The sequence below is a fragment of the Sphingobacterium sp. BIGb0165 genome (assembly GCF_024810095.1).
GTDB classification, from domain to species: domain Bacteria; phylum Bacteroidota; class Bacteroidia; order Sphingobacteriales; family Sphingobacteriaceae; genus Sphingobacterium; species Sphingobacterium detergens.
This window is the reverse complement of record NZ_JANUEB010000002.1, coordinates 461,372-576,714: the sequence shown is the minus strand read 5'-3', so window position 1 is coordinate 576,714 and position 115,343 is coordinate 461,372. Positions and strand designations below refer to the sequence as shown.

The 115,343-nt window shown below is 40.3% G+C and carries 84 protein-coding genes and 4 tRNA genes (1 of these 88 cut by a window edge); 36 read left to right on the top strand and 52 right to left on the bottom strand.

What is annotated here, in order from left to right; all coding sequences use genetic code 11:
• Positions 1-9 precede the first annotated feature (9 nt).
• Positions 10-168, bottom strand: a complete 159-nt coding sequence (locus M2408_RS06070) for a hypothetical protein (RefSeq protein ID WP_167457296.1) — start codon at positions 166-168, stop codon at positions 10-12.
• Positions 169-487: 319 nt separating this feature from the next.
• On the opposite strand from M2408_RS06070, the gene M2408_RS06065 reads away from it, so the two are divergent.
• Positions 488-1,558: a branched-chain amino acid aminotransferase gene (locus M2408_RS06065; RefSeq protein WP_259180218.1), complete on the top strand. Its 1,071-nt coding sequence runs from the start codon at positions 488-490 to the stop codon at positions 1,556-1,558.
• 145 nt (positions 1,559-1,703) lie between these two features.
• Here the strand turns inward: M2408_RS06065 and miaA are convergent, their stop codons facing one another.
• From miaA to pdxA, 4 genes are all read right to left on the bottom strand, one after another.
• The gene (miaA, locus tag M2408_RS06060; RefSeq protein ID WP_259180217.1) at positions 1,704-2,630 is read right to left on the bottom strand and encodes a tRNA (adenosine(37)-N6)-dimethylallyltransferase MiaA; all 927 of its coding nucleotides are present in this window, start codon (positions 2,628-2,630) and stop codon (positions 1,704-1,706) included.
• A gap of 45 nt (positions 2,631-2,675) precedes the next feature.
• Positions 2,676-3,269 carry a plasmid pRiA4b ORF-3 family protein gene (locus M2408_RS06055; RefSeq protein WP_259180215.1) on the bottom strand — a complete coding sequence of 198 codons (594 nt, stop codon included), beginning with the start codon at positions 3,267-3,269 and terminating at the stop codon, positions 2,676-2,678.
• Between the two features lie 46 nt (positions 3,270-3,315).
• Positions 3,316-4,749 (bottom strand): CCA tRNA nucleotidyltransferase, encoded by a 1,434-nt coding sequence (locus M2408_RS06050; RefSeq protein ID WP_259180213.1) that lies wholly within the window; start codon positions 4,747-4,749, stop codon positions 3,316-3,318.
• Positions 4,750-4,987: 238 nt separating this feature from the next.
• Positions 4,988-6,043, bottom strand: a complete 1,056-nt coding sequence (pdxA, locus tag M2408_RS06045) for a 4-hydroxythreonine-4-phosphate dehydrogenase PdxA (protein ID WP_259180211.1) — start codon at positions 6,041-6,043, stop codon at positions 4,988-4,990.
• Between the two features lie 167 nt (positions 6,044-6,210).
• On the opposite strand from pdxA, the gene rsmA reads away from it, so the two are divergent.
• Genes rsmA through M2408_RS06030 form a run of 3 tightly spaced genes read left to right on the top strand, consistent with a single transcriptional unit; the run spans position 6,211 to position 9,104 of the window.
• Positions 6,211-6,990, top strand: a complete 780-nt coding sequence (rsmA, locus tag M2408_RS06040) for a 16S rRNA (adenine(1518)-N(6)/adenine(1519)-N(6))-dimethyltransferase RsmA (protein WP_259180208.1) — start codon at positions 6,211-6,213, stop codon at positions 6,988-6,990.
• A 1-nt stretch (position 6,991) separates the two neighbouring features.
• Positions 6,992-8,170: an FAD-dependent monooxygenase gene (locus M2408_RS06035; protein WP_259180206.1), complete on the top strand. Its 1,179-nt coding sequence runs from the start codon at positions 6,992-6,994 to the stop codon at positions 8,168-8,170.
• Positions 8,160-9,104 carry an NAD(P)-dependent oxidoreductase gene (locus tag M2408_RS06030; protein WP_259180203.1) on the top strand — a complete coding sequence of 315 codons (945 nt, stop codon included), beginning with the start codon at positions 8,160-8,162 and terminating at the stop codon, positions 9,102-9,104. The genes M2408_RS06035 and M2408_RS06030 overlap by 11 nt, the downstream gene beginning before the upstream one ends.
• On the opposite strand, the gene M2408_RS06025 is transcribed toward M2408_RS06030, so the two are convergent.
• Positions 9,101-9,964 (bottom strand): hypothetical protein, encoded by an 864-nt coding sequence (locus M2408_RS06025; protein WP_259180201.1) that lies wholly within the window; start codon positions 9,962-9,964, stop codon positions 9,101-9,103. The two genes, M2408_RS06030 and M2408_RS06025, sit on opposite strands and share 4 nt — an antisense overlap.
• A gap of 185 nt (positions 9,965-10,149) precedes the next feature.
• Between M2408_RS06025 and acs the strand changes: the two genes are divergently transcribed.
• The gene (acs, locus tag M2408_RS06020) at positions 10,150-12,066 is read left to right on the top strand and encodes an acetate--CoA ligase (protein WP_223581973.1); all 1,917 of its coding nucleotides are present in this window, start codon (positions 10,150-10,152) and stop codon (positions 12,064-12,066) included.
• A 65-nt stretch (positions 12,067-12,131) separates the two neighbouring features.
• Here acs and M2408_RS06015 read toward each other — a convergent pair whose 3' ends face one another.
• The 15 genes from M2408_RS06015 to M2408_RS05945 form a co-directional block, all read right to left on the bottom strand.
• A complete protein-coding gene (locus M2408_RS06015) occupies positions 12,132-13,124 on the bottom strand; it encodes an energy transducer TonB (protein WP_259180195.1) in 993 nt (330 codons plus the stop codon).
• 311 nt (positions 13,125-13,435) lie between these two features.
• Positions 13,436-13,867 carry a nuclear transport factor 2 family protein gene (locus M2408_RS06010; protein ID WP_259180194.1) on the bottom strand — a complete coding sequence of 144 codons (432 nt, stop codon included), beginning with the start codon at positions 13,865-13,867 and terminating at the stop codon, positions 13,436-13,438.
• A 423-nt stretch (positions 13,868-14,290) separates the two neighbouring features.
• Entirely contained in the window at positions 14,291-15,256 is a 966-nt protein-coding gene (locus tag M2408_RS06005) for a hypothetical protein (RefSeq protein ID WP_259180191.1), read from the bottom strand.
• Between the two features lie 235 nt (positions 15,257-15,491).
• Positions 15,492-16,823 carry a DUF4302 domain-containing protein gene (locus tag M2408_RS06000; RefSeq protein WP_259180189.1) on the bottom strand — a complete coding sequence of 444 codons (1,332 nt, stop codon included), beginning with the start codon at positions 16,821-16,823 and terminating at the stop codon, positions 15,492-15,494.
• Positions 16,824-16,833: 10 nt separating this feature from the next.
• Complete coding sequence (locus M2408_RS05995) at positions 16,834-18,231, bottom strand: substrate import-associated zinc metallohydrolase lipoprotein (protein WP_259180188.1); 1,398 nt, start codon at positions 18,229-18,231, stop codon at positions 16,834-16,836.
• Positions 18,232-18,237: 6 nt separating this feature from the next.
• Positions 18,238-19,725: a RagB/SusD family nutrient uptake outer membrane protein gene (locus M2408_RS05990; RefSeq protein WP_259180186.1), complete on the bottom strand. Its 1,488-nt coding sequence runs from the start codon at positions 19,723-19,725 to the stop codon at positions 18,238-18,240.
• Positions 19,726-19,736: 11 nt separating this feature from the next.
• The gene (locus tag M2408_RS05985) at positions 19,737-23,363 is read right to left on the bottom strand and encodes a SusC/RagA family TonB-linked outer membrane protein (RefSeq protein ID WP_259180184.1); all 3,627 of its coding nucleotides are present in this window, start codon (positions 23,361-23,363) and stop codon (positions 19,737-19,739) included.
• Positions 23,364-23,614: 251 nt separating this feature from the next.
• The gene (locus tag M2408_RS05980) at positions 23,615-24,772 is read right to left on the bottom strand and encodes a FecR family protein (RefSeq protein WP_259180181.1); all 1,158 of its coding nucleotides are present in this window, start codon (positions 24,770-24,772) and stop codon (positions 23,615-23,617) included.
• 46 nt (positions 24,773-24,818) lie between these two features.
• Positions 24,819-25,346, bottom strand: a complete 528-nt coding sequence (locus M2408_RS05975) for an RNA polymerase sigma factor (RefSeq protein WP_259180179.1) — start codon at positions 25,344-25,346, stop codon at positions 24,819-24,821.
• A gap of 390 nt (positions 25,347-25,736) precedes the next feature.
• On the bottom strand, positions 25,737-27,026 hold the full coding sequence (locus M2408_RS05970; protein ID WP_259180177.1) for a DUF4302 domain-containing protein: 1,290 nt from the start codon (positions 27,024-27,026) through the stop codon (positions 25,737-25,739).
• 6 nt (positions 27,027-27,032) lie between these two features.
• Positions 27,033-27,923 carry a putative zinc-binding metallopeptidase gene (locus tag M2408_RS05965; protein WP_259180175.1) on the bottom strand — a complete coding sequence of 297 codons (891 nt, stop codon included), beginning with the start codon at positions 27,921-27,923 and terminating at the stop codon, positions 27,033-27,035.
• Between the two features lie 2 nt (positions 27,924-27,925).
• On the bottom strand, positions 27,926-29,521 hold the full coding sequence (locus M2408_RS05960; RefSeq protein WP_259180173.1) for a RagB/SusD family nutrient uptake outer membrane protein: 1,596 nt from the start codon (positions 29,519-29,521) through the stop codon (positions 27,926-27,928).
• A gap of 23 nt (positions 29,522-29,544) precedes the next feature.
• Positions 29,545-33,150, bottom strand: coding sequence for a SusC/RagA family TonB-linked outer membrane protein (locus M2408_RS05955; protein WP_259180170.1), 3,606 nt, complete (start codon positions 33,148-33,150; stop codon positions 29,545-29,547).
• Between the two features lie 233 nt (positions 33,151-33,383).
• Complete coding sequence (locus M2408_RS05950; RefSeq protein WP_259180168.1) at positions 33,384-34,535, bottom strand: FecR family protein; 1,152 nt, start codon at positions 34,533-34,535, stop codon at positions 33,384-33,386.
• A gap of 52 nt (positions 34,536-34,587) precedes the next feature.
• The gene (locus M2408_RS05945) at positions 34,588-35,109 is read right to left on the bottom strand and encodes an RNA polymerase sigma-70 factor (RefSeq protein ID WP_259180166.1); all 522 of its coding nucleotides are present in this window, start codon (positions 35,107-35,109) and stop codon (positions 34,588-34,590) included.
• 350 nt (positions 35,110-35,459) lie between these two features.
• Here M2408_RS05945 and M2408_RS05940 point away from each other — a divergent pair, with 350 nt between their 5' ends.
• The 7 genes from M2408_RS05940 to mnhG all read left to right on the top strand — a co-directional run bounded on the left by M2408_RS05940 (position 35,460) and on the right by mnhG (position 41,263).
• Positions 35,460-37,769 (top strand): putative monovalent cation/H+ antiporter subunit A, encoded by a 2,310-nt coding sequence (locus M2408_RS05940; protein ID WP_259180164.1) that lies wholly within the window; start codon positions 35,460-35,462, stop codon positions 37,767-37,769.
• A gap of 120 nt (positions 37,770-37,889) precedes the next feature.
• On the top strand, positions 37,890-38,309 hold the full coding sequence (locus M2408_RS05935) for a Na+/H+ antiporter subunit B (RefSeq protein ID WP_259180163.1): 420 nt from the start codon (positions 37,890-37,892) through the stop codon (positions 38,307-38,309).
• On the top strand, positions 38,309-38,665 hold the full coding sequence (locus tag M2408_RS05930) for a Na+/H+ antiporter subunit C (RefSeq protein WP_077438800.1): 357 nt from the start codon (positions 38,309-38,311) through the stop codon (positions 38,663-38,665). Before M2408_RS05935 ends, M2408_RS05930 begins: the two co-directional genes overlap by 1 nt.
• Entirely contained in the window at positions 38,662-40,170 is a 1,509-nt protein-coding gene (locus M2408_RS05925; RefSeq protein ID WP_259180158.1) for a proton-conducting transporter membrane subunit, read from the top strand. The genes M2408_RS05930 and M2408_RS05925 overlap by 4 nt, the downstream gene beginning before the upstream one ends.
• Before the next feature lie 19 nt (positions 40,171-40,189).
• On the top strand, positions 40,190-40,648 hold the full coding sequence (locus tag M2408_RS05920; protein ID WP_223581930.1) for a Na+/H+ antiporter subunit E: 459 nt from the start codon (positions 40,190-40,192) through the stop codon (positions 40,646-40,648).
• Positions 40,645-40,920: a monovalent cation/H+ antiporter complex subunit F gene (locus tag M2408_RS05915; RefSeq protein WP_259180157.1), complete on the top strand. Its 276-nt coding sequence runs from the start codon at positions 40,645-40,647 to the stop codon at positions 40,918-40,920. The genes M2408_RS05920 and M2408_RS05915 overlap by 4 nt, the downstream gene beginning before the upstream one ends.
• Positions 40,910-41,263, top strand: a complete 354-nt coding sequence (mnhG, locus tag M2408_RS05910; protein WP_259180156.1) for a monovalent cation/H(+) antiporter subunit G — start codon at positions 40,910-40,912, stop codon at positions 41,261-41,263. The genes M2408_RS05915 and mnhG overlap by 11 nt, the downstream gene beginning before the upstream one ends.
• 141 nt (positions 41,264-41,404) lie before the next feature.
• Here mnhG and M2408_RS05905 read toward each other — a convergent pair whose 3' ends face one another.
• Positions 41,405-42,496 (bottom strand): lactonase family protein, encoded by a 1,092-nt coding sequence (locus M2408_RS05905; protein ID WP_259180155.1) that lies wholly within the window; start codon positions 42,494-42,496, stop codon positions 41,405-41,407.
• A 484-nt stretch (positions 42,497-42,980) separates the two neighbouring features.
• On the opposite strand from M2408_RS05905, the gene M2408_RS05900 reads away from it, so the two are divergent.
• Entirely contained in the window at positions 42,981-44,330 is a 1,350-nt protein-coding gene (locus M2408_RS05900) for a peptidylprolyl isomerase (RefSeq protein WP_259180154.1), read from the top strand.
• Positions 44,331-44,412: 82 nt separating this feature from the next.
• Here the strand turns inward: M2408_RS05900 and M2408_RS05895 are convergent, their stop codons facing one another.
• The 5 genes from M2408_RS05895 to M2408_RS05875 all read right to left on the bottom strand — a co-directional run bounded on the left by M2408_RS05895 (position 44,413) and on the right by M2408_RS05875 (position 53,050).
• On the bottom strand, positions 44,413-45,297 hold the full coding sequence (locus tag M2408_RS05895) for a DUF4440 domain-containing protein (RefSeq protein WP_120260166.1): 885 nt from the start codon (positions 45,295-45,297) through the stop codon (positions 44,413-44,415).
• Between the two features lie 171 nt (positions 45,298-45,468).
• Positions 45,469-46,935 (bottom strand): cysteine--tRNA ligase, encoded by a 1,467-nt coding sequence (cysS, locus tag M2408_RS05890; protein ID WP_259180153.1) that lies wholly within the window; start codon positions 46,933-46,935, stop codon positions 45,469-45,471.
• 21 nt (positions 46,936-46,956) lie between these two features.
• Positions 46,957-48,258 carry a ribosome biogenesis GTPase Der gene (der, locus tag M2408_RS05885; RefSeq protein ID WP_120260532.1) on the bottom strand — a complete coding sequence of 434 codons (1,302 nt, stop codon included), beginning with the start codon at positions 48,256-48,258 and terminating at the stop codon, positions 46,957-46,959.
• 162 nt (positions 48,259-48,420) lie between these two features.
• Positions 48,421-50,055 carry a RagB/SusD family nutrient uptake outer membrane protein gene (locus tag M2408_RS05880; protein WP_259180150.1) on the bottom strand — a complete coding sequence of 545 codons (1,635 nt, stop codon included), beginning with the start codon at positions 50,053-50,055 and terminating at the stop codon, positions 48,421-48,423.
• Positions 50,056-50,065: 10 nt separating this feature from the next.
• Positions 50,066-53,050, bottom strand: coding sequence for a SusC/RagA family TonB-linked outer membrane protein (locus M2408_RS05875; RefSeq protein ID WP_259180148.1), 2,985 nt, complete (start codon positions 53,048-53,050; stop codon positions 50,066-50,068).
• Positions 53,051-53,517: 467 nt separating this feature from the next.
• Here M2408_RS05875 and M2408_RS05870 point away from each other — a divergent pair, with 467 nt between their 5' ends.
• Complete coding sequence (locus M2408_RS05870) at positions 53,518-54,114, top strand: Ran-binding zinc finger domain-containing protein (protein ID WP_259180147.1); 597 nt, start codon at positions 53,518-53,520, stop codon at positions 54,112-54,114.
• Between the two features lie 63 nt (positions 54,115-54,177).
• Here M2408_RS05870 and M2408_RS05865 read toward each other — a convergent pair.
• From M2408_RS05865 to M2408_RS05850, 4 genes are all read right to left on the bottom strand, one after another.
• Positions 54,178-54,250 (bottom strand) — tRNA-Met (locus tag M2408_RS05865).
• A 57-nt stretch (positions 54,251-54,307) separates the two neighbouring features.
• Positions 54,308-54,380, bottom strand: a tRNA-Met gene (locus M2408_RS05860).
• Between the two features lie 58 nt (positions 54,381-54,438).
• Positions 54,439-54,511: transfer RNA gene (locus M2408_RS05855), tRNA-Met, on the bottom strand.
• 58 nt (positions 54,512-54,569) lie between these two features.
• A tRNA-Met gene (locus M2408_RS05850) sits at positions 54,570-54,642 on the bottom strand.
• A 115-nt stretch (positions 54,643-54,757) separates the two neighbouring features.
• Here M2408_RS05850 and era point away from each other — a divergent pair.
• Entirely contained in the window at positions 54,758-55,636 is an 879-nt protein-coding gene (gene era / locus M2408_RS05845) for a GTPase Era (RefSeq protein ID WP_120260533.1), read from the top strand.
• Between the two features lie 157 nt (positions 55,637-55,793).
• On the opposite strand, the gene uvrC is transcribed toward era, so the two are convergent.
• The 4 genes from uvrC to M2408_RS05825 all read right to left on the bottom strand — a co-directional run bounded on the left by uvrC (position 55,794) and on the right by M2408_RS05825 (position 62,137).
• Complete coding sequence (uvrC, locus tag M2408_RS05840; RefSeq protein WP_259180145.1) at positions 55,794-57,605, bottom strand: excinuclease ABC subunit UvrC; 1,812 nt, start codon at positions 57,603-57,605, stop codon at positions 55,794-55,796.
• Positions 57,606-57,818: 213 nt separating this feature from the next.
• The gene (locus tag M2408_RS05835; protein ID WP_259180144.1) at positions 57,819-60,089 is read right to left on the bottom strand and encodes a transglycosylase domain-containing protein; all 2,271 of its coding nucleotides are present in this window, start codon (positions 60,087-60,089) and stop codon (positions 57,819-57,821) included.
• A 286-nt stretch (positions 60,090-60,375) separates the two neighbouring features.
• The gene (gene ispF, locus M2408_RS05830; protein ID WP_259180142.1) at positions 60,376-60,855 is read right to left on the bottom strand and encodes a 2-C-methyl-D-erythritol 2,4-cyclodiphosphate synthase; all 480 of its coding nucleotides are present in this window, start codon (positions 60,853-60,855) and stop codon (positions 60,376-60,378) included.
• Positions 60,856-61,318: 463 nt separating this feature from the next.
• Positions 61,319-62,137: a glycogen/starch synthase gene (locus M2408_RS05825; protein WP_120260175.1), complete on the bottom strand. Its 819-nt coding sequence runs from the start codon at positions 62,135-62,137 to the stop codon at positions 61,319-61,321.
• 148 nt (positions 62,138-62,285) lie between these two features.
• On the opposite strand from M2408_RS05825, the gene panC reads away from it, so the two are divergent.
• The 7 genes from panC to M2408_RS05790 all read left to right on the top strand — a co-directional run bounded on the left by panC (position 62,286) and on the right by M2408_RS05790 (position 68,841).
• Positions 62,286-63,134: a pantoate--beta-alanine ligase gene (gene panC, locus M2408_RS05820; protein ID WP_259180141.1), complete on the top strand. Its 849-nt coding sequence runs from the start codon at positions 62,286-62,288 to the stop codon at positions 63,132-63,134.
• A gap of 24 nt (positions 63,135-63,158) precedes the next feature.
• A complete protein-coding gene (gene panD / locus M2408_RS05815) occupies positions 63,159-63,509 on the top strand; it encodes an aspartate 1-decarboxylase (RefSeq protein ID WP_259180140.1) in 351 nt (116 codons plus the stop codon).
• A 109-nt stretch (positions 63,510-63,618) separates the two neighbouring features.
• The gene (locus M2408_RS05810; protein ID WP_259180138.1) at positions 63,619-63,981 is read left to right on the top strand and encodes a hypothetical protein; all 363 of its coding nucleotides are present in this window, start codon (positions 63,619-63,621) and stop codon (positions 63,979-63,981) included.
• A 362-nt stretch (positions 63,982-64,343) separates the two neighbouring features.
• On the top strand, positions 64,344-66,680 hold the full coding sequence (locus tag M2408_RS05805) for a TonB-dependent receptor (RefSeq protein ID WP_259180136.1): 2,337 nt from the start codon (positions 64,344-64,346) through the stop codon (positions 66,678-66,680).
• 44 nt (positions 66,681-66,724) lie between these two features.
• On the top strand, positions 66,725-67,192 hold the full coding sequence (locus M2408_RS05800; RefSeq protein WP_259180135.1) for a thioredoxin family protein: 468 nt from the start codon (positions 66,725-66,727) through the stop codon (positions 67,190-67,192).
• Positions 67,193-67,267: 75 nt separating this feature from the next.
• Positions 67,268-67,957 carry an FKBP-type peptidyl-prolyl cis-trans isomerase gene (locus M2408_RS05795; protein ID WP_259180133.1) on the top strand — a complete coding sequence of 230 codons (690 nt, stop codon included), beginning with the start codon at positions 67,268-67,270 and terminating at the stop codon, positions 67,955-67,957.
• A 284-nt stretch (positions 67,958-68,241) separates the two neighbouring features.
• A complete protein-coding gene (locus tag M2408_RS05790) occupies positions 68,242-68,841 on the top strand; it encodes an FKBP-type peptidyl-prolyl cis-trans isomerase (RefSeq protein WP_259180130.1) in 600 nt (199 codons plus the stop codon).
• Between the two features lie 99 nt (positions 68,842-68,940).
• Here the strand turns inward: M2408_RS05790 and M2408_RS05785 are convergent, their stop codons facing one another.
• The gene (locus M2408_RS05785) at positions 68,941-69,699 is read right to left on the bottom strand and encodes a hypothetical protein (RefSeq protein ID WP_259180128.1); all 759 of its coding nucleotides are present in this window, start codon (positions 69,697-69,699) and stop codon (positions 68,941-68,943) included.
• A gap of 830 nt (positions 69,700-70,529) precedes the next feature.
• Here M2408_RS05785 and M2408_RS05780 point away from each other — a divergent pair.
• Positions 70,530-72,173 (top strand): NAD+ synthase, encoded by a 1,644-nt coding sequence (locus tag M2408_RS05780; RefSeq protein ID WP_259180127.1) that lies wholly within the window; start codon positions 70,530-70,532, stop codon positions 72,171-72,173.
• 263 nt (positions 72,174-72,436) lie between these two features.
• Positions 72,437-73,009 (top strand): DUF4136 domain-containing protein, encoded by a 573-nt coding sequence (locus tag M2408_RS05775; RefSeq protein ID WP_120260184.1) that lies wholly within the window; start codon positions 72,437-72,439, stop codon positions 73,007-73,009.
• 117 nt (positions 73,010-73,126) lie between these two features.
• Here M2408_RS05775 and M2408_RS05770 read toward each other — a convergent pair whose 3' ends face one another.
• A complete protein-coding gene (locus tag M2408_RS05770) occupies positions 73,127-74,170 on the bottom strand; it encodes a GntR family transcriptional regulator (protein WP_310446392.1) in 1,044 nt (347 codons plus the stop codon).
• Between the two features lie 271 nt (positions 74,171-74,441).
• Between M2408_RS05770 and rbsK the strand changes: the two genes are divergently transcribed.
• Genes rbsK through M2408_RS05750 form a run of 4 tightly spaced genes read left to right on the top strand, consistent with a single transcriptional unit; the run spans position 74,442 to position 79,617 of the window.
• Positions 74,442-75,359 carry a ribokinase gene (rbsK, locus tag M2408_RS05765; protein ID WP_259180124.1) on the top strand — a complete coding sequence of 306 codons (918 nt, stop codon included), beginning with the start codon at positions 74,442-74,444 and terminating at the stop codon, positions 75,357-75,359.
• A 39-nt stretch (positions 75,360-75,398) separates the two neighbouring features.
• Positions 75,399-77,255 (top strand): glycoside hydrolase family 127 protein, encoded by a 1,857-nt coding sequence (locus M2408_RS05760; RefSeq protein ID WP_259180122.1) that lies wholly within the window; start codon positions 75,399-75,401, stop codon positions 77,253-77,255.
• A gap of 41 nt (positions 77,256-77,296) precedes the next feature.
• Positions 77,297-78,298, top strand: a complete 1,002-nt coding sequence (locus M2408_RS05755; protein WP_259180121.1) for a GRP family sugar transporter — start codon at positions 77,297-77,299, stop codon at positions 78,296-78,298.
• Between the two features lie 20 nt (positions 78,299-78,318).
• Positions 78,319-79,617 carry an acetylxylan esterase gene (locus M2408_RS05750; RefSeq protein ID WP_259180117.1) on the top strand — a complete coding sequence of 433 codons (1,299 nt, stop codon included), beginning with the start codon at positions 78,319-78,321 and terminating at the stop codon, positions 79,615-79,617.
• Positions 79,618-79,750: 133 nt separating this feature from the next.
• Here M2408_RS05750 and M2408_RS05745 read toward each other — a convergent pair whose 3' ends face one another.
• From M2408_RS05745 to rhaT, 15 genes are all read right to left on the bottom strand, one after another.
• Positions 79,751-81,868: a right-handed parallel beta-helix repeat-containing protein gene (locus tag M2408_RS05745; RefSeq protein WP_259180115.1), complete on the bottom strand. Its 2,118-nt coding sequence runs from the start codon at positions 81,866-81,868 to the stop codon at positions 79,751-79,753.
• A 51-nt stretch (positions 81,869-81,919) separates the two neighbouring features.
• Positions 81,920-83,194, bottom strand: a complete 1,275-nt coding sequence (locus M2408_RS05740; protein WP_259180113.1) for a M28 family metallopeptidase — start codon at positions 83,192-83,194, stop codon at positions 81,920-81,922.
• Positions 83,184-85,040 carry a CocE/NonD family hydrolase gene (locus tag M2408_RS05735; protein ID WP_259180111.1) on the bottom strand — a complete coding sequence of 619 codons (1,857 nt, stop codon included), beginning with the start codon at positions 85,038-85,040 and terminating at the stop codon, positions 83,184-83,186. Before M2408_RS05735 ends, M2408_RS05740 begins: the two co-directional genes overlap by 11 nt.
• A 29-nt stretch (positions 85,041-85,069) precedes the next feature.
• A complete protein-coding gene (locus tag M2408_RS05730; protein ID WP_259180109.1) occupies positions 85,070-86,539 on the bottom strand; it encodes a glycoside hydrolase family 28 protein in 1,470 nt (489 codons plus the stop codon).
• A gap of 12 nt (positions 86,540-86,551) precedes the next feature.
• Positions 86,552-87,277 carry a glycosyl hydrolase family 28 protein gene (locus M2408_RS05725; protein ID WP_259180107.1) on the bottom strand — a complete coding sequence of 242 codons (726 nt, stop codon included), beginning with the start codon at positions 87,275-87,277 and terminating at the stop codon, positions 86,552-86,554.
• 10 nt (positions 87,278-87,287) lie between these two features.
• Complete coding sequence (locus M2408_RS05720) at positions 87,288-88,772, bottom strand: glycoside hydrolase family 28 protein (RefSeq protein WP_259180103.1); 1,485 nt, start codon at positions 88,770-88,772, stop codon at positions 87,288-87,290.
• A 3-nt stretch (positions 88,773-88,775) separates the two neighbouring features.
• Positions 88,776-91,640, bottom strand: coding sequence for a glycosyl hydrolase (locus M2408_RS05715; RefSeq protein WP_259180101.1), 2,865 nt, complete (start codon positions 91,638-91,640; stop codon positions 88,776-88,778).
• 10 nt (positions 91,641-91,650) lie between these two features.
• Positions 91,651-92,481, bottom strand: coding sequence for a sugar phosphate isomerase/epimerase (locus M2408_RS05710; protein WP_259180099.1), 831 nt, complete (start codon positions 92,479-92,481; stop codon positions 91,651-91,653).
• Positions 92,475-93,296: a phytanoyl-CoA dioxygenase family protein gene (locus M2408_RS05705; RefSeq protein ID WP_259180097.1), complete on the bottom strand. Its 822-nt coding sequence runs from the start codon at positions 93,294-93,296 to the stop codon at positions 92,475-92,477. The genes M2408_RS05710 and M2408_RS05705 overlap by 7 nt, the downstream gene beginning before the upstream one ends.
• Before the next feature lie 173 nt (positions 93,297-93,469).
• Positions 93,470-95,056: a RagB/SusD family nutrient uptake outer membrane protein gene (locus M2408_RS05700; protein ID WP_259180095.1), complete on the bottom strand. Its 1,587-nt coding sequence runs from the start codon at positions 95,054-95,056 to the stop codon at positions 93,470-93,472.
• Between the two features lie 236 nt (positions 95,057-95,292).
• On the bottom strand, positions 95,293-98,769 hold the full coding sequence (locus tag M2408_RS05695; protein ID WP_259180091.1) for a SusC/RagA family TonB-linked outer membrane protein: 3,477 nt from the start codon (positions 98,767-98,769) through the stop codon (positions 95,293-95,295).
• Positions 98,770-98,877: 108 nt separating this feature from the next.
• The gene (locus M2408_RS05690; RefSeq protein ID WP_259180089.1) at positions 98,878-100,242 is read right to left on the bottom strand and encodes an FGGY-family carbohydrate kinase; all 1,365 of its coding nucleotides are present in this window, start codon (positions 100,240-100,242) and stop codon (positions 98,878-98,880) included.
• Between the two features lie 12 nt (positions 100,243-100,254).
• Complete coding sequence (locus M2408_RS05685; protein WP_259180087.1) at positions 100,255-101,529, bottom strand: TIM barrel protein; 1,275 nt, start codon at positions 101,527-101,529, stop codon at positions 100,255-100,257.
• An 80-nt stretch (positions 101,530-101,609) separates the two neighbouring features.
• Positions 101,610-103,727: a bifunctional aldolase/short-chain dehydrogenase gene (locus M2408_RS05680; RefSeq protein WP_259180084.1), complete on the bottom strand. Its 2,118-nt coding sequence runs from the start codon at positions 103,725-103,727 to the stop codon at positions 101,610-101,612.
• Positions 103,728-103,742: 15 nt separating this feature from the next.
• Entirely contained in the window at positions 103,743-104,819 is a 1,077-nt protein-coding gene (gene rhaT, locus M2408_RS05675) for an L-rhamnose/proton symporter RhaT (RefSeq protein ID WP_259180082.1), read from the bottom strand.
• Between the two features lie 151 nt (positions 104,820-104,970).
• Between rhaT and M2408_RS05670 the strand changes: the two genes are divergently transcribed.
• The 8 genes from M2408_RS05670 to ilvB all read left to right on the top strand — a co-directional run.
• Positions 104,971-105,594 carry a 3'-5' exonuclease gene (locus M2408_RS05670; protein WP_259180080.1) on the top strand — a complete coding sequence of 208 codons (624 nt, stop codon included), beginning with the start codon at positions 104,971-104,973 and terminating at the stop codon, positions 105,592-105,594.
• Positions 105,591-107,516: a DUF294 nucleotidyltransferase-like domain-containing protein gene (locus M2408_RS05665; RefSeq protein ID WP_259180078.1), complete on the top strand. Its 1,926-nt coding sequence runs from the start codon at positions 105,591-105,593 to the stop codon at positions 107,514-107,516. The genes M2408_RS05670 and M2408_RS05665 overlap by 4 nt, the downstream gene beginning before the upstream one ends.
• A gap of 189 nt (positions 107,517-107,705) precedes the next feature.
• Positions 107,706-108,356, top strand: a complete 651-nt coding sequence (locus M2408_RS05660) for a hypothetical protein (RefSeq protein WP_259180076.1) — start codon at positions 107,706-107,708, stop codon at positions 108,354-108,356.
• A 344-nt stretch (positions 108,357-108,700) separates the two neighbouring features.
• Positions 108,701-110,203: a F0F1 ATP synthase subunit beta gene (atpD, locus tag M2408_RS05655; protein WP_259180074.1), complete on the top strand. Its 1,503-nt coding sequence runs from the start codon at positions 108,701-108,703 to the stop codon at positions 110,201-110,203.
• 109 nt (positions 110,204-110,312) lie between these two features.
• Positions 110,313-110,561 (top strand): ATP synthase F1 subunit epsilon, encoded by a 249-nt coding sequence (atpC, locus tag M2408_RS05650; RefSeq protein WP_028071934.1) that lies wholly within the window; start codon positions 110,313-110,315, stop codon positions 110,559-110,561.
• Between the two features lie 395 nt (positions 110,562-110,956).
• Positions 110,957-111,847 carry a branched-chain amino acid transaminase gene (locus M2408_RS05645; RefSeq protein WP_259180068.1) on the top strand — a complete coding sequence of 297 codons (891 nt, stop codon included), beginning with the start codon at positions 110,957-110,959 and terminating at the stop codon, positions 111,845-111,847.
• Entirely contained in the window at positions 111,831-113,531 is a 1,701-nt protein-coding gene (gene ilvD / locus M2408_RS05640; protein WP_259180065.1) for a dihydroxy-acid dehydratase, read from the top strand. Before M2408_RS05645 ends, ilvD begins: the two co-directional genes overlap by 17 nt.
• 101 nt (positions 113,532-113,632) lie before the next feature.
• Positions 113,633-115,343: the 5' portion of a biosynthetic-type acetolactate synthase large subunit gene (gene ilvB / locus M2408_RS05635; protein ID WP_259180063.1), read on the top strand. 32 nt of this gene lie beyond the right edge of the window; 1,711 of the gene's 1,743 nt are visible here — the first part of the coding sequence; it begins with the start codon at positions 113,633-113,635; its stop codon lies beyond the right edge, outside the window.

The following is a 115,343-nucleotide window of genomic DNA, read 5'->3' as shown; positions in this document are numbered from 1 at the left end:
TCCTGTTTTTTAAGGTTTAATTGCAGTTTTATACAAAAACACAAAAAAACCAAGGATAAAATTCACAGAAATACCTTTCTTTTGAATTTCAACATCACGCTGTAACAATTCGCGAGTTTCACCCGATGTTACTTCATTGCTTTTGTTAAGACGGTGAGTCAATTCCATACTAAGTTTATTTTATGATAAGTGATTTTATAGCGTAAAGCGACCCAATGCCCATCTATGGTCGCAGTCTTTATTGCCAAACTTTATGCCATAAATACAGGAACTGTATTAATTAACACAAAATTAATACAATTAATTAAAAACAGGTTACTCCTATAAATTTTATCTGTTTATTTTTCATTTTCATAGGGAAAGTGTAGTAAATCGAAGAATGACTGTCCGAAATAAAAGGCATTTTTCTAAACGGGAAATTATCGTAGCAAAGTGCGAATTATATTTCAATTTTTCCTAACTTAGCCTAAGTAATATAAAAAATAAGATGAACGCGACAGAGAACTATTCAATTCGCGTAGAGCCAACTCAAAATTCAAGACTCTCGCAAGTAGATTTCGACAATCTAAAATTCGGAAAGATATTATCCGACCACATGCTGGTCGCAGACTATGATGATGGTGAATGGAAAGATGTCAGCATCGTCCCTTACGGAGATATCAGTTTCAGTCCTTCCATGTCAGCTTTACATTATGGTCAAGCAATCTTTGAAGGTATTAAAGCCTATAAATTCGCAGATGGTACAGTGAGTATCTTTCGTCCAGACAGAAACTGGGAAAGATTCAACAAATCTGCAGCACGCCTTCAGATGCCTGAGGTTCCTGAGGAAATTTTTATGGATGGTCTGAACAAACTATTGGATATTGACCGCAATTGGGTTCCTGCTAAAGAAGGTTCTTCTTTGTATATACGTCCATTTATGTTCGCTACTGAAGCTGCGTTGGGCGTACATCCATCGAAATCATACAAGTTTATCATTATCACTGGCCCAGTTGGTGCTTACTATAGTAAACCGATTAGCTTAAAAGTTGAAACGTACTATACACGTGCAGCTGAAGGTGGTGTTGGATTCTCGAAAAATGCAGGTAATTATGCGCTGTCGCTTTATCCGACCCAATTGGCTAACGATGAAGGCTACGATCAAATTATGTGGACTGATGCTTCAGAACACAAATATATCGAAGAAGCGGGTACCGCAAACCTAATTTTCCGTATTGGTGATACCATTATCACACCGCATGGAGATACGATCTTACATGGTGTAACCCGTCGTACAATTATGGAATTGGCAGAGAAATGGGGGTATAAAACTGAGCAGCGGAAAGTATCCGTACAGGAGCTTATCGATGGCATTAAAGCGGGTACAGTCACCGAGGCCTTTGCTGCGGGAACAGCTGCGACGATTACCGACATTAGCCGGATCGGCTTTGAAGGACAAGACTACAATTTACCTCCAGTTGAGGGCCGTGAGTTCTCTAATAAAGTTTTACATTATCTGAATGAATTGCGCTATGGTAAAGTAGCAGATCCATTTGGATGGAATTACCTAGTAAAGTAAATTGATCAAAGTTCATAAAAAAGGCTGTTGATAATTATCAACAGCCTTTTTTATTTGCACTGGACAGAAAGAACCTTCCGTTAATTTTTATAGCTTTTGATCCTCCTGGGAGCATGAAAGTTTTATTGCAACGAGGAGATGCTGATTAACTTATTGTGTCTCCTTTAATTAGCTTAGTGTTTATAAAATCAATAACCACCCCTGTTTCATCAGGTTGAAACCACGAGGTATTGCCATATTTTTTAAACCAGGTAATCTGCCGCTTTGCGTAGCGTCTTGAATTTTTCTTGATCCTCTCCACAGCTTCTTCCAAGGAAATATTTCCGTCGAGATAATCAAACAATTCCGCATAGCCTACCGTCAATAAGGCTGGTTTGCTCCTAAAGGGGAGCAACGACTTCACTTCTTCCAACAATCCCATTTCCATCATCCGTTCCACCCGAATATTGATCCGTTCGTACAACTGGGAACGTTCCATATTCAATCCGATGGTCAAGATATCAAATGGTCTTTTATTTAGGTCTTTTTTGTGATAAAAGGACATGGGTTTGCCTGTTGCCTCAAATACTTCCAAGGCGCGAACGACACGCTGTGGATTATCGATATCTGCGATCTGATAATAGGCTGGATCAATTGTTTTTAACCGCTCCTTCATCTGTTCAAGCCCCAGTTGTGCCATTTCATTGTTGAGTCTTTCACGCACCTCATCTTCCGCTTTAGGGAGATCATCCAAGCCCTCACAGAGCGCACGTACAAACAGGCCAGACCCTCCGACCATAATAACCACATCATGTTTCTTGAAGAGTTTATCCAACTTGTCTAAGGCTTCCCGTTCAAAATCTCCTGCAGAATAATCTTGGCTAATGGAATGTGAATTTATAAAATGGTGTGGGGCACTAGCCAGTTCTTCTAGATCCGGCTTTGCTGTACCAATGGTCATCTCACGATAGAACTGCCGGGAATCGGCAGAAATAATTTCAGTCTTAAAATATTTAGCTAATGAAATAGCCATTGCAGTTTTTCCAACAGCAGTCGGACCTACAATGGCTATCAGTGTTTTCTTTTTTGCCATAATATTTGCTTCAAATGCTCAAATATGCATTGAAAGCATGTTCAATTAATATTCGTCTTCGTAGCCGTTAGATGATCCCTCGCGCTCTTCCTCGCCTTCACCCTCTTCGTCTTCATCTTCGCTGTCAAAGCCATCTAATTCGTCCTCGTCATCCACACCATATTGTGTATCATCTTCCTCAACAAATTCATCTTCCTCAACAGCATCGGATACTGGGAAGTTAGCGGCAGTCATTGTTTTAGGCACTTGGCCAACAGACTTGAATAATGCCGGATATTCTTTACCCGCTTCCTCCTTCAAAATCTTGATCAGCTCCACTTGAAAATCATAAGGGCGGTCAAAATTATAGACATAATAAAACTTTTGGTGAGGATCATCAATAAACTTGCTCAGACGAATATTCTCCATTAACAAAACTTCAGCCTCTTTTTTTCGCTGGGTCGGTTTAAAAGCAATTTCCGTCCCTTTTTTCCATTGATCATTGCTCACGTAAAAAGAGGAAGAAGTATCCGTCGCATAACCTGTCGTTTTATGGATTTCCTCATGCATGTCTAAAAATGTACTTTTCGAAGGCATATCAATTTCACGATATACATCTTCATAATCTTCAAAAGTAACTCTAAATCTATAAATTGCCATCTTCTATGTATTCTTCTTTTTAGCAGTTTAAAATTAATACTATATTTTAAGAATTGGAAATTTCCAACTGGATTTCTTGTTTGACCTCCAAGCCCATGCTTTCGGCCTTTTTTACTAAATATTGATAGGCTTCAATCCGGGAATTTGGAATCTCGCCCTCCAAAATAGCCTCGCGGATCAAATTTTTTAACTGTCCAACAGCACGACCGGGTGTTAATCCAAAAAGTATCATTATATCTTCTCCACTGATCGGCGGTTGCCAATTCCGGATCTTATCACGTTCCTCTACATCCTTTAGTTTCTGCTTGACAAGTTCAAAATTTTGGCGATACTTTTTCTTTTTAAACTCATTCTTCGTTGTCACATCGGCGTGGCACAGCATCATTAGTGCATCAATGTCATCACCTGCTTCAAATAATAAACGTCTGACAGCTGAATCTGTCACAATATCCTGAGCAAGGACAATCGGACGAAGATGCAATTGTACAAGTTTCTGTACGAATTTCATTTTTTCATGTAGCGGCAATTTTAGTTCAGCAAAAAGCTTAGGCACCATACGTGCGCCACGGTCTTCATGCCCATGAAATGTCCAGCCCAATTTTTTATCAAAACGTTTTGTCGCAGGTTTGGCGATATCGTGCATAATAGCAGCCCAGCGCAACCAGAGATCCTCTGATAGTTCACACACATTATCCAATACTTCCAATGTGTGGTAGAAATTATCCTTATGCCCTTTTCCATCAATAATATCAACTCCATGCAGGTTGTACATGGCTGGAAAGATCAATTCTAATAGGCCAGTATCAAAAAGGTATTTAAAACCTACTGAGGGTTTAGGTGAAAGAATGATCTTATTGATCTCATCGATAATCCGTTCCTTCGAAATAATCTTAATACGTTCTTTTGTATCAGAAATTGCTGTAATGGCCTCAATGTCAATCTTGAAATTTAGCTGGGTTGCAAAACGGATCGCACGCATCATACGTAATGGATCGTCCGAAAAAGTTTCAATTGGATTAAGAGGTGTCCGGATAATACGGTGCTCGAGATCCTTTACCCCATCGAAGGGGTCTACCAAAGTACCGTAATCGGCTTTATTCAACGAAAAGGCCATGGCGTTGATGGTAAAATCACGACGGTTTTGATCATCGGACAATGTGCCATCCTCTACAATTGGTTTCCTGGAGTTCGCTCGATAAGATTCCCTCCGCGCACCCACAAACTCTACATTCAAACCCTCAAAAACGAGCATTGCAGTTCCAAAATTCTTATAGACCGCCACTTTAGCATGAAGCCTTTCACCTAATAAAGTTGCAAATTCAATACCACTTCCCACCACAACAATATCCACATCATTCTTAAATGGACGCTTCATAATGTAGTCGCGCACATACCCCCCAATGACATAACACTCCGTATTTGTCTGCTCGGCGAGCTCTTTGATGATAGAAAATATTGGATGTTGTAAATTATCGCACATAGTTAGAACAGCAGGTAAAAAACCAAACAGTTTGCAAAAGTAATACTTTTTTTTAGTATTAAGTATGGAGATATAAGAATTGAGATTTTGATTATACAAGCTGTAAGCTGATACGATTTCTGTTTTATCTTATCACTGGAGAATCATTATGATCCTTAATGAAGGATAGGATTCTCGTCATCTGCTTAACTTGATTTATATAACTTTATAGATCAAAAAATCATCAACTATTACAACCCTAATCCCGATCTTTGGACAATTTGCGGAATGCCAATGGATTTTTCAGCAATTCAGCCTGTTCCCTTCGGCGTTTTACAATATGGACTGCAGTGAAAATTGCTTCCACAAATGAGCTTGGTGAAGCCAGGTTTTTTCCAGCGATATCGTAGCCGGTACCATGATCTGGCGAAGTACGTACAATAGGTAATCCTGCTGTATAATTTACACCAGCACCTTTCGCGATATGCTTAAATGGAATTAACCCTTGATCGTGGTACATGGCCAATACGGCATCAAACTTTTCATACGCTCCTTTTGCAAAGAAACCATCTGCGGGATAAGGACCAAAACAAAAAATCCCTTGTTCATTTGCTTTTTCTACGGTTGGTCGAATAATCTGGTCATCCTCCGTACCGATAATCCCGTGATCTCCAGCATGTGGGTTAAGTCCTAAAACCGCTATTTTGGGTTTTTCTACCCAGAAATCCTTTTTTAAAGACTCATTCATAAGGATCAGCTTTTTCAGTATTGCCTCTTCGGTGATATTCGCAGCCACATCATGTAGCGGAATATGTCCTGTCACCACACCAATGCGCAGTTCATCACAGACCATAAACATCAACACATCATCAGCTTCGACTTTGGCCTGCAAATATTCGGTATGACCAGGAAATTGGAATCCCTCCTGTTGAATATTATGCTTATTGATTGGAGCAGTCACTAAAGCATCTATTTTACCGGCTTTCAAATCCTCAATCGCTCTTTCCAAAGACAAAAAAGCATATTTTCCACCAATTTCGTTCTCTTCTCCCAAAGAGATCTTGACATCTTCCTGCCAGCAATTGATCATATTCGCCCTTTTAGGATGGGCTTGCTCAGCATCATTGATTACATTAAAACTAAAATCGTTTATTCCTACCGCTTTTCGATGAAAAGAGGCAACTTTTGTATTTCCATAAACAATTGGTGTAAAAAAATCGCACATACGTTGATCTACCAGTGACTTGATAATTACTTCAAGTCCAATACCATTAATATCCCCTACGGTAATTCCGATTTTTAGTTTATCACTCATCCTTTTTAAATGCTTTGAATCAAAAATAGGGATTTTTTTTTTAGTATTGAGTAGTTAGATATGAGTATTGAAATTTTGATCAGAGAAGCCAATGGCTTACAAACTGTCCCCACTTTTTAATTTTGACTTTTTACTTTATAAAGCTTTTTAATTTCTAATTTTGCATCATGAGTACAGTTAGAGCAAAAAAACATCTAGGACAGCATTTCTTAAACGATAAGAATGCCGCACAACGTATTGTAGAGGCATTGGATCCTAAACTAGGTTTCAGCCAAGTACTCGAAGTTGGTCCGGGAATGGGTGTCCTCTCTGACTTTCTATTACAGAAAGAAGAATATGAGACCTATCTGATCGATGTTGATGATGAATCGATTGCCTATCTGGATGACAAATACCCACAATTGGGGAAAAGATTAATCCATGGCGATTTTCTAAATCTTGACTTTTCACAATATTTTGGCGAAAAGATGGCTGTCATCGGCAACTTTCCTTATAATATTTCCTCTCAGATCCTTTTCAAAATTTTGGACGAACGTCAACGTGTTGTTCAGATGACAGGTATGTTTCAAAAAGAGGTCGCTGAGCGCTGTACAGCGAAAGCAGGCAGTAAAGAGTATGGAATTCTGAGTGTGTTTTTACAAGCTTACTATAAAGTAGAATACCTCTTTACCGTAAAGGCTGGCGCTTTTAATCCGCCGCCTAAGGTACTGTCGGGTGTCATCCGTATGACCCGCAATGACCGCGAGCAACTAGCCTGTGATGAGAAATTATTTTGGCGTGTCGTCAAAGCAGGGTTCAATCAACGTCGCAAAACTTTACGCAATTCCCTTTCGGGGGTTGTCCCGAAAGATAAGATGTCAGACAATCCGCTTTATGAACTACGAGCCGAACGCTTAACTGTAGACGATTTTGTCAGCTTAACTAACGAGATCGGGAATTGCCTTTAATATGAATTTTGCAGATAACACTTTTATTATTGTCGGCGGTGGGATCGCTGGATTATGTGCCGCGATAGGCCTTCAAAAATTGGGTCTTAAGGCCCATGTCTATGAAAGTGTAGCTGAACTTAAAGGTATAGGTGCAGGTTTTGGACTCGCTGCCAATGCTATGCAGGCCCTAGATCACTTGGGATTAAAAGATGAAATCAGTCAAATTGGACATTATCTGGGTTCCTATAATGTTTTGGATCAAAAAGGAAATATTCTGGTCGAACCGAATACCAAATCCATCAGCAAAAAATACAATCAGGACAATTTTGCCATACACCGAGCGGACCTACACCAATTTCTTTTATCAAAAATTCCCGATAACCAAGTCCATCTTGGTAAACGTGCGACTTCCTTTGAACGGGTAGGGGAACAGGTCTGTATTCATTTTACCGACGGAAGCCAAGCTGTAGGAGCGGCATTACTTATTGCCGATGGCGTGCATTCACTATTACGTCAACAACTGATACCGACCTCAAGCCCCCGTTATTCAGGTTATACCTGCTGGCGGGCAACAATAGATAACAGCAGTATCCAACTCAAAAAAAGCACTGAAACCTGGGGCGCAAAGGGTAGATTTGGAATGACTCCCCTTGTTGGCAATCGTGTATATTGGTATGCCTGCATCAACAGCATACAGCAAAATCCGACGCTAAAAAACTGGACCACAGCAGAATTATTGAACAACTTCAAGGAATACCACGACCCTATTCCAACGATTCTGTCCGAGACCAAGGATACCGAACTGATCTGGAACGACATTATAGATATTGCGCCATTACAACAGCTTGCCTTCGACAATATCCTTTTGCTCGGAGATGCTGGTCACGCCACTACCCCCAATTTAGGACAGGGCGCCTGTCAAGCAATAGAAGATGTTGCTGTGCTGCTGGATGAACTGAGAACAGCCTCATCCATTCAACAAGCCTTCTCGCGATTTGAAACGCGTCGAGTGGATCGCGTCAACTATATCAGTAACACTTCCTGGCAGATTGGCAAAATCGCCCAATGGGAAAACCCACTTTTGATCGGCATGCGCAATTTTTTCATGAAAATAATGCCCAATAGACTCAAACAGCAACAATTAAACAAACTATTGTCAGTAGATTTTATGCAAATTAACCGTAATCATGAAAGCTAATATTTTGATTGTCGATGACATCCACGAAATTATGTTGGAGAAATTTGCGCTGGCAGGTATCGCTTATGATTACCGCCCCGATATCGACCGTGCAGAAACCGAAAAGATCATTGCGAACTACTCCGGAATGGTCATTCGTTCGAAATTTCAGGTAGATAAGCCGTTCTTTGACTTTGCATCCAACCTCCGTTTTATCGCACGTGCTGGAGCAGGAATGGACAATATCGACGATGAAATTGCCATTCAAAAACAGGTTACCTTGATTCCCGCCAATGAAGGAAACCGAGATGCTGTGGGCGAACATATGATCGGAATGTTATTGAGTCTGATGAACAATCTCAACCGCAGTGATCAACAAGTGAGAGCTGGTCAATGGTTGCGTGAAGCCAACCGTGGCTATGAGCTTAAAGGCCGTACTGTTGGTTTGATCGGTTATGGCCACAATGGTATGGCGATGGCCCAAAAGCTTTCTGGTTTTGACGTGAAGGTACTGGCTTACGACAAATACCGGACGAATTATACCGACCAATATGCTGTGGAGGCCAGTATGGAAAATATTTACGAACAAGCCGATATTATTAGTTTCCATATCCCATTGACCGCCGAAACAAAGGGAATGATTGATGATGCCTATTTATCGAAGTTCAACAAACCTATCTTTTTTCTGTTGGGTGCCAGAGGCGGTATTGTACAAGTTCCGGCCGTACTAAATGCTCTTGATAAGGGCGGTATCCTCGGAGCTGCCTTTGATGTGCTGCCTGTCGAAAAATTCCCCAAACTTGCGGAACAGACCTGGTATCCCGACCTTATCAGTAGGGACAATGTCATTCTATCTCCCCATGTAGCTGGCTGGACTTTTGAAAGCTATTACAAATTATCAGAAGTTGCCGCAGATAAGATTATCGCGTTTTTAGGACAACAGGATGGGAATTAAAGACTAAACAACACGACGATCAAAAATTGGAGCACCAGACTGCCATCTAGTAAGTAAGCATAATGATAATGCTCCTTGGTCTTGAAGACTGCTAATTTCAAAAGAGCAAATATCACAAGATTGGTCAGGATCAACCCAATCTTGATTTCCATCAGATAAGGAGCGATAAGGATTAAGAGACTGTGTAATACCAATAAGGTATAAGTAAGTCTCTTCGCTTTCTGCTCTCCCAGCATGTTCGGCAATGTACGCAGATGATAGTAGGAATCCTGTTGAATATCGCGTATATCAAATGGTAGCGTGCAAATAATCAAAAATATAAACTTCAGCACACAAAGCGCAACAAGTACCCAACGGTCTATTGTGTCACCGATATTGAGCAATTCGACATAAGGAAGCACGACACTACTGCATACCCAAACCAAGGCGATATGGAAGATTTTCGCCCCAGGAACTTGCCGAAGCCCAACTTTGCGATCGTGAAAAGTAAACAGCGGCATCCCATACAACAAGCTCAGGATTCCTATAAAACCTAAAAATAAGAACGAATAAATATGGATGTGCAGCAAACAGTAACCAAGAATAATTAATGCGGTGACATTATTTAACCACATCACCCATTCGTGATTAAATATCCAGCGCGTGCGGGCAAATTTTGATTCTTTTGGGTTTTGGGGTTTTGACCACCATAAGCTAAAATTGTAGAGCAATAATGTTGCTGTCCCCTCAACCAAGACAATAGACCAATTGATCGACCGTTCAAATATGATATAGGTCAGTGCACATTGAGCCATAGCGGCCAATGCAATCAAAATATTCGTATAAATGCTGATATAGAATATCTTTCTTAGAAACAACATCTGTGTTTAATCTTGCTGCAATATAACAATCTTGATAGATAAAAGTAGTTTAACATTATATTAAACATCAAATTGTTGATAAAATGGGCAAAAACCGCTAAATTGTACACCGAAATTGAGCTATTAAAAACAATTTCGCAACGATAACTTTATAAATTAAAATAATTCATAATAATCCTATAACAATGAGCCTACAAATAAAATCATTTGAAGAATATCAAAGTGAATATAAGCGAAGTGTAGAACAACCTGAGGAGTTTTGGGCGAGTATAGCGGATCATTTTTTCTGGAAGAGAAAATGGAACAAAGTGCTAAACTGGAACTTTGAGGAGCCTAATATCAAATGGTTTGATGGTGCAAAATTAAATATTACCGAAAACTGCCTGGACCGTCATATTTATGCGAATGGCGATAAACCAGCGATTATCTGGGAGCCAAATGACCCAAATGAAGCACATCGTATCCTTTCCTATAAACAATTGTTGCAGAAGGTTGAACAATTTGCTAATGTATTAAAGAATAACAATATCAAAAAGGGTGACCGTGTCTGTATTTATTTACCGATGGTTCCTGAATTGGTGATTGCGGTATTGGCCTGTGCACGTATAGGCGCTATCCACTCGGTTGTCTTTGGTGGATTCTCGGCACGTTCAATCGCCGATCGTATCGTGGATGCGGAATGCAAATTGATCGTTACTTCCGATGGCAGCTACCGTGGTAATAAAACCATTGGACTTAAAAATATAGTAGATGACGCATTGATGCAATGTGATACTGTAGAGAAAGTCATTGTATTAACACGTACACGCACCCCAGTATCCATGATCAAAGGGCGTGATGTATGGTGGGAAGATGAGATCAAGAAAGTGGAAACACAAGGCAATCCAGCCTGCCCAGCGGAAGAAATGGATGCCGAGGATACCCTGTTTATCCTTTACACTTCTGGATCTACAGGTAAACCAAAAGGAGTTGTACATACCTGTGGCGGATATATGGTCTATACGGGATATACCTTTATGAATACCTTCCAGTATCAACCAAATGATGTATTTTTCTGTACAGCTGACATTGGTTGGATTACTGGTCATAGCTATATTGTTTACGGACCATTATCCCAAGGTGCGACGTCATTGATGTTTGAAGGTATCCCAACATTCCCAGATGCTAGCCGTTATTGGGATATCGTTGATAAATTTAAAGTCAATATCATTTATACCTCACCTACTGCACTACGTTCATTAATGGCTTTCGGCGATCAGTTTGTTGATAAAAACGACCTTTCGTCACTGCGTGTGCTGGGTTCAGTCGGCGAACCTATCAACGAAGAAGCCTGGAACTGGTTTAATGAAAAGGTCGGTAAAAAGAACTGTCCTGTCGTTGATACTTATTGGCAAACGGAGAATGGTGGTCACCTGATCACCTCTTTAGCTGGAGTTACACCAGAAAAAGCAAGTTATGCGATGTTCCCTATGCCTGGTGTACAACCAGCATTGATGGACGAAAATGGAAAAGAAATCGAGGGCAATGATGTCACCGGAAATCTATGTATCAAATTCCCTTGGCCGGGTATGCTACGGACGACCTGGGGAGACCATGACCGTTGTAGACAAACCTACTTCTCAACCTATAAGGATATGTACTTTACGGGTGATGGCTGTTACCGTAGTCCAGAAGGATATTACAAAATCACAGGCCGCGTGGATGATGTATTGAATGTATCCGGTCACCGCATCGGTACTGCGGAGGTAGAGAATGCTATCAATATGCATGCTGACGTTGTGGAATCCGCTATCGTCGGTTATCCACATCCAGTAAAAGGCCAGGGTATCTATGCCTACGTTATCGCTAATCACCACACGGATGCAGAAGCAACCAAGAAAGATATCATGGAGACTGTTTCGCGCATTATTGGTCCTATTGCCAAACCAGATATTATCCAGTTTGTCAATGACCTTCCAAAGACGCGTTCCGGAAAGATCATGCGCCGTATTCTACGCAAAATTGCTGAGGGAGATATCAGTAATTTAGGTGACACATCTACTTTGCAGGACCCTACGGTGGTTGAAGGTATCATACAAGGTGCTGAAGGCCTGAAAAAATAGTTCTGCAAGAACCTTTAACAAAGAAAGCCTCCCGATGGGAGGCTTTTCTTATTATTTGGATTTCGTTATCTCGATGAGTTAAGTCGAATAGGAATTGAATACCTCACATTCAACCGTTCTCCGCGCTGTATTCCCGGTTTCCATTTTCCAGCTCTTTTTATAACACGGATTCCTTCCTCTCCCGTCCCAAAGCCTAAATCCTTTTTTACAACCGGGTCCTTAATATTACCATCTTTGTCTACGATAAATTCAATCATTACAATACCTGATACATTATTGCTTATTGCCTCACGTGAGTAGGTATAGTTGCTTCCGATAAAACCCATCAGTCTCGAGATTCCACCAGGATAATCCGGGGGACTCATAAAGTTGGTGGCATCATAACTAAAAACCTCACCGTTTTCCTTTGTTTTAATCCCTGACACTAATTCATCATGATTGTAAGTTTCGACGAAACTGTCCTTTCCCATCTTCCCTTTCCACTGCCCCTCTCGTAGGTTGTTTTTCATCTCCCCCTCCTCATAGCTCCAGCCATAAACTAACCGAATAAAACCAGTCCCATTTTCCAACTTTTTGTTATTTAAAGAGTCATAGTACACGACATACCTGGGGTTTTCTATTTTCAATTTTCCTTTTTTATCGGGGCGACTTGGGTAGAACACAATTTTTTCTAGTTTATTATTGGGATATAGATAAAATGCCGAATCTATAAGCTCGCTTTCATCGCTAAAGTTTTCTAGACTTTTTAAAGTTCCATGTTCATAAAATTCATACTTTCGGCCCTGGAATTTAAACGGATAAAGAGGATTCTTACTAATACCACTAAGTTTAATGGAGTCATTCCGCAGGTAAAATTCTTCGATACGATAAACTTTATCCTTACCTTCAGCATCCACATGGATTGTTCTCAAAAAATAGGCGGAATCACGTTGTTTTGTTTCAGCGCCATTTCTCTTATGATAACTCGTAAAAGCGACTTGGGCATAAAGATTCGATATACATAAAGTGAATAGAAAAAAACAAATAAGTTTGACTGACAAATGCAGATAATATTTCATAATAGTTTCTAATATCCGCGCAATTTAATAAATCTCTTAAGTAAATTAGAAATTGACAGGTTAAATAATCATTACCTATGTTCAACATAACTACAATTAAAGAAGCTATGTTTTCCACACAATGTTAATAACTATGTTAACAACTCAACTAAGCGAAACATGCTTCCCCTTCGACATCCAGGTATTTCTTTCGGGAAATAACAAGATTTTAGATCTCCATTCAAAATAAAGCGAAAGTGATTATTACAGCAAAAAAGCCACATCATCACGACGTGGCTTAAAATAAACATATGAATTTAATTAAACAGTTGCTATTTGTATGAGTTTACTGAGCTCGCGACCTTCCATGTTCCGGCTTCATTTACCAGCGTAACCAGATCGGTTTTTGTAAATGTTTCAAATTTCATTGTAATGCGTGCCACCATATAATTATCGGATTCCTCAAGGATTTGTATATTTGTACTACAGTTCAGTTTTTCACCTTTTTGTTTTTTCAAAAAAGAAATTACCTCTGAACGTGTATTGGTACGTCCTGTTTCGCCTTGAATCTTTTGACTGAAATCGGAAGCGAATAGTTGCTCAACACCACCTGATATACCTTCTGTCATCACCGATACATAGCTATCAATAGCTAAGTCTGCTGTGGATAGATTCAATGTTTTACCAGGGTTACCTGCAGCCATTGTAAATGTTGATACTGCGATCAAAGCTGCTGCTGCAAATGTCTTTACTAAAGTTTTCATAATCGTTTCTACTTTATATTGTTAGTTTTTTATTGTCTCTTTCCTAGTAGTCGCAGGGATGTTGATTTTGTTGCAACATTTCCTTCAACTTTCTGATTCAAAATTAAGACAACGCAGCCTACGATTTTATTACATTTAGACTAACATTCAGAAAAAGTCGGTGAATGAGGGGGATGGAGCGGTAAAAGGACTTATCCTTTTACCATCGCGAGATTTATGATATAGATCTGTTGGCTAACTTGATTAGGCTTCTTAAAACTCTGCCCGCGCTTCGTACTATGATTGCTTAAAACAAGATTTTTGAAAGCCTAAGAAAGAATAACAAAAAGTATAAAATATTTATCAAGAATAGTTAATAGTCACTTTATTAATCTAAAGAGCTTCTATGAAAATCCGTTCTCTATAGAAGCTCTTGACTCCTTATTAATCTGGCTCGCTGCCGTTAAGCCCACAACCAATAAATGGATCACTTTGAGTAGACAGAGACGTTGGGTATGGACAATCTTTACAGTCCATTATTAATGTATTTAAGACTTGACCATACTCAATTAAATATACCGTTAAACGATCATTAGTATAGTAACCATTTGGCAGGATACACGTAAAATTAGCATCTGCATAATAAAGATTATCTTTCAAAAATATCTTGGTGGGATAAGTTGGTTGTTTACCGTAAATATGTGCTTTCATTCGGTCTATGCTTTCGGCATAATTAAAAAGCTTTGTCCCCGTCCCTGGCAATGCATTTTGTGGCGGAGTATATCCGCTATTATTTCCAGGGATGTCTATCTCCGACTCAGGAATTATTTCAAATGGTACAACAGGGCGAGATTTATTAATGCAATTTTTTTCAATACAGTCGGCTGCAGCAACAGCGTAACATTGATAGAATCCAAATGCACAGACTATTTTAGATACTGTTCCCATAGCATATATTGATTTATTGGCACATTGCCTTATTCCTTCATAGGAGCATTCACCATCTCTGCCTCCCTGGGCAGTGGGAGAACCAATAAGAATAGTTTCAACTCCATTCTTCACAACAGATTTATAAAATATCTCTCCATTGACTTTAAAAACTATTTCTCCGTTGACACTTGAAATGTTTTGGTTTATATAGGTTACTAATTGTTCTTCACTCGTATTGCTAGGTACCGAAATATTCAAACTTACTTGTGATTGAATTCGAGCTTCTTCTTGAGAGGAGGGTTCTTCATTATTATCGCCGTTGTCGCCCGCATTGCTGTTGGCTTTGACTTTTAAAACAGTTTCCTTCGAATATTTATTTAACGTGTCCGTAATTTTTAAAGAGTCATCTCGACGACAGGAGTAAAAAAAAGTTGTGATTAAAAAGAACACAATAGTTAATAACTTACATTTTCTCATCATTTGGATTTATTTTTATGATCTTATTTTTTTATATAGACAATCGAACAAAGTAAACGGGCTGCCACCACCATTCCAAACGCCGTTTTTCCCAGAGTAATGGTCATCGGAACTACACCCCCCAAATAGATGGCGACAGGTATCATGGACCTTTATGTTCCGGTATTTTTGATCTTTTTGTAGGTTGGTGTATATTGATGTCGAATCATTTTATGATCCGACATCAATATACACCAATTTACTGCTTCCTTAATGCTCCATAGAACACATTATTTGGCGTATTTAGCGGTTGTAATCCCCCTAAATTAGATACACTCGGATCACTACTTGTAACATAAGTTAGTTTAAAGGGTCCAGATAGAAAATAATCTCTAATAGGGCCAAGTTGTGTTATACGAGCCGTCCAATTTCCATCGTATATTGGATTAGACAATGTGATTACACCTTTCTCATCAAGCTTATAATCGTAAGTTGCGATTCCTGCGGCATAAGTTGTACCATTTGGAGTAACTTGACTCTGAACTGCTACTTCTGCTTTTGTTGAACTACTCAATCTAAAGTAAAATTGTAGGATATGACGTCCCGGGTTTAATGCAGCATAGGCATTTTTTACTATCGTATATATGCTATTAAAATCACTGGTGACACCATTCGGCTGACTCAATCCGATATGCAATGTATTATACGTCTTATTATAAGCAAAGAGTGTCTCTATCGGTAAAATGGGTACGCTATTTTGATTTAATTTAAACCTTGTATTTTTATCATTGATCAAATAGAATTCTCCGTCAACAAGTTCACCTCGGGCAAATATCTCCTGACCAACATTTATTGGCTCATTAAAATTAATTCCATTGAGCTCATAATTAAATTTTCCGCTTACGCTTTGGACATCCCCTTCGTTTGAAACATATTGGAACACGCAGCCTTTTGTATTTGTGAGAACAAATTCGACTTTATTGTTAGTACCTCCAATTTCTATATAATTATTTGAATGTGATGCAAAATAAGCTCTTACATTGTTAATACTTGTTTTATATTCACCGTCTAAATAACTTTTTTGTTCGTTCTCCTTCAATTTCACCAGTGTTAACATCTGTGCATATCGTTTTCCTTTAAGTTTAAGTGTATCTACTGATGCACTTAAGAATTCAAATTCAATATCACTTTGCAATCCATTTCCAGCCGTACCACCGTTTACAGATGGTGTGGGGTCTTGCAAAAGTGTCAGATAATTATAAGTATCAAACATTAAGACAGCATCCATTGTCCATGTAACCCGATATGTGGATTCCTTCAGTGTATTTGAAGATGTTGAGGAAAAATCCGACAACATTTTTAATGTCTGATCTTTTTTAAAATCTATATAAAAACCGTATCCGCCTTCCACTTTGGTATTTAGTGCCGCCTTCCATCCGTAAGGTGACGACAATAGACTATTCTGTAACAGATCAAGCTTTTCTTTGACCCTAGCCTCTGGCTGTTTGTCAAAAATAAATTCTACATTATCTTTTTTACAACTACTAAAAATCAATATAATAGTTATAAAGACTAATAATATTTTTTTCATTTTTCGTAAATTAATTTAAAACAATAGGTCCATAAAAATAACTCTCGGCATTTCCTTGAACATAAAAACCAGCATATTTTCTGAAATTTGCTAAACCCGCTGTTTTCGGCAACCATTCTGGTATGAAAGTATTATTCGTTAAATAATCGATCAGCGGTTGCCAACCGGCTAAAGTTACTCTTCCATTATTGTACTCCGAGCTGGAAGAACTGTTTGGAACATAAATAAACTTTACACTACCGTCCGCCAAATAAGTAATATTAAAATCGAAGAATGCTTTTATAATCGTTGTTGAGGTAGAAGAGCTACTATAAGAAGCCTGAACCTGCAAGGTTGTACCATTAAATACACAAGAAAAGCTCTTGGCAGTTCTACCTGTTGTACCATTGATATCGAGTGCAAGCTTTTTTTCGATGTCATTCCAAATACTTTTGAATACAGCTGATTGACCAAAGGAAGCATAATGTGCTCCTTGAGCTAAATCAACGTCAATTTGTTTGAGGTAAGCCTGCTTCATCTGATAGACAAGTGTTTCGGTCGGATCTTTATATAAGCTAGCGAGTGTACTAGACATTTCATATTGTAACTGTCTAAAATCAATATCGTAATATTGCTTAAAATAGTCTACGACTATGGCCTCCTTTTGCTTTAGTTTTGCTTTACCATCTGCTCCCGCAGCATTAGCATAGCGATCGTAATATAACTGTCCTTCGACCAATAAATGCGCTACCGTTTCTGCAAAATCCTCGGTATATTGATCTCTTGCATATCTTGAGATAAACCCTAGCTTTTGCGCTAGCTCCTCAGTATTTGCTGAATTCGTCCAATCAGAGGTATAATCAGAGGGTGTAATTTTTTCAAAAGTTGGCGGAATCTCCACGGTCTGATTTAAAATATGTGTAAATTCGTGATGAATTGTTCTCAATCTCCTTTTCACATTGTTATAATCATTTTCATCAAGCGTATTCAAATTATAAAGAATTACTCTTCTTCCCCCATCAGCGGTACCCAATGTCTCGGATCCGTTTGAATTATATACTGTAGATCCAAAAAAGACAAATTGCTTTGGCGTACGTGTCTTGATAAAGGTAGCTCCTGCAACTTTCTCATACACTTTGATAAAGCCATTTAAGACCATTTCGGCCGTCGGTTTAACACGATCTATATTGGGTGGCGAAATATTCTTTGCGATATCCCCCATGGAGCGATCAAAACGATACACGACTTCTATATTATAAGGATTTGTCAAACTAGATTCCAACCAATTATCCAGCTCTCCATAAACGTATTTATCCGAATTATAGTCATTCAGATCCACATCTAAATTGCTATCGCTCTTTCTACAGGAATATTGTAAGATAACGAGCAGCGAAAACGCAATGAGTGTTAATATATTATTTCTTTTCATAAACTATTATCTTGGATTTTTTCCTACTCCAGCAATAGATGCCTCGTCAGGTATTTGAAACATTCTTCTATTATCTTCTGTGGACAAAGTCTCAAAGGTCTCTGTGCCATCTTTATCAAGAAAATTGTGCACTACTGGAATACGATGTCTCAAGATATCTAGCCAACGTATACCCTCAGTAAGAAATGCTAATTGTTTATACTGTAAAATAGTTTCTATCAGCGCATCTTGGTCTGTCCCGGCGGTTGTAAAATACTGCCTCGCTTTTGACAACGTTACATTGTGATTTGATGGATTAAAACCTACAATCCTTGTACTTGCAAAATAATTGATATCATTCAAGCCATTGACAAAATCGCTTTTCATTACATATGCCTCTGCCCTGTTAATTAGCGCTTCATCTGCAGTAATAAGGGGAACCATAGTATAGGGTTGACCCGTGCCTGCAGATACATTTGTATAAAAGAAATATTCGTTGTATTTCCGAGGCCAATAATGTGTACTACTGGCATAGGAAGAGCCATTCCATTGAAATGTTGCTCCAGCCACAGTCACTTTGCCAAAAGTTGCAAGGTATTTATCTCGTCCATAGCCAAATCGACTATAGTAGCCGGTGCTCTGTCTTTGGTAAATTGAATATGTATCGGCAAGAAGTAAATTATAATTTTTATCTGCCTTGGTGTATTCAATTTGTCGCTCAGCACTCGTCAAATCTCTAATTTTTGTCGCCTCCGGCCTTGTATTGTTGGTATAATCACCATTTTGAAATACGGCATTCGCATGTGAGATTACCTTATCCCAATCACCTTTAAATAAATAAAACCGAGTTGCAAATGCATTCGCTGCAGAATAGGTAAAATGATATTTAGGAACTTGCCATTTACCGCCTTTTAATAAAGGGATACCTTCTTCTAAATCTTTTTGGATCTGTTGATAAACGGACTCCACTGTACCTCTTTCATATTGCTGCAAAGCAATTTTTTCTGGTTGTGTAACATAAGGAATACCTGGAGAGGTATTGTCTTGACCGATCTGATAGGCTTTTGCAAAATACGTAACAAGCATAAAATGTGCATAAGCCCGAGCAACTAAAGCTTCACCTTTATATGGTAATACGGATTTATCCAACTTAAACTCTTCAATCGAAGCCAATGCTTGATTTGCACTAGCAATTGCTGCATAACAACCATTCCAATATTGCGTTGGCGTGTTATTTCCAGAACCGGCGATATCGTTCCAGCGATATAAGTCTACATAAGGATCCAATAGTGGTGCCCCACTGTTAGGCCCCTTGTCACTCACATTGTCCGAATATGTCTCTGCCATCGCTAAATATCCATATCCAGGATATGCTGAGGTCACCAATTTTGCAACCTTATCAACGGTATTGATTTCCGTCCGCATATCAGGCTCCTGCTCCAAGTATTTTTCACAAGAAGTTAGCGAAAACGCTGATAAGATTATTACTGATATATATATATTTAATCCTTTCATTATTTTAATAATTAGAAACCTACTTTTAATGAGAGTGTATACTGACGAGGCACAGGCATGGCCACACCACCGTTGTTGAAGAATTCTGGATCTGCACCATTGAGTTTTTTATCCGAATACAATAGTGCTATATTATTTCCAACGAGTGACACTTGTAATGAATTAACACTTATTCTCTTTAATAAATCTTTTGGAAATATATAAGTCAATGCCACCTGCTTTAACCGGACATAATCCCCTTTAGCGACACGTTCTGTTGAATAATTGTATGCATTATAGGGATACACTGCATCTACTGTAGAACCATTGGCACGGATTACCGAGTTGTTCTTCACATAACCATCTAGTAAAGATGGAATATTCGTGTACATCTCATCGCCAGGCATCAACCATCTATTGACCATATCTTTGGAAATTGTTTGCATATCCGAGTAGACACTCCCATATGTAGGTTGCAGACGAATAAAGTTTCCTGCCGCGAAGGTAAAAAGTGTTGACAGGGATAATCCTTTATACCCAAATTGGTTAAAAAAACCGCCCGTAGTGGTAGGATTTACCGGACCATGATACTTCAAATAGTCTATTGTCTGACTTTGTAAATTGATATAGGTGTCCTTTACACCCTCCGTACCAATAAAAGTTGGATAGCCATAGCGAGTATCCAAACCATCAAACTGAATAGAGAAAAGTCCGCGTTGGGAATATCCTTGTACTGGTGCGCCTTCCGCTCTGACCAGTGTCCAAATATTTTGATTAACATCCAAACGTGTAACTTCGTTCTTATTTATCGCAAAATTGAACTGCGTCCGCCAGCGAAAACCATCTGGATTTTTGAAAGGACTGCCTGCAATTGTAAATTCGAATCCATGGGCTTTCATTTCTCCATAATTGGCCTGCTTTGTAAACTGTCCTCCAATACCAGATGTACGTATCGAACCAATCAAGTCAAAAATATTTCTTTTATACCAATCCATAGTCAATTCAACCTTATTATTAAATAAGTTAAGATCGGTACCGATATTAGTCTCATACATTTTTTCCCAAGTTAACTTGGAGTTTTCTAAACTACTTATGTATATAAGACTTTCCTTTTCGTCCTCGTATGGCCTTTTTGATATATCATTATAAAAAATGGGCGAGGAATTTCTAGCACTACCTAAGCTCGCTGTTAAACCATAAGTTGCTCTCAAACTGAAGCCATTGACAATATCATTCTTTTTAAAAAACTCTTCCTGGTCAACATTCCATTTTCCTGAAATGTTCCAAGTGGGTAACCAACGTGCTACCCTAGATTTCCCCAATTGGTTCGCGCCATCGTACCTTGCCGTGAAGTTTATTGAATACTTATCCTTATACGCATAAGCTGTTCTCAACATCGTTGCTACATAACGATCGTAACCGTAGCCCATCCCAAAATATGGGTTGCCTGCTTCAATAATTTTTTTAAAATAGCGATAATTTGGATTTACTAATCCGCCACTAGCAAACTGATAACCTACACCATCATACGAAGAATTTTGTCGATCCGTGTACCTCATTTCCATCGATCCAAAGACATTTAATCTATGATTTTTTGAGAAGGTATTATCATACTCTAAATTTTGGCGTAAATAGTAATTTTTTAAATTATTGTTGGTTGTATTGAAGAAACCACCTTCTGGTAAAATAACAACAGGCGGATCATTGGGATTATCTGGATCTTTGTACAACCATTTATTGCCATCGGCGATAGTAGCATCCCCATTTGCAAGGTAGGACTTAATCACATTGGAATTTTCCTTCATGGAATGCTGACGCTCGGTTTTCGCATAACGATAAGCCCCATCAACGGAATAAGTCAATTTCGGCGTAATTTTATATTTCACCCCCCCTTGCACCTTAATATCAAGCATATTTAGTGCTAACGAATTATTTTGCAATTCATTAATAATATTGAAATCCCCATAATTTCTTACGAAATACTCTAAATCACCATTTTCATCATAAGGGGTGATAAGTCTACTGGTATTTAATGCATAGGAATAAGGATTGATATCAAAATCTCTGGAATATTGACCATACACAGGATCGGATTGTCTAGTTAAAGTTCCAGGAGCACGTTGGTCACGAATAGCTGTGTTTACAAGAAATTCTGCGCTCAACTTATCACTAATCTTGATATTGTTTCTCAGATTGCCCGTATATCTTTTCACATTATCCCCCAAAGTCTGTCCATTATCACTAGTTAAACTACTTGAAAAATACGTTTGAGACCGTGCGGTACCGGAATTAATACTAAGGGAATGTTCTTGCAGTAATGAGTTTCTGAAGAGTACATCAAACCAATCTGTATTCGCTTTAGCATACCGACTCAAAAAATTCAGTCGATCTTGCAATGTATTTTTTAACGCAAAGGAATCTGTCGTTTCATCATATTGGTACATTTGATTATACATCTTATAAAATATACCACCTGTGGAACTTCTTGACACACTACTATGATTGAAGCTTCCTTTATTTTCTAGTTCCAATAAAACAGACATCTGTTCCGCCGAGTTCATGATGTCGAACTGACTGTAACTTGGTTTTAGATAAGTCGTAAATGTTCCAGAATAGTTAATCAACGGTTTTCCTTCTGTATTTTTACCTCTTTTAGTATTTACGACGATAACACCATTCATGGCACGAGCTCCATACATTGCAGTTGCCGCCGCATCTTTCAAAATAGTGAAGGACTCAATATCATCCGGATTAAGGCCCGCTACCGATGATCCGATCAATGTATTGGCATCACCGGTAGAAAGTGCTTCATTGGAGATGTTAACCACATCTTCTAAAATAATTCCATCAATAACCCATAACGGTTTATTATCGCCCGAAAGTGAAGTTGCTCCACGAACAGTAATTTTGGGAGCCGCGCCAAATGTTCCGGAAACATTCTGGACAGAAACCCCCGCTACCTGCCCTTCTAACATCCGAGAAATATCAGGCACCCCACTCCGTTCAGCATCTCTAGCATTTACTTTTGAACTCGCCCCTGTAAACAACTTACGATCAACATTCTGATATCCAGTCGCAACGACATCAACAATATCCAATTGATTATCCAACGAAGCCAATACGATAGGAACAATAGCACGACCATTAACGGTGACTTCTGTGCCGGAAAATCCAACATACCTTACAACCAAGGTTGCAGAAGATGGGGCATTGATCTTAAATCGTCCCTGTTCATCGGTTTGAGTAGAAACTGAAGTTCCTTTTACGGTCACTGTAGCACCACTCAGTCCTTTTCCGTCTTTATCCTTAACTGTGCCGGTAATAGCTTGCTGTAACGATGCAGTGGATGTATTTGAATTGGTCGATTTTAAATTACTGTTGACAGAGATTGTATTGGCAATAATCTTATATTCAATATTATTATTTTTCAATACAGCGTTGAGTGCTTCCTCAACAGTAGCGTTCTTGACATTGATCGAAATTCTCGCTTTCGAATTCAGATTTTCACTGTACAGTACGCGCAGATGAGACTGCTTGGAGATTGCAGATAATGCCTCTTCAATACGTGCATTTCGCATGTTTAAGGTGACTTTCTGGGCAGTGCCTTTAGCATGTACACCGGTAACAAATGCGAATAGAAGACATGTACTAATTTTCATAATACGCAGGGGTTTACAAAAACGTGGATCTTGAGGGATCAAGGACCACCTTTTGCTAAATGGTAAGTTATTCATACATTTACACTTTGTGGTTAATTGGGGTTTAATTGTTCACTTTTTAATTTAGGACCTGATAATCACATTTTCTGAACAGGGATGCGCCAACATTCCTGTTCTCTTTTCTAAGGTCATTTGGGTAGGTATTAATTCGTCATAAGCAGCCGGTTTGGGTTTAGTTTACTATTATATTTCTAGCTTTTCGTTTCTATGATCAATTGTTTTCCATCCACTTCAAATTTGAGGTTACTTACATAGGATAGCATTTCCAGGACCTGAGATAATTTTACATCTCGCTCAATACTTCCGGTATACTCTTTGTCGAGCTGTACATTTCCCCTGAATTTCACATCCAGATCATACCATCTTGATAATTGATGTGCGATATCTACGATTGTTTCCTTTTTGAAATAAAACTCATTATTGTGCCAAGACAGATCGCGTTGCAGATCCGCTTTTCCTTTGATCAGATTATCCTTGGAAGACCATACATACTCTCCGGGTGACAGCTCAACGCGTTCATTATTCCTACTAATCTCCACTTTCCCTTCCGCAAGCGTTGTGCGAACCTGCTCTGTATATGAATTTACATTAAAATGTGTCCCTAAAACTTTGATCTCATTCCCTTTGGACTCAACAATAAAGGGTTGATTCGGATTGTGGGCTACTTCAAAATAAGCCTCTCCGTCGAGAAAGACCCGGCGTTCTGTTTTTGAAAATTGTGCAGGAAATTTCAGTTGAGAAAGTGCATTGACCCAAACTTTTGTCCCATCCACCAAAGTCATTTTATAAAAACTCGCCTTTGGGACAATTAATGAATTATATTGTACAAGAATAACCTGATCTGTCCCTTTGACAATCAACTCATTGCTATTGCCAACGAGATTATTGTTCTTAGTAAGCGTTTTCGTAGAATCGTTATTCAGTGGGATCTTTGTTCCATCTGCAAGCACCAAAATTGCCCCACTTGTCGCTGGCGCGATATCCTGTTTCTGTACAGCAACAACAGGTCTTTCTTTTGGCATATTAGCTGCGAATTCTGTTCGCCATAGTGCGAAACATCCAATTAAAAATGTAATGGAAGCAGCAATACCTAAAGACCATTTCCCAATTAATTTTATTCCAGTGCGATTTTTATGATTTAGCTTATTCCAAGCCTTATCGGCATCCAGTTTACGAACAATGAATAAATCCTCTTCGATATTCTTTGCCTGGCGAAAAGATTCCAGAAATTGTTTATTCTGCGGACTAGCATTTAACCACTCTTCAAGCTGGTTTTGCTCTTCTTCCGTCAAGTTACCGCTAAGGAACTTCCGAAGTACTTCTGCAATATGTCCTGTGTTTTCTTTCATATATTACACTAAAGAAACGCAAGACGAAAAAAGGGGTGACAAGAATTTAAATATTTTTTAACAAAAAAATAACAAGCGGGATAAATTCAGGGTTTAGGCGTTTTAGTAGCATTTTCATCCCCCGTTGTTTTTGAGTTTTCACGGTGTTAATGCTAATTTGCAGTTCTTTAGTGATCTCCAGATTAGACAGACCTTCAAGGTATCCTAACCGAAAGACCTGCTGACAAGAGGCCGGCATTTGTTCAATAATTTTATAGATCTCCTGAATGAGCTCACTATGGATCATATTCAATTCAAGCGCCGTATTATCCTCTTCGGTAAAACCCACTACATTCCAATACTTTTGACGCACCTTTTCATGCCGTATGTGATTATAGCAGGCAAAACGCACCGAACTATACAGATAATTTTTTATCGCAATCTCATTATCACTGACTTGGTCCGTATGTTTAAAATAGGCGATAAAAGCATCTTGCACCAGATCCTCTGCGATCGTGAGGTCACCTAATATCTTCCACGCAAAATGACATAGCCCATTGTAATGTGTTTTGAATAATACTTCTTCCTTCTGCATAGTTAGATTACTTCCTCTCCCAGCTATTGTGTTCTATAGGTGGGTATTTTAGGACATATATGTACATCTTATGAGGATGCTTAATAATTGTGCTATAAAAATGGCTAATATTTTTTATTATTTACAAGAAAAATATTTCAAATGGAATATTTTTTCATTTTTCCCCTAAGATCATATCACTCATATTTATTATAAAACGAAAAAGGAACTGCCTTGAGGTGATCAAAAACAAAATATTAGCGAATAGCGAAATATTAAGAGAGATGACAATATTTTTGGATTTTATTGTCACAAATCAGGGTTATTAACGAGACAAAAAAGAATCCTCAACAGCTTGTTGAGGATTCTTCCATTTGATTCTAAAATTTTTATTAAAATAAAAAGCGAGAGCTAATTATTCAATGGGTCATCAATATCTTCTAACGTCAACTTGATTACATTTCTTGAATCAGCCACATCCGTTAAAGTAATAACCGAAGGCTTTGGCGTACCGTCAGAAGTAATCTTGAAAGTATTTCCGTCAAACGGAGCTGAAAGATAATTTAGTCCACCTTGCCAATGAGCAAGAACAAAGTTACCGACACCATACCCTTCAAGTTCTATATATACCTGGTCTTCGGTTCCTGTTTTGAGCTGAATTATATGTGTTAATCCCCCTACTACAGATCCCCCTTGTAATACCCAAATTATCACTCCATCTGACCCGTTTTTACCGATATAAAAATTGTTCACTACAATTCCTCTTTCCTTTAACATAGGCCTACCAGCATTCCAATATAATTTCCCTAGCGCACCCATATTCTTATAAGATACAGACCATAGGTTATTCCTAAACCAGCGATTAAGTGGCGTAGGAACTGGAATTATCTTTAAACTGTTATCTTTATCGGTATAGTAACCAGATGGATATGTAGTTGTTGGCGCAATAAAATCCACACGAGCTACAGTTTTCCCTGCTATCGTGTACGGCTCATAAAATTCCAAACCACCAGGAACTACTCGAAACGATATATCTTTCGCCGATGGATCATTTGGATTGCTGAATACACGCATTTTGGGATCGAAATCAAGCTCTACAGTCTTGTTTCCAGCTGTTTCCAGTTGATAAACTTCAAACTCATTAAATTTGCTTGTAGCCTCCTGATAGGATGCAGACATACTCTCAAACTCAGTTCCCTTTAAAGGTAACATCACTAAATGGCTCCCGCTTTTCTTTCCTTTTAACACCACCGAATCTGCTGTAGCTTTAAGTACTATAAACTCAAAATCACCACGCATACCGCTATCATCTGCTCCAATCCCGCCGTTATCCTTTCCGGGCTCTGAAAACCAATGAATGTTCTTATTGTATCCGTTAAATGAAAGCACGGGACCAGATTCGGGAACTACAGAGTAGGTACTTGTTTTAAAGCCAGAAAAAGGATCTGAAGCAATGGATACCTCCTCGTTGGAAATAAATTTTGTAAAAATAGTATATCCACCAAATTCCTGATTATTGCTTGGGTAAAATTTCATTACCCAACCTGCTTTATTTGCCTGTAAAACGGTATATGCCTGTTCTACAGCCTCGGTCATCCGAACCGTTGCATTGGCATCAAATATTCTATCCTCATCCCGCTTGCATGAAGTAATCAAAAAAAACGGAAGTAAGATTAAGATCATTAAATATTTTAATTTCATAATTTCTTATTTTAAAGATGTCTGATCAAAGTTGGGCAAATCTGCTTGTCTAGCTAAAATCTCATCACGCAGCTCGTCCAAATTAATGTTCCAAACATTTTGGAAATAGGTACGTACGATATCAAGTTTTGCTTCAATCAATGCTTTCCCTTCTGCCCCTCCACTACTGATGCGTTGGTTCCATTGGGTTGGCGACAATGTAATGTAATATGAATAAGTCTCTACAAAATCTTCGTTTGGTTCTTTGGAGGCATAGGGAGAAACAAATCCCAATGCCGCGGCATCAGCATCATTTTCATAGATATCACTCCATGAATCCGACACATAGCTAGCACCAGTAATTTGCTCAAAAGAAGCGGGGTAACCTTTAGTTTGGTGTAAAATATGTCCAAATTCATGATGCATGGTGTGAAAATAATAGTAATTGAGAAAGGCTACATCTTTCCCCGTTTCAGCATTTAGTCTATTCAAAAGGTAAAGGGTGATCTTAACACCGCCTTCGGCTGTACCCAATACAAATGTTCCATTATTTTGATACGCTGGCGAACCAATGTAGTTTAATAACTTAGGGAAATATTTTTTGATAAAGTCCTTACTCCCTGTAATCTTATCATAGGGTTCAATACCAAGATGATACAATAGTTTGGTCATTCGGACAGAGCTCTCATAGCTTGCTGGACTCAAATTATAATCTAAATCAGATTCCTTTTCAACAAATTTATAAAGTATAGCAATGTTATAATCCTTTGTATATTTTTGTTGAATATAATTATCTAAATCATTGCTTTCTACCTTCTTATCAACAAATATGCTATCCGGGCTCAATTTATCTTCAGAGCATGAAAATAAGAGCACCGAAAAAAACAACAATACATTAATCTTATTTAATATTTTCATAATTATCTTGGATTAGGGGTTAAACCTGCGGCAATAACTTCAGATGGGATTTGTAAAGCTGCTCTCTTATCCCGTGCAATCAGTTTTGTTTCTGTCTCCACAGAAGCCACTGCACCAGATGAATTCAATACACGTCTTTCTACTTCAATACCATAGCGTTTAACATCAAACCACCTCAAGCCCATATGCAATGTTTCTACACGTCGTAAAAAGAGTAGCGCATGGAGCATATTTTCCTGCGTACCAGCCTCAAAAGAAATCATCTTGGGATCCAATTTTTTCTTAGCTGTGGGTATTCTGGCTGAAGAATAATTTATTCCGTTCGCCCACGTATTAATTGTAGCTACATTAAAGGTTGCTGGAGGTCTTACCAATGCATTGTCCACCCATCGCTTCATATCCACGACTGCTTCATTATAACGTTTGAGATGAATAAGTGCTTCGGCTCTTACCAACATTGTTTCTTCCGTTGTAAATGGCGCATAAGCCCCACGTGCATATCCAATTCCCGCCACAGGATCCGTATACTCAAACATATAAGAAACACGGGGGAATAATACCTTATCTAAATTTGTTCCTGCATAAACAAAAGCACGTAATACATAACCAGTGGAAGCTAATTGTCCATAAGGTCCGGCTGCCATTGTTGTTTCTGTGTCCCCTAGTAGTGCTCCATGTGAGTATCTCGATCCAAAAGAATATGGCCCAAATATTACGCCATGCTGTGTCCCTGCAGTTGCTACCATGAGATTAGACTTTTCTTCACTTTTGTTATAGGATATCGCTCCATTAGGGAATCCTCTAGTCCCCACAGCCTCAGCGGCGATCCTAGCGTAATTTCGTTGTAAACTTACTGGATTGACACCAATAGCTGCATTTGAGAAACTGACAGCTTTCTCCCAGTCCTGCATGTATAATGCAATTCGCGCTCTTAAAGCATTGGCAGCTCTGGAATTCATATGATATTTGGGGGTAGATCCAAAGGAAGAGTCGTCTATTAATGGAATGGCCTCATCTAAATCCTTGATCAGAAGATCGTATACCTCCCGTACTGTATTACGCTGGTATTTTGGATCCAGCACAACTTCAGGTTCTGTCATATAGGTGACACCTAAATCTGTTGCTGCATTTTCTTTAGTATAATGCTGTGCAAACAAATTAACAAGTATAAAATGATTGTATGCCCGTACTGCCAAAGCCTCTCCTCGTTGTGGGCTCAAACTGCTGGGATTTCCCATTTCTTCTATTGCTTGTAAGGAGGCATTCGCACTTGCGATCGCTGTATAGCAGGCTTCCCAAACATCTTTAGGCACCTCGTCCTGATTGTCAGTGATTTCCTTCCATCGAAACAACTCCTCCATAAAACGTTCTCCATTTGGATTGGTAGGGCCATAATCATCCACATTATCAGATGATAACTCTGCACTCACTAAATAAGCTGTTTGTGGATATGCAGATACCAATAATTTGTCAATTTTTGCTTCGGTATCGAGTTTTGCACGATTGTCGGGCATTTCATCAAGAAATTTATTGCAAGACGACAAATTCACTCCACAGATCAGTGCAATTGCTATATATATTCTATTATTTCTTTTCATTTTAATTAGATCTAAAATTTCGCTTAAAGTCCTAAACGTAAAGTCAACGTGTATTGTCTTGCTATAGGAGCGGCAACACCACCCGCATTGACAAACTCAGGATCCTGTCCATTTAGCTTTTTATCCGCATACAACAGGAACAAATTGGTCGCGTTAAAACGTAAACCTAAGGAATTTATCTTCCACGCTCTTATCAAATCTTTCGGAAACTCATAGCTCAAAGACACATCTTTCATCCGAATAAAATCGCCTTTAGCAGTTCGTACAGAGGAATAGTTATATGCGCTATAGGCATACTTCAAATTATTACCATACGCCCTATTCTGTCCGGTGGTAGCAATAATAGGTACATTAGTAAATGCCTCGTCACCTGCGACCATCCAACGATCCGCAAATTCTTTGGTTGATGCGGTTAAGTCGGAATATTGGTTAGAAAATACCGGGTTCAAACGCACCACATTACCGAATGAATAAGTCATAAATACATTTAAACTAAAATTCTTATAACTAAATGTATTTCCAAAACCACCTGTATGAATAGGATCTGTAGGTCCTTCGTATTTTAGGAAGCCTATTTTATCCCGTTCTTGAAAATTGATACTGGTAACCGTTTCCTGATTCTCGGTATTTAGGAAAATAGGTAAGCCTTCATCATTCAACCGTACAAATGGAATAGAATATAATCCGCGTACAGGGCCACCCTCAAGAGCAAATCCAGTCCCTGTTATTAGGTCCATAACTTGGCTTCGGGTATCCAAACGTGTTACTTTTGTCTTTACATTTGCATAGGTAAATGTCGAATTCCATTTAAAATCCCGATCACGCAAGATATGTGCACTCAAATTCAATTCGACACCATGAGATTTCATATCTGCCACATTACCAAATTTCGAAATCTGGCCTCCCAGCCCTTGTGTATTGATGACACCGATCAAATCAAAATTGTTGCGTTTAAACCAATCAAAATCTACATTAATCCGATTATCCAAAAATCCCATGGATGTTCCGATATTCAATTCGTGTTTTTTCTCGTAAGTCAGTCCATTATTCGCTAAATCAGCGATTTCTAAACCCGATTCCGCATCACCTGCTGTCGGTCTCCATGGGGTATAAGAGCGATAGACAGCGTAGGAATTTGTCACAGTAGATGGACCTCTATCACCAGTTAAACTATAAGAACCTTTCAATGTAAAATGAGAAAATGTTGGTCTTAAATTTTCAAAGAAATTTTCTTCATGTGCATTCCATGCCCCGGACAGGTTCCAACTAGGCATCCATCTTGCTGAAGTCGCCTCGCCTAATTTATTTGCACCTTCATATCTGAACGTACCATTCAGAATATATTTTCCTGCATAAGAATAGGTAACATTCGTAAAAAATGCAGCTTGCCTATACCTTATATTTGTCGGATCATTTCTTCCATTTCGATTCACCGAGAAATAAGGCGAATTTTCTTCTTGTCCACGTTTAAATACCCGATAATCTGTAAAAGGGCTCTCTCCTAAATCATATTGGAGCCCCCAACCTCTAAACCAGGTATTATCTCTTTGAGATGAGGTAAGTTCAGAACCGGCAAACACATTAAGAAGATGATTCTCATTAAAAGTTTTATTGTATTGCGCAGTAAAACGGAAGAGCTGCTCAAACATCGTATAATCCGTTCGATTATAGATTCCACCCTCAGGCAAAACAGAAATCGGTCTTGCATAAGGATCATCCGGATCGGTATATAAAAATGGGTTATTGTCACGAATTGTCGTGTTTTCAGGTTCAGAAATCCCAGCACGATAAGCCATTGCCTGATTGGACCGATCTTTAACATAATGATGCTGTGTTGTCGATTGGTAACGAACAGACCCAAACGTCCCTAATTCTAACCCAGGAATCACTTTCCATTTCAGATCACCTTGAAAACGCAAATCAGCTACATTTATATCCATGTAATTGTTCTCCAGTTCGTGAAGGATATTAAAGGCAGCATAATTACGCGTATAGAATGTATTGGGATCCAAGGTCCGCGAGGTATTCATCGCATAAGCATAAGGATTAATATCAAAATCACGTTTTACTTGCCCAAAGACAACATCCTTCGACTGCCCCAGGGTACCGGGAGCTTGTTGCTGCCGATAGGAACCGTTGGTAATGATATTTAATTTAAGCTTGTCAGAAATATTATAGTTTGCATTTAGATTACCTGTATAACGATTTACTTTACTGCGTTTTGTCCATCCCGGATCAACTAACGCACTTAAAGAAGAATAATATTGGGATTTCTCTGTTCCCGATGACATGCTGAGCGAGTGATTATGTTGAAGACTAGGTTGAAATAACTCTCCAAACCAATCGGTATTGCGATACTCAGCTTCTTTCAAAAAATTATTGACATTGTGTCTATCCGTAAATAGATCATTCGGAATTTCACCTCTTTGAATACGCTTATATAAATCACCATATACACCACTGTTGCTTGCTACAGGCAGATCTGCAAATCCAATATAACCTTTATTGTACATATCATCATATACGGACATCTGCTCTTGCGAATTCATAATATTGAATTCTGAATAACGAGGGGTAGCACGTGTTGTATATTCGCCCGTATAATTTAGTGAACTCCGACCTGCTACTCCTTTTTTCGTTGTAATTACAATGACTCCAGCCATCGCTCTAGCGCCATAAATTGACGTTGCTGAACCATCTTTTAAAATTTGAAAGGATTCAATATCATGCGCATTTAATCCGGCAACGGCAGAACTAATTAACGTCAATGCATCACCCGATGACAGCTCATCTGAATTTACGTCAGCAACATCCTCTATAATAACTCCATCAACGACCCACAACGGTTTTGAACTGCCATAGATAGATGTTGCACCACGCACGCGAATCTTAGGTGCCGTACCGAAAGTTCCGGTTACATTTTGAACCGAAACCCCTGCTACTCTTCCTTCCAAACCACGACTAGGGTCAATCTGTCCGCCTATTTGCGCCGCCTCCCCCGAAATCTGTGAGGTTGCCCCCGTAAATAGGCGCTTATCAAGACGTTGCCCCATACCAGTCACAACGACCTCTTCAATCTGTCTCTCATCCGATGCCAACACAATTGGAACAACATTTCGTCCTTTAACGCCCACCTCAACAGCTCCATAGCCGACATAGCGAACCACTAGAGTGGCATTTGTACCAGCGTTTATTCTAAAACTCCCATCACTGGCTGTCTGCGTAGTGATAGCAGTTCCTTTGACAGTCACTGTTGCCCCAGCCAGAGCGTTTCCATTTTTATCTTTTACGGTACCAGAGACTCCTTGCTGCACAATATTAATTGATTTGCTAGCTTCACTTTTTCCATTGACAGAAATCGTGTTGGCAATAATTTTATACTCAATATTATTGTTTTTCAAAACGGCATTTAATGCATCGGCTACAGAAGCATCTTTCAGATTGACATTGACCCTCGCTTTGGAATCAATATTTTCTCCATAAAATAGCTGCAAATTGGACTGTTTTGAGATCGCGTTCAACGCCTCCTCAATCCGTGCATTTTTCATTTTCAACGTAACTTTCTGCGCAACGCCATTGGCTTGGACTCCGGTCACAAAGGCGAAAAGAAGGCAAGTACTAATTTTCATAATACGTAAAGGTTTGCAAAACCGCGGGTCATGAGGTATCAGTCGCCACGTTTTGCCAAATGGTAAGTTATTCATACATTTACTCTTTGTGGTTAATTGGGTTTACTTAATTCGCTTTTTTAAATTTTTTAGCCTTTTTAATCATCTACGGACAGGGATGCTGCAACATTCCTGTTCTATTTTTTGCTAGGCTACTTGGTTAGGTATTGATCGATTACATAAGCACTCCTTTTTTATTTATTTTCTATTGTTAGTTCCTTTCCATTAAGTTCAAACTTCAGATTACATACATAGGTCAACATTTCTAGCACTTCCGAAAGCTTAACATCGCGCTTAAAATTCCCTGTATAAACTTTATTTAATGCCACATCTTGCTTAAATTTAACCTGGATATCATACCATTTGGAGAGTGTGGACGCAATCTCCACAATAGTCTCTTTCTTAAAATAAAACTGATTATTATGCCAGGATAAATCGTGCTCTAAATCGGCTTTTCCTTTACTAAGTCTTCCACCAACAAAATTGGCATATTCACCAGGTTCCAAAAACAAAATCTCCCCCGAATGACTTACTTGTACACGTCCAGAAGAAAGAGTTGTACGCACATCAGCGTTATAGGCATTGATATTAAAATGTGTGCCCAATACTTTGACTTCATTCTCCTTAGATTCGACATAAAATGGTCGTTTTGTATCATGTGAGACTTCAAAGTATGCTTCTCCTTCCAATACAACACGACGTTCATTTTTATCAAACTTGACCGGAAATTTGAGTTGTGAATTTGCATTGACCCAAACTTGTGTACCATCTTCCAGAGATAATTTATAGAAATGTCCTTTCGGTACGACTAATGTATTGTATTCGATTGAGGGCTCCGTAGTTGGCGTTGCTGTTGCACCAGCCCCCACTTTAGTCTCCGCTATAAAAATTTTTGGATCTAAGGTTTTAACAGAACTTTCCAAAGGCACAACAGATCCATCAGCCATCAGCAATAAAGCACCGGACTGTGCTGGCAAAATGTCTTTTTTAAGAATTTTCTTTGAGGCCAATTTACCCAAATCATTTATTTCTTTGTCACGCAGGTAAAACATTACCGCACCGAATAGCATCACCAAAACCGCAGCAATACGTAGAAAAGGCCAATAATTTATCTTTTTGCTATGTCTAACAGCATCTACTTTTCGCCAAGCTTCTCCCTCGTCGAGTTCTGCAAAAAAATTCAGGTCTTGTTCAATATTTTTTGCTTCCCGAAATTCCTCAATCAGATTATCATTTCTTTTATCAGATTTGCGCCAATGCTCAATTGAATCGCGCTCTGCAACAGTTTCCTGTCCACGAAGTAACTTTTGGATTAGTTTGGCTATGTAATTGGTGTTAGCTTTCATATCTATAGGTTAGAAACCCTATAGATCAATATGGGGTGACAGAAAATTAAAATTATTTTAACAAAAAAATAATAAAGGGCAAAAATTCAGGATGCAGCTTGTCCAACAGCATTTTCATCCCACGTTGTTTTTGGGTTTTAACGGTATTCACACTGATCTGAAGCTTTTCGGTAATCTCAAGATTAGACAGCCCCTCTAGATACCCCATTTTGAAAATTTGCTGGCAGGCAGTTGGCATCTCTTGAATAATTCGGTAAACTTCATTTATTACTTCTGTATGAATTATAGATAGTTCAACAGAATAATCATCTTCTTCTGTAAAACCAACCTGCGACCAATATTTTTCTTTTACCTTCTCGTGTCGGATATATTTTAAACAAGAAAACCGAACAGCAGTATATAAATAATTGCGAACAAAATTCTCAGATTCGTCCATACGCTGTTTTTCCCTAAAAAAAGTGATAAACGCTTCTTGTACCAGATCTTCTGCAACAGACGATTCTCCTACAAATTTCCAGGCAAAGTGGCACAAGCTTTTATAATGCTGTCTAAATAACTTTTCTTCAGGTCCCATAACGTAAAACGGGTATATAAAACAATTGATTAGTCACGATTGATGGAGTTCGGTAAACTAGTCTAGCGTAAAGATAGAATTTTAATCTTACTTTAACAATTATTAACATGTTTATTACATATATTGCAAAAACAACACATAAAACACTACTTATCAACAAATTATCTTCAACCCTTCCCAAACACTATTTCCACCACAGCTTCACTTTCATCCATAAATAAATCTTCACTTCAACAAAAACAAAACCTCAGTTTTTTGTATTTATACTAAGTAAAACATGCAAAAAACTCCCTTTTATCGAGTTTTTTTACTATATTGTAGACTTTCAAAAAATTTAAAACAAAGACTAAATGCTATTTACTGTTCTATCAGGATTAATAACATCGAGCCTTATTGTTCCATTTGGTAGATTCCTTAAAACCAAATGGGGTTTTATTCTCGCATTTTTACCAGTACTTTTATTTCTGTATTATATAAAACTTGTGGTACCCATTAGTCAGGGATCCTATTTTGTACAATCGACAGCATGGGTCCCCTCTTTAGGCATTAATCTGGATTTCAAATTAGATGGTCTGTCACTGCTCTTTACATTATTAATTACCGGAATTGGAGCTTGCATCTTTTTTTATGCAAATGCCTATCTGAAGGGACATAAATATATCGACCGTTTTTTCGGCTACCTCTGTTTGTTTATGTCGGCCATGTTGGGTCTAGTGCTTTCGGACAACATGCTATTGCTCTTTATATTTTGGGAATTAACATCTATTAGTTCCTTTTTTCTAATCGGATTCAACAACGAGAATGCTGATTCCAGAAAAAGTGCAATGACTGCATTATCCATTACAGGTCTAGGCGGTTTCTTTCTACTTGCGGGTTTTATATTAATGGGCAATATCGCCGGTACGTATAATATCACCGAACTTGTCGGCAAGGTTGCTTTGATTCAACAACATCCACTCTTTCCGCTTATTTTTGGATTGGTAGCGCTTGGTGCAATCACAAAATCCGCACAATTTCCTTTCCATTTTTGGTTGCCTGGGGCAATGAAAGCTCCGACACCAGTATCTGCATACCTTCACTCGGCCACCATGGTGAAAGCAGGAATATATCTGCTGGCTCGCTTTTCTCCGATCTTGGGCGGAAACCCAATCTGGACATATTCACTTATGATCATCGGTGGTATTACCATGCTCTACGCTGCATTTCACGCGCTTTTCAGAACAGATCTCAAGGGAGTACTCGCCTATTCCACGATATCCGCATTGGGGATCTTGGTTTTCTTACTCGGTCTTGGATCCAAGGAAGCAGTTATTGCAGCGAGTGTATTTATCCTTGTACATGCTTTATATAAAGCAGCACTGTTCTTGATTACGGGTATTATCGACCATGAAACCGGAACACGTGACTTAACTGTGTTGCGCGGATTACGCAAAGTCTTAGCCCCTGTTGCGATTGCAGGGTTTCTAGCAGCATTTTCAAGTGCGGGAGTCCCCTTGACCTTTGGATTTATCGGAAAGGATCTGATCTACGATGCCACTTTACAAAGTGACCCACAATTATTCTTTTATTTGACAGCTGCTGCAGTCCTCACGAACATCCTCCTAGTATCTGCTGGATTTATGGCCGGAATAAAACCCTTTGCCGGCAAATTACCGGAACAGTTCGCCCATGTGCACCTGCCCTATAAATCCATGTGGATTCCCCCATTGCTGTTGGCTGTATTGGGTATCATATTCGGCTGTATTCCGAGCCTTATTGGCGATTGGATCGCTGGACCAACGGCAAATAGTATCTTAGCTCAACAAGAAGTTTTTCATCTAAAGATATGGCATGGTTTTAATTTGATACTTTTACTGAGCGCCATAACAATTGTGGTCGGAACACTTGTATTTATTTCAAACCACCCAAGTGTGAAGAAATTGGCGTGGATAACTACCTTTGATAAAATTTCCCCAGAGCATATTATTAAGGTCTGTGCACAGGAGATTGTTCTATTTTCCGCTTTTTTCACAAACAAGATGCACAACGGTTACCTACGTTCATATCTTTTGAAAATCATCTTATTTGCTGAATTATTGATTGGCTATCAATTATACCTGGGTGGACCACTTCATATCAAATGGGAAACCTTGTCCCCCGTCAGCTTTTATGAAGTGACAACAGTATGTATTCTGATCGGCGCTATCGTATTAACGATCCGAACTTCATCAAGGTTAACCGCAGTGGTAGCAACGAGTGTTGTTGGCTATGCAATATGTCTCATCTTTGTTTTTTATAGCGCTCCGGATTTGGCAATGACTCAATTTACAATCGACACCCTAACAGTTGTTCTGTTTGTATTGGTCTTGTTCAAATTGCCTTCTTTTTTAAACTTGGCAAACCGTCGTACCATCATTCGGGACGCAGTGGTCGCGATTATATTTGGTAGTATGCTGTCTATGGTCGCTTTGCGGGTATTACATGAACCAACAACTACCAATATCAGTAAGTTTTATGGTGATTATGCCTACGTACTGGCTAAAGGAAAGAATGTTGTCAATGTACTGCTCGTTGACTTTAGAGGCTTTGATACCATGTTTGAAATTGTGGTACTGAGCATCGCTGCACTTGGAGTGTACAGTTTATTGAAATTACGTCTAAAATCATCTGATAAAGAATAATATTTTATGATAAGTTATTGAAGTAATGATGATTAGAAGCTATGGACGATATATGAAAATCCATTGGTTTGTATCACCGTAATCTCAATACTCAATACTAATATCTAAATACTAGAATAAATGAATAGTACTATATTACAAACCGCAACGCGGTATCTTTTACCGATACTTTTATTGTTTTCGGTATTTCTCTTGCTTCGGGGGCATTATTATCCCGGAGGAGGATTTGTAGGTGGTTTGGTTGCATCTATTGCCTTTGTACTGCATAGTTTTGCTTTTGGACCTCAAAACACCATGAAGCTTATTCAATACAAACCCTTATCCCTCATTCCCATCGGGTTGGGAATTGCTGCTGTGAGCATGTTTCTACCTGCCTTTTTTGGCTACCCAGTCATGACGGGGCTCTGGCTAGAGGAAAAGATTCCCGTCATTGGCATGATTGGCACAGCTTTATTTTTTGATCTCGGGGTATACTTTGTCGTCATTGGGGTTGTATTGACTATTTTATTCACAATTGCTTTAAATACAGAGGAGGAATAATGGAGCTGATTCTCGTTTTATTGATCGGTATTCTATATGCCGCTGGGATATACCTCATCTTGCGTCGCAGCATGGTGAAACTGTTATTAGGAATTATGTTATTGGGAAACGGAACCAATATATTGATCTTTTTGTTGGGTAATATTGTCAAAGGCAAGCCGCCAATAATCGGCCCTGACTTAAAGGTATTTACGGATATTTATGCGGATCCCATACCACAAGCCCTTATTTTAACCGCAATCGTTATCAGTTTTGGACTGACTTCGTTTGCTATTGTACTACTTAAACGCGTTTACGCTTTACTGGGCACAGATGATTTGGATAATTTGAACACGCCTGAGGAAGAAGATATATGATAGACAACCAGATTATTGCCACGGTCATCGTGCACCTTTTTATTGCTATTGTCCAGCTGATACTCTGGCGAAAATCTACTGCGCAACGTTTTCTGAGCGTCGGCGGGAGTCTCCTGGCCCTTATTCTCGCATTTAAGCTTTTTTTCAAAGTTTATGATGGGGAAATCCTGACCATGAATGCCGCCAATTGGAAAGCTCCATTTGGAATCGTCTTTGTCGCTGATCTTTTTAGTAGTACCCTGGTCCTCCTCACCTCAATTGCTGGACTTGCAGTTTCGATTTTTTCTTGTGTCGGCGTTGGAAGGCAACGTATTTTATACGGCTATTTCCCGATTTTTCATTTCTTGATGATGGGATTAAATGGGGCATTTTTAACTGGAGATATTTTCAATCTTTATGTCTGGTTTGAGGTGATCATTATTTCTTCATTCGTGTTGATGACACTCGGTGGTCGTAAATCGCAATTGGAAGGTGCCGTAAAATATATGGCCATGAATATTTTGGCCTCCACTTTTTTCTTGACAGGAATCGGTATCCTGTATGGCATCTCGGGCTCCCTCAATATGGCTGACCTAGCGCTACGTATCCCAAAGATACAAAATCAGGCACTCGTTGAAATTACAGCTACTTTTTTCCTTATTGGCTTTGGAATCAAATCGGCTGTGTTTCCGCTTTATTTTTGGCTTCCCTCCTCCTATCATACACCACCTTCGGCTGTCGCCGCAACTTTCGGTGGACTATTGACCAAAGTTGGGATTTATGCCTTATTCAGGGTATTTTCACTATTGTTTATTCCAAACCATTTCACCAAAGAACTGTTGGTTATATTGGCGATACTCACCATTTTAACAGGAGCCTTCGGTGCATTGATTAAAACCAATATCCGCAGATTGTTTTCCTACTTGATTGTCTGCCATATCGGTTTTATGATTGGTGGTTTAGGTTTATATAGCAAATGGGCGCTGTTGGGTGCTATTTTTTATCTTATTCACGATATTATGGTAAAAACCAACTTGTTCTTAATGGCAGGTGTTATTCGACAGCTTCGCGGGACCATGGATATGAACAAGCTGGGGGGACTATATGCGCAATACCCCAAGATTTCTTTACTTTTTGCAATCGTGCTTTTCTCCTTGGTCGGCATCCCACCCTTATCAGGTTTCTGGCCCAAAGTCTATCTTTTTAGAGATGCCTTTCAATTGGAAAAATATGCTTTCGCAGGAGCATTGATTATCGGTAGTTTTATTACGCTCTATGTCATTGCCAAAATGTGGGCTCAGGTATTTTGGAAGGACGCGCCTGAGCCTGAGATCATCGAAGATAAATTTGCTGGAATGATAGGCTATAAAAGAACAATGCTACTCTTGCCAGTCATTATATTGGCATCGGCATCCCTTTATATCGGATTTAATGCAGAAGCCATTATACATGTCGCAGATAAGATAGCCACACAATTACTGGATACTTCACCTTATATAAATGCTGTATTAGGAGGGCAGAATTGATATGATAAAACAGTTTTTAATGAACCTCATGTTATCTTTTATTTGGGTAGCACTGACAGGATCAATGTATTATACGAATTTCATGTTCGGTTTTTTGCTTGGTTTCGCGATTCTTTGGATCATGAACAAAAATGAAGCCGATCAACGTTATTTCTATCGTGTTCCCAAAACGGTGAGTTTTATTCTATTTTTCTTATGGGAAATGATTGTCGCTAATGTGCAAGTTGCTTATGATGTGATCACCCCCAAGTTTTTTATTAAACCAGCGATCGTCAAGTATCCGATGGATGCCAAGACAGATCTGGAGATCAACTTGCTTTCAACTTTTATATCACTAACACCGGGTACACTTATTTTGGATGTGAGTGAGGATAAGAAAACACTTTTTATCCATGTCATGTACATGAAGAGCAAAGAACAATTTGTCTCGACCCTAAAAAACAATGTTGAACGAAGACTTTTAGAACTCTTACGATGACTTTAACTACCTACTTCGATTATGTTATCCTTCCGATATTAACCTTATCGGTTATTTTGGCTTTTATCCGCCTATACAAAGGTCCGCAGATCTTTGATCGCGTCATTGCCCTGGATCTCATTATCACAATTGGAATTGGAATTATTACAGTCTATAGTATACGTACTTCGCAGGAAGTATTTTTAGATATTGCCATGATTTTGGCACTGATTGCATTTCTAGGAACTATAGCCTTTTCATTTTATTTAGAAAAACAACGCAATGATGACTGATATTACGTTAGCAATTTTAAGCACCATTGGCGCACTGGCCATATTATTTGCGTCGATCGGCATATTGAGGATGCCCGATTTCTATTTACGCCTTTCAGTAACTGTAAAAGCAGCAACCTTAGGCGTCGGTCTCTTATTGATCTGCGCCGCAATGACCTTCCCTGACGTGTCCGTCACGACCAAAGCAATAGCAATTGGTTTCTTTTTAATCTTGACGGCACCTGTTGCGGCCCATATGATTGGACGGGCGGCTTATATACAGCGTGTAAAGACCTGGAAAGGGACAATCTTAAACGATTTGGAAAAAGAAGGCCAATTGGATTGTAGGAAAGAAGATTTTTAGACTCTTCCGCTGGTATTCGTAAAAATAATACTATCAGCAGAAGTTCATCACAAAAAATTAAGGCATCAAACCCGGGTTTTGATGCCTTAATTATATAAGACCTTTTCATTGGATGAATCTCTTCGTCCTTGACTCGAAATATTAAAATATAATACAGACCGGAGCCGGAACTTTGATTTCTTTACCCGCATCTGTCAACAATCCAGTCTTTGTATCCCGACTAAACAGTACAATATTATTGGTATACTGATTCGCCACAAGTAAGTATTTTCCGTCGGGAGAAAGATTAAAATTCCGCGGTCCTTTACCCTTTACGGATGTATTGGACAATTTATTTAACCCGCCGTCTTTTTCCACCGAGAAAGTCGCTATTGTATTTGCGTCACCACGGTTAGTCGCATATAAAAATTTGCCGTCATCAGAAATTTTTATATCTGCCCCACCATTTTGTCCCTTGAATCCCTCAGGATTGATTTCGTAAGTACTCTGATACATCCAGTCATTACCCTCCTTTTTATAGCTAGCAATTTGTCCTGTCATTTCCAATACGACGTAAAGAAATTTTTCCTTTTTATCAAAAGCGATATGACGAGGCCCTCCACCTGCGGGTGTAAAGAAATCCTCAGATTCTTCAGCGAGACTATATGCAGTTCCGGATTTATTAACAGGAAATACAGAAATTTGATCTAACCCTAGATCCTGCACATATAAACGATCGCCCTTACTGGAAAAAAAAGTTGAATGCACATGTGGTTTCTCCTGACGTACTGGATCTACACCTTTACCTTCATGCTGAATCAGTCGATTTCTTTTACTCAAAACACCATTTGTTTCGAGATCAAATAGTGCAGCCGATCCACCGGTGTAATTTGCTACTGCCAATAGATTACCTTTAGGATGCACTTCAACAAAACAGGGTGATTCCCCGCCCGTAGGAAGTGAGTTCAGAAAAGTCAACTGACCATCCTTAAAAGAAAAGGCAGATACTGTACCCTCCTGATTTGGAAGTTCATTGACAGCATAGATAAAATTATTATTTCGAGCCAGAAAAGAAGGGTCCTTACTTTCTTGGGTACTGATCAAGGTGGCTTCACCAGTTTTTGTATCGAAATTATAGATATAGATACCTTTGCTTTCTGTTTTGTTTGTATAGGTCCCAACAAACATTGGGATCTGTTGCGCAAAACTCGCCAAAGGCAGGAATGTCATCAGATAAATAAAAGCTTTTTTCATGTGTATACAATTTATTAAAAATAATTGTTCGAATTCCCCCCTTGCTCGCTATGTAGCACAAAAAATAAAGATACCTTCCTAAGTCATTACTATGGCAGATAAACTTGTTAAATTAGGTTAAAACCGCCCTTTCTAATAGGCAAATCCGTATTTTTAGCGAATCAATTTTAACAAGTCTAAAATCTCCTTTTGAAATATTGGGATTATAAAAATATTGTTAAATAAAAATACGAATAATTCATATAATCTGATAATTTTGTGCTGTTGTTCAAAATAGTATATATTGAACGATAGAATCGGGAGATTATTTCGATTTAAGAATTTAACAAGTAACTGAGTGTTGTAGGTTCATTCATATCGGCAATGATACACACTCACAATTAGTAATTTAGATGAATCCACTATGCTATCGATCTGTACGCGTTGTACACGATTTAAAACGGTTTATAGTTGCTTCATCAGCGTTTAGAAACATATTATTTAGATGAAAAAAAACATATATATATTGTTTTTGTTGCTGTTTGTATCAATTCAGGCCAGCTTTGCACAACGTCAGATTGTTGACCGTGTAGTGGCGACGGTTGGCTCGGGCATTATCCTGCAATCCGATCTGGACATGCAATATTCACAATGGCTTGCGCAAGGGAATAAACCCGATGAGAAGTTTAAATGTGGCGTTCTGGAGCAATTGATCATTCAGAAATTACTTTCCCAACAGGCGGTAATTGACTCGATTGACGTCACGGAAACAGAAGTGGATGACAACTTAAATTCCCGTTTACGCCATATGTCCCAACAAGCAGGTGGCCAAGAACGCTTAGAGAAATTCCTGAACCGTTCTTTGTTACAATACAAGGAAGAAATGCGTGCAAGTGTTTTTGAACAGCTGAAGGCGAATAAAATGCAACAAAATATCGTACAGAAAGTGGATGTAACACCATTGGAAGTAAAACGTTATTTTGAAGGACTGAATAAAGATAGTCTTCCTTATTTCAATACAGAAGTTGAAATCGGTGAAATTATCATGATGCCGAAATTGACTGACGAAGAGAAAAAGGAACAACGCGAGAAAATCGAAGGTATTCGCAAACAGATTGTCGATGGTTCGGATTTCGGAACAATGGCTCGTCTATACTCGCAGGATCCGGGCTCGGCACCTTATGGTGGTGACCTAGGCTTCGGTACACGTGACAATTATGTAAAAGAGTTCTCAGCAATGGCGTTTAAATTAAAGCCAGGAGAGATATCACCTATTGTAGAGTCAAAATTTGGTTTCCACATCATCCAGGTACTGGAAAGACGTGGAGAAGAGGTTCATACCCGTCATATTTTGATGAAAATGAATCCGGGAGCTGCTGCACTGGAACGAACCAAAAATAAACTGGACAGTATCTACAAATTGGTTGTGGATAAGAAATTAGATTTTTATCACGCTGCGACTAACAATTCTGATGCTGAAGAAAGTAAATTTAATGGTGGTATGGTCTTAAATCCACAGGGATCCAGCCGTACAACTTTAATTCCTATGGATGGATTGGAAAAAGCCGTATTTACAACCATTGACCCGTTAAAGCCAGGGGAGTATTCCAAACCAGAGCAATTCACAGACAAAACTGGAGATGTTGGTTACCGTTTCAACTATTTAAAAACCCGTATCGCACCACATAAAGCAAATTTGGATCAGGACTTCACAAAGATCAAAGATGCTGCGAAAGAAGATAAAGTACGTCGTAACCTGAGCAAATGGTTTGACGACAAGGCGAAGAACACATTTATTGATATCAGTGATGACTTTGACGCCTGTGATGAACTCGCAAAATGGAGAAAGAAATAAAAGACTTTTTCTTATCATAAATAAATAAGGCCTGAATATTCATATTCAGGCCTTATTTATTTGGCAATCACGCTCGCATGATTTATTTCTCAAACATCATTTCTATCAAGATATTCCAGTTCGCTTTCTTCACATCATCCTTCGCTAATTCGCTTAACTGCCATACCCGAATATAATTATACTTGACGACTTTATCTTTTTGTCGTACAGTTGCAGTTCCCTTTGTATAGGCAAAATCTCCGCTATAAGAACGTTTGACCTCCTCCGGTACTGTTTCTATCGTCATACGTTGTTTCTTCAAATAAGCCATCATTTTGTCCTTTCCTTCCATTGGACTGGTCCAAGGAAACAAAAAGCGAACATCCTCACTCAAAAATTCTTTATATGCAGTAGGATTGTCTGCCTTAAGGACAGTAGACATCAATTTATCTGTTTCCAGTACAATATCCTCTCGCTGGTTCAGGCGCACTTTAGAGCGATGCTTTAGGTACCAGGAATCAGTTGGTTCAATATATTCCAGGTCAAACTCACCATCCTTACCATTATTTTCTACTTCGGCGCGAATATCGACTAACCATTTGCCTTTCTTATTACGTTTCCAAACTGTCAAGTACTCACCATGACGCAGCCTCGCTCCCACCTTCTGAAAATCCAGGGAACCAGAGGTTACACCAAACTCCAAGCTCTTCGCGACAAGAGCAAAAGTAGGCTGCCAATTTAATACATCTGGAATATTCGGTCTATTATTAAGATAATTGTATGCATTTACCGCTGAAGGAACATAAAATGTGGACTCCTTGTCGATAATAGATAAAAACGCTTGATGCGGTGTAGAAGCTTTCGCTAATGCGGCAGCATCTTTATCTGCCTGCAGTAAGCTTCCTACTTTTTCGGGTATCTGTGCGTACAATGTTGTACCTACTGTACTCATTAACGCAACAATGGATAACCTATTCCAAAAATTCATATGCAAATGATTATTTATCAGAGTTCATCCTAATTATTTTAAATGAACCCATTACACTCGGTTTTATTTTAAAGGCAACAGGAAATATTCTCTGGCTTCAAAAGTATCTAGACTTTCCAACGATAAATATTCCCTACAATTTCCTCTTTTTTTAATTCGATCTTTTATCTATCAAATCTTATTCCAAAGTGTTCCTTCTTTACTATCTTTCAGTTGGATACCAATTGCATTAAGTTCATCACGGATACGATCCGAAGTGACAAAATCTTTATTTGCCTTCGCTTCGTTGCGTAATCTGATCACCAGATTCATCACATCATCAATATCATCTGTTCCTGAAGCCTGATCATTTCTCAGTCCAAGGATATCTTCAACAAACTCCTTCAAGAAAACTTTTAGCTTTTCCAATCCCTCTTCAGATACCTTTGCTTTGCCATCATAGATGGAATTGATTATCCGCACAAGCTCAAACAGTTCGGCAATCAAAACCGGACTATTGAAATCATCATCCATTGCCGCATAACATTTACTCCGGATTTCAGCCAGATTGAATGAATCAGCTCCCTTTGAAACTTTTAGTTTATCCAAGAGTCCTATAGCACTCATCAAGCGCTTATAACCTTTATCGGCCGCGTCAAGTGCTTCATTGGAAAAATCCAGTGTGCTTCTATAGTGAGCCTGCAACATAAAGAAACGGACAGCCATCGGCGAATACCCTCTATTTAACAAAGGGTGGTTACCTGTGAACAATTCACCTGGTAAGAATCCATTGCCTGCAGATTTGGACATCCGCGCACCATTGACTGTCAACATATTGGTATGCATCCAATATTTGGCAGGTGCGGTATGATTACATGCTTCGGACTGCGCGATTTCGTTGGTATGGTGTGTAGCAGCCAGATCCATTCCACCGCCGTGGATATCAAACTGATCTCCCAAATACTTCCTGCTCATCGCCGAACATTCGATATGCCACCCTGGAAAACCTACACTCCAAGGTGCTGGCCAACGCATAATCGTTTCGGGCTTGGCTTTGATCCACAGCGCAAAATCCAAACGGCCTTTTTTCTCATCCTGACCACTCAGCTCACGTGTATTGTTCAACATATCTTCCAATTTACGATTGGTCAATACGGTATAATCATACTGTTGTACATATTTCTCAACATCGAAATATACAGTACCATTTGTCTCGTAAGCATAACCGTTATTGATGATCTGTTCAATCATTTCGATCTGCTCCGAAATATGTCCTGTCGCAGTAGGTTCAATGCTAGGAGGCAAAGTATTAAACAGACGCAAAACATCGTGAAAACCAATGGTATATTTTTGTACGATTTCCATTGGTTCCAGCTGTTCCAATTTAGCCTTTTTCGCAAACTTGTCATCTCCTTCGTCACGATCGCCCTCTAAATGCCCTGCATCTGTAATATTCCGTACATAACGTACTTTATAACCCAAATGACGTAGATATCTAAAAATCAAATCAAAAGAAACAAAAGTTCGGCAGTTACCTAAGTGTACATCACTGTAGACGGTAGGCCCACAGACATACATTCCAACAAGGTTGGGGTGAATCGGTTCGAATTTTTCCTTTGTTCGCGAAAGCGTATTGTATAAAAAGAGATTATGGTCCATGTTTGTTATCTGCTTGGAAATCTATTTTTGTCTGAAATATATTTGAATAGGCACGCCTGTAAAATCAAAGTGCTCACGCAATTTATTTTCAACAAAGCGTTTATATGGATCTTTGATGTATTGTGGCAAATTACAGAAGAAGGCAAACATTGGTGTTCTTCCTGGCAATTGTGTCACATATTTAATTTTGATATATTTTCCTTTTAGGGATGGTGGAGGATAATTCTCGATAATATCCAACATCACTTCATTCAACTTTGATGTCGGGATCTTTTTTGTTTTGTTGGCGTAGACCTTATCAGCCACTTCCAATACTTTTAGGACACGTTGTTTTTCCGTTACGGAAGTAAAGACAATCGGCACATCAGTAAATGGCGCAATTTTCTCCCGGATACGATCTTCAAACGCTTTCATAGTCTTGTTGTCTTTTTCGATCAAATCCCATTTATTGACGACAATCACAATACCTTTACGGTTCTTTTCAGCTAGATTGAAGATATTCACATCTTGAGCCTCTAGCCCATCCTGCGCATCCAACATCAAAATCGTCACATCAGAATCCTCAAGGGCTTTGATGGTACGCATGACCGAATAGAATTCAATATCTTCGTTTACTTTTGACTTACGGCGGAGACCAGCTGTATCAATCAACAGGAAGTTATGTCCATATTGATTGTAGTGAATACGGATAGAATCGCGCGTTGTACCTGCCATAGGCGTTACAATATTACGGTCTTTACCGATCAAGGCATTTGTAAGTGAAGATTTACCAACATTTGGGCGACCTACGATTGTATATTTAGGCAAAGCTTCATCTTCTTCTTGCTCCTCTTCAAAGTGAGAAACAACAGCATCCAGTAATTCTCCGGTACCAGAACCAGTAGCAGAAGAAATATTAAATACTTCACCTAAACCGAAAGCATAGAATTCGGCTGATTCATGATGCAATTTAGCATGGTCAACTTTGTTGGCAACCACATATACAGGTTTAGAACTTCTTCTGAGGATATCAGCGATTTCATCATCCAGGTCAGTAATACCAGTAGTAACATCTACCATGAATATAACGACTGACGCTTCTTCAATAGCGATATAAACCTGATCCCGGATTGCTTCTTCAAAGACGTCATCCGAACCATGTACAAAACCACCTGTATCGATTACTGTAAATTTCTTTCCGATCCACTCTGCCGTCTCATAATGACGGTCGCGCGTCACTCCGCTAAAGTCATCAACAATCGCTTTTCTACTTTCGGTAAGACGATTGAATAAGGTAGATTTACCAACATTTGGACGACCAACAATTGCAACAATATTTGCCATATTTATTTTATTTGATCCATCCACTATCACAGCAGATGGCACTTTTATGCTAAATTATAGTTAAGGGTACAAAGATACGGATTCAAAAGGGATTATGGAGACAGAAAAACAAAAATGGCTTTACCGTGAAGTAAAGCCATTTATAATTTATAGCAAATATTGTTATGGATTTTGCTTCAAAATACCATGAGTTAATGTAATCTGCTGCTCCGGAATATAATCAATAACTTCGTTTGATTTTGCTTCAACTGTTAAAAAAGAATTCGAATTTGCGATATGCGTACCTGGATATCTTCTATCTAAGGTAAATCCATTTCTGAATACATCGAACTTCCGATGCCCTTCCCAAGCTAGTTCAAGCTTGCGTTCTGATAATACGATATCAAGGGCAGTTTTTGTTCCAAGATTCGATGTAGTCCATAATCCCGCAGTCGGAATTCCAGCTCTTTTTCGAATAACATTCACATCGTCTAGTGCTTGTTGAGTACGCCCCAATTTCGCATTTGCTTCCGCACGAATCAGATATAATTCCGCCAATCTAGATATCACTGGAGACCAAAGGTGGCCTTGTCCTTCTTGCCCGGAACATTTAAGAATAAAATATTTCAGATAACCATTCCGATCTTCCAATTTCTTGTCAATCAACACGGTTCTCCTTTTATTTCCGATTTCAATATAATATTGAAAGGACCCTGCGCCATTAGACTCCTTAATTAAAGCTATTTTGTTATTACCTGACGTATAGGTATAATCGGAACCATTCTTCTCCACGACCACACTATTATATTTGTAATTATCATCCACATAATAAGCGTGTAACTCATCCGCCTTAGCCACCACTGGCTCAACAAAACTATAACGAACATCTTCAGGATATTTACGAACTTCTTCTAAATAAGATCTGGACGCATACATTTCGCCCCACCCTGCTCCATTTATTGTCGCATACATTGAACCTATTGTATACCATCCATTGTCAGAATAATCTACATCTTTTAGAAATTTGATAGCAAAAATAGTTTCTGGATTATTTTCAGGCGCCGCTTTTGCTATATCTGTATACTTATCTCTTGATAATAGTGTAAACTTGCCCGAATTGATTACTTTATCTGCATAACTTGCCGCTTTGTCATTTTCACCCATAAATAAATATACACGTGCTAATAAAGCTTGAGTAGAATATAAACTCGCATAAATATTTCCTTTATATGATTTAAAAAGAGCTTCTGCTTTCAGCAAGTCAGAAACAAGTTGCTGATAGACCTCTTTGACAGTATTGCGTGGTAACACTTCAAAAGGATCCGCATTAAGTTTAAGTGGAACCGCTAAATTTGCGTCAGGATTCTGATTATACGGACGTCCAAAAACATTTGTCAGATAGAAATACATTAAACTTCTTAAATAAAGATTTTCAGCGATAATCTGATCATTCTTATCTGAACTGCCTTCTTCTATTTGACCTAAAATATTATTTGTCCCGGCTATAATTTTATAAGAATTTTCCCAGTAACTATTCACCCGACCATTATTAACGATACGATTGTAATTGTAGTTATAGAAAAATGCATCAGTGGTAGTACCACTCAACGCAACCTCATCTGTCGGATATTCAGTAACCCGGTGCCAATTCTCAACCCAGCTCTTTAATGTATGGTAATTACCTAAGTTCAATGCATCGATTGCACCTTCTGTTTTTTCTATTGACTCGTTTGTCAAATCTGTATAAGGCTCCTTATTAAGTGAACAAGAACTCAATAAGAAAAATATAATTGATGAATATAAAAGTTTATTTTTCATGTGATTTAATTTAGAATGTAAAGTTAACACCAGCTATTACACGCTTAGGCGATGGATATTGTGAAGTTGCATCACCAAATAAAGCTGCTTCTGGATCAAGTCCTGTAAACTTTGTTGATAACCACAAATTGTCTGCCGCGACGAAAACGTTTACACTCTTCAATTTCAGCTTGCTTAATAGCTGTGGTTTAAAATCATAAGCCAACGTTACATTCCTTAACCTAAAAAAAGACGCATCTTCCAAATATCTAGAAGATGTTTTATTGGAACCACTGTTGTTATTATAGGACGCCACGGGGTGTGTCGCTTCGGTATTAGTTGGTGACCATCTCGACCAACCATCAGACAAGACCATCTGATTATAAGAAGGGTATGCTCCATCAGAATCAAATAGTTCTCTACCCATATTGTAAGCATATGCACCATGTAAATAGGAAAAGGTAGCTGTCAAGGAAATCCCCTTATACAAAAAGCTTGTATTTATACCACCTTGATATTTAGGAGTCGAAGTACCCACAAATTGCAAGGTTGCTTTATTGTAGTTCGATGTAGTAGAAATTTCGCCAGTCTTCGCATCCACAACTTCCCATAAAGGTGCACCATTTTCCTCATTAACACCTGTCCATTTACGCATATACCAAGAGTCTATATCACGGCCTTCCGAATAACGTTTGTTCCCAGCAGGGACATCTGTGCCATCTTTAAGATTTTTCACTCTATTTTTATTGGTTGCCCAATTAGCTCCTATGTTCCATTGAAATGGACTTTCTGGATCGAGTACTCGTGCATTAATAGCTAACTCAAGACCTTTATTATTAATAGATCCAATATTATACCAATAACCTTCCCATCCAGCAGTAGCAGGAAATCTCACATAGGAAAGCAGACCATCCGTATTTTTATTGTAAGCATCTACTGTTAAATCTATTCGATTAAATAAACCTAACTCTAACCCTAAATTGACATCTCTAGACTTCTCCCAACTAACATTTCTGTTATTATACTGATTAGGAATAGCAGCTGGCTCACCATTATACTGTCCGTTCAATCCATAAAGTGAATATGATGCATAGAGTGAAGTAGGTGTATTACCCACTTCGCCATAAGAAGCTCTCAATCTCAACAGATTAATTTGATCTACATGAAAGAAGTCCTCTTTATAAATATTCCATGCTCCACTCAAAGCAAAGAAACCACCATATCGATTATTTGCACCAAAACGCGACGCACCGTCTATCCGATAAGACCCTTGAAAATTATAACGTTCGTCGTATTTGTAATTTACTTGAATAAGGCCCGATTGAAACGCATAATCATTTTTCGTACCGGATTGAGATAGGAAATTAGCTGCATTATCTATAATTTTAGAACCACCAGATATACCTTTACCAGCCGCACCTACACTCGTATATACATAATCCGAATACTCATATGCCGCTAATGCTGACACTTCGTGTTTACCAAAGTGTTCATTATACTTCAACATTTGATTGAAAAATCGAGTAATACGTTTATCTGAGAATTGAGATACAGAACCTTTGTTTTCTAGACCTGAATTTGATTTAGGATCGGTATATGACATCGTAGTTTGATTATAATATGCCAAACTATTCATAGACTCAAATGTAAATCTATCCGAAATCTTTAATGAAAAATCAAGATTAGATTGCATATCAAATGTTTGGCCTTCGCCATAATTGTATTGAAGATCATATAGATAATTATTATTATCTCTACCATACCAAAGCACATCATCAACCTTTGTATTTTTCAAAGAGCCATCGGCATAAAAAGGTGTATCCCAAGGCATATTAAGATACATATCATACAATGAATGTTGACGATCTTTATAGCTCGTGTACGACGCATTAATCTTCGGTTTAAAGGTAAGATTCTTCGTTAATTTATGTTCGATATTCAGTCTTCCTGTAAGCCTATTATAATCATACCCTTTTACAGATCCTTTTTCATCGTAATAATTCCCACTTGCATAAATAGATGTTTCTTCTGTTTTACCCAAATAGTTGGCACTAAAGTCATTAACTCCACCATTTTGAGTACCATTAGCCAACCAATCGAAATCAGTATTCAAAACATCGGAGTTTATACTATTAGGTATTGCATTTTGATTATTAAAGGATTGATAAAGATCCCACATCTGTTGGGAATCCATCACTTTAAATTTCCCTGGATTAAATTTTGAAATCCCTGAAGATAAATTGAAAGAAAATAGATGCTCTCCGGGCTTCAGAGCTCTTTTGGTCGTTACAACGATAACACCACTAGCCCCTCTAGAACCGTATTGTGTAGTTGCAGCAGCATCTTTAAGCACAGATACTGTCTCAATATCATTTGGATTTATATTTGGGGTTCCATGCATAATTACACCATCCACAACCCATAAAGGGCTGATGTTAGAGTTAATAGAATTCCTTCCCCTAACACGGATGTTTGCATTCGACCCTGGTCTTCCAGAACCAGAAACAACGTCTACGCCTGCAATTTTACTTTGCAATAAAGTAGAAACATTAGGCGATTTCACATCTTTTAATGTTTTTTGATCGATGGAAACTACTGAAGCGGAAACTTCAGTTTTCTTTTGGCGCGAATACCCCGTTACCACGACTTCTTCCAAAGCTTCGTCATTGGTCTCAAGATTAATATTGACAACAGAACCTGCTACTGTCACTTCTTTTGTTTTGTAACCAATACTATTGATTACTAAAATATCCCCATTTTTAGCTTCAATGCTAAAGCTTCCATCTGCTCCAGCAGATATAGATCGTGAAGTCCCTTTGACACTAATGGTTGCACCCGCTAACGGGCCTTCTGTCGATTGTATTTTTCCGCTTATTTTTTGCTGAAAAACAGCATTATTCAACAAAACGTTGTGATCCGGAAATTTAAGACCATTAGCCTCAGCCGAGTTACTTGCAATAAGTAGAGCTAATGATAACAGACTCAACTTGTGATTGCCAAGAATCTTTGAAATCATAATATTTTAATAGTTAGAGTTTAAAAATTGATTAGCGCACTAATCAAAATTTAGGTACATGATGCTAAAACTAGAATAAGATATGGGGATATCAAAATTGAAAAACAACGAAATCGATTGCGCCAATTGAACAAACGATTGCATAAACACATATTTATAACACAGTCCACTAGATAATTGATTCACGCTTACGTATGCTTAAAATAGTAGACTATTTTCCAGAAAAGACATAGGGGAAAGAGTTTAAGTATAAAGAGGGGGTAAATTGCCGAAAAAATCAAAAGATCAAAAACAAATACACCTAAATCAACTTAAATATTTCATAAACTAATATTTACTATAATAGATTAAGTAAAAAAATATTAACACAAAAAAATATTTAAAATTTAAATATAAAAACTTTTGAAAACAACAGAATTTCTATTAAATTAGAAAAAATAAATAAAAACGACATAAAAGAATAGGTTATGAAAAATTTAACAACAGTAAAGAGAAGTATAATCATCCTATCGATAACATTATTAAATTTGTTATCCGTACAAGCAAAAACAACAGATCCTCCTTTTCGAAAAACAAACCTTACTTTGAGCAATGAATTTACATTATTCCAAAATATACAGACTTACCTAGATCCCACAGGTGAATTCACTATCGAAGGTGAAATTTTTTGTCCGACAGCCGCAACATACACCTTCGAGTTTGCATTCACTGGAGTTGGTTCATATATCGGTTATTTATCTGATGGAATATTGAGACCTCAGATAGGTGAAAAGGCAAGAAAGAAAGTTACAGCCAATCTTCATGCCGGAACCAATCAACTAAGTCTGAAAGTCCTCTTTTCAAAGCCAAATCAAAGTGCTTATGCTAGGCTAGTTATCGATAAAATTAATGGGCAGAATTTAGGTTCTGAACAAGGATATGTGGATTTAGTAGCACAAGGGACAAGCCAAATCCAAGATCCTCTTTCAGGCAAAGCATATCATTGGGTATGCAAAAAATGTAATATGATTAATTCAGAAGTATCAAGCAAGTGCATTGGTTGTGGAACTGCACGATATAATTAAACTGTTTATCCGACCATAGGAAACCAGAAAAGCCAAGGTTTTCACCTCGGCTTTTTCTTTTAGTAGCGGGGACCAGACTCGAACTAGTGACCTTCGGGTTATGAGCCCGACGAGCTACCAACTGCTCCACCCCGCAATGTATTTTCAGTTTCTTTAAAAAGAACCGGTCATTGCAAACCGGCTCTCTCTTTAGTAGCGGGGACCAGACTCGAACTAGTGACCTTCGGGTTATGAGCCCGACGAGCTACCAACTGCTCCACCCCGCAATGTATTTTTAATTTCTTTAAAAAGAACCGGTCATTGCAAACCGGCTCTTTCCTTTAGTAGCGGGGACCAGACTCGAACTAGTGACCTTCGGGTTATGAGCCCGACGAGCTACCAACTGCTCCACCCCGCAATGTATTTTTAGTTTCTTTAAAAAGAACCGGTCATTGCAAACCGGCTCTTTCCTTTAGTAGCGGGGACCAGACTCGAACTAGTGACCTTCGGGTTATGAGCCCGACGAGCTACCAACTGCTCCACCCCGCAATATATTTTTGAACAAAATTGCTTTTTTCTTTTGAAAAAACAAGATTATGATCCTTCCGAATTGGAGTACAAAGATATATTTTGTTTCTTTGTAATCCTAATAAAATTTAGAAAAATGTCACATAAAGCAGGATTCGTAAGTATCATCGGAAAGCCAAATGCTGGTAAGTCCACCCTAATGAACGCTTTAGTAGGTGAAAAGATGTCTATCATCACACCTAAAGCGCAAACGACAAGACACCGCATTATCGGTATTGTAAACGATGAAGACCATCAAATTGTGTTTTCCGACACACCGGGCGTCATCAAACCAAACTATTCTCTACAGGAATCAATGATGAACTTTGTCCAGGGATCGCTTATTGATGCGGACATTATTTTATTTGTGACTGATATCCACGAGAAATACGATGAGAATGACGTATTGGAAAAATTACGTAAAACAAACTCTCCAGTAGCTGTCCTGATCAACAAAATAGATAAATCTTCTGAAGAGGAGGTAAAAGCCAAAATCGAATTCTGGCAAGAAAAACTAAATCCAGATACGATCTTTGCTATTTCAGCCAAGTTGGATCATAATGTAGCGGCTGTCATGCAGTACATTAAGGATAAGTTGCCGATCCATGAAGCTTACTACGAAAAAGATGAATTGACAGACAAGTCCATGCGCTTCTTTGTTTCTGAGATGATCCGGGAGAAAGTATTCAAATTATACGACAAGGAAATTCCTTACAGTACCGAAGTAATTGTTACATCCTACAAAGAGGAAGCAAATATCACCCGCATTGCCGCAGAGATTATTGTTGAACGCGATTCACAAAAAAACATTATTATAGGCAAAGCTGGTGCTATGATTAAGAAAGTAGGCACCTATGCCCGCCAGGATATCGAAGAATTTATCAACGGAAAGGTTTTCTTGGAGCTCTTCGTTAAGGTAATCCCTGATTGGAGAAGCAAAAAGAACTACCTTAAACGTTTTGGCTACGACGATTAATTAGTACTGAGTAGATAGTATTGAGTATTGAGATTCTGGTTGTACAAACCCTTGGCTTACTTACTTTAGTTTTTGCATCATGCAATCTATTTTTCTTTGTTCATTTTTACTGTCACAAAAATGAACAAAGAAAACAGCGATATCAGAAAAGTCAGCTCTAACTTGATAAGCTCGTTTCACTAAAATATACACGAAGTGCTTTAATCTGTTTCAGATTAAGCACTTTTTTTAGGTCCTCATCTGAAGCTTCTTTCACCCTTTTAACCGATTTAAATTCAGTCAATACTTTCTCCACCGTTGTCTTTCCGATCCCCGGAATATTTTCCAGTTCAGAGACAAAGGTCTTCCTGCTACGCTGATTCCGGTGAAAAGTGATGCCAAAGCGGTGAGCCTCGTCACGCAGATGCTGAATGATCTTTAAGGTTTCCGATTTCTTATCTAAATACAGCGGATATTGGTCCCCGGGATAGAAAAGTTCTTCCAATCGCTTAGCGATACCGATGACCGTCACCTTACGTTCTATCCCCAATAAACGCAAACTCTTCAATGCTGCACCTAATTGCCCTTTACCGCCGTCGATAATAATTAATTGAGGCAATGGCTGATCTTCGTCCAATAATCTCCTGTAACGCCTAAAAACTGCCTCCTCCATGGTTGCAAAATCATTTGGCCCCTCCACTGTTTTCACATTAAAATGTCTATAATCTTTTTTGGAAGGCTTTGCATCTTTAAATACCACGATAGCCGATACAGGGTAATTTCCCTGGATATTTGAGTTATCAAAACATTCGATATGTTGTGGCAACACATTCATACGAAGATCCTTCTGCATTTGTTTTAAAATACGTTCCGTACGAATATCTGGATTCAGCTTTTCATATTGCAACAGGCGTTCTTTTCTGAAAAAAGCCACATTTTTCTGGGACAGTTCCAACAACTTTTTCTTCTCGCCCAGTTTGGGAATCGTAAAACGTATCCGCTCATTTTCCTCGATATCCAATTCAAACGGAACAATAATCTCCCGCGACAGACTTTTGAACCGTTCACGTATTTCAGGTATAGCCAGTGACAGCAATTCCTGCTCGCTTTCGTCCAAACGGCGCTTCATTTCCAGCGTCTGTGTCTGAATAATAACACCATTCATTACCTTTAGATAATTTACAAAGGCATATCCGTCATCCGAGGCGATACTAAATACATCCACATTGGTAATCGAAGAATTAACTACGGTCGATTTACTCTGATAATTATCCAGTTTATCGAGTTTAGCTTTAATCAATTGTGCGCGTTCAAAATCCAGTGAAGCAGCAGCAGCTGCGATACCTTCCTTTAACCTATTGGTGACGACAGAAATCTTACCATTTAAAATATCCTTAATATCACTCAAATTTTGATCGTAATCCTCCTCAGACTGATAGCCCTCACAAGGCCCTTTACAATTCCCGATCTGATACTCAAGACAAATCTTAAATTTTCCCTTTCGGATATTCTCCTGCGTAAGCGCAAGGTTACATGTCCGAAGTGGAAATAACTCACGGATCAGATCCAGTACGATATGCATCATACTTACAGAAGGATACGGCCCATAATAACGGGAGCCATCCTTAATGTATTGCCTGGTCCAAAAAACACGAGGAAAGGGCTCGTTCTTGATGACAATCCATGGATAGGTCTTGTCATCTTTGAGCATGACATTGTATTTTGGCTTATGTTTCTTGATTAATGAATTCTCAAGCAACCAAGCATCAATTTCGGTATCTACTATAGTAAAAGAAATACGGTCGATCTTACGAACCAAAACACGGGTCTTACCATTCAACTGGTTTTCATTGACAAAATATGAACCTACTCGGTTACGAAGGTCTTTCGCCTTACCGATATAGATCAATTCATCATGTTTATCAAAATACTGATAGACCCCCGGTCGATGAGGTATCTTCTTTAATTCTTCTCTATAGTCAAATGTCAAAACTTTAAAATTAAAAAGTAAAAAACGGATACAGCCTCTAAGCCATAGGCTTATCGAACGAGAGCCCTTATGCTTTAATCTTTGAAAAACAAGCTTGTATAACCAAAGTCTCCATACTCAGATCTAAAAAGTCAAAACAAGAAAGTGAAGACAGCTTGTAAGCCGCAGTATTGTACAACCAGAATCTCAATGTTATCTACTCAATACTGAAAATTAAAATCCCAAACGATCATCCTTGAGTTTCGGATCCTCCTTGCTACTTGAGTCCGTAGATCCGTCTTCGACATCAGAGCCACCACCACCCCAATACTGGTTACAGTCAATGACACGGGTCAGTCCACCCTGAGGTTGTTCGAAATCACCTTTTGTATATTTTAAATTTGAATCTTTGTAGACTTTTTGCATAAAGAAAGCAAAAACTGGCATAGCTGCAGCAGCTCCCTGCCCATATTCCATCCGGTCAAAACTGATCCCCCGATCTTCCGCACCAGTCCACACACCGGTGACAAGTTCTGGTGTAATACCTATAAACCAGGCATCGGAGTTATCATTGGTTGTACCCGTTTTACCACCGATCGGATTGGTGAGGTTATATTTCCATTGAATACGTCGAGCCGTACCCTGAGATACCACTTTTTTCAGCATATCCACAATAATATAAGCAGATTCGCTATTCAGGGCTTTCACTACTTTCGGCGCCTTATCATAGATAGGTGTCCCATTTTTATCTTCAATACGTAAAATGGCTGTTGGTTCGATCCAGGTTCCCTGGTTAACGAAAGCAGAATAAGCACCAACCATATCAAAAACAGACGCCTCGTAGGCCCCTAAAGAGATGGAAGGATAATTCGGCACGTCACTCGTTATACCCATACGTTTAGTCAATGCAGCAACCTCTGCCGCTCCCACTTCATGTACCAGGTAAGCTGTTGCAAAATTTTGTGAATAAGCTAATGCCTTCGCTAAAGTAATCGGATTTCCTCCCTGTGCATTTCCTCTTGGTGTCCAACCATTGTATGTTTGTTGGTAATTCGGAATACTATAACAAGGTGAATAGCCGTTATCGATTGCTACCGCATAAGTAAACGGCTTAGCTGTGGACCCGACTTGCCGGGTCCCCATTTTAACCTGATCATATTTGAAATGGTCAAAATCAATACCGCCAACCCAGGCTTTAATATGTCCTGTTTTTGGTTCCATGGACATCATTGCATTCCTTAGCATCAACTTGTTGTATTTAATGGAATCCATTGGTGTCATCATGGTATCTTTACTGCCTTTCCAGGTAAAAATATTCATCGGAACCTTCACATTAAAGGCTTTTTTGATCTCATCATCGTTCAATCCCTCCTCGCGCAAAATACGGTAACGATCAGAACGTTTCATTCCACTGACCAACAACTTCGCTTTATCACCTTTGAACGGATCTCTATTTTTCCACTGCGCCGAAAACTTCGATTGTAGCTGCTTCATCCATTCCTTTTGGGCATCCTCAGCATACTGCTGCATGGACATATTGATGGTCGTATAAATCTTTAATCCATCACGATCTAAGTCATAAGGTGTACCATCAGCTCTGACAATCTTAAGATTAGCAAATTCTTTCTTAATCTGGTCTTTTAATACCGCCCTGAAATAAGGACCTAATCCCTCACCATAGTTTGCAATCTTGAGTTCTAGTCCGAGTGGTTTCTCCTTCGCATTAGATGCTTCTTCTGCTGAAATAAAATTGGCGGCCACCATATTATTTAACACCGTATTACGACGTATTTTTGATTTCTCAGGAAATCTCACCGGCGAATAGGCACCAGGGCCTTTCAGCATCCCGACCAAGAGTGCAGCCTGATCAGCAGTCAGCTTATCTGGAGTGGTATTGAAATAGGTCCGCGCGGCAGATTTTATCCCAAACGTATTGTATGCCCCGAAATCCACTGTATTAAAGTACATCGTAACGATTTCGTCCTTGGTATAATTTCTTTCCAGGCGGACAGCTGTCACCCACTCTTGAAATTTCTGAATGATACGTTTTAGAAAGTTTTTCTGACGGCCATCAGAAAAAAGATTAAGTGCCAACTGTTGTGTTATTGTACTCCCCCCCTGCTTATTGCCAGTCAGCGTATGGAAGATAACCGTAAACGTACGGGAATAATCTATCCCTGAATGGTCATAAAACCGCTTATCCTCTGTAGATACGAGCGCTTTAACCAGATACGGCGATAATTCACTGTATTTAACATTCGATCGATTCTGTACATAATAAGTCCCTAATACTTTATGATCATCAGTAATGACTTCAGACGCTAAATTGCTTTTTGGATTTTCCAAATCGCTAAACGAAGGTAATTTCCCGAATAACCCAAGACGTATACTCAATATAAATAGGAATCCAAGGGCTACAATGCCAATGATAACCTTCCAAAAATTGAACGTATATCGTTTAATATCGCCTTCAGTAAGTTGATTTTTTTTTGATACTCGCTTCATCTATTTACTAAATTTCATGTGCAAATATTATTCATTTATGCTTGTTTTCATTGGCATTTATGAATGTGCTGCATTTTGTTTTTTTTAAGCTACATGGAATATCCAGTTCTTTGATCCGTGTTTATCTTTTTAATTGGATATTACGCTATTCGCTTTTATATAGACTTCAATATGATTTTAATGTCCACTCTATCAGATAGTGTGCCAAAGAATGCTTCATGGCAAAGGTATTACTAATTCATTCAAAAGTGTGCATTAAAACATGAAAATGTTTGCCTATCCGACATTAAACCCGTTCAATTAAACAGACAGCATAAGCAACAACCCCCTCTTGCCGACCAATGAAACCCATTGTCTCGTTGGTCGTTGCCTTAATAGAAATATCATCTATATCTAGACCAGTCACTTCAGCTAATTTGATCTTCATTTGAGGAATATAAGGTTTGATCTTGGGAGCTTCAAGGCAAAGCATGGCATCAATATTACCGAGCTGGTATCCTTTGGCCTGAATCAAACCCATACACTCTTTCAACAACAGCAAGCTACTAATCCCTTTCCAACGCATATCTGTATTGGGAAAATGGTACCCGATATCCTCTAAGTTTGCTGCGCCCAAAATAGCGTCACAGATAGCATGTGCCAATACATCGGCATCTGAATGACCAAAAGCTCCGGCATGATGTTCCAACTGCACACCACCAACAATAAATGGGTGTCCTTCTTTTATCTGATGAACATCAAACCCAAATCCTACCTTAATCTTCATTATTATAATTATATTATGATAATACGCTTTTCAACGTAATAAATAAGCTCGTTCTACGCCGTTTATCCTGTAACAACAATACACCTTATCATAAGCTATTATTACCTCAGGACTATTTTACGCTCATGATGATTCATTGCTACGAAGATACCATTTTAGTGCCGATATTTTGAAATGGAGTTTTATTATCAGGCATAGTGTCCATGTAAGAATACGATGTAGTAATAAATGTATTGACAAACAAAATCTTCATACTTTCACAAACACTAACAGTCATGGAAATCGATTAATGGTTCTTTTTGGCCAATAAACCGATCGTAGTAAGCTCATGGATGCTTCAATAAAAAATACGAATCAATAAAAACAGACAATTCAGAAAAAGCAAAAGGGCTACTTCATCGGAAATAGCCCTTTTTAATAATTTATTGTCTGTTTGTTTTACGCAGATCCTCAAGAAAAGGACCTATGCTTCCACTTCTTCAGGCGCAAACTGATCATACACCTCTCCAAAAGCATCATAATCCTGATCACCGTTAGGCTCAAAAACCTGAATATCTTTGGATCTAGCGAAATCAACAATCTCAGTATTGACATTTTCATCAGCTACAACAACCATATCCGTAAAATGCAATGCACCTTTATAGATTGCCTCATAGCTACCATCGCCATACACTTGCGCATCTGCAGCTTTAAAAGCACCTTCTGGCGCCATTTCAGCATACTTTGAACCCAATGTACCTTTAAATTCTTCGTTAAACAAAGAATACATCACTTTTGCATCCTTAAATGTAGGATCATCCTTATACGTTGTTTTCACGTAAGCAGGTACCAAAGCAGAGAACCAGCCATGACAGTGTACTACATCGGGCGACCAGCCTAATTTCTTAACAGTTTCCAACGCTCCTTTACAGAAGAACACCGAACGCTCATTATTGTCTGCAAAGAATTCTCCATGCTCATCACTAAAAACTTTTTTACGCTGAAAGTAGTCCTCGTTATCCAAGAAATACACCTGCATCCGAGCTGCAGGCAGTGAAGCTACCTTAATAATTAGCGGATTATCATTATTATCCACAACAATGTTCAAGCCTGAAAGACGAATCACCTCATGCAATCTATTTCTACGCTCATTGATATTCCCAAAACGAGGCATCAAGATACGGATTTCAAAACCCTTCTCTTGCATCGCTTGAGGCAGTTGACGTGTAATTTCAGAAATTTTGGTTAATTCGAGGAAAGGCGACATCTCGTGAGTAATAAACAATATCTTCGTTTTTGCCATCTCCAGTTATTTTTATTTATTATTTTCGAACAGTAAAATCGGTCTACAAAGGTACAAAAAAAATACTTACCATGCAATTTACTATCAATCATCGTTTTATATTCCCAAAATAATATGCAACTTTGCGAACAAAAAACTATTCAGCAAAGTGGAAATTTTCAAAACGAAAGCATCCCTCCAAGCACATCTCCAAAAAGCACGCTCGGCAGGTAAAAAGATAGCCTTGATCCCCACCATGGGAGCACTTCATGAAGGACATTTATCATTATTAGATTATGCGAAACCCATCAGTGATATTCGTGTTTGTAGCATTTTTGTCAACCCTACACAGTTTAACGACCCCAAAGACCTAGAAAAATATCCTCGTCCAATTGAAAATGATATCAAGCTATTGGAATCCGTCGATTGTGACATTTTATTTATGCCAAGTGTAGAAGAAATGTATCCCGACCAAGATGAAAATTGGCATATTGATCTTGGTGAATTGGATCAAATCTGGGAAGGTGAAAAACGTCCGGGTCATTTTCAGGGTGTAACACAGGTGGTCTATAAATTGTTCACCTTAGTACAACCCGATATCGCCTGTTTTGGGCAAAAAGACTTTCAGCAAGTGATGGTCATCAAACGCATGATCGAGCTCAAAGATCTTCCGATCCAATTAGCAATCTGTCCCATCATCAGGGATAAACATGGCTTAGCCCTGAGTTCACGTAACATGCGCCTGAGCGAAGATGGAAAAACAAAAGCCCTCGCACTTTCCCGTTCATTACAATATGTGAAAGATCATATCTCGGACAATACTAAATTACAAGAAATTAAAAATAATGCTTTAGCAATTTTGACAGATACAGCAGGATTGACTGTTGAATATTTTGCAATCTGCGAAAGCAACTCCCTGCAAGAAGTCCAACAGATTGATCCAAGCAAGCAACATGTTGCGCTTGTCACAGCATGGGTAGAAGGTGTCCGTCTTATTGATAATATGATATTAGCTTAATAAAAAAAACTCTACCTTTGCGCCATGGTAATAGAAGTAATGAAATCCAAGATTCACCGCGTGAAAGTCACACAGGCGGAATTGAATTACGTGGGTAGTATCACGATAGATGAAGATTTGATGGACGCTGCAAATATCATCGCTAACGAGAAAGTTCAAATCGTAAATAATAACAATGGGGCCCGTCTGGAAACCTATGTCATTCCAGGACAACGCGGATCGGGCACGATCTGTCTAAACGGAGCTGCGGCTCGTCTAGTGCAGGTTGGCGATATTGTTATTATTATTTCATACGCAACAATGGATTTTGAGGAAGCGAAGCAGTTTAAACCAGCTTTAGTATTCCCAGATGACAACAATCATTTGATTACATAGTATTGAGCGACATGCGCGATACTTAATAATAATTTTATCAAGTATACTTATATACTGCTAAATAAAAATCGTATTTTTGAAGCGTTACTCTAACAAGTAGCGCTTTTTTATGCATTCAAAAATAACAAGAAATCTGCGTCAGCTTATCGCATCATTCCAATTGGCTTTGATGTCGCTGATTATTCTTTCGGGTGTTATTTTTATGCACAAAGAGGTAAAATCGGATGGGGAAATCGTGATGCACACGCACCCTTATGATTTTACAAAGAAAGAAAAACCTCAAGAGACCGACGATCAGATCGATTATCTGAATGTCATTTATCAAAACAATTACGTACAGACCGATTTCATTATTCTCGAACTTCCTGTACCAAAGGAAATTCAGCTAACGGATTATTGTTCGATCTGCCCAGAAGTTACCAACACCACAAGCAGTCCCTATTACCTTCGGGGTCCCCCTTGCTTAGGATAACACAATTCATTTTTATTCTGACGTACATCCAGTAAAATAGGTGAAGACAATGCTTTTAGCACTTGTCGCTATATTTATTTTCAGGTTCGCTAAAACGGAGTTAACGGCTTTGGTTTCAATAGACCATAAGTACAAAAACCGATGTCTTCATATTAAAAAAGAAAGTGGACGAATTCCGCTCATATACTTATATCATATCATCTTAGCACGTTTCAAGACGAAGGCATGCCCTAGCTATACAATAAACCTTATCGACGAGATACGAAAGACCAGTATCAAACCTAAGGCAAAAAAGTATACCATATGGGAGCTATAAGCTTGTGCAGCCAAGATCTCAATACGAAATACTCAATACGATAAAAATGCTAAAGCAATACACGTTACTGGCTACACTATTGGCCGGAACATCCTCAATATATGCACAGTCACCATTGGAGGGATATTTATTCAATAAAAACCGGGAAGCCATTGCTTCGGGGACATTGACTATAAAAAACAGCAAATCAGCCACCACATCGGATGCTGATGGACACTTTAAATTCAATACCATCGTTACCCCAAAAGTAACGTTAAATATCTCCGCTGTAGGCTATCGTTCGCTGACGAAAGTAATCTCTTTGGATACCTTAAAATCACCCTTGCAGATCCAGCTTGAAGAAGATAACCTCAATCTCGATGAGGTGGTGGTCTCCGCAACCCGTTATGGTGTAAAACGTAAGGATGCACCTGTTGTAGTCAATGTCATCGGCCCCAAGCTATTTAATGCAACACAGTCTGTGGCGATGTCTGAGACACTAAATTACCAGCCCGGCGTCCGTGTGGAAAACAATTGTCAAAACTGTGGTTTTTCACAAGTTAGACTCAATGGTCTTGAAGGCCCATACTCACAGATATTGATTAACAGCAGGGCTGTATTTTCGGCATTAAACAGTGTCTACGGATTGGATCAGATCCCGACCAGCATGATCGACAGGATCGAGGTCGTACGCAGTGGCGGCTCAGCACTATTTGGAGCCAATGCCATTGCCGGAACCATCAATATCATTACAAAAGATCCCGTCGAGAGTGATTGGCAGGTAAAGTCCACCAATTCGCTGATTGGTGGCAAAAGCTGGGACAATACCGTAGATTTCAACACATCCCTTGTTGCTGAGGACCTAAATACTGGTGCGACATTTTATGGTATGCACCGCAATAGAGAATCCTATGATGTCAATGGGGATGGGTTTTCAGAGATCACCAAACTTCGAAACACCACCTTTGGCACAAAATTATTTTACAAACCAAGCGACCTCGATAAAATTACGGTAGATTTTAGCACAGTCAATGAATTTCGTCGTGGCGGAGACCAACTCGATAAACCCCCGCACCTGACCCAGATTACCGAACAGCTGCAAACCAGTTCTATCGTTGGTGGAATTACCTATGACCGTTATTCCGAAGACTTTAAACACAAGATTTCGGCTTATGGTTCCGTCCAGAAAACCGTTCGTGATAGTTATTATGGCGGACTTGGCGGCGGCACAACACTAGCAGACAGTACGTTAGCATCCAATTCGTATGGAAAGACAAATGATATTGCACTTGTTGTAGGAAGTCAGTATACCTACAATTTTGAAAAAGATGTGTTTACTGCAGGCGTGGAGTTTTCCTATAATGATACCCAGGATGAAATCCCAGGCTATAAGCGGACAATTGATCAACATAATAAAGGATTGGGAACCTATGCCCAATACGAATGGAAGCCTTTTGAGACATTCAAAACCCTGATCGGCGCCCGATACGACTATACCTATGTCGATGGCAAATATAGCTTGGCCGGGATAAACCGCAGTTCGGATCAACGTTTCGGAACATTCAGCCCACGGTTAACGATCCTATATGATCTGACAAAAGATCTACAGTTCAGAGGTGGTTACGCACGTGGATTCAGGGCCCCACAGGCATTTAACGAAGATATGCACGTGACTTCCATTGGTGGCAACCAGGTATTTGTTTTGATCGGTGAAAACTTGAAAACAGAATATTCCAATGCCTATACCGGGTCGTTTAGTTACAACAAGAATTTTGGAAATGTACAAACGAGTTTTCTAGTTGAAGGTTTCTACACCGACCTCAATAATCAGTTTGTCAATATAATGGCATCACAGAAGGATGGTTTGATCATTCAGGAGATGCAAAATGGCGAAGGTGCACGTGTATATGGCTCCAACATTGAAATCAATGTCGCCCCTTCATCGTGGTTATCATTTCAAGCTGGCGGAACAATCCAGCGTTCGCGTTATAAAAAAGACCAGCTGATCTATGAAGGTAAAGACGATTCGCACGATATCTGGACAAAGCAATATGTGCGTACTCCCAATGTTTACGGCTATATGAATACAAATCTGAAAGCGACGAAGCGGTTCGCTGTCGACCTGACAGGAGTATATACAGGCAAAATGATTGTACCACATATCCAGCAAGATATCATGACGCTTAAAAATGCACGTGATTTTGTTGAATTGAATCTTCGTCTGGGCTATACACTACCTGTGCACAAGGATTTTAGTATCGAATTTTTTGGCGGCGTACAGAATATGTTCAACGCCTTTCAAAAGGATTTTGACAAAGGTGCATTACGGGATTCAGACTACATCTATGGCCCTACACGTCCACGAACATATACCTTCGGTATTCGGGTAGGACATTTTCATTAGGACATGGGTACTGGGATAAATTTTCCATAAACAAAAGTAGAACAATGAAATATTTTAGGAAAATAAGCATCCTGCTGATCAGCTTACTTTATCCGCTCTTCCATTTTGGGCAAGAGCGGATAAATTGGGTCAGCTTTGAACAGCTCGACTCCCTGCTGACTGTAGCGCCACGGGAGACCCTAATTTTTATCCATACCGATTGGTGCAGCTATTGCCGAAAAATGGATCGGGAAATATTTACAAAGCCGGATCTTATTACAATAATCAATAAAAGTTACTATGCGGTTCAACTGGATGCAGAATCTGTGCAGGAAATTACCTTTGATCAGAGCATTTGGAAAGCAAAATCCGCAAAAAAAAGAACTGGACAGTATCATGCGCTGGCCTTACAGTTATTAAGTGGAAAACGAATGATTTTTCCTAGTATTCTTCGATTTGATAACGAATTTCGCTTAAAAAATATACAACAAAAATACCTGAACTCAAAAGAGTTAAATGATTTTTTAGAATAATTTAACATATTTGTGTAGCGAAACCAAATGATAGTGCGTTTTGAGTTTTATAATTAATACACACTTTAAGAAATTATGAAAAATATCACGAAATTTTTAATGGCCCTTTTATGCCTTGGAATGATCTTCACATCTTGTAACAAAGATAATTTTGACTGGGATGCATACTACAGACAACAAGAAGAAGCTATCAAAAGAGAGAAAGCGAGACAAGATTCTTTATATAAAATTCAAGGTCCGTTGTTATTAGAATATGCGAAACAGAATTTCAAGAACGATGCTGGACAGCCTAATTATGTTGTAGATGACTCAACTAAGATTGTCTATCAGATTTTAAACCCTGGCGACAAAACATCTTACACTTACAAAGCTCAGATTGGAAATGGAGGCTATGTAATCACCTCTCCATCAGCAACTATCAACTTCAAAGGACAATTATTGAATGGAACTGTATTCGATCAAAGCAAAGAAGGCACCCCTACTAATTATAGTAATTTAAGTCCTGCAATTAAAAAGTATGGTGGTTCATGGTATTATGCTTTTATCCCAAAAGTAATTAGTCAAGATGGTCGTGAATTAAAATTCAATGGTTTAACGACAACAGGACTAGTTAAGGGATCTAAAATTCGCTTTGTGGCACCGTCTTATTTAGGTTTTGACCAGACTGAATATAAAGATGGAAGTGAAAAAGTTACAGTTTCAAAAGATACACCTGTTGTGTATACAATAGAAATTACTGCAATTGGAGCTGCAACTTCCAATTAATAAAATAGATAATTTATGAAAACCATTCTCATATTGAGAATGGTTTTTTTTTGAGCACCTCAATGCTATAGTACGAATGCTGTTGCTATCAAAAATTTAGTTGAAGTACTGGATAATGATCACAGCGCAATTTTGTCTAATATTTCGACCTGCTAACGAATGTTAATTACTGTATCAAAATGTTAATTATTGAAGCAACAGCACACAAAAACAAAAAATAACATACATTTGCTAGAGACCATTTTTAAAATCAAAATATTTTTTTTTAAACCATCAATAACACTATGAAAAAATTCTTATCGCCATTAGTCTTGGGAATCGCAGCTATTGCACTTTTTGCTGTTAGTTGTAGTAAAAGCGAAGATGCTCCTGTTTATGACGCAGAGGGGCAATTTAAGACGGATTCCATACTGCTTAAAAATTATGTTGACAGCAAATACCCTAATGCACAATATGATTCTGAAAAGGGAATTTGGTATGAAATTTTAGCCGAAGGCACAGGAAATTACCAATATAAAATCGTGGACACTTTAAATGCTAAACTATTTAAAGTTCAGCCAACTGTAAAATATACTGGTAGACTATTAAATGGCAGTATTTTTGACCAAACCGAAACCGATAAAACTGCTAGCTTTGAGATCCTCACCAATACCGGTTATTATTATCCTTTTGAGAGCACGATTATACCTGCTTGGACATTCGCCTTTGCACCAAAGAAAATTGGCGACTTGAAACTAGGTGGACTGACCGAAAAAGGACTTCAAAAGGGTTCCAAGATTCATATTATGGTTCCTTCGAAATGGGGGTATGCAAACAGTGCAATGGGAAAAATTCCAGCTAATTCTCCTTTAGATTTTGTTATCGAAGTTGTAGACATCAAATAGTATCCTCCAATACAAGGAGCCAGCGATATTTATACAATACAAGCAAAAAACGCCTAAAGCAAATGCTAACTTTAGGCGTTTTCTATTTATTTCTGCTATTCAACAATATATCTTATCGAATACCACTGCATTATATTTCCCCTTCACTACAGGGAAATAGGAGCCCGCAATCTGCTCAAAATAACAAACTCCAATTAAAACAATAAGTGCATTTTCCGACTTAGGAGTCCAGCCGAACGAAAATTTTATCCCTGGAATAGGCCAAACATTGGATAGCGCATGATGATCTGATCGCCAGACAATTGGCTCTATCTGCTCTGGAATGGTCGCACCAAATTCTATCACAGCAAAGACCAATTGTGCATGTGTACTCGTTTCATAACGTCGAATCCGTTGAGCGGGAATAAATGCAGGTATCGTAACGATACCCTCTCCTTTTGTGACATCAAATGATACATGGATATCCGTCAAAACCTGGTCCTTAAACTTAAAATTCCGATTGGTTTCCAATCCGTCCAATAGTTCTAGCCCCCGCCCAGTTACAATACGCTCTCCTCTCCGATGTACTGGATCTGATTTTAAAACCATAGACATGCGGCTCACAAACCTATTAAAAAAGCTTTTATCTGTACATTGAAACAGAATATCCTGTAATCGCTGTTTTAACAGTTTGCAGCTCTTCATTGTTCGTCCAAATTCTTGCGCATTTTCTTTCGTCCGCTGAAAACGTGGATCCGTCTCAATCTGTTTTTTTGTTGCGCCAGTCTTTTTACGCACCAACTGTATTCCTGCACTTTCATAAAAGCTAAGATCTCCGATACTTCCTTTTATTTTAATTATTCCAGTTTGTCTTGCCATACCATAAATATCAGACAAGATCCCGTAAGCAATGTCCCAAATGTCCCTAAATGGGGTCAAATGTACCCAAATGTCCACTTGGAATGTTACACAAGAAAAAGACCCAACGATCAAACAATCAACACATAACAAAACACCTTCAGAAAAGAAACAGCACTAACCACAATGCACAGGTAAAAGCAGGTTTCAGTATACATACAGTATGGATTAAGTATTCATAAAATATCACTATGGCATCTATGTGATGTTAGGACGGCAATCCTATAGCGCTGGTTCTAACCTGTAATAAACCTAAATGATGATTGAAATAAGTGAATGAGAAAGGTTTTTAAATAACAAAAGCTCGAAGTGGGGAACTCCGAGCTTTACCTAACCAATTATTAACCTAAATTATGAAAAGTTCTTTATATATTATTTTGTATATATCTTTCTGTTTTGATATATCAAAGGTAAGACACATTTCCGTTCATGTCAAGAAATTTAACAGCATTTAACGTTGTTAAAATTATGTTAAAACAATTTAGCACTTAATAATAAACAAACAGGACCTTTTTCAACTGCAATATTTTTAATCATTATGCAAGAGAATCGACAGATTATCATCATCCGCGCGGATCTGGTGCAAAAGAGATAAATAAACACGCTGATGGCATGCATGGATTCTTTAAAAAACAGTGATTAATAAAAGAAACACTTTCAATAAAAAGGAATAAATTTGTAGGTAGACACTGCAATGTATTAGGATCTACTATCCCGATAATGAGAACAGGAAACCATCCTGTTTTTTCAAACAACCTTGCGGATCTAATAAAAAGAAAAAATAAATACGGATGAAAATAGCTTTAGCACAATTGAATTTCCATATTGGTAATTTTGAAGCAAATACAGCAGAAATAATTCAAGCAATCAACCAAGCCAAAGAAGCATCGGCAGACCTTATCATCTTTTCGGAGCTCGCCATTGGCGGCTATCCCGCCAAAGACTTATTGCGAAGTAAAGTATTTAAGCAACAGTGCAATGAGGCTATTCATCAGATTGCCGCTCACTGTAAGGAAATCGCCTGTATTATTGGAGCCCCGGTCACAAACAGTGATCCCGAAGGAAAGGAACTTTACAATACCGCAGTATTTATAGAACAGGGTGCTGTTCGAAATATCGTAAAAAAAGGCCTGCTACCCGATTATGATGTATTTGATGAATACCGCTACTTTGAACCCAACAAGCGTTTCGACTGCATCACATTGAATGGTGTAAAAATTGCCCTGACGGTTTGCGAGGATCTCTGGGACGACGATGAAGGAGGCAACTCCTATGTGGGAGATCCTATGGCCGAACTCCGAAAAGAGGACCCGGATCTTTTGATCAATATTGCTGCCTCACCATTTTCCTACACGCACTTTGATGAACGTGTCAAAGTACTCTCCCGGCAGGTCAAAAAATCTAACCGTCCACTAATCTATGTGAACCAGGTGGGGGCACATATGGATATTATCTTTGATGGCAGATCACTTGCACTTAGTAGTGACGGAACAAAGGTTGCCGAATTAAAACGATTTGATAGTGATCTGCAGTATGTCACCTATCATCAAAAAAATATTACCTCAACCACGGCATCCATCAAAGATCCTGTAGCTGAAATTGCACTCATCCATGATGCATTGATCCTAGGCTTGCGTGATTATTTCCAAAAATCAGGCTTCAAAAGAGCGATCCTCGGTTTATCTGGTGGATTGGACTCCGCCTTAGTCGCTGCTCTGGCCTGTGAAGCCCTCGGCGCTGACAATGTACTCTCCATTTTAATGCCTTCCGTTTACTCCTCAGACCATTCGATCAAAGATGCCCTAGATCTGGTGACCAATACGGGTTGCAAACACCATATAGTCCCCATAAAAGATATCGCTTCGGCTTACGAGAACACACTTGCCCCTATTTTTGAGGGCTTAAAACCTGATACCGCAGAGGAAAACATACAAGCTCGTGCGCGTGCGGTTATCTTGATGGCCATATCCAATAAGTTTGGTCATATCCTATTAAATACCTCAAATAAAAGCGAAGCTGCCGTTGGCTATGGCACCTTATATGGCGACATGGCTGGCTCCATTTCGGTTATTGGTGATGTCTATAAATCGAAAGCCTACGAACTGGCACGTTATATCAATCGCGAGCGTGAGATTATCCCCATCAATACCATCGAAAAAGCGCCTTCTGCTGAATTACGGCCTGATCAGAAAGACTCGGATTCACTACCAGAGTACGACCTGCTGGACAAGATCTTATTTGAGTTGATTGAAAATGAAAAGAGCGGCTCCGAAGTTGTAGCAATGGGATTCGAAAAAGCGTTAGTAGAGAGGGTAGGTAAATTGGTTAATAATGCTGAATTTAAACGCTTTCAAGCACCGCCAATCCTCCGGGTCAGCCCAAAAGCTTTTGGCTCAGGAAGACAGATTCCATTGGTGGCAAAATATCCATATTAATTTTACAATTAGGATTAAACCATATTTATAGTTTTTTGTCTAACATTAAAGAATAAATCCAGTGCATACAGCACAGACAACAAATTGCCATAACGCTTTGAGCCATAGAAAGGCGATAAAAGCGCAGAGAGATGAGAAATTAAAACACGTTAAATAAATATAAAAGTTCCATATAGGCCATGAAACCATCATGAGTATAGTGCTTAAAAGCAAAACAGTATATTCATGGTAGATTCATCACAGTTAATAAACAAATTACTACGATGAAAAAGATTCTATTATTTTTGGTGCTCTGCATCGCGCTTGCATCATGTTCGTCTTATCAATATAATACCACTCGGGTAGAAAAGATGGATTTCACTCCTTTCAAAACGTATGCCTGGCTACCGCCAGTAGACTCGCTTTCGAAATCTTATTTTGACAATGACATTGCCAAAACTAATATTTTGGATGCTGCAAATACGGCTTTAGAGGCAAAGGGACTCCAATATTCAAAAGATAATCCTGATCTGTTATTCCGTTATATTACCATCGTCAACAACAAAAGCCGTTTGGTCTATGGCGGTGGCGGATATTATGGCTGGGGTGGTCCTTGGGGCTGGTACAGACCATGGTTCTCACCTTACTTTTATGGTGGTGGATATTACCCTGTTGCAAAAGAACGTTATCGTTATGGTCACCTGATCATCGAAGCTATCGATCGCAAAACAAATGCGGTGATCTGGCAAGCACGCGGTTCAGGCGACGTGGATAATCCTGAAAAGGCGATCAACAACATCAGTAAAGTAGCAAAAGGTGTGATCGATTTGTTCCCCGTAAAAACATTAAAAAAATAAAACAGTGTGCCAGCAAAATGGGAGCTATTTAGCAAGGACATCTATGTCCCCCAGTGATAGTTGGCAATAAAAGCAAAAGCCTGGTTTCATCAGAAATCAGGCTTTTGTTTTTATTCACTAGATCGATGGACGAAGTTTCAAATAAAATGGAACTTCTACACGGTCCTTTGATTTATTTTTGATCAACTCAGCTGCCAACCGTCCCATCATCTCAAAATCGGTCGATATTGTGGTAATACCGTTAAGGATAAACTTCTTCAATGGCGTTTCATTATAAGAGATCACGCCGACATCAGTACCTATGACCAATTTCTTTTGGATAATCTTGTTCAATAACTTGACAAGATCGTCTTCAATGATATTAATGTAGCAGGTCTCTTTGATCACCTTCTCCCGATGCAGATCGGCAACCAATTCATGTTCAAAGGCATATTGCTGACAAAATTTATAAAAGCCCTTGATAATAGCTTTTGGAAAATCACTATGGTCTGGGAAAACAAGCTTAAGCATTTGGTATTTACTCAAGGATTCATTTGCTTCCTCTAACGCATTATAGATATCCTGTTCATAATTTTCATAGACCGCAGGAAACTCCCCCGGAACATCTTCAATAAACTTTCCCAACAACATCAATTTCTCCGTCGGGATCTTACGGATAACATCTGGCGCTTTATCCCGTCCTTCTTTAAAATGTGGGAACAACACATAATGATCATATGTTTTGGTCAGACTTCCCAACAAGGTATTCAAATAGGAGAGGTCGGAGTTGTAGACAAAGAGATCCAAATTGGCATAATCCCCCAGTTCGCGTGCAAAGGAGTCATAAACAATCTTTTTATGTGTACTCAGTTTATTTAAAAAAAGGGCAATTTTGAGTTTAGACTGCACATCAATTTTATTGATGTAATATCCCTTTCCAGGATTGGAGGCAATAATCTCCTGATGTTTAAGATAACGATAGGCTTTTTCGACTGTGTCCCGCGATATGTCTAGATAAGTGCTCAGCTCATTGATCGATGGCAACATATCATCTTTCGACAAGATTTCGTTTTTAACAGCATCGACAATTGTATTCGCTAGTTGTAAGTATTTGGGGGTGGCCGAAAAATCACTAATTTCCAGTGTTTTTAAAAACTGAGCTATTGCATTGGTCATATTCATGGGTTGGATATCTACATTATAAGCACGATAAGAAACTTTTAGGTCTCAATTGGTATATCCTCCGATTGAAATTACACACAAAGGAGTCTCTCGTCTCCTCAGTCAGAAGAATACACTAAGATACCTTATATACATCAAAAAAATAGGAAATATCTTCCCTCAACTATCCTGCCCTTACCTGAACGAAAAAAATGGTAATAATAATTAACCAAGACATGAATTCTGTACTTTTGACTAGTAATCAAGTAATAACGTGTAAACCTGATATGTTATGAGCAGAACAAATATTGTCGTGCTGGGCAGTTCCAATACGGATATGGTTATCAAAGCCTCCCATCTTCCTGTACCGGGGGAAACAGTGCTAGGTGGACAGTTTTTCATGGTCCCTGGTGGAAAAGGAGCCAATCAGGCTGTTGCCGCAGCCAGAGCTGGTGCACAGGTATCTTTTATTGCCAAAGTTGGGAACGACATCTTTGGTCAACAAGCCATTACCCATTACCAGCAGGAAGGTATTCAGGTTGACACAATCTTTCAGGATCTGGAAAACCCCTCCGGCATTGCACTTATATCTGTAGACGCACAAGGCGAAAACTGTATTCTCGTCGCACCTGGATCAAATGCAGCGCTGCTACCACAAGAGGTGTTGGCTGTTCAGAACGTCATTTGCGAAGCAGCGGTACTGCTCATACAGCTGGAAATCCCCATAGCTACAATAGAAGAAGCCAGCACTATTGCGGTGCAGCACAACACCAAGATTATCCTAAACACCGCTCCTGCACAACCACTCCCAGACAGCATTTTAAACCGAATTGACATACTGATATTAAACACATCTGAAGCACAATATTACACCGAAGTCATGGTTGAAAATTGGGAGACAGCTCGTCTGGCTGCCGATGCGATCAGTCAGAAATGTCCAGGCACTATTATCATTACTATGGGCGCAAAAGGATCACTTATCAAGGAAGAAAACAACTATTTCCAAGTTCCAGCCGAAAAAGTCAATGCTGTTGACAGTACAGCCGCCGGCGATACCTTCTGTGGTGTTTTGGCAAGTGCCATCGCTAGGAGCATACCTGTTATAGATGCCGTTAGACTTGCTTCAAAAGCTGCTGCAATCTCCGTTACACGCTTAGGAGCACAGACCTCTATTCCCTACTGGCGGGAATACAGTACAGTATCCAATTAAAACCTTTTATAATCAATTATTCATCCTATTTAAATCAACATGTCTATTCGTATTTTTTTATCAACAACCGTCTTGCTTCTGACGACCATCCAACTGAGTATAGCACAGCTGATCACTACAGCGGCGATACCAAAAGTAGATTACGTTGTCCCTTCTCAATATGATCTCGCGATTCCCCAGACCGATATACTGAACGGTTATTTGGGCAATCGTTACCAGCTCAACCTGGAAAAGAGGCTTCTCCAAGTCGATGAAGAGGGCTTATTGGAAGGATTTCACACCCGACCAGGAAAGCAACGCTGGATCGGTGAACATATTGGCAAATACCTCGAAGCAGCGGCCAATACCTGGCTCGTCACCAAAGATAGCCGACTGAAACAACAGATGGACCGGATGTTTCATCGCTTGCTTGAAACACAAGGCGAAGATGGCTACCTCGGCACCTACCTGCCCGAAAACCGCTGGACCTCCTGGGATGTTTGGGTACACAAATACGACCTCTTCGGGTTGCTTGCTTACTATGGCGCTGTAGGTGATCCAAAAGCACTAAAAGCCGCAACACAGATCGGAGATTTGCTCTACAACACCTTCGGCGATACCCCTGGCAAAAAAAACATCCTCAAATCTGGATCACACGTGGGTATGGCAGCCACCTCTGTCATTGATCCCATGTTGGATTTATACCGCTGGACCGGAGACAAAAAATACCTTGATTTTTGCCGCTATATTATCCGTGCTTACGACTTCGAAGGCGGCCCAGCCATTGTCACCTCCATTTTAAAACATAAACGCGTGGACAAAGTCGCCAATGCCAAAGCCTACGAAATGCTTTCCAATATCGTCGGACTGGTGAAAATGTATCGTTTAACCGGCGATAAAGATCTTTTGAATGTAATCAACTATACTTTTGATGATATCAGTGCCAACCGTTTGTTCGTAACTGGCACATCAAGCGACCACGAACGTTTTCAGGACGATCATTACTTACGGGCAGATACTTCTGCACACATGGGTGAAGGCTGCGTCACCACAACCTGGTTACAGTTTAATACGCAGTTATTCTCCATTACCGGCGATTTAAAATATTACAATGAAATCGAGAAAACAATTTACAACCATCTACTGGGGGCGGAAAATCCACAAACAGGTTGTGTGAGCTATTATACTCCGCTTATTGGCGAAAAACCTTACCGCTGTAATATCACTTGCTGTCTGAGCAGTGTCCCTCGGGGGATAGCACTTATTCCTTACCTGAACTTTGGTCAATTAAACCATATTCCAACCGTATTGCTCTACGAACCGGCACAGATCAAAGAAAAGATTAAGACTTCATCACAGCAGACAATTCCGCTGGAGTTGACCCTAACGACTGAGTTTCCGAGAAAAGGCACCGCGACCCTGCAGGTAAACCTCCCACAATCAGCACAGTTCCCACTACAATTACGGGTTCCGGAATGGGCGACAGACTATACTGCAACAGTAAATGGAAAAACCTACAAATCTGAACCCAACCAGCTGCTAAAAATAGTACGTCAGTGGAAGGACAACGATAAAATCAGCATATCTTTTGATATTAGAACAGAAATCGTCAACGGTGGGAAGACCTACCCTGAAAGCTTCACCTTAAAAAGAGGACCACAGATCTTTGCATTAGATCAGTCGTTAAATCCACAAGTAGATTTCGAAACAGCCAAATTGGTTTACCCCGAAAAGGCAGCGATCAAACTGACCGAAGCGCAAGATAAGCTGCCTAAAAATTGGGTGGGTACTTTGGCTTATTCAACCGACATCAGTACGAGTGACAATAAGAAACAATCTATTCTCCTGGTACCCTATGCGGACGCAAGTCAGACTGGTGGTTTTTCTAAGGTATGGATACCGACAACAGGACGATAATAAGCGATAACTTAATAAATTAACGGATCAAATATCACCCTATGTTTATTGTAAGCAGCTATGCACAGGCCATATTTTTCTGCATCATCACAATGCTTTGCTGGGGTTCCTGGGCAAACACTCAAAAATTAGCGAACAAAAACTGGCGCTACGAACTTTTCTATTGGGATTACGTATTAGGTATTTTTCTGCTTTCGCTGATCTTTGCCTTTACACTGGGTAGCCATGGCGAGCTCGGCAGGCCTTTTGTCGCGGATCTGAAACAGGCCGAATCCCAGCATATTTTCAATGCCCTATTGGGGGGAATTATTTTTAATGCAGCCAATATCCTTCTTTCTTCGGCCATCGCGCTAGCGGGGATGGCTGTGGCATTCCCAGTCGGTATCGGGACTGCATTGATTTTAGGTGTACTGATCAACTATATTGCTGCAACCAAAGGAAACCCTACTCTCCTATTCATAGGGGTCATCTGTATCGCTATTGCCATTATCATCAATGCCATTGCATACAAAAAAGTAACAAAAACACAGAACAACAGCTCTTCCAAAGGGCTATTATTAAGCCTCCTGGCGGGGCTTCTGATGTCGCTTTTTTATCGCTTTATTGCTTCTGCCATGGACCTTGATAATTTTGAGGCACCTGCAAGCGGAAAGATGACCCCATATACCGCCGTATTTATCTTTTCGACGGGTATTTTATTGAGCAATTTTATTTTTAACACCTTGCTGATGAAAAAACCATTAAATGGCCCTCCTTTGAGCTATAAAGAATATTTCAACGGAAATTTTAGCGTACATACTGTTGGTCTACTGGGGGGTATCATCTGGGGGATTGGCAACTCGCTCAACCTTATTGCGGCCGGTAAAGCCGGGCCAGCCATTTCCTATGGACTGGGGCAGGGTGCGACACTGGTCGCTGCACTCTGGGGTGTATTTATCTGGCGGGAATTTAAAGGTGCCTCCAGGCAGGTCGTTTTATTACTCCCGCTCATGTTTATCTTATTTATTGTCGGACTTCTGCTTCTTATTGAAGCGGGTAAATAATCTCTTTAGAATCGTTTATAATGCAACAGATCAACAAATTTTTCCTCTCAATCCTATTCTTGTTTTGTGTCTTCAGCAGCAGAGGCCAGTCCGAAAAACTAGCTATTGAAATTAAGACTGCCTATGCTGACTGGCTTGCAAAACCAGGAGATAAAGTCATTTTTGATATCAGTATCCAAGCTAACGGGCAACCTTTCAAAGGCGATAGCGTTTCCTATGAGATTGGGCCCGAAATGGTAAATCCCTTTGTCAAAGAACAAATTCCAAATTTTTCCGGGCATTTTAAAAGTGGTGCTTTTACCTTAAAAAAGCCGGGATTTTTACGCTGTACAGTAGTCGTAACCCAAAATGGAAAGCAGACAAAAAAACTCTGCACCATCGGTTTCTCACCCGAAAAGATTGCGGCTACACAGCATACACCCAATGACTTTGATTCCTTTTGGGATAAGGCTATTTCCGAACTCAAATCTGTTCCGATGCAAGCAACGAAGACCCTATTACCAGACAGAAGCACAGTGGAAGTTGATGTCTTCCGAGTTTCTTTCAACAACATTGGAAACAGTAAAATCTATGGAATCCTTAGTGTCCCTTCCGATCCGGGCAAATATCCCGCCGTCTTACGTGTACCTGGAGCGGGGGTCCGTCCCTATGGTCCAGAGATTGAACTGGCCTCCAAAGGGATGATTGTGTTGAGCATCGGAATACATGGCATTCCCGTAGATTTAGATTCCGTAGTTTACAAAGATCTCGCTGCCGGAGCCCTGCGTGCATATTACAATAATAACCTCCAGGATAAAGATCAATTTTACTATAAACGGGTTTATTTAGGTTGTATACGGGCCAATGACTATCTATCCTCCCTGCCAGAATGGGATGGAAAAAACCTGATCGTCATGGGGGGAAGTCAAGGCGGTGCCCTAAGCATCGTAACCACCGCATTGGATAAACGTGTTACAGCGGTAGCTGCACTCTATCCTGCACTATCAGATGTCACAGGTTATCTGCATCATCGTGCTGGTGGATGGCCCCATTATTTTGCTCCCACCAACTACAGCGTTTTAGAGAAGATCAATGGGCTAGAAAATACGCTGTCCTACTACGATGTAGTCAACTTTGCCAAAGGTATTCGTGTACCGGGTTTCTATTCCTGGGGCTTCAATGATGTTGTATGTCCGCCAACTTCCATGTATGCCAGCTACAATGGGATCAGTGCACCAAAAGTATTACGTATCTATAAGGAAACCGGACATTGGACGCATCCCGATCAAAAAAATGAATGGTTCGACTGGATAAGAAAGCAAACCGAAAAAATGAAATAATAACAAAAAACGGAATCTAGTATCTTTAGATTCCGTTTTTCCCTAAAGTACCCCCAGTAGACATCGATAGTTCTTTTCTATCTTTTTCTAAGTATCAATACATTGGTTTCACAAACGGAAAAGCACGCTATCGCTATTGTGGCCCAATATGATCCATTGGAATATGCTGCTGCATCGCTTGACTTCCCAAAGCTTTCTTTAAATCACTTAAATTCATCCTCTGGTAATCTTGCTCTAGACTAGGCAGATATTTCGCCGCATTATTTTGATCCCAGACCAACCATTTTCTTTTTCCCTTCAAGGTCCGTTTGCAATTGTAAAAGCGATTATCCTGAAAAACATTTCCAGTAGGTCTTCCACCACGATCGAATTGTAGTGCCAATTCGGGATAAGCACTACGGTAGGGATCCATCAGATAACGCACACCGACCAGGCGATCATAAAACAGGCTGCCCGATCCGTATACATTGAGCTTCTTCAACCAGTTTTCCAAACGATTGTCCACACGGACGGCCCACCTTCCCGCAGCAACAAATAAGTTATTGACATACCAGTTATCTGAACCCCCACCGATAAAAGCAGATCGTTCACCTGCATTCACAAAAATATTCCCAACGACTTTTGTTCCACTGGAAGCATCGTCGTGGTATATCCCTGAAGTTCTTAGTTTTTTCGGGATGTTTGCCAACAAATTATACTGGATGAGATTATGTCGTTCCGAAGGATCCCGTCCAATATAAATTGCACCCTGATCGTCAACTTCTTGCGCAACATGATGAATGTAATTGTATTCAATGATATGTTCGTTGCCGTGGATAAGAATGGCCATACTTGGTAAATCTGCGATCTCACAATTTTTGACCACATTCCCTACCCCATAGAGTGCAATTGCTGGGCGGTAGGATTTTTCTAGGCGATTCAAATCCGAGAAAACGCAATGTTCAATGCGATTATTACCTTTGCTGAGCTCCAACCGATTTCCACCCGATAAAGAAACACCACCAGCACCCAAGCGATAAAAATGACAACGACGGATTACATTAGACACACCACCCCGATGATCAAATGTGGGATGACTATAGATATGTTGATGAAGGTCACCAATACTGTTATCTTGTGGTTCACCTGACCCCTCATGTTGCATTTGCTCAAAGGGCCTTATTCCATACCCCATAGCAATTCCCAAACTGCCTAAATTACGGAATGTACAGTCTTCGATGAGCACCTGTTTCGTATCCCGCATATAAATCCCCATCCCTCTGGATTCCTCAAATTGAATACCTTTGATTTGTACAAATTTAGCTCCGATCAGACTAAAAAAAGGTTCATCCAACACCGAATAACTCAATTTTGTAATTGGTTTATCCTGCGCGAATGACATCGTACCCAACTTTCTGTCTACATAAAACTCACCCACAGTATCCAGTTCGGCCAATAGGTTGACACCATACCATTGCCTATATTTTTTCTTATAATCAAAGCCATATAGGGTTGGTTCACGCGTTGTAATGGTTCGTTTCTCCCCGTCAATACTCTTCACGCGAACCATATCATCGGCATAGCCCCATTTGAAATAACCGGCAACCCAAGGATCATCCTCCTGCGCCCAGCGATCAATACGAGAGTCCTTATACCGAAAAACTCCGCCCCGATGACTCAGATCTTTATTTCGTGGAATAGAACCCGCATCGACGACTTTACCCATGGCAACCATCCCATGATTGGGCCAACGCGCAAGATGGAAGGCCCTGCCATTGACAAACAACTCGCCTGCAGCATTGCCACTTGCACGGGAGAAACCAACGTTCCGCAATTTCCCCAGATCCTTTACCCCATGTTGTAGTAGATTTATCTCGTAATAACTGATACCGCCGCCTTCACGCAGCTTGTTCAAACTTGTCGGAGCCAAACCCACCGAACCTTTAAAAGTGACGGATTCTTTACCATAGGCCTGAATCAGGGTGTTATTATCCTTGCTGTCGAGTGAAATTCCATGGACAAAAGCGTACGTTCCTTCACGTATCTGTATAATCGCCATCCCCGCATGACGCGTAGTTCTCCGCTCCCGAAGCAACGCGATTGCCCGCTCCAGGCTTGCTACCGGACGATCCATACTGCCAGCAGATTGATCATCACCGTTCATGGCGACAAACACCTCCAATTGCGCATAGGCAGCCACGGCAATCAAACTCAATAGACAATAGACAAATGCGATACGGATGGATCTCAAATAATTAGAGTGTGGTGTCATAACAAGGCATTTTAGTTACCAGGCAACAGGAACACTGCGGTCCATAACAGACTATATCGTTTTGATAAAGTCAATCATCAACCGCACATACTCATCAAATCGCGTAAAAGGTAATGTTTCATAGCGATCATAAATATCGTGATAGGCAGCGATGCCCCCTAGTGTATAGATAAAAAATGACGGAACTCCTTTCGCATAAAAAGGATAGTGGTCACTTCGGTTCATTGGACCGCGCACTTTGACTTCAGGTAGATATTTTTTCTCCTTATTAATGGCTACCAAGCGTTCAAATTGGTCTTTAAAGATCGTACCATTGACGACCTGAATCCCATCATCCCCTGTTCCAGCCATATCAAAATTGAGTAAAAACTTGATTTTCCGCAAATCGATAAGCGGATTATTCGCAAAAAAAGTGGAGCCAAGCAAACCGCTTTCTTCCCCTGAAAAAGCCAAGAATACGGTATTGTATTTTGGTGGATGCTGCCGATAGTAGGTCGCCAAATATAAAAGTAGGGCCGTACCACTGGCATTATCATTTGCGCCGGTAAATACCACACGTTTACCGATGGCACCAACATGATCATAATGTGCTGTGATCACAATCAGAGAATCGGATTTACTTGTGCCCTTTATCATCCCACAGACATTATTGGTCAGGTAATTTTCTTGAAAAACCGCCTGTACCTTGAGCTGCATAACCTTTCCCTCCAGCGGAATAACACTGTTGTTTTTCACATAGACAATTGGTCGATTAAGTTGGTTTGTCGCACCGCGCCAAAGCAATTTTTGTTCAGTCTGTACCAAAATTCCTTTATAGTACCCCCCGGATGCAAGGCGCAGCAAGGTCATCCGTAACTGATCGGGCTTCATTGTTGCTAAGGCGGCACGCTCATCCACTACCAGAAATTTATCCTTGAATAGCGGATTCTGGATCAGCTGATCCACCGCAGCAGGATCCGCAGGAATCCTGATTTCGGTCAGTATAAATTTACCCTTGACGGAAGGACTTGAAGCCTCGATCAGTGCCTGCTCGCCCAACTTGAGCTTTCGGCCATCCACCACTATTTTTACGTCTTTGGGAAAAACATTTGCGGGCATGGAGAAAGGCTGATAATAGCTAGTACCCAAAGGTAAAAGTCTATTTTTTTGATATTCAGCAGCAATAAAAGCTGCTGCCTTTCGGTCACCGTCAAATACATAGCCACGTCCTGCATAAGCCTTGGAGGCTAAAGTTTTTACAACGGACCGCGCATAATCAACCTGTGCCCGGAGCGGGAAGATGCCACTGAGCAAAAGAATAAACAAATAAAAAATCTTAGTTTTCATGAGAATTAACAATCGGTAATAAAATAAAGGATGCATATTTACCCTGACAATAAATCCGTTGTTCCTGCTTTTTGAAGTCGGCATCCGACGCTTCATAAATATTCATAAACTGCTGTGGATTTCGATCCACCAACGGAAACCAGGAGCTCTGCACCTGCACCATAATCTTATGCCCTTTTTTGAACACATGTGCCGCATCCTGCATATCAAAGCGAATTTCGTGAATCCGGTTGGGTTTCATTGCCTCCGGATGGGAAAAACTTTTTCTATACTTGGCCCGCATCACCTCGGCACGAACCAGACATTGACAATCGGAAAGCTTATCGCCTTTTGCATGCGGATGCACATCAATCAATTTAACGACGAAATCAGCATCAGTACCACTACTACTCACAAACAAGTTTGCCTGTATATTACCCATTAATTTGAGGTCTTCGGCCAAAACATCGGTTTCGAAAACCAGTACATCCGGTCGCTGAGCCGCAAAATATTGATCTTCATACATATATTTATTTCCCCTTAAAACCGTTTTCTCCCGTGTATAGGGAACGGGGTTATTGGGGTCTGAATAATAAGATACATAAGACGGGGCTACCTTTGTAGCTTGTTGGAAACTCAATTTCATCTCCGGTGTAAAAAACAGGGGTTGTACCTTGGTATTGACAATAGGCCAAGTCTCGTGCGTGGACCATTTGTTCTCCCCAGTCACAAATATGGTAGCTGCAGCGAGCGTATCTTTTCCTTTTCCTTTTCCTTTAAGGTAGTTGACAAAAAAGGGTAGTTCAACTTCTTTACGATAATAAACAGCCGTATTTTGGCCAAAGTCCAGGCTATCCAAATTCCGACCCGTACCTTTGGTCCAAGAACCGTGATACCAGGGGCCCATCACCAGTTTGACACGATTAGGTGCTATTTTCCGCAAAGCCGCATATGTTTTCAGCGGACCGTATAAATCCTCTTGATCAAACCAACCTCCGACCACAAGTACCTGTGGTTTTACTTCACGAATGCGGGACAAATAAGCCCGATCTTGCCAATAGTCGTTGTAATCGGCATTAGTCATCATCTCGTTCCACAATATGCTTTCGCCCTTCAAAAACTGTCTATTGAGATTTTTAAGTGCTCCAGTTTTGAGAAAAAACGAATAGGCATTGTCTGTTCCATAGTCCGAAAAACCTGCTGGTCCTCTTATCCCGATGGAATCTCGTTTTTTTCCAAAAGAGGAAAGAAAGGAAAAACTGCCCATCAGCATAAAAGCACCATTGTGATGCCGATCGTCTCCAAGAAACCAATCGGTCACCGGTGCTTGCGGAGAAACGGCCGCCAAAGCGGGATGGGAATCAATCAATGACATGGAAGCATACATTCCTGGAGAAGAAATCCCCCAAACACCCACTTTCCCATTGGACTTCAACTGTCTGACGAGCCAGTCAATGCTATCGTACGTATCCGTGGATTCATTGACCTGAGTTGGATTACCTTCGACGATATAGGGCCTATTAGCAACAAAATCTCCCTCAGATTTATACTTACCCCGCACATCTTGGTATACAAAGATGAATTTTTCTTTTGCAAACTCCATACTGGGACCAATTGGAATACGAAAGGACTGCTCACCGTAGGGCGCGATGCTATATGGCGTACGTGTCATCAAAATCGGATAGCTTACCGAGGTATCCTTTGGCATATAAATGGCCGTATAAAGCTTGACCCCATCCCGCATCGGAATGTAGACCTCCTTTTTGGTATAATGTGCATAGACATATACGGAATCTTGTGCTGTATTCTGCGCAGAGACCGTTGTCATTGACAGCAAAAAAATCAGTACCCAATAGCATCGCATCATATTTCTTTTTAGCGGATTACAGAATCAGCTCAAGGTTTTATCTTTTTGGAATCTACTGCAACGAGCTCCTTCTTACCCTTTGCCCCTGACTGCTTCACCTGTGACAGTGAATAACCATTTACGTCATCAAAGACCAGCATGGGTCTATATTCCTTGTCTTTCAATTTCAACACGACCCGGTCAAAATGTATATTTTCCGCATGCCGCACATAGAATCCCCATGCTGGAAGTTCTTTAAATTGCGAAAACTCGGGATAAGCCGCCGCCATCTCCGGAATACTGTCCAGTTCAGCTTTACTCGTCCCCCGATAGGCATAATTTGGATTTGCTCCCCCAGGATAAGTGATTTCTATATTACGGAATGTCACATTGCGAATGGGTGCATCTTTTAGCCCGACAATACTTGATGGTGAGGTATTTCTCGGATTATCCTCAATAGGCCCCTCATAAGGGTAACCGCTATCCGGTTTATCTTTTGCGACTTCCACCTTTACGTTCTGAATCAGAATATTATTGATAGACCCTGTTCTTCCCTTATTCCAACGAGCGCCAATACGCAGGTAAAAGGCATTTCCGGTATTAAATGCAGATAAGCTGTCGACAACAATATCTTCCACAAGTCCACCATCGGGCGTAGCAATCGTCAATGCCGAACGAAAGGTGTCGTATACCTTGTTATTAATGATCCTGATATTCTTATACCCCCCAGCGGATACAGTTCCAAATTTGATTCCATTAGCACTAGAGCGTGCCGTACAGTTTCGGATTTCCACGTCTTCACAGATCTTGGCAGCATCGTGGGATTTTAGGCAGATGGCATCATCCGATGCATCGATAAATGAGTTCAGCAACTTAAAATTACGGCAGTCTACAATATCGATACCGTCATTATTCCAAAACGCTTTGCTGTCAACCGTAATGCTGTCAACAACCGTATTGACACATTGATCATAAACCTGCACCCAATCGGCTGAGTTTCGGATCGTGATACCATGAATACGCACATTTTCACAGGACCGCATATAAATTGCTTTTGGTCTTCTATTCCGTGGACGATCATAATCCAGCGGGTCTTTCAGCACACCACTCTGAATCTGTGCCAACAGATTATAGGCGACCTCCCGACCTTGCCCATCGATAACACCCTTGCCTTTTATCGTCACATTATTCGCCCCATTGGCATAGATCAATGCACAATTAGGCACATCAATATTATAATCGTAAATATTGGTTGAGCCCACCAATATAGCTCCTTCTTCCAATTGGATATGTACATTTTCTTTCATGACAAGTGTACCAGTAAGATAGCGCCCCACATAAAACCGTAAGGTTCCTCCACCTTGCTCGTGAATAAAATCGATCGCCCGTTGAATGGACGTTGTATTGAGTGTTGTTCCATTCGATTTGATGCCAAACAGAGAGGCATTATATTCTTTGGCATTTAAGGTCAACATCCCCCCACATAGGAAGACCATGACCATGATGATATTGATTTTCATATTCTTTCCCTTTTAGATAGATTTTCCATTAGCCAGCCGGCTGTTTTCTTTCGTCAGCCCCTGATTGCCCTCGCTTTCGACCAACGCTTTCTCGATGGCCCTAAAAAAGATATTGGACAGGATTACTTTATTGGAATTTCTAACGTATACGCCAATACCGCCCGGACAGTTGATATCCAGACCCTGGAATGTCACATCTTCACATCGATCGACAAACTGCGCTGCCCCCGGCAGATTCAACTCCATGATACCTTTTACCTGAATCTGCTTGGAGTCTTGCAAATAAATCAGACTGATATCTTCAGGTTGATCTGATAATGTGATGTATCCTTTTTGACGTAATGCTGTTAAGTGGGTTTGCAACAATTGTTGCTGCCCGTCAATAACGCCTTTTCCTTTGATCTGAATATTGGATTGACCAACAGCGCTGATCAGCGCTCTTTTTCCATTCAGGCTACTGTAGTCGAAAACATTGCTGCTCCCCAACAATACAGCCCCTTCATGCAATTCAATGGAAACGTTGGATTTTAAACTAAAAGATCCGGTCAGGTAACGCCCTACATAAAAATGTAATGTTCCGCCGCCTTTTTTGGCGATATAGTCTATGGCATATTGAATGGAACCCGTGTTATTGGTTATTCCATCGGACTTACATCCAAAAAGAGATGCATTGTAATCCTCGGCGAATAACCTAAAACAGCTCGCCCATAAAAAAATTAAAAATAGATACTTTTTCATGATACGCGATCTAATTGGTTTTGACTTCTTTTGACTGATGCAAATGGAAACTATCCTTCAATAATTGTCCATTTAAATAGGATTTAAAATCCCAGACTCCCCCCTCCAGATCATCGGCGACAATGGTCGGACGATAGTCAGTATCCTTTATGCGAAAGGATACGTTTTTCAGATTGATCTGTTTTGCATGACGTATGTATAGTCCCCAGGCTGGCAGTTCCTTGAATTGCGAAAACTCAGGATAAGCATTGGCCATCTCCGGGATCCCATCCAAGGATTTCGGATCCGTACCACGATAAGCATACAGGGCATTTCCACCTCCGGGATAGACCATTTCAATATTTTCAAGGGTGACGTTCTCAATTTTATGATCGGGTAGCCCTATAATGCTTGCCGGCGAAATGTTTCGGGGCATATCTTCGACAGGACCTTCATAGCTATAGCCCAGGTCAGGTTTATTTGCAGGAACCTCGGCATATACATTCCGGATGGTGATATTCTTCATAAAAGGCTTCTTACCTTTGCTCCAACGGTCACCGATACGCAGGAAAATAACGTTTCCGGTATTGATGCTGCGTACGCCATCCACGAGAATGTTTTCGACAAAACCACCATCCACCGCAGCAAAGGTAATGGCGGATCGATAGGTATCGTACACCACCAGATTTTTGACAACAAAATTTCGAAAGCCCCCACGGGATACTGTCCCAAATTTTAAAGCACTCGCACTTGAGCGGGCGGTGCAGTTTTCAACAAGTACATTTTCACAGACAGCATTCGCATCATGGGATTTAAAACAGATGGCATCATCTGCCGCATCAAAAAAACAGTTCCTGATGACCACGTTCTTACAATCCACCACATCGATACCATCATTGTTCCAATACGATTTACTATCTACGTAAATGCCTTCGACATGAAGATCTTCACATTGATCATAAGTCTGGTTCCAGCTTCCTGGATCCCGTAGCGTAATGTCCTTTATCAAAACATTCTTACACTCGCGGAAGTAAATATTTTCCGGGCGGTTCCACTCACGCAGGCGATCGAGTTTCAGTTCATCCTGTACAATTCCTTTATGCACATTCTGAAGCGCGTTCATTGCCGTTTGAAATCCACGGCCATTGATCGTTCCCTTCCCTACGATGCCAATATTGTGTTGCCGGATGGCATAGATCATCGATTGCCAGTTGACCACCGTATCTTTATGATAGTCGAAGGGATTGTTTGACCCCAACAGGTTTGCGCCCTGCTCGAGATGCAAAGTCACATTGGATTTTAAATAAAACGATCCGGTAACATAATTGCCGGGGGTAAAGCGCAATGTTCCCCCACCTTTGTTCGTTATGTAATCAATAGCCGCCTGAATAGAACGTGTATTAAGCGCCTGGCCGTCGCCATTGATACCAAAATCCAGAGCTTTATAATCCTGGGCAACCGCCAATCGAAACGTCAGCGCCTGGATGATAATAAAAAAAATAGGTAATATCTTCATAAGTTAGCTTGTATATAAAGTAACTGGACCGATCAAGCCCATCGATTGCATTTCTTGTTCTCTTCCCTTGCGGTTGACCCAATACTGGGCATTTTCATTGTCCTTGAGTGTTTTCATATAATTCCCCATGGTTGTGGTAATGTGGATTTCGATTTGGTTATCGCCCTGCTCGAGGCTCCCTACGAGATTATGGATCCGTCTTCCATACCATTTTACCCCAAGTGATTTTCCATTGACAAAAACTTCAGAAACACCCGCTACGCGACCTAAATTCAACAGAGCACTGTCCCCCGCTGACCAGGAAAACGAACGCCGATAAATGGCCGTTCCCGAAAACCACATCAAACGCTCATCGTCTTTAAAATCTACTAGACGAGATAGGAGAATTTGCTTCGAACTACCTTCCTGTTTATGCTGCAGATCAACATTCCACTGGGTACTCAAATCCAGCGTATTGTTTCCGCTAGTGGCCAACGGCTGCCAAGTATCCCCCAGGTGATGCTGATCAAACACGAAAAGATAAGCATCTGTAGGACCTAAGTCCAACAACAAACTATTGTCCTTGGATAGTTGTACACGAAAGCGTTTACCACTATCCAAGTCCCACAACCAGCAGGTTTGTTTTTTTATTTCAGGTGCCGTAAACGAAATATTTATGGTGGTACTGTTCAGTCGATGGGCATTCTGTATAAAATAACATTCACTTCCATCATCACGGATATATCGCATCTGCATAACATAGCGGTCTGGCTGATCCATCCGTAAATAATGCGGAAGCTGATACTTCCGCATGAGAAGACGGTACCAGTCCATAAAATTATTGTCTTGCGGCTTTTTAACCGCAATAAAACGATCCGGATAAGATTGTAACCGCTTTAATAGTTGGCGTACTTCTTCATCCTTTTTTATGCGGTCCTGTAGGCCTAAACTTTGCTGTGGGAGCGTTTCTATCGCTATAATACGTCCTCCAGAAGCAACAAATTCGACCAACCTAGACATAGCGGTTGGAGACATCCGTTTGATACCTGGTAGAAACAGCACGCTGTACCGTCTTTTACCATAACAAAGTTTTCCTTTTTCTACTTTGCAGTCATGTAAAATGATTTCGGTGATATAGTCCGCATTCCCCCCATTTTTACTGATGGCCTCCCAAAGCAATGAGGTATAAGGAACGTTCAGTTTCTCAGGGAAAGGATCGGTCTGCACACCGTTTTCCGTCCATAGGTCATAGTTCGCTGGTAAAATCGCCATGTCGGCATAATAATCCCCTTGCTGAAGCTGCGACGAAAGACGGGCTTTATAATCATTCAAATATTTAAAATAAGGCCACCAATTGTTGCGTTCGTTGTAAAAGGAACCATATTGAATCCAGCCTGGAAAAGGCGCTTCCAGTGGCGAATAATTGAATCCATGCCAGACGGAATGTGTAATACCGGACAAGGCACTCTGATCGGAACCCAACTTAAGTAGCTCCAGCGGCGTATTAAAAACAAGGTAGGTATTGGTCATTTCCTCACAGCTGACAAGCCGTTTTCCTTTGAGATGTGCTGCCGAAGAAACATACTTATCGATCATGGTATAGCCACGCCCCCGACGGTAGTCCTCGTCAGACATCTCCTCCCCCAGCTTGTGGCGCAAGTAGTTTGTCGTCCATGATTCTCCTTCTGGAATATCATACTCCAGACTGCTCTCCAGTGGAAAAAATCCTCGCCCATAGGCTTGCGCCCGTGACTTAACTCCAAGTGAACGACACCAATTGACATAGGTATCGGTAAAACGTTCTTTTAACAAGCATGCTTTGGTAAATTCATAATCAAAACGTACACGGCTCAAGAGCTCGCTGAGCTCTTTGCTTTTCTTGGCACCATAATTTTCATCCACAACAGCGCCCAACCGTCCCACTTTAAATAAGATAAAGGGTAAATAAGGCATCAGATCATAGCCTCGCCGACGTTCAAATTCGACAGCAAAATCGTCACACCAATTACATCCCTCCAGCTCCATACTGTCAGTAAACAGCGCGCGCACATAATCTTTTAGTGGGCCGATCTGCTCCTGCATACGGGTAGACATCCGATCCAAATAACGGGTTACTGTCTGCTTATCCATATGATTTAGAATGGATCCGGCAGCCCCGGGTGCGCCATTGATAACTGATGCAAATGCCTTAAATTTTACCAGGACATATAAGACGTAATTACCTGTGGGAACATCAATCTCAATTTTATCCGCACTGATCCTGTCCGTATAATCGATCACTTCAGCCATTGATTCCATGGGATCTTTGACCAGTTTGACTGACAGGATCTCTGGGTTCCGTAACGGATTCTTATCCGTCACCGCGGGATCGATCATATTGAAAATATGGTAGGGTCTGACCCCATAACGTGTAGGCCCTTCAATGGATTCACAATGAACCAGTACAACTTGGGCAGTCTCTTCTTCTTTCAGGTCTTCGGAACCAAAGGGCCAACCGGATCCCACAATAAGGTCGGCAGTCAGTCCGATTTTCTTGCTCTCCGTAGCTGCATACTGCACCATATCAATCCATTCTGGACTCAGCCATTTCAGCGAGGGAATCCCTAGGTCATCTGTTCGCTTGGGAAAAGAAATGGGATTGATCTCCACCCCACCTATCCCCGCCTCTTTGAGTAACAGCAGTTCGCGACGCAATTCACTCTTGTTGACCTTATTTCCATTCCACCACCAACGCACAAAAGGCCTATTGCCCGTTGAGGGAGACTGAAACAAGTTAAAATAATGGTCTTTATCCGCATAACTCTCGCTACTGAAAGCCCTTAAATTCTTGGCAAGAAAAAAGGAGGCTCCAAGTAAACTGCTCTGCTGTAAAAATAGTCTTCGCTTCATAATATAGAGTTTAGGTGATGAGATGCTTGGACAAGTATCTCTTCATCCAAAGATTTTGCTGCCATTGCCGTTCATTGTCCCGTTCGCGATTTCCAGACGAAATAAGATAGGGCGGCGGACCGAATTCGGTCGTTATGGTCAAGCAGGATTTGCTTTTATTCAGGTTTATCCATTGTTGCCAAAGAGCTATGTGGAGCGTAATAATATCGCGGTATATCTTCTTTCTGACATCGGGGACCTGCGGTCCCTGTGTATACCCGACCCGTGCATGTATATGTCTCACCTGCGGCAAGATGCGAGCCAGCTCCTCCGGGCGATCTTCCAGCAAACTTTCCGAAACACAAAACCAATGGGAAATATCCAAGGTAAGCTTCAGATCCGGATAGCTTTCCAGCATTGGTATCACAGTATGCAAGCCATAACTCCACTTATTACGGTGGGTTTCCTGAAAAATTTCGAGTCCATACTGCTTTTCGATTCTTTCACATAAGCGCAAACCTTGTAGGACATCGACAGGAGAAAAGTATTCCCGTCCCATCTGTACCGAAATAAATTCAGGCGCAGAAAACACTTGCGTCAACTTCCCATAAAAGGCAAGTTGTTCCTCCAATAGTTTAAAATAAGCCTCTGTTGTGTCAAAGTTTTGCAGCACACAGGTAACAATGCTATATCTTAATTTATACTTGCTTAGCAATTGCAGCACCGATGTCGGGTCTATGTTTTCTCCGAAAGGAAACCACTCTACCCCAGCATACCCCGCCGCCTGAACACGTTCGAGGAAATCTGCCCAAGGAATATGCTCGCTCCCCCATCTCGGATAAAAGAAATCCAGTTTTACCATGCTGTATGGTAGATTAGCGGATTTTGTTCATCATTGTTTAATAGGTCACCCACTTGTAATGTCGCCCGATAATCATCCGGTAGGATATTTGCCTGTCCATTGTAGACATTTCCATCGGGCATATATGCACAGGTCATGGCCCGTCTAAATCCATTGGTCATATTGGGTCCGGCCCCATGGATTGTCAATCCATTGTGAAAGGTGCAACTGCCCGCTTTTAGCGGTGTTGCCACTGGATTTACCTTTGCCATTTGCGGGTAATGTTCAAAAATTGTCCCCATATTCTTTCCAATGCCCAGATTTTCAAATCCCGTTTGTTTATACGACCGGGGAACGAAATACATGCATCCATTTTCTAGTGTCGAATCATCCAAGGCAATCCATATTGAAAGTGCCTTGCGATCTGAAAAGGACCAAAAAGGTGTATCGAGGTGCCAAGCTGTGGGATTCGCAAAGGGGCGCTTAAAGAGCGCCTGATCATGCCAGATGCGGATACCATCAACGCCAGCAAGTTTCGCCGCCATCTCACCGATACGCTTATCCACCATCAGCTCCTTTACCTGATCGCTCGTCTGCCAGAGGTTCAATAATTGGTCAAATACTTTTCCGAAATAATCGGCATCTTTATTAATACCATCATCTTCCCCTACTTTTGCTTCCTTTCCGGGCATCTTCTTTCCGGCACGTTGCTCCACCGCATCGAAAACAATTCTTTGCCATGTTGCCAACTCTTCCGCGTCCAGAAAATCTGCTATAACGATGTAACCATTCTCTTGGTAAAATGCGATCTGTTCTTCGGTCAATTGGTTCTTCATATCATTAAATTTTAGGTTTTATGGAATTATATTCAGCTACTTGAAAATACGCAAGATTGAACGAAATTGTATCCTGAACTATCCTGTAAATAATCAGTACAGTTTGCATGCCCCAATGACAAGATCATGCAAGTGTCTGATTATATAAGCTTCATTGTCCCATTTTGATTTATTTAGTTTTGCACCATTTTATTGTTGTACAACATTTCATCCAATGGAATTTGTAAGGTCATTTTATTAACAGGATAGCTAGATTTATCCACGTGCGTAGGTGATGCAGCACGGTTGATAGCGATATTCCAGCGTTTGTTGTTATAAAATTCACGTCCCCCTTCACCCCAGAGTTCTAACCTTGTTTGAAACTGTACCATCTCCAAGGCCGAAAGACCTTGCATTGAGGTATAGTTGTCGCAGGTCAATGGCGTTGTTCCAGATTTTGTGCGTGCAGCCAACAATGTATTGAGTGTTTGTTTCGCCCCCTGATCATCCTTATTCTGCGCTTGGGCCTCCGCTTTCATCAGTAGGATTTCCGAACTGCGCATATAGTAACAGCTCACACGACCGACATTCTTTTTGTCATCACTGCCCAAACCGTGGGTAGCGGCAAATTTGAGATTCGTATACAAGGGTATTGTCCGTTTATCGCCATTTGTTGGATAAGTGTAATCACCCCAATCTGAGGCCATAAAACAATTTACACGGTAGTCACGATTGTCTATTTGGGCATATAAACGGTTATCTATACGTTGAAACCCTTGGCCAATTCCTCCATTGCCTTCAGCAAAACAGTTCATCCACCAGTTATGCACCGTTACCGCCTCACCCAGTGCAAAACCAAAGAGTACTTCAGGATTGATGCTAATATTGAGAAAACCATTCTGCTCCGGCCTCATTTCAGGAGCGGCCTGTGTCCCTTTGTTGGTGGCACCGTACATGGCCTGGCTCATCAAGGTTGGGTACTTGCTCAGAATTTCATTGCTGGCACTGATGGTAGTATTCCAATCGCCAGTCCATAGCGACACCTTAGCCAACATAAAATTGGCTACACCAAGATCAAAGTCAGAGGGATCTGCTGTAAAACCAATCCCTGCCTCTTTAAAGAGTCGAATAGCCTCATTGATGTCATTTTTAATGAAGGCATACGTTTCGTCCGCTGTGGATCGGGCCTTGCTTTCCTGAACGGGAGAATAAGTATCATAGAGCGGCATGCCCAACTTGCTCTTCCCCCCCTGTTGATAGGCATTCTGATAGTTTTCCATCAAATAGTTATAGGCATAAGCACGTAAGATCAACCCGCGGCCTTTATATTCTTGCAGTTTTTTATTGGTGCCAACTGTTGTCGGATTAAGATAATTCAGCATTTTGTTGGCTGTATTAACCATGTTCCAGGCATAGTTCCAATAGGGTGTATTTTTGTCGGAGGCATCAGAAATAAAATCCAGCAGATTGTATTCATCCGAACCAAAAATATTTAACAACCGATTTCCAAGGACAATATCATTCCCTTCCAGATTACGCATCACATCAAATCCCTGGTTACTGCCATAACGTGATTCGGAGGACAGTGCCCCAAAATTGATCAATTTAGGCATATTGTTGGCCATACCACCAAGCACCGCCTGGATTTTCTTTTCGTCGCCACTTTCGAGCAGCTTCCGGATCTGTTCATCCGTAATACTATTTGGCGGAGCAATATCCAGATCCTTGCTACAAGAAAACAATAATGTCACAGCCAATGCACATAAAAATATCTTTTTCATCTGTATAATTTTTTTATTCATTAGTCAATTTTCCCTTTAAGGCATTATTCATAAGTATTTATTTTCAATGGTATTCATGAGCTCGTTTCACTCGGTTCATGCTGCCTTCGGCGGTTTCAGTTGTGATGAAGCTATCCGATTTATTCATCGAGTGTATGTTTTACGCGGCATTCATGAGCTCGCTTTGCTCGGTTTGAATAAATCATGATGATTTCATAATCGAATTCATTTTAACATTAAAACTCCAGACTTACACCACCTGAGAATGTCCGCATAGTAGGATAAGAATAAGCCGCCACTTCAAATCCACCCACCAGTGATTGACGTGGATCGATTCCCGAATGGGCCGTTTTCATAAAAAGATTATCCCCTGAAGCAAATATTCTAAGTTTCTTGATCTTCATTTTTGCAAGTACATTTTCCGGCAAGGTATACCCAATAGTGATATTCTTAAAATTAAGGTACGAAGCACTAAACAGCCCTAGATCGCTGTACAACCAGCTCCCCGTGGTAGCACCATTACCATAAGTATTACCATACATCACCATGGGGAATTTTGCACCGGTATTATTTGGTGTCCATGTGTTACCAATAAGTTCTGAAGAGAGCGCTTTACCGGGATCCTCACTCACATACAGGTTGTTTCCATATTCTGTACTGAAAAACTTTCCTCCCAACTGATAAGCCAAAGCAAGATATAGGTCAAAGTTCTTATAGCGTAAAGAAGTGCTAAATCCGCCTATCCATTTGGGAAGCGCACTTCCCATTTCATATCGGCTTGCTTTTGAATAGTCTGTAGTTGTCAGACTCTCGCCCTCTTTATATCCGGGATATGTACCTGCATCGACATCGGCTTTGGTGACCTGATGGTAAAATAGCGGTAAGCCCGTAGTCTGGTCAACGCCACCATATTTTAGCATATAAAGGTTAAAGAAATCTTTATTCACCCCACGCAAGTAAGTGATATTTGCGACGGCACTGGTCCCCGCAGCTGCCCAGGCATCTGTACCTGCGGTCCAATTCCCGCCCAATGCATCTGAACCAACACCGCTGGGTACCGCTTTTAATTTTGTTGTATAATGTGTTCCGTTAGTGGACACAGTCCAATTGAAATCCGGCTTCTTAATGATGTCAACAGAGAGATCAATTTCAAATCCCTTGTTACCTATTTTTGCCGAATTCGTTGCGATCGAAGACTGTCCTTTTGAAATGGCTATTGGTTGGTTCCAAATGGCATTCACTGTAACACGATTATAATAATCAAGCGATCCACGTATGCGTCCAAGGAAGCTAAAATCAATACCCGCATCCATCGTATGGATATTTTCCCAAGTCAATTGATCATTAACATAGGCATTTTGATTTAGTGTAATATTAGCAGGTATGCCAGTTCCGTTTGTGGTCTGGGTGTAGGTGGCTGAATAACTCCAGGTCTGATACCCCGAATAATTGGAGATACCATTCTGGTTTCCGATCACCCCATAGCTGCCCCGTATTTTCAGGAGATCAATCCAGTTTTTGGCATTTTGCATAAACGGTTCGCTATCAATGCGCCAACCTCCGCCAACGGACCAGAAAGTACCCCAACGTTTGTCTTTCAGTTTGAACTTCGACGATCCATCCCGACGTACGGATCCCTGGAAAAAGTACCTGTCATTGTAGTTATAGTTGATTCTAGAAAAATAACTTTCCATAGTTCGTTTGTCCTCGCCGCCTCCGGGATTAGGGAAGGTACCACCATCATAACGCCCTACAAAATTGATATATGATGGAAATTCATCAATCAATGCATAAGATGAGCGGTAGTTGAGTTGCTCGTTTTTGAACGAATCATATTCATGGCCCAGGAGTCCCTCCAGATTATGCAAGCCAATTGTTTTTGAATAATTAAGCAATTGTTGAAGATTCAGGATCGTTGTATTGGATGCTGTTTTACCAAAAGCACCTATACCAGCAGCCTGCCCTGATTCGCTATTCCAATAGCGGGTGCGCATTTCGTTGAACTTGTCCATCGAAACATTCGCTGTAAATGTAAAATCATTGAGAAATTTAGCCTGTCCATACACCCGTGTTGTCCAGTCATCAGATACGCGTCGATCCAGATCATTGTCTAATACTGTCAACACATTCGTCGATGAAAGCGCTGCTGAGGTCAGACCAAGTGGAGAATAGGTATCTCCCGCAAGTACATGCACTTTATTTTCTCCATTTTCATTAATCAATGCGCCATTCTGATCACGTGCATACAGCTGAACCAAGGGGTTTTGCCCATTTATAAAACGAAATACATTTGCTGTTGAGCTACCTGGATTCCGTCCAAAGCGCGTCGCTGGCGATTGGGTGGTCCGATTGGAATAACCAATGTTAGCGCCTAGTTTCAACCAGGTATTAACCTGCGCATCAAAATTGGCACGACCGTTATAGCGCTTAAAAGAAGAACCTCGGATGTAGGAAGGATCCTCAAGGTATCCACCAGAAAGAAAGTAACTTACTTTCTCATTACCACCAGAAGCCGACAGGTCATAATCCTGCCGCAGTCTATTCTCCAGCAAGTAATCGTCATAACGATCGCTAAAAAGCAGACGCGCATTGGGATTTAATTTACCATCCGTATTCACGAGATAAGAACCACTCATGGTTGAACTCGCATCTGCACCCGTACCAGACGGCGTATAAACAGCTCCTGGAACATCATATAACATCCAGTTTCCTAAGCTGTTTCGCTGAAATTTAGTAGTTGATCCGATATAATCAAACAGGTGGGCACTTGCAAATTCTGCGGCCTGTTCATGAGACATATTGGGATTCTGTACATTGGTGGTATATCTTTTTGATATCCCTGTACCGTCCACACCATAACGTGCTGAATTATAAATCGAAAGCCAGGCAAATTCGTAAATATCTTTTGGATCAGAGATCTTGTCAAACTGGTAGGGGCCTACCTGATTGACGCCTAATTTACCTTCAAATGAAATCCGTGTTTTACCGGACATCCCTTTCTTTGTTGTCACCAAAACCACACCGTTTGCTCCCCGCGCACCATATAGCGCTGTTGATGCAGCATCTTTCAAGACAGATATACTTTGTATATCCTTTGGATTTAATGTTGCTAGTGGATTATCATTTTGCGCAGGCACACCGTCGATCACAACGAGTGCATTTGACGTATTCTGACTGGCCGAGCCGATACCACGCACCCGAATCCCCATGTCTATCCCCGGTTGACCGTCTACCGCTGAAACCTGTATACCAGGTGCGGCTCCTTCCAGCGCTCGGCTGACGGTAGAATTGGATTGCATGTTTAATGCCCTATTATCGATCGTTGATACAGATCCCGTTAGGTCTTTCTTTTTAGCTTCCCCATAAGCTACCACCACAACTTCATCCAGTATCGTATTATCCTCCTGTAGTTCGACACGAAGCGGGGTACCGACAATACCTTCAACACTTTTGGTCATGTACCCCACATATTGGACTGAAAGAACAACCTTGTTGTTACTTACGGACAGGGTAAAATCACCATTTTCATTTGTTGAACTGGCATTTTTACCGCCGACTTCTTTAACCGAGACACCGACAATGGGCTGGCCGCTCTTGCTATTGACCACATGACCTTGAATAGTTTTCGCGATCTGGGCAATTAACGTAAACGGCATCCCCATCAGCATTGTCACGCAAAGAACTAATGAGTAATGTTTTAATTTACTTTCCATTCTGATTAGAGGTTTAATTAATTTTGGTTTAATTTGTTCGTAATTCTATATCGAAGTAATAGAAAACAAACTGAATAGCCATACCGTACTATCCTGTTCTAAAATGATTTACGAAATATTGTGCGACGTAAATAATTTCAATTCCAATAAATTGGTTGGTATGGTAGATGTATTCCAATGTTGATGCATAAGCAGTGCTGCACCCAAGGCTGTCGCTTGGGGCATCGTTGCCGCAAACACCTCAATATCCAGAAACTCGCGGGCCATTAGGCTCATATATATGGGGTTTTTACTAAATCCGCCATCAACGAATATCCGGGATACAGCTGTGCCCTTCAATACTAATCTGGTTGCAGCAACTTGTGCTTTCACCAAATGAAATAACAGGCTGTGATAGGCTATTTCATAATTGTCATAACGCTGTAAGTCTATTTTTTCAAAAGACTTTAATTCACTGTCATGATCTTCAGCTTCCAAATAGGTAATAATGCCCCAGTCAATTTCCATTAATCTGAATTTGGCTGTTGTTACCTGATAGAAATCCGCAATACGTTTTGATTGTATTTCATGTTCATAACCAGCAAATAAGCGCGATGCCTTTACCGGCTTACCCAAATAAGACAAATAGAATAAGCAGTCCTGTTGAAGTTCGCTCATCGTCAATCTGGTTTCATTGAAGGGATTCAGGGAAATACACCAGGTCCCGGTTGAAATTAAGACGAAGGGTTCCTGGAAGAACAGAAGATAGGGGATCAATGCCGCCGAGCTGTCATGCAAGCCCACACCTACCAAATAAGATTTTCCTAAGAACGTACTTTCAAATGCCGTATCGCCAGAAAATATCTTCGGAAAAACATTGACCAGTCCCTCATCATCCACCCATTGGTGATAATTATTTTTATTGAAATCCCAAAGTGCAGTATGACAACCTATGCTGGTCAAGTCCGCACAAAGTTGGCCCGAAACCAAGAAGCTTAAATACTGAGGCAGATGCATCGCATGGGCAATATGCCGAAACAAATCAGGTCGCTCACGTTTAAGGCGCAAGAGCTGCAAACCGGAATTAAGACTTCCTAATGGTGGGGATGCAGTCTCTAAGGCAAAAACGGTCTCTCCACCATAGGTATTGTAGAGTTGTTGTTGAATAGCAAATGGAAATTCCTTAAGGTAATTATACAGGGGAGTTAAAGGTTTCCCATCGACATCAACATACACCAGGCTGGCGCCATACGACGCAAAATTAATTGCACGGATATCAAATTCATGCTTACGTAGCACCTCATGTAAGGCATCAAATATAGATAGACGCAGACTCTCCAAATTTTCGCAGGGGTCACCATCTTCGTCTACAGTTTCCATAAATCGAGCAGAACGCTCCCAGACTACTTGATAATTTTGATCAAATAAGAGTAGTTTTTTATTTGTTTTTCCAACATCAAATACGGCAACGACAGGTATAGGTTTATTTTCCATGTCGGCTGTCATTTAAAGACCTGTCGCTACACTATTCCGTCCTCTCTCTTCTACCAGTTTTTCCCGTACTCCCAATGTTCTAAATAAACTTATCGGATCGAGTGCAGCACCAGCGCGCAAGCGGGCTTCGGCTAGCAGCGGCCTCACATCTGTACGAAAAGCCTGTTGTAAAATCTCCTGGGCGGCAACAACATCATTTTGAGTTTGAGCCTCCCGAAGGGACTTCCGGTCGATCAATAAGGCCTGTGCATAGGCGATTTTAATGGCTTCCACAGATTGTAATAGATCCACCAAAGGGTCCTTCAGGTTATGCGAAGCATCAATCATCCATCCCAATCCCGAATCATGGGCCATCCCTTTTTCATCCATGCCATCAATCAGTTCACTGAAAATCAAAAACAGCTGGTAAGGTTTCATACACCCTGCGGTGAGGTCATCATCGCCATACTTGCTATCATTGAAATGAAAGCCGCCCAATTTACCTTCCATCAACAATAGGGAGACAATCTGTTCAATATTTGCATTGGGAAGATGATGTCCCAGATCAACCAGGGTGAATGCTTTGGGTCCAAGCTTATTTGTCAACAAGAGCGATTGTCCCCAGTCGCCAATGGTTGTCGAATAAAAGTAAGGTTCGAAAGCCTTGTATTCAACAAATAACTTCCAGTCCTCCGGCAGATGACGATAGATTTCCTGCAGACTGGAAAGTGTATGCTGAAATGCCTGACGAAAATTCAACTGTCCGGGAAATGATGAACCATCAGCTAGCCAAACCGATAAACATTTTGATCCAAGCTCTTCGCCATAACGTATTACTTCGATATTATGGTCAATAGCCTGCTGGCGAACAGCTGGGTCAACATGGTGCAATGATCCAAACTTATAGCTGTGTTGCTGCCCCTGTTGATCTTGAAATGTATTTGAATTCATCGCGTCAAAGTGGATGCCCAAACCACTGGCATATTGTTTTAATCTGTTTGCATCCTTGGGGATATCCCAGGGGATGTGCAAAGAAATTGCATCACTCGACCTATTCAATGCATGGAGCAAGCCCACGTCTTCAATTTTTTGTTCTAATGTGGCGGGCTCACCAGCGCCAGAGAAACGTCCAAAACGTGTACCTCCGGTCCCCAGTGCCCAACTGGGAATCGCGATCTGAAATTTTTGTAGTTTTTCTAAGATGTCTTCGACTTGTGGGATTTCATGAGAAACAAAGTCAAAGGCACGCCGATGTTTCCCCCGGAGCCGGTCATTATGTACTTCAATAGCACATGGGTCTAAAATCATAATAATTGCGTTTTCGGTTTATTTAAAATAGGGTACTGAGTTTCCTTTAGTACAGAAACTCAATACCGAAGATAGCTAAATTAGCGGACAAATGCCATGGCAACACCACCATCCACATTGAGGACATTCCCCGTGGATTTTGATAGTAGACCGCCTACAAAAGAGAAGCAAGCATTTGCTATATCCTCCGGTAAAATAACTTCATTCAACAATGTCCGCTTGGCATAATAGGCCGGTAGTTCCTCTACACGAATCCCATAAGCTTTGGCTCGACCTTCTGCCCAGCCCCCGGCCCAGATATTACTATCCGAGATGACCGCATCTGGATTCACGACATTAACACGAATCTTAAAAGGTCCTAACTCCGCCGCACAGAGCCTGCTCAGGTGCAATTGTGCTCCCTTAGCGCTCCCATAGCCGGCATTGTTTGGTCCACTTACCAATGCATTTTTACTGACAATATTAATAATATCACCACCAACACCCTGTTGTTTCAAAATCGGAACCGTGGCCTGTGTAACCAAAAACTGCCCTTTAACCAATACATCGTATAGGAGATCCCAATCTGCCTGACTATGCTCTTCTATAGATTTTGAAATGGACAGCCCGGCATTATTGACGATAATATCAATTCCGCCGAAAGCCAGCAATGTACGCTGTAGTGCTTGCAAAATCTGTTGTTCATCCTTCACATCCATCGCTACCGAAACAACCGAATCTCTTCCAAACTCACCTACAAACTCCTGCTCACAGCCCGCAAGACGCTCCGTATTGACATCGGTCAGGACAATGACGGCACCTTCTTGCACCATTTTTCGCGCGATGGCTTTACCTATCCCCCCGCCGCTACCGGTCACGAAGGCAATTTTACCCGAAAGCGCCTTGGGTTTAGGCATGCGTTGTAGTTTTGCTTCTTCCAATAGCCAGTACTCGATGTCAAATGCTTCCTGTCTCGGCAAGGCCGTGTACGCACTTATGGCCTCGGCTCCTTTCATCACGTTTATGGCATTCATATAGAATTCGGCAGCTACTCTGGCTGTCTGCTTGTCTTTGGCAAAGGAAAACAAACCAACACCGGGATACAGTACAATCACCGGGTTTTGATCTCTGATGGCAGGACTATCGGCGTGTTTACATTGCTCATAATAGGCCGTATACATCGCGCGATAAGCGGTAAACAGTGGTTCAAGTTTCACGATAAGCGCTGCACTATCGTCCAGATCCTCGGATCTATCCAGGTTTAATACCAGCGGTTGAATTTTGGTCCGCAAAAAATGGTCCGGACAGCTTGTCCCCAAAGGCGCCAATCGTTCCAAGTCATTTGAATTGATAAACTCCAATACGCGTACATCATCTGTAAAATGACCGATCATATGACGTTCGCTAGAACAGAACCCACGCAATACTGGCATCAATTTCACAGCTTGAGATTCCCGTCCGGCCTGATCCAGACTGTCGCTCTTTTGACCACCAAACACGGGACCTTTCTTTCCATAATTTTGTTCGAGATAAGCGGCGCAACGTTCGATCACATCTAACGAATTCATATAACAGGCATAAGCTGTATCACCCCAGGTGAACAGACCGTGTGATCCAAGCATAATGCCCCTTATCCCTGGGTTTTCTTCGAGACAGGCACGTAATTGTAGCCCTAGATCGAAACCGGGCCGTTGCCAATCGACCCAACCGATTGTCCCTTCAAATAACTGATGGGTGATTTCCTTCCCATCTTTGGCTGCGGCAATCGCAATCGCAGCGTCCGGATGCAAATGATCAATATGTTTGAACGGCAAAAAAGCGTGTAAAGGCGTATCTATTGAAGGCGCCTTGGAGGCGAGGTCGAAAATACAATGATTAAACAGCTCTACCATTTCATCTTCCTGATCTATACCCTTATATACTCTTTCAAGATTATGCAAGCGCTCTAGATACAAAGCAGCAAGTCCCGATTTCTTCAGGGTCCCAATATCACCGCCGGAACCTTTTATCCACATCACCTCGACATCTTCACCAGTCAGTGGATCCACCATATTGACTTTACAGGACGTATTTCCACCACCATAGTTAGTGATGCGAAGATCTGCTCCCAAAATATTGGAACGATACAACAGCAATGCGATCTCATCCTCGCCAAGCGATTTTGCTTTTTGTTCATCCCATAAATTGTTTACGTATTTGTATGTTTTCACTTCTTCCATATTTATATTTTTACACTAATTTTCCAATGTTTTTGCAAAGCCCACGACACAGATGGACAGGATAATGGTGATTATACCAGCGATAATAGATCGGTGGGTAGCCCGGTCGACCCCCTTCCACTCCTTCAATAAAATACCCCAGGCATTTGAAATAAGAATGATAAAGGCCATATGTAAAATCCACGAGCTTGCGCCATTTCCAAGACGGCTTTCCCCCATTCCATAGAAAAAGAACTGCAGATACCAAGTCGTACCGGCCAGGGCGCAGAGCAGGAGATTCCGCATTTTGGGAACTTCCTTTTTTGTATACTCCGAAAAGGTTTTATTTTTCAGCAAGAGGTAAAGGCACCAAAGAAAGTTGGTTGTAAAACCGCCCCAAAGGATGACGATATAGGTTACGTTATTTTGATATAAAAATTCTCCTTGTTCTGGATGGTTAGCTTTCCATAGCACATTGGCAACGTCAGCCATCGGCTTACCCGCCTCAATGCCAAAATTAAAACAGGCGCTCAGAATGCCCGATATAATCGCAACTGTAATACCCAAGCCGAAATTGTAATCAGAGCTCCCTGCTTTCGAAAAGGAGGCAAGATGGCTTTCTTTCGATACCCCTGCCTTTCCACAGAGATATACCCCCAGCACACATAAAGCGAGTCCAAGGAGAATACATACACCTGCATTACTGGTGAAAAAGTAGTCTATCCCATGCTTACCCGTTGTTGGATAAATGAAATAATAAATGCTTGGCATTAATGAGCCGAAAACCATACTTAGCCCCAAAATAATGCTGCTTCCCAATGACACACCCAAATAACGAACACCCAGTCCATAGGTCAATCCACCTATCCCCCAGAGTAGACCGAAAAGAAATGTATAACCAAGAATACTGTTGCTGCTTCCCTTTATAATATCCATAAAATTGGGTATGGTCAGCATCGCCGCGACAGGAGGAATGATGATCCAAGAAAAAAGACCGCCAAGAATCCACATGGTTTCCCAGGACCAACCTTTAACTTTTTTATAGGGTACATAAAAACTTCCTGAGGCAAAACCGCCTATAAAATGAAATAAAACTCCAAAAACAGCATTCATAATAATCGTTTAGGTATTACGAAAACTAAAATATACCTTTCCATCGGCTCAACTGTTATGAACTGTTATGGGCTTGTAGGAATACCTTTCTTGTCATTGCATATAAAAAGGATTTTAACTAAGTTTAGCTAGAATTAATACACTGAAATTTTTGAAGAAATATCTTTTATTCCTGGATACCGAAACCTCTGGTTTGCCAAAAAAATGGGATCGAAAATATACGGATAGTGAAAACTGGCCGCATGTACTCCAATTGGCCTGGATTATTTTTGATGAAGAACAGCAAGAGGTCAAACGTAGCAATAAATATATCTATGAACCATTGATTCCGATCAGTCCGGCTTCTGAACAGATTCATGGTCTGACACCGCCCTTTTTGATGAAACATGGTGAAAAGATGAAGGATGTACTCCGCAAGCTCGCTCACGATATCAAAAAATACCGGCCTCAGCTGATTGGCCATTTTCTTTCTTTCGACCTCCAGGTACTTTGTGCGGAATATCATCGGGTTAACTTACCGATTCCGTTTTATGGACTGAATTACTTTTGTACCTTGTTACACAGCAGAAAATATGTGCGCAACCCCAATATGGTCCACCTTCCATTGGCCTTGCTACACGAAGCACTGTTCTCCGAAGCCCCTACAGCAATACACAATGCCGAAAAAGATGCTGCAATTACAGCAAAATGCTATTTTGAAATGGTGCAGCAAGCGGAGCTCAGTGAAGAAGATATCAGCAAGCAGCAAGGAGAATTCAATAACATCTTATCATGATATCTACTATGAAAAATGCGGAAGATATCCTCGCCCTACTCAGGTCAACCCACCCCTTTCAAGTACTGCCCGAAACTGTTCAGATCAGTCTGATTGAACTGATGTATCCCTACCGTTTCACAAAAGACACTTTGGTCTATCGGCAGAATATTACCGACATGGAAGGCGTCGACCTTATACAGAAAGGTGAATATGAAACTTTTTTCTTGGATAGTTCAGACAACAAAAGGCTGATTGAGATCCATCATAATCCCTACTGTTTTGGAGGGATCTCTGTATTATTAAATCGAACAAAAGCACTCAAATCTGTTCTTGCAAAAAAAGGAACGGTCATCTATCGCTTACCACGGAAGAATTTTATTGAACTCTGCAATGCCAATGAAGAATTCTTTCAATTCTTTACCAATTCCTTTGGAAAACGGATGTTAGATGAAGAGTTCGCCCATTTTGTTAAATCACCAGCCAGCTTCGAGGAAAGCTATTTTGCGGCGGATCAGCTCTATTCCCGCAAAATTGAACATATTGTATATAAGGATATTGTTGCTTGTACATCCGATACTCCTATTTATGAGGTTGCACGAACCATGGCTCAGCATAAAGTGAGCTGTGCGTTCATCAAAGATGAGGACCATATCATTGGCTATGTCACCGACATGACCCTGAGAGATCGTGTTATAGCACAACAGGTAGCTGCTACAGCAGCTATCGTTTCGGTCATGGACAACCCCATAGTCAGCATTTCCAATCAGGCCTACCTGTATGAAGCTGTACTTAAAATGTTTCATACCAAGTCCAGATACCTGCTCGTTGAAAAAGAAGGTAAATATGTCGGCTTTCTAAGTCGTAATCGGCTTCTGAGCGAACAGGGGCAATCTCCACTGGTTTTTATCCAATCGGTAAAGCTTGCTGAAACACGCGAAGAGCTACGTGATAAATGGAACAATGTCCCCGAAATCATTCATCAGTTATTGGCTAGAGGGGTTAATGCCGAAATTGCCAATCAAGTCATCACCACCGTTGCGGACAGCATCGCCTTAAAAGTGATCGAGAAAGTTATCAAAGCAATGGGCGAACCACCGGCCAAGTTTGTATTTATGGTCACAGGAAGTGAAGGACGCAAAGAGCAGACACTGATGACAGACCAGGACAATGCTATTATATATGAAGACAAGGCCAACGAGCAGCGGGAATATGTAAGAGATTATTTTCTGAAATTTGCACGTGAGGTTTCTGACCACCTAAATACCATTGGTTTCAGCTATTGTACCGGTGGCTATATGGCTAGCAATCCCGAGTGGACACATTCACTTTCCCATTGGAAAAACAATTATAAGATGTGGATTGAAGAAAGCATTCCGGAAAATGCGATTAAGTTCTCTACCTTTTTCGATTGTCGGAGGTTATATGGTGATCAGCACATCATCGACCAACTGAAAGACTTTCTGACAGTAGAGTTGCAAAAACCCAATGAACGATTCTTTGCGTTCATTGCGAAAAATGCGTTGCAATACGAACCACCGCTGACCTTTTTCAAAACAATAAAAACACAAACCATTGGGTCAACAGAAGTATTTAATATTAAGAAGGCAATGACCCCCATCGTCGACCTCGTGCGTGTCTATGCGCTGAAAAACCAAATTTATGAAGAGAATACTGGCGGAAGGTTGAAGGCATTGTTGAATCTGGGAATATTTACTCAAGAACAATATGATGAGCTTCATCAATCGTATTATTACCTGATGTCCATTCGCCTGAAAAACCAAACCAATCAGGTTCGGATTACGAAGTTGAGTCCGGACAACTATATTGCGATGGAAAACCTGACAAAAATTGAGAAAGCTACATTAAAGGAAATATTTAAAACAATAGGCAATTTCCAATTGGGCATCAAGTTGAAGTTTACAAATAATATTTTCGGATAATAGCGGAACAACCAGGGGACAAGTCGCGCATTGAATCTATTTTAGTTTTATTGTCCTTTAATGGTTTACTGAAATATATTTCACTTTCAATTTTCGTTTTTTCAATAATTCCTTATATTTATCACAGGCATATGCTAGCTTTGTAGCTGGAATATCCCGATTAAACTTATTATAATAACGATAGACAACATGAGCAAATTGAGATTAGCATTTGTATTCTTTACGATTTTATTTATTTCATCGTACACTTTATTACAGGCTCAAACTCCTACAGCAGCGCCAGTTACCGCCACCCAGCAGGCCAATGACGCTTACAAATACAGCCCGGATGGACTAAGAAAAGGGAGCTTGGCAAATCAGTTTGATCACTTAAATTATATATCAAAAAACAATTATGATTTCAAGATGGTCCGCAAAACCAACCTTGATATTGTAAAAAAGAACGTTGTTGATACTGTAGCCAAGTTGCGCAAGGAAATCAATACCTTAAAATCTTCATCCAGCAACTATACCTCCAATACCAAAAACTTACAGGATTCTATTCAGCTATTAAAAGATCAGCTTGCACAGGAACAGCAAAAAACAGATAGCTTTTCATTCTTGGGCATCAATACATCCAAAGGTTTATATAGCACAGTGGTCTGGACCATCATTGGTGTCTTAGCTGTCGCTACCTTTATCTTCCTATTCTCTTATCGGAAAGCCAAGGTTGACACCGTAGAATTTCAGAAAACAGCGGAACAATCGCAAGAAGAATTTGCAACATTCCGTAAAAAGGCAATGGAAAAAGAGCAATTGCTGAAACGTCAATTGCAAGACGAATTAAATAAAAAGATATAGTAATAGTCTCTAAAAGACGATACTCGGCTATTCTTATCGACCTGAAGCGGCGCTTGATCATAAGCTTGCTTCAGGTCGATCACATTTAGATACCATTCGAAAAAGGAAAGGCTGATGTTAAAAAATAGATGCCCAATACGCCGGAAAAAGTATATTAGCTGCTTCAAGAATCGAAACTAACAGAATTACAAGAGATAACATTTTGACCTCCATTAATAAAATTGTAATTTAATTGCAAATTCTATTTGTTTTTAAAAACGAATAACCTTATTTTTGCTGACCAAAAAAGAGGCCTTTTATGTCTCTTATATAAAATTGATTAATAAATATTTAGTCCCTATAATATGCCCAAGATTGGTAAAATAGCGCAGATTATCGGCCCAGTTGTTGACGTCAACTTCGCCGACAGTGAAAATCTACCTAAAATTTACGATGCATTGTACATTCAAAAAGAAAATGGACAACGTGTTGTATTGGAAGTTCAACAACACTTAGGTCAGGATCGTGTACGTACAATTGCCATGGACGCAACTGAAGGTTTGGTTCGCGGAATGGAAGTTGTTGATACTGGTGCTCCTATCAAAATGCCTGTTGGTGAAGAAATCAAAGGTCGTGTATTCAATGTAGTAGGTGATGCCATTGATGGTATCCAAAATTTGAGTAAAGAGAATGGTCGTCCTATCCACAACGTCCCTCCTAAATTCGAAGATCTATCTACTGAATCAGAAGTACTTTTTACTGGTATCAAAGTTATTGACCTTTTAGAGCCATATGCTAAAGGTGGTAAAATTGGTTTATTTGGTGGTGCCGGTGTAGGTAAAACTGTATTAATCCAAGAGTTGATCAACAACATCGCTAAAGGTCACGGTGGTCTTTCTGTATTTGCTGGTGTAGGTGAACGTACACGTGAAGGTAATGACTTATTGCGTGAGATGTTGGAATCAGGTATCATCAAATATGGTGAGCATTTTATGGAAGGCATGGAAAAAGGTGAATGGCCTTTGGACACTGTTGACCACGAATTAATGAAAGAATCTAAATGTACTTTCGTATTCGGTCAAATGAATGAGCCTCCAGGTGCACGTGCACGTGTTGCTTTGTCAGGTTTAACTGTTGCGGAATATTTCCGTGATGGTGATGGCGAAGGTCAAGGTCGTGACGTCCTATTCTTTATCGATAACATCTTCCGTTTTACACAAGCTGGTTCAGAAGTATCCGCACTATTAGGCCGTATGCCTTCAGCAGTAGGTTACCAACCAACCTTAGCAACAGAGATGGGTTTGATGCAAGAGCGTATTACTTCAACTAAAAACGGCTCGATCACTTCAGTACAAGCGGTATATGTACCTGCCGATGACTTAACTGACCCTGCTCCAGCGACAACATTTGCTCACTTGGACGCAACAACAGTATTGTCTCGTAAAATTGCTGAGTTAGGTATCTATCCTGCTGTGGATCCATTGGATTCTACATCTCGTATCCTTTCTCCTGCTGTTTTAGGTGCTGAACATTATGATACTGCACAACGTGTAAAAGAAATTCTTCAACGTTACAAAGAATTGCAAGATATCATTGCGATCCTAGGTATGGACGAATTATCTGAAGAAGATAAATTAACCGTTCACCGCGCTCGTCGTGTACAACGTTTCTTATCACAACCTTTCCACGTAGCCGAACAATTTACAGGTTTAAAAGGTGTATTGGTAGACATCAAAGATACCATCAAAGGCTTCAATATGATTATTGAAGGTGAAGTCGATGAATATCCTGAAGCTGCCTTCAACTTGGTAGGTAACATTAATGATGCTATCGAAAAAGGTAAGAAATTATTAGCAGAAGCAGTTTAATTTAGATATTAGACCATAGGTATGAGATAATAGACTTTCGATTATCTCATATCTATTTGAAAACCTAAAGTTCTCAAATCTCATATCTCAAATCTTATATCTAAGAATAATGAAATTAACAATTATCACTCCCGACAAATTAGTATACGAAGGCGAAGTAACATCTGTTACTGTCCCTGGCTCTGCGGGCTCTTTCCAAATTTTGAAAGACCACGCGGCGATTGTTTCTACTTTGGAAGATGGAAAAGTAATTATTCAACAAGGTAAAGGTGGACAAGAAGTGTTCATTAAAGGTGGCGTCGTGGAAGCAAAAGACAATGTCATTACCGTGCTTGCTGAAGGAATTATCGGAGATTAAATCAATTGATTTTAAAATATTGAAAAGCTTCCGATAGAAATATCGGAAGCTTTTTTTTTAAAGTTTTTTTGACAATTTCTTCATTTTAGGAAGAAATTTACCCTTTGTAACAAAAAATAATTTTTTGACCATGTAGACCAATTTTAAATACGGTATACGACTAACAAAATTTAAAACCGAACAAACCAAATAATAACAGTTTAAAATTTTTTAAAACATGAAAATTTAAAATTTTATTCTAAATAGAAAATTAGCACTTTAGCTATTGCCAATTATTGTAATTCCTGCTACCTTGAGGAAATGAAAATCGAAGGTTTTTACCAAGACCTGAGATAGCATGATTTACCAGCAAAAACCAAAAAAGGGAATTATTTAAATAAGGTAAATTTTGGGTTATGAAATATTACGACAAGAACACATTGATTTATTTAGACGGAGCTTTTGTAAAAGCTTCTGAGGCTGCATTGAATCCCTTTGCACAATCGCTTCATTATGGCTATGCTGTATTCGATGGTCTACGCGCGTACAATACCCACAATGGTCCGCGTATCTTTAAGGCGGACAAGCATTTTGACCGATTAAAGAAATCTTGTGAAGCGGTTGGAATTCCTTATCAATGGAGCAACCGTGAGCTAATTGACAAATGCTATGAGCTTTTGGCTGTAAACAACTTACGAGAGGCTTATATCCGCCCACTAGTGCTCACAGGATCCAATATGCATCTGACCTCCTCTACGGAAGCTAATCTGATGATTGCCGCCTGGGAATGGGGACCTTATCTTGGTCAGAACCTGCTCCGTGTGTGTATCTCCGATATCAAAAGACCTAATCCAAAATCTTTTAAAACCGACTCGAAGATATCAGGGCAGTACGTAAACTCTATTTTGGCAACAACAGAAGCGATTAACAGAGGTTTCGACGAAGCACTTATGCTTGACCATGAAGGTTTCGTCGCACAAGCTTCCAGTGAGAATATTTTTATTGAGAAAGATTTCAAAATCTATACTCCACCGACGAAGAATATATTCCCCGGCATTACAAGGCAGACCGTTAAAAACATCTGTAAAAAGCTGAATTTCGAAGTCATTGAAAAACAATTGACGGTAGAAGATATCTATACCGCAGATAGTGCATTCCTCTGTGGTACTGCAGCAGAAATTATCGGAATCAAACAAGTTGACGATGTGATCTATCAAGAAGAGTGGGAACACAGTATAGGTGCGTCGATCCAAAGAAGATATAAAAATTTAGTATTAGAGAACGAAAATTATGAAGTCATTATCTAACGGCGAAAATGCAATGAACAAATACAGCCGTACATTTACACAAGACGAAACGCAACCTGCTGCTAAAGCGATGCTTTATGGTATCGGTTTGACAGATGCCGATATGGACAAGGCGCAGGTCGGTATTGCCAGCATGGGATATGATGGTAATACGTGTAATATGCATCTCAATGATTTGGCACAAATCGTCAAAAAAGGTGTTTGGAACAATGACTTAGTGGGTTTGACCTTCGGCACTATCGGTGTCAGTGATGGTATGAGCAATGGTACAGATGGTATGCGTTACTCATTGGTCAGTCGTGATGTAATCGCTGACAGTATCGAAACGATCTGTGGCGGTCAATATTACGATGGTCTGATCTCTATTCCTGGATGTGATAAAAACATGCCTGGTGCTATTATCGCAATGGCCCGTTTGGACCGCCCGTCTTTAATGGTCTATGGTGGTACAATTGCACCTGGACATTATAAAGGTGAGGAATTAAACATCGTCTCTGCTTTTGAAGCCTTAGGACAACGCATCTGTGGCAATCTCTCCGATGAAGATTACGAGGGTATCATCAAACATACCTGTCCTGGTGCGGGTGCTTGTGGCGGTATGTATACTGCAAACACAATGGCTTCTGCAATTGAGGCATTGGGAATGAGCTTACCTTATTCTTCTTCTAATCCGGCAATCTCTGAAGCAAAGAAAAATGAATGTTTAGATGCGGGTAAATACATCCGTACCTTACTGGAAAAAGATATTAAACCTTCCGATATCATGACACGCAAAGCATTCGAGAATGCATTACGTGCGATCGTTATCTTAGGCGGAAGTACCAATGCGGTACTTCACTTTATTGCAATTGGCAAAGCCATAGGCGTTGACATTTCTCAGGATGATTTCCAACGTATGAGTGATGAAACCCCGGTATTGGCAGACTTCAAACCTTCCGGTAAATACTTGATGCAGGATCTTCAACAATATGGCGGAACTCCTGCCGTAATGAGATATCTTCTGGATGAAGGTTTATTGCATGGCGATTGTATTACTGTGACCGGCAAAACGGTTGCTGAAAATTTAGCTGATGTAAAATCCATTATGGCGTATGATCAGCCTATTATCAAACCGTTGAGCGACCCAATCAAAGCAACAGGACATTTACAGATTCTTTACGGAAACCTAGCTGAAAAAGGTTCGGTAGCAAAAATATCGGGCAAAGAAGGTGAAAAATTCACTGGCCCCGCACGTGTATTCGATGGCGAACATGACTTAGTCGCTGGTATTGCCTCGGGTAGAATTAAACAGGGAGATGTGGTCGTTATTAAAAACGAAGGCCCAATAGGCGCTCCAGGTATGCCTGAGATGCTTAAACCAACTTCGTTAATTATCGGCGCTGGTTTAGGTAAATCAGTGGCATTGATTACAGACGGCCGCTTCTCCGGTGGAACGCACGGTTTCGTTGTAGGTCACATTACACCTGAATCCTACAAAGGTGGATTAATCGGCTTGGTACATGATGACGATATCATCGAGATTGACGCTGTTAATAATACAATCAATGTGAAACTTTCCGATGAGGAGATTGCAAAACGTCGTGCGGCATGGGTGCAACCTGCATTAAAAGTGAGCAAAGGGGTGTTATACAAATATGCTAAAACCGTGGCTGATGCATCAGAAGGCTGTGTAACGGATCTGTAGAAAACAAATAGTTTAAATTAAAAAATGGAAAGACTGTCAAGCGTTTGGCTTGCACAAGAAGAATCTCAATACTCAATACTAATATCTCAATACTAATCAATATGAGTACACTGGAAATAACAGAAAATAAGGCCGCTAAAGAGCAGCAAACTCCGACACAGATTTCGGGATCGAAAGCTGTTTTGGAAGCCTTATTGAGCGAAGGAGTTGATACCGTATTTGGTTATCCTGGAGGCGCAATTATGCCGATCTATGATGCCCTTTATGATTATACGGATCGTCTGAAGCATATTTTAGTGCGCCATGAACAAGGTGGAATCCACGCGGCGCAAGGTTATGCAAGAACTTCAGGTCGTACTGGTGTCGTCTTCGCGACAAGTGGTCCTGGAGCAACAAACTTAGTTACTGGACTGGCTGATGCCATGATCGACAGTAACCCGATCGTCTGTGTCACAGGTCAGGTTTTTGCTTCACTACTGGGGACGGATGCTTTTCAGGAAACAGATGTCATCAATATCACAGCACCGGTCACAAAATGGAACTACCAAGTCACTGACGCAACTGAAATTCCAGCTGCACTCGCTAAAGCATTTTATATTGCCAGTACTGGTCGTCCAGGCCCGGTACTGATCGATATCACCAAGAATGCGCAAATACAATTGTTCGATTACTTCGGTTACGAAAAATGCAATCACGTACGCAGCTATAGACCTGCACCGCAGGTCCGCAAAGAGTATGTGGAGCAAGCGGCGGAATTAATCAACAATGCAAAAAAACCATTTATACTTTTCGGTCAGGGAATTATTTTAGGTAAAGCCGAGGCGGAATTCAAAGCTTTTATCGAAAAGACGGGCATTCCTTCCGCAGCAACTGTCATGGGATTGAGCGCCCTTCCGACAGACCACAAACTTCATGTTGGTATGCTGGGGATGCACGGCAATTATGCACCAAATGTCATGACCAATGAGTGTGATGTATTAATCGCAATCGGTATGCGCTTCGATGACCGTGTCACAGGCCGATTGGACAAATATGCCAAACAAGCGAAAGTGATCCATTTGGATATTGACCCTGCTGAGATCGACAAAAACGTACAAACCACGGTACCGGTATGGGGTGACTGTAAAGAATCACTTCCAATGCTGACCGAATTGGTAAATGCTGTGGATCATTCTGCATGGTTAGCACAATTCCGTCAGCTTGAACAGGAAGAAATCAAAGAAGTCATTCAAAATGAACTTCATCCGCAAACGGATATCCTGACCATGGGTGAGGTAATCAATGTGTTGAATGAATTGACTGGTGGTGATGCCATTATCACAACAGACGTAGGTCAGCATCAGATGGTGTCCTGTCGTTATGCTAAATTTAAAAACAGTAAATCAAATGTAACATCAGGTGGACTGGGAACCATGGGCTTTGGTCTTCCGGCAGCGATCGGCGCCTGGTACGGCGCCCCAGAGAAAACTGTTGTTGCTATCATCGGTGACGGAGGTATTCAAATGACCATTCAAGAATTGGGAACTATTATGCAGTTTGGCGCGAAGGTGAAAATCATGATCTTGAACAACGAGTTCTTAGGTATGGTACGTCAATGGCAACAACTGTTTCATGACAAGCGCTATTCATTCGTGAATATCACTAGTCCTGACTTTGTTGCAGTTGCAAAAGGATATTATATCGATGGACAGAAAATTTCAGAACGCAAAGATCTTCGCAATGCCCTTCAGACCATGCTTGAACACGATGGTGCTTATCTATTGGAAGTTATGGTAGGAAAGGAAAACAATGTATTCCCGATGGTTGCACAAG

Excerpts from the sequence above, each read along its gene's own strand:
- M2408_RS06070 (WP_167457296.1), bottom strand. The coding sequence starts at position 168 with ATGGAATTGACTCACCGTCTTAACAAAAGCAATGAAGTAACATCGGGT.
- M2408_RS06065 (WP_259180218.1), top strand. The coding sequence starts at position 488 with ATGAACGCGACAGAGAACTATTCAATTCGCGTAGAGCCAACTCAAAAT.
- miaA (WP_259180217.1), bottom strand. The coding sequence starts at position 2,630 with ATGGCAAAAAAGAAAACACTGATAGCCATTGTAGGTCCGACTGCTGTT.
- M2408_RS06055 (WP_259180215.1), bottom strand. The coding sequence starts at position 3,269 with ATGGCAATTTATAGATTTAGAGTTACTTTTGAAGATTATGAAGATGTA.
- M2408_RS06050 (WP_259180213.1), bottom strand. The coding sequence starts at position 4,749 with ATGTGCGATAATTTACAACATCCAATATTTTCTATCATCAAAGAGCTC.
- pdxA (WP_259180211.1), bottom strand. The coding sequence starts at position 6,043 with ATGAGTGATAAACTAAAAATCGGAATTACCGTAGGGGATATTAATGGT.
- rsmA (WP_259180208.1), top strand. The coding sequence starts at position 6,211 with ATGAGTACAGTTAGAGCAAAAAAACATCTAGGACAGCATTTCTTAAAC.
- M2408_RS06035 (WP_259180206.1), top strand. The coding sequence starts at position 6,992 with ATGAATTTTGCAGATAACACTTTTATTATTGTCGGCGGTGGGATCGCT.
- M2408_RS06030 (WP_259180203.1), top strand. The coding sequence starts at position 8,160 with ATGAAAGCTAATATTTTGATTGTCGATGACATCCACGAAATTATGTTG.
- M2408_RS06025 (WP_259180201.1), bottom strand. The coding sequence starts at position 9,964 with ATGTTGTTTCTAAGAAAGATATTCTATATCAGCATTTATACGAATATT.
- acs (WP_223581973.1), top strand. The coding sequence starts at position 10,150 with ATGAGCCTACAAATAAAATCATTTGAAGAATATCAAAGTGAATATAAG.
- M2408_RS06015 (WP_259180195.1), bottom strand. The coding sequence starts at position 13,124 with ATGAAATATTATCTGCATTTGTCAGTCAAACTTATTTGTTTTTTTCTA.
- M2408_RS06010 (WP_259180194.1), bottom strand. The coding sequence starts at position 13,867 with ATGAAAACTTTAGTAAAGACATTTGCAGCAGCAGCTTTGATCGCAGTA.
- M2408_RS06005 (WP_259180191.1), bottom strand. The coding sequence starts at position 15,256 with ATGATGAGAAAATGTAAGTTATTAACTATTGTGTTCTTTTTAATCACA.
- M2408_RS06000 (WP_259180189.1), bottom strand. The coding sequence starts at position 16,823 with ATGAAAAAAATATTATTAGTCTTTATAACTATTATATTGATTTTTAGT.
- M2408_RS05995 (WP_259180188.1), bottom strand. The coding sequence starts at position 18,231 with ATGAAAAGAAATAATATATTAACACTCATTGCGTTTTCGCTGCTCGTT.
- M2408_RS05990 (WP_259180186.1), bottom strand. The coding sequence starts at position 19,725 with ATGAAAGGATTAAATATATATATATCAGTAATAATCTTATCAGCGTTT.
- M2408_RS05985 (WP_259180184.1), bottom strand. The coding sequence starts at position 23,363 with ATGAAAATTAGTACATGTCTTCTATTCGCATTTGTTACCGGTGTACAT.
- M2408_RS05980 (WP_259180181.1), bottom strand. The coding sequence starts at position 24,772 with ATGAAAGAAAACACAGGACATATTGCAGAAGTACTTCGGAAGTTCCTT.
- M2408_RS05975 (WP_259180179.1), bottom strand. The coding sequence starts at position 25,346 with ATGCAGAAGGAAGAAGTATTATTCAAAACACATTACAATGGGCTATGT.
- M2408_RS05970 (WP_259180177.1), bottom strand. The coding sequence starts at position 27,026 with ATGAAATTAAAATATTTAATGATCTTAATCTTACTTCCGTTTTTTTTG.
- M2408_RS05965 (WP_259180175.1), bottom strand. The coding sequence starts at position 27,923 with ATGAAAATATTAAATAAGATTAATGTATTGTTGTTTTTTTCGGTGCTC.
- M2408_RS05960 (WP_259180173.1), bottom strand. The coding sequence starts at position 29,521 with ATGAAAAGAAATAATAGAATATATATAGCAATTGCACTGATCTGTGGA.
- M2408_RS05955 (WP_259180170.1), bottom strand. The coding sequence starts at position 33,150 with ATGAAAATTAGTACTTGCCTTCTTTTCGCCTTTGTGACCGGAGTCCAA.
- M2408_RS05950 (WP_259180168.1), bottom strand. The coding sequence starts at position 34,535 with ATGAAAGCTAACACCAATTACATAGCCAAACTAATCCAAAAGTTACTT.
- M2408_RS05945 (WP_259180166.1), bottom strand. The coding sequence starts at position 35,109 with ATGGGACCTGAAGAAAAGTTATTTAGACAGCATTATAAAAGCTTGTGC.
- M2408_RS05940 (WP_259180164.1), top strand. The coding sequence starts at position 35,460 with ATGCTATTTACTGTTCTATCAGGATTAATAACATCGAGCCTTATTGTT.
- M2408_RS05935 (WP_259180163.1), top strand. The coding sequence starts at position 37,890 with ATGAATAGTACTATATTACAAACCGCAACGCGGTATCTTTTACCGATA.
- M2408_RS05930 (WP_077438800.1), top strand. The coding sequence starts at position 38,309 with ATGGAGCTGATTCTCGTTTTATTGATCGGTATTCTATATGCCGCTGGG.
- M2408_RS05925 (WP_259180158.1), top strand. The coding sequence starts at position 38,662 with ATGATAGACAACCAGATTATTGCCACGGTCATCGTGCACCTTTTTATT.
- M2408_RS05920 (WP_223581930.1), top strand. The coding sequence starts at position 40,190 with ATGAACCTCATGTTATCTTTTATTTGGGTAGCACTGACAGGATCAATG.
- M2408_RS05915 (WP_259180157.1), top strand. The coding sequence starts at position 40,645 with ATGACTTTAACTACCTACTTCGATTATGTTATCCTTCCGATATTAACC.
- mnhG (WP_259180156.1), top strand. The coding sequence starts at position 40,910 with ATGATGACTGATATTACGTTAGCAATTTTAAGCACCATTGGCGCACTG.
- M2408_RS05905 (WP_259180155.1), bottom strand. The coding sequence starts at position 42,496 with ATGAAAAAAGCTTTTATTTATCTGATGACATTCCTGCCTTTGGCGAGT.
- M2408_RS05900 (WP_259180154.1), top strand. The coding sequence starts at position 42,981 with ATGAAAAAAAACATATATATATTGTTTTTGTTGCTGTTTGTATCAATT.
- M2408_RS05895 (WP_120260166.1), bottom strand. The coding sequence starts at position 45,297 with ATGAATTTTTGGAATAGGTTATCCATTGTTGCGTTAATGAGTACAGTA.
- cysS (WP_259180153.1), bottom strand. The coding sequence starts at position 46,935 with ATGGACCATAATCTCTTTTTATACAATACGCTTTCGCGAACAAAGGAA.
- der (WP_120260532.1), bottom strand. The coding sequence starts at position 48,258 with ATGGCAAATATTGTTGCAATTGTTGGTCGTCCAAATGTTGGTAAATCT.
- M2408_RS05880 (WP_259180150.1), bottom strand. The coding sequence starts at position 50,055 with ATGAAAAATAAACTTTTATATTCATCAATTATATTTTTCTTATTGAGT.
- M2408_RS05875 (WP_259180148.1), bottom strand. The coding sequence starts at position 53,050 with ATGATTTCAAAGATTCTTGGCAATCACAAGTTGAGTCTGTTATCATTA.
- M2408_RS05870 (WP_259180147.1), top strand. The coding sequence starts at position 53,518 with ATGAAAAATTTAACAACAGTAAAGAGAAGTATAATCATCCTATCGATA.
- era (WP_120260533.1), top strand. The coding sequence starts at position 54,758 with ATGTCACATAAAGCAGGATTCGTAAGTATCATCGGAAAGCCAAATGCT.
- M2408_RS05835 (WP_259180144.1), bottom strand. The coding sequence starts at position 60,089 with ATGAAGCGAGTATCAAAAAAAAATCAACTTACTGAAGGCGATATTAAA.
- ispF (WP_259180142.1), bottom strand. The coding sequence starts at position 60,855 with ATGAAGATTAAGGTAGGATTTGGGTTTGATGTTCATCAGATAAAAGAA.
- M2408_RS05825 (WP_120260175.1), bottom strand. The coding sequence starts at position 62,137 with ATGGCAAAAACGAAGATATTGTTTATTACTCACGAGATGTCGCCTTTC.
- panD (WP_259180140.1), top strand. The coding sequence starts at position 63,159 with ATGGTAATAGAAGTAATGAAATCCAAGATTCACCGCGTGAAAGTCACA.
- M2408_RS05810 (WP_259180138.1), top strand. The coding sequence starts at position 63,619 with ATGCATTCAAAAATAACAAGAAATCTGCGTCAGCTTATCGCATCATTC.
- M2408_RS05805 (WP_259180136.1), top strand. The coding sequence starts at position 64,344 with ATGCTAAAGCAATACACGTTACTGGCTACACTATTGGCCGGAACATCC.
- M2408_RS05800 (WP_259180135.1), top strand. The coding sequence starts at position 66,725 with ATGAAATATTTTAGGAAAATAAGCATCCTGCTGATCAGCTTACTTTAT.
- M2408_RS05795 (WP_259180133.1), top strand. The coding sequence starts at position 67,268 with ATGAAAAATATCACGAAATTTTTAATGGCCCTTTTATGCCTTGGAATG.
- M2408_RS05790 (WP_259180130.1), top strand. The coding sequence starts at position 68,242 with ATGAAAAAATTCTTATCGCCATTAGTCTTGGGAATCGCAGCTATTGCA.
- M2408_RS05785 (WP_259180128.1), bottom strand. The coding sequence starts at position 69,699 with ATGGCAAGACAAACTGGAATAATTAAAATAAAAGGAAGTATCGGAGAT.
- M2408_RS05780 (WP_259180127.1), top strand. The coding sequence starts at position 70,530 with ATGAAAATAGCTTTAGCACAATTGAATTTCCATATTGGTAATTTTGAA.
- M2408_RS05775 (WP_120260184.1), top strand. The coding sequence starts at position 72,437 with ATGAAAAAGATTCTATTATTTTTGGTGCTCTGCATCGCGCTTGCATCA.
- M2408_RS05770 (WP_310446392.1), bottom strand. The coding sequence starts at position 74,170 with ATGAATATGACCAATGCAATAGCTCAGTTTTTAAAAACACTGGAAATT.
- rbsK (WP_259180124.1), top strand. The coding sequence starts at position 74,442 with ATGAGCAGAACAAATATTGTCGTGCTGGGCAGTTCCAATACGGATATG.
- M2408_RS05760 (WP_259180122.1), top strand. The coding sequence starts at position 75,399 with ATGTCTATTCGTATTTTTTTATCAACAACCGTCTTGCTTCTGACGACC.
- M2408_RS05755 (WP_259180121.1), top strand. The coding sequence starts at position 77,297 with ATGTTTATTGTAAGCAGCTATGCACAGGCCATATTTTTCTGCATCATC.
- M2408_RS05750 (WP_259180117.1), top strand. The coding sequence starts at position 78,319 with ATGCAACAGATCAACAAATTTTTCCTCTCAATCCTATTCTTGTTTTGT.
- M2408_RS05745 (WP_259180115.1), bottom strand. The coding sequence starts at position 81,868 with ATGACACCACACTCTAATTATTTGAGATCCATCCGTATCGCATTTGTC.
- M2408_RS05740 (WP_259180113.1), bottom strand. The coding sequence starts at position 83,194 with ATGAAAACTAAGATTTTTTATTTGTTTATTCTTTTGCTCAGTGGCATC.
- M2408_RS05735 (WP_259180111.1), bottom strand. The coding sequence starts at position 85,040 with ATGATGCGATGCTATTGGGTACTGATTTTTTTGCTGTCAATGACAACG.
- M2408_RS05730 (WP_259180109.1), bottom strand. The coding sequence starts at position 86,539 with ATGAAAATCAATATCATCATGGTCATGGTCTTCCTATGTGGGGGGATG.
- M2408_RS05725 (WP_259180107.1), bottom strand. The coding sequence starts at position 87,277 with ATGAAAAAGTATCTATTTTTAATTTTTTTATGGGCGAGCTGTTTTAGG.
- M2408_RS05720 (WP_259180103.1), bottom strand. The coding sequence starts at position 88,772 with ATGAAGATATTACCTATTTTTTTTATTATCATCCAGGCGCTGACGTTT.
- M2408_RS05715 (WP_259180101.1), bottom strand. The coding sequence starts at position 91,640 with ATGAAGCGAAGACTATTTTTACAGCAGAGCAGTTTACTTGGAGCCTCC.
- M2408_RS05710 (WP_259180099.1), bottom strand. The coding sequence starts at position 92,481 with ATGGTAAAACTGGATTTCTTTTATCCGAGATGGGGGAGCGAGCATATT.
- M2408_RS05705 (WP_259180097.1), bottom strand. The coding sequence starts at position 93,296 with ATGAAGAACCAATTGACCGAAGAACAGATCGCATTTTACCAAGAGAAT.
- M2408_RS05700 (WP_259180095.1), bottom strand. The coding sequence starts at position 95,056 with ATGAAAAAGATATTTTTATGTGCATTGGCTGTGACATTATTGTTTTCT.
- M2408_RS05695 (WP_259180091.1), bottom strand. The coding sequence starts at position 98,769 with ATGGAAAGTAAATTAAAACATTACTCATTAGTTCTTTGCGTGACAATG.
- M2408_RS05690 (WP_259180089.1), bottom strand. The coding sequence starts at position 100,242 with ATGGAAAATAAACCTATACCTGTCGTTGCCGTATTTGATGTTGGAAAA.
- M2408_RS05685 (WP_259180087.1), bottom strand. The coding sequence starts at position 101,529 with ATGATTTTAGACCCATGTGCTATTGAAGTACATAATGACCGGCTCCGG.
- M2408_RS05680 (WP_259180084.1), bottom strand. The coding sequence starts at position 103,727 with ATGGAAGAAGTGAAAACATACAAATACGTAAACAATTTATGGGATGAA.
- rhaT (WP_259180082.1), bottom strand. The coding sequence starts at position 104,819 with ATGAATGCTGTTTTTGGAGTTTTATTTCATTTTATAGGCGGTTTTGCC.
- M2408_RS05665 (WP_259180078.1), top strand. The coding sequence starts at position 105,591 with ATGATATCTACTATGAAAAATGCGGAAGATATCCTCGCCCTACTCAGG.
- M2408_RS05660 (WP_259180076.1), top strand. The coding sequence starts at position 107,706 with ATGAGCAAATTGAGATTAGCATTTGTATTCTTTACGATTTTATTTATT.
- atpD (WP_259180074.1), top strand. The coding sequence starts at position 108,701 with ATGCCCAAGATTGGTAAAATAGCGCAGATTATCGGCCCAGTTGTTGAC.
- atpC (WP_028071934.1), top strand. The coding sequence starts at position 110,313 with ATGAAATTAACAATTATCACTCCCGACAAATTAGTATACGAAGGCGAA.
- M2408_RS05645 (WP_259180068.1), top strand. The coding sequence starts at position 110,957 with ATGAAATATTACGACAAGAACACATTGATTTATTTAGACGGAGCTTTT.
- ilvD (WP_259180065.1), top strand. The coding sequence starts at position 111,831 with ATGAAGTCATTATCTAACGGCGAAAATGCAATGAACAAATACAGCCGT.